General features: G+C 30.2%; 114 protein-coding genes (2 of these 114 only partly in view). 48 read left to right on the forward strand and 66 right to left on the reverse strand.

Features of this window, described 5'->3' with window-relative positions; translation table 11 throughout:
- The 3 genes in view from H0I23_RS06575 to H0I23_RS06585 are tightly spaced (at most 40 nt apart) and all read right to left on the reverse strand, a layout consistent with a single transcriptional unit that may run on beyond the window.
- On the reverse strand, window positions 1-116 hold the beginning of the coding sequence (locus H0I23_RS06575; protein WP_216785659.1) for a M14 family zinc carboxypeptidase. It extends 1,351 nt beyond the left edge of the window; the window shows 116 of its 1,467 coding nt (coding positions 1-116); it begins with the start codon at window positions 114-116; its stop codon lies beyond the left edge, outside the window.
- Complete coding sequence (locus H0I23_RS06580; protein WP_216785660.1) at window positions 116-772, reverse strand: peptidoglycan recognition family protein; 657 nt, start codon at window positions 770-772, stop codon at window positions 116-118. Before H0I23_RS06580 ends, H0I23_RS06575 begins: the two co-directional genes overlap by 1 nt.
- A gap of 40 nt (window positions 773-812) precedes the next feature.
- Window positions 813-1,256: a 3D domain-containing protein gene (locus tag H0I23_RS06585; RefSeq protein WP_216785661.1), complete on the reverse strand. Its 444-nt coding sequence runs from the start codon at window positions 1,254-1,256 to the stop codon at window positions 813-815.
- 144 nt (window positions 1,257-1,400) lie between these two features.
- Here H0I23_RS06585 and H0I23_RS06590 point away from each other — a divergent pair, with 144 nt between their 5' ends.
- Window positions 1,401-2,729 (forward strand): serine hydrolase, encoded by a 1,329-nt coding sequence (locus tag H0I23_RS06590; protein WP_216785662.1) that lies wholly within the window; start codon window positions 1,401-1,403, stop codon window positions 2,727-2,729.
- Window positions 2,730-2,917: 188 nt separating this feature from the next.
- Here the strand turns inward: H0I23_RS06590 and H0I23_RS06595 are convergent, their stop codons facing one another.
- From H0I23_RS06595 to H0I23_RS06615, 5 genes are all read right to left on the reverse strand, one after another.
- Complete coding sequence (locus H0I23_RS06595; RefSeq protein ID WP_216785663.1) at window positions 2,918-3,532, reverse strand: DEAD/DEAH box helicase; 615 nt, start codon at window positions 3,530-3,532, stop codon at window positions 2,918-2,920.
- Window positions 3,533-3,780: 248 nt separating this feature from the next.
- Window positions 3,781-4,623: a 1,4-dihydroxy-2-naphthoyl-CoA synthase gene (locus H0I23_RS06600; protein ID WP_216785664.1), complete on the reverse strand. Its 843-nt coding sequence runs from the start codon at window positions 4,621-4,623 to the stop codon at window positions 3,781-3,783.
- 609 nt (window positions 4,624-5,232) lie between these two features.
- On the reverse strand, window positions 5,233-6,471 hold the full coding sequence (locus H0I23_RS06605; RefSeq protein WP_216785665.1) for a glycosyltransferase: 1,239 nt from the start codon (window positions 6,469-6,471) through the stop codon (window positions 5,233-5,235).
- 6 nt (window positions 6,472-6,477) lie between these two features.
- A complete protein-coding gene (locus tag H0I23_RS06610; protein WP_216785666.1) occupies window positions 6,478-7,989 on the reverse strand; it encodes a DEAD/DEAH box helicase in 1,512 nt (503 codons plus the stop codon).
- Window positions 7,990-8,125: 136 nt separating this feature from the next.
- Window positions 8,126-8,635, reverse strand: coding sequence for a DUF6155 family protein (locus tag H0I23_RS06615; protein ID WP_216785667.1), 510 nt, complete (start codon window positions 8,633-8,635; stop codon window positions 8,126-8,128).
- Between the two features lie 144 nt (window positions 8,636-8,779).
- Between H0I23_RS06615 and H0I23_RS06620 the strand changes: the two genes are divergently transcribed.
- The gene (locus H0I23_RS06620; protein ID WP_216785668.1) at window positions 8,780-9,643 is read left to right on the forward strand and encodes an RNA polymerase sigma factor RpoD/SigA; all 864 of its coding nucleotides are present in this window, start codon (window positions 8,780-8,782) and stop codon (window positions 9,641-9,643) included.
- Window positions 9,644-10,034: 391 nt separating this feature from the next.
- Here the strand turns inward: H0I23_RS06620 and H0I23_RS06625 are convergent, their stop codons facing one another.
- The 8 genes from H0I23_RS06625 to H0I23_RS06660 all read right to left on the reverse strand — a co-directional run bounded on the left by H0I23_RS06625 (window position 10,035) and on the right by H0I23_RS06660 (window position 20,880).
- Window positions 10,035-11,270, reverse strand: a complete 1,236-nt coding sequence (locus H0I23_RS06625) for a YaiO family outer membrane beta-barrel protein (protein WP_216785669.1) — start codon at window positions 11,268-11,270, stop codon at window positions 10,035-10,037.
- A 3-nt stretch (window positions 11,271-11,273) separates the two neighbouring features.
- Window positions 11,274-13,664 carry a sulfatase-like hydrolase/transferase gene (locus H0I23_RS06630; protein WP_216785670.1) on the reverse strand — a complete coding sequence of 797 codons (2,391 nt, stop codon included), beginning with the start codon at window positions 13,662-13,664 and terminating at the stop codon, window positions 11,274-11,276.
- A gap of 1 nt (window position 13,665) precedes the next feature.
- Window positions 13,666-15,099, reverse strand: coding sequence for a glycosyltransferase (locus H0I23_RS06635; protein ID WP_216785671.1), 1,434 nt, complete (start codon window positions 15,097-15,099; stop codon window positions 13,666-13,668).
- Window positions 15,092-16,972, reverse strand: a complete 1,881-nt coding sequence (locus H0I23_RS06640) for a HEAT repeat domain-containing protein (RefSeq protein ID WP_216785672.1) — start codon at window positions 16,970-16,972, stop codon at window positions 15,092-15,094. The genes H0I23_RS06635 and H0I23_RS06640 overlap by 8 nt, the downstream gene beginning before the upstream one ends.
- A 52-nt stretch (window positions 16,973-17,024) precedes the next feature.
- Window positions 17,025-17,390, reverse strand: coding sequence for a PleD family two-component system response regulator (locus H0I23_RS06645; protein ID WP_216785673.1), 366 nt, complete (start codon window positions 17,388-17,390; stop codon window positions 17,025-17,027).
- Between the two features lie 4 nt (window positions 17,391-17,394).
- Window positions 17,395-19,164, reverse strand: a complete 1,770-nt coding sequence (locus H0I23_RS06650; protein ID WP_216785674.1) for a response regulator — start codon at window positions 19,162-19,164, stop codon at window positions 17,395-17,397.
- Window positions 19,165-19,545: 381 nt separating this feature from the next.
- Window positions 19,546-19,941, reverse strand: coding sequence for an acyl-CoA thioesterase (locus H0I23_RS06655; RefSeq protein WP_216785675.1), 396 nt, complete (start codon window positions 19,939-19,941; stop codon window positions 19,546-19,548).
- A gap of 42 nt (window positions 19,942-19,983) precedes the next feature.
- A complete protein-coding gene (locus H0I23_RS06660; protein ID WP_216785676.1) occupies window positions 19,984-20,880 on the reverse strand; it encodes a DUF72 domain-containing protein in 897 nt (298 codons plus the stop codon).
- A gap of 140 nt (window positions 20,881-21,020) precedes the next feature.
- Here H0I23_RS06660 and H0I23_RS06665 point away from each other — a divergent pair, with 140 nt between their 5' ends.
- Window positions 21,021-21,434 (forward strand): glyoxalase, encoded by a 414-nt coding sequence (locus H0I23_RS06665; RefSeq protein ID WP_216785677.1) that lies wholly within the window; start codon window positions 21,021-21,023, stop codon window positions 21,432-21,434.
- On the opposite strand, the gene H0I23_RS06670 is transcribed toward H0I23_RS06665, so the two are convergent.
- Window positions 21,423-22,103: a DUF2461 domain-containing protein gene (locus H0I23_RS06670; protein ID WP_216785678.1), complete on the reverse strand. Its 681-nt coding sequence runs from the start codon at window positions 22,101-22,103 to the stop codon at window positions 21,423-21,425. The genes H0I23_RS06665 and H0I23_RS06670 overlap by 12 nt on opposite strands.
- A 100-nt stretch (window positions 22,104-22,203) precedes the next feature.
- On the opposite strand from H0I23_RS06670, the gene epsC reads away from it, so the two are divergent.
- Complete coding sequence (epsC, locus tag H0I23_RS06675) at window positions 22,204-22,998, forward strand: serine O-acetyltransferase EpsC (RefSeq protein WP_216785679.1); 795 nt, start codon at window positions 22,204-22,206, stop codon at window positions 22,996-22,998.
- Window positions 22,988-23,878: a cysteine synthase CysM gene (gene cysM, locus H0I23_RS06680; protein WP_216785680.1), complete on the forward strand. Its 891-nt coding sequence runs from the start codon at window positions 22,988-22,990 to the stop codon at window positions 23,876-23,878. Before epsC ends, cysM begins: the two co-directional genes overlap by 11 nt.
- Here cysM and corA read toward each other — a convergent pair.
- Complete coding sequence (gene corA, locus H0I23_RS06685; protein WP_371736662.1) at window positions 23,875-24,960, reverse strand: magnesium/cobalt transporter CorA; 1,086 nt, start codon at window positions 24,958-24,960, stop codon at window positions 23,875-23,877. The two genes, cysM and corA, sit on opposite strands and share 4 nt — an antisense overlap.
- Before the next feature lie 47 nt (window positions 24,961-25,007).
- The gene (locus H0I23_RS06690) at window positions 25,008-25,793 is read right to left on the reverse strand and encodes a tRNA pseudouridine(38-40) synthase TruA (protein WP_216785682.1); all 786 of its coding nucleotides are present in this window, start codon (window positions 25,791-25,793) and stop codon (window positions 25,008-25,010) included.
- Between the two features lie 299 nt (window positions 25,794-26,092).
- Between H0I23_RS06690 and H0I23_RS06695 the strand changes: the two genes are divergently transcribed.
- Window positions 26,093-26,572: a hypothetical protein gene (locus H0I23_RS06695; RefSeq protein ID WP_216785683.1), complete on the forward strand. Its 480-nt coding sequence runs from the start codon at window positions 26,093-26,095 to the stop codon at window positions 26,570-26,572.
- 226 nt (window positions 26,573-26,798) lie between these two features.
- On the opposite strand, the gene H0I23_RS06700 is transcribed toward H0I23_RS06695, so the two are convergent.
- Both H0I23_RS06700 and H0I23_RS06705 read right to left on the reverse strand, forming a co-directional pair.
- On the reverse strand, window positions 26,799-28,268 hold the full coding sequence (locus H0I23_RS06700; RefSeq protein WP_216785684.1) for a magnesium chelatase: 1,470 nt from the start codon (window positions 28,266-28,268) through the stop codon (window positions 26,799-26,801).
- A 121-nt stretch (window positions 28,269-28,389) separates the two neighbouring features.
- A complete protein-coding gene (locus H0I23_RS06705) occupies window positions 28,390-29,541 on the reverse strand; it encodes a VWA domain-containing protein (protein WP_216785685.1) in 1,152 nt (383 codons plus the stop codon).
- Window positions 29,542-29,619: 78 nt separating this feature from the next.
- Between H0I23_RS06705 and H0I23_RS06710 the strand changes: the two genes are divergently transcribed.
- From H0I23_RS06710 to H0I23_RS06725, 4 genes are all read left to right on the forward strand, one after another.
- Complete coding sequence (locus tag H0I23_RS06710) at window positions 29,620-30,423, forward strand: DUF1853 family protein (RefSeq protein WP_216785686.1); 804 nt, start codon at window positions 29,620-29,622, stop codon at window positions 30,421-30,423.
- A 58-nt stretch (window positions 30,424-30,481) separates the two neighbouring features.
- Window positions 30,482-30,862, forward strand: a complete 381-nt coding sequence (locus H0I23_RS06715) for a hypothetical protein (RefSeq protein WP_216785687.1) — start codon at window positions 30,482-30,484, stop codon at window positions 30,860-30,862.
- 73 nt (window positions 30,863-30,935) lie between these two features.
- Window positions 30,936-31,820, forward strand: a complete 885-nt coding sequence (locus tag H0I23_RS06720) for a LysR family transcriptional regulator (RefSeq protein ID WP_216785688.1) — start codon at window positions 30,936-30,938, stop codon at window positions 31,818-31,820.
- Window positions 31,821-31,895: 75 nt separating this feature from the next.
- Window positions 31,896-32,816 (forward strand): YeiH family protein, encoded by a 921-nt coding sequence (locus H0I23_RS06725; RefSeq protein ID WP_216785689.1) that lies wholly within the window; start codon window positions 31,896-31,898, stop codon window positions 32,814-32,816.
- Between the two features lie 57 nt (window positions 32,817-32,873).
- Here the strand turns inward: H0I23_RS06725 and H0I23_RS06730 are convergent, their stop codons facing one another.
- The 20 genes from H0I23_RS06730 to H0I23_RS06825 form a co-directional block, all read right to left on the reverse strand.
- Complete coding sequence (locus H0I23_RS06730) at window positions 32,874-34,292, reverse strand: glycosyltransferase family 2 protein (protein ID WP_216785690.1); 1,419 nt, start codon at window positions 34,290-34,292, stop codon at window positions 32,874-32,876.
- 305 nt (window positions 34,293-34,597) lie between these two features.
- Window positions 34,598-35,194 carry a bifunctional phosphoribosyl-AMP cyclohydrolase/phosphoribosyl-ATP diphosphatase HisIE gene (gene hisIE / locus H0I23_RS06735; protein WP_216785691.1) on the reverse strand — a complete coding sequence of 199 codons (597 nt, stop codon included), beginning with the start codon at window positions 35,192-35,194 and terminating at the stop codon, window positions 34,598-34,600.
- 4 nt (window positions 35,195-35,198) lie between these two features.
- Entirely contained in the window at window positions 35,199-35,954 is a 756-nt protein-coding gene (hisF, locus tag H0I23_RS06740) for an imidazole glycerol phosphate synthase subunit HisF (protein WP_216785692.1), read from the reverse strand.
- 8 nt (window positions 35,955-35,962) lie between these two features.
- Window positions 35,963-36,706, reverse strand: coding sequence for a 1-(5-phosphoribosyl)-5-[(5-phosphoribosylamino)methylideneamino]imidazole-4-carboxamide isomerase (hisA, locus tag H0I23_RS06745; RefSeq protein ID WP_216785693.1), 744 nt, complete (start codon window positions 36,704-36,706; stop codon window positions 35,963-35,965).
- Between the two features lie 9 nt (window positions 36,707-36,715).
- Complete coding sequence (gene hisH / locus H0I23_RS06750; RefSeq protein WP_216785694.1) at window positions 36,716-37,300, reverse strand: imidazole glycerol phosphate synthase subunit HisH; 585 nt, start codon at window positions 37,298-37,300, stop codon at window positions 36,716-36,718.
- Between the two features lie 9 nt (window positions 37,301-37,309).
- Entirely contained in the window at window positions 37,310-38,443 is a 1,134-nt protein-coding gene (gene hisB, locus H0I23_RS06755; protein WP_216785695.1) for a bifunctional histidinol-phosphatase/imidazoleglycerol-phosphate dehydratase HisB, read from the reverse strand.
- A 1-nt stretch (window position 38,444) separates the two neighbouring features.
- The gene (gene hisC, locus H0I23_RS06760) at window positions 38,445-39,491 is read right to left on the reverse strand and encodes a histidinol-phosphate transaminase (RefSeq protein WP_216786042.1); all 1,047 of its coding nucleotides are present in this window, start codon (window positions 39,489-39,491) and stop codon (window positions 38,445-38,447) included.
- Window positions 39,484-40,773, reverse strand: a complete 1,290-nt coding sequence (hisD, locus tag H0I23_RS06765; protein WP_216785696.1) for a histidinol dehydrogenase — start codon at window positions 40,771-40,773, stop codon at window positions 39,484-39,486. Before hisD ends, hisC begins: the two co-directional genes overlap by 8 nt.
- A 5-nt stretch (window positions 40,774-40,778) precedes the next feature.
- Window positions 40,779-41,216 carry a GNAT family N-acetyltransferase gene (locus tag H0I23_RS06770; RefSeq protein WP_216785697.1) on the reverse strand — a complete coding sequence of 146 codons (438 nt, stop codon included), beginning with the start codon at window positions 41,214-41,216 and terminating at the stop codon, window positions 40,779-40,781.
- 11 nt (window positions 41,217-41,227) lie between these two features.
- The gene (hisG, locus tag H0I23_RS06775) at window positions 41,228-42,085 is read right to left on the reverse strand and encodes an ATP phosphoribosyltransferase (protein ID WP_216785698.1); all 858 of its coding nucleotides are present in this window, start codon (window positions 42,083-42,085) and stop codon (window positions 41,228-41,230) included.
- Window positions 42,086-42,335: 250 nt separating this feature from the next.
- Window positions 42,336-43,151 (reverse strand): prohibitin family protein, encoded by an 816-nt coding sequence (locus H0I23_RS06780; RefSeq protein WP_216785699.1) that lies wholly within the window; start codon window positions 43,149-43,151, stop codon window positions 42,336-42,338.
- A 21-nt stretch (window positions 43,152-43,172) separates the two neighbouring features.
- Entirely contained in the window at window positions 43,173-45,182 is a 2,010-nt protein-coding gene (locus H0I23_RS06785; protein ID WP_216785700.1) for a VWA domain-containing protein, read from the reverse strand.
- 36 nt (window positions 45,183-45,218) lie between these two features.
- Window positions 45,219-45,968: a 3-oxoacyl-[acyl-carrier-protein] reductase gene (fabG, locus tag H0I23_RS06790; RefSeq protein WP_216785701.1), complete on the reverse strand. Its 750-nt coding sequence runs from the start codon at window positions 45,966-45,968 to the stop codon at window positions 45,219-45,221.
- Window positions 45,969-46,111: 143 nt separating this feature from the next.
- Window positions 46,112-46,984 carry a succinate--CoA ligase subunit alpha gene (gene sucD / locus H0I23_RS06795; RefSeq protein WP_216785702.1) on the reverse strand — a complete coding sequence of 291 codons (873 nt, stop codon included), beginning with the start codon at window positions 46,982-46,984 and terminating at the stop codon, window positions 46,112-46,114.
- A 72-nt stretch (window positions 46,985-47,056) separates the two neighbouring features.
- On the reverse strand, window positions 47,057-47,992 hold the full coding sequence (locus tag H0I23_RS06800; protein WP_216785703.1) for a UDP-3-O-(3-hydroxymyristoyl)glucosamine N-acyltransferase: 936 nt from the start codon (window positions 47,990-47,992) through the stop codon (window positions 47,057-47,059).
- A gap of 47 nt (window positions 47,993-48,039) precedes the next feature.
- Window positions 48,040-48,606 carry an elongation factor P gene (gene efp, locus H0I23_RS06805; protein ID WP_216785704.1) on the reverse strand — a complete coding sequence of 189 codons (567 nt, stop codon included), beginning with the start codon at window positions 48,604-48,606 and terminating at the stop codon, window positions 48,040-48,042.
- A gap of 123 nt (window positions 48,607-48,729) precedes the next feature.
- Window positions 48,730-49,515, reverse strand: coding sequence for an acyl-ACP--UDP-N-acetylglucosamine O-acyltransferase (gene lpxA, locus H0I23_RS06810; protein ID WP_216785705.1), 786 nt, complete (start codon window positions 49,513-49,515; stop codon window positions 48,730-48,732).
- A gap of 1 nt (window position 49,516) precedes the next feature.
- Window positions 49,517-50,869: a bifunctional UDP-3-O-[3-hydroxymyristoyl] N-acetylglucosamine deacetylase/3-hydroxyacyl-ACP dehydratase gene (locus H0I23_RS06815; protein WP_254073679.1), complete on the reverse strand. Its 1,353-nt coding sequence runs from the start codon at window positions 50,867-50,869 to the stop codon at window positions 49,517-49,519.
- A 34-nt stretch (window positions 50,870-50,903) separates the two neighbouring features.
- The gene (lpxD, locus tag H0I23_RS06820; protein ID WP_216785707.1) at window positions 50,904-51,929 is read right to left on the reverse strand and encodes a UDP-3-O-(3-hydroxymyristoyl)glucosamine N-acyltransferase; all 1,026 of its coding nucleotides are present in this window, start codon (window positions 51,927-51,929) and stop codon (window positions 50,904-50,906) included.
- Between the two features lie 23 nt (window positions 51,930-51,952).
- Window positions 51,953-53,182, reverse strand: coding sequence for an HD domain-containing protein (locus tag H0I23_RS06825; protein ID WP_216785708.1), 1,230 nt, complete (start codon window positions 53,180-53,182; stop codon window positions 51,953-51,955).
- A 118-nt stretch (window positions 53,183-53,300) separates the two neighbouring features.
- On the opposite strand from H0I23_RS06825, the gene H0I23_RS06830 reads away from it, so the two are divergent.
- The 3 genes from H0I23_RS06830 (at window position 53,301) to tsaE (ending at window position 56,373) form a co-directional block, all read left to right on the forward strand.
- On the forward strand, window positions 53,301-54,845 hold the full coding sequence (locus tag H0I23_RS06830; protein WP_216785709.1) for a bifunctional response regulator/alkaline phosphatase family protein: 1,545 nt from the start codon (window positions 53,301-53,303) through the stop codon (window positions 54,843-54,845).
- Window positions 54,846-54,989: 144 nt separating this feature from the next.
- Window positions 54,990-55,370: a hypothetical protein gene (locus H0I23_RS06835; protein WP_216785710.1), complete on the forward strand. Its 381-nt coding sequence runs from the start codon at window positions 54,990-54,992 to the stop codon at window positions 55,368-55,370.
- Between the two features lie 589 nt (window positions 55,371-55,959).
- Complete coding sequence (gene tsaE, locus H0I23_RS06840; RefSeq protein ID WP_216785711.1) at window positions 55,960-56,373, forward strand: tRNA (adenosine(37)-N6)-threonylcarbamoyltransferase complex ATPase subunit type 1 TsaE; 414 nt, start codon at window positions 55,960-55,962, stop codon at window positions 56,371-56,373.
- A gap of 103 nt (window positions 56,374-56,476) precedes the next feature.
- Here tsaE and H0I23_RS06845 read toward each other — a convergent pair whose 3' ends face one another.
- Window positions 56,477-57,754 (reverse strand): hypothetical protein, encoded by a 1,278-nt coding sequence (locus H0I23_RS06845; RefSeq protein ID WP_216785712.1) that lies wholly within the window; start codon window positions 57,752-57,754, stop codon window positions 56,477-56,479.
- A gap of 243 nt (window positions 57,755-57,997) precedes the next feature.
- Between H0I23_RS06845 and H0I23_RS06850 the strand changes: the two genes are divergently transcribed.
- From H0I23_RS06850 to H0I23_RS06865, 4 genes are all read left to right on the forward strand, one after another.
- Entirely contained in the window at window positions 57,998-58,183 is a 186-nt protein-coding gene (locus H0I23_RS06850; protein ID WP_216785713.1) for a peptidase m28, read from the forward strand.
- A 90-nt stretch (window positions 58,184-58,273) separates the two neighbouring features.
- Complete coding sequence (locus H0I23_RS06855) at window positions 58,274-58,804, forward strand: hypothetical protein (protein ID WP_216785714.1); 531 nt, start codon at window positions 58,274-58,276, stop codon at window positions 58,802-58,804.
- A 73-nt stretch (window positions 58,805-58,877) separates the two neighbouring features.
- Window positions 58,878-60,077 (forward strand): alanine dehydrogenase, encoded by a 1,200-nt coding sequence (locus H0I23_RS06860; RefSeq protein WP_216785715.1) that lies wholly within the window; start codon window positions 58,878-58,880, stop codon window positions 60,075-60,077.
- Window positions 60,078-60,086: 9 nt separating this feature from the next.
- Window positions 60,087-60,467, forward strand: a complete 381-nt coding sequence (locus H0I23_RS06865; RefSeq protein ID WP_216785716.1) for a DUF4258 domain-containing protein — start codon at window positions 60,087-60,089, stop codon at window positions 60,465-60,467.
- Between the two features lie 36 nt (window positions 60,468-60,503).
- Here H0I23_RS06865 and H0I23_RS06870 read toward each other — a convergent pair whose 3' ends face one another.
- Window positions 60,504-61,670, reverse strand: a complete 1,167-nt coding sequence (locus H0I23_RS06870; RefSeq protein ID WP_216785717.1) for a proline dehydrogenase family protein — start codon at window positions 61,668-61,670, stop codon at window positions 60,504-60,506.
- 98 nt (window positions 61,671-61,768) lie between these two features.
- On the opposite strand from H0I23_RS06870, the gene aroB reads away from it, so the two are divergent.
- Together aroB and H0I23_RS06880 are read left to right on the forward strand one after the other, a co-directional pair.
- A complete protein-coding gene (aroB, locus tag H0I23_RS06875; protein ID WP_216785718.1) occupies window positions 61,769-62,830 on the forward strand; it encodes a 3-dehydroquinate synthase in 1,062 nt (353 codons plus the stop codon).
- A 96-nt stretch (window positions 62,831-62,926) separates the two neighbouring features.
- Entirely contained in the window at window positions 62,927-63,253 is a 327-nt protein-coding gene (locus H0I23_RS06880) for a hypothetical protein (RefSeq protein ID WP_216785719.1), read from the forward strand.
- Here the strand turns inward: H0I23_RS06880 and H0I23_RS06885 are convergent.
- The 3 genes from H0I23_RS06885 to H0I23_RS06895 all read right to left on the reverse strand — a co-directional run bounded on the left by H0I23_RS06885 (window position 63,250) and on the right by H0I23_RS06895 (window position 65,551).
- On the reverse strand, window positions 63,250-63,771 hold the full coding sequence (locus H0I23_RS06885) for a DinB family protein (RefSeq protein ID WP_216785720.1): 522 nt from the start codon (window positions 63,769-63,771) through the stop codon (window positions 63,250-63,252). The two genes, H0I23_RS06880 and H0I23_RS06885, sit on opposite strands and share 4 nt — an antisense overlap.
- Window positions 63,772-63,845: 74 nt before the next feature.
- Window positions 63,846-64,325, reverse strand: coding sequence for an Lrp/AsnC family transcriptional regulator (locus H0I23_RS06890; protein ID WP_216785721.1), 480 nt, complete (start codon window positions 64,323-64,325; stop codon window positions 63,846-63,848).
- A 107-nt stretch (window positions 64,326-64,432) separates the two neighbouring features.
- Window positions 64,433-65,551 carry a M14 metallopeptidase family protein gene (locus H0I23_RS06895; protein WP_216785722.1) on the reverse strand — a complete coding sequence of 373 codons (1,119 nt, stop codon included), beginning with the start codon at window positions 65,549-65,551 and terminating at the stop codon, window positions 64,433-64,435.
- 281 nt (window positions 65,552-65,832) lie between these two features.
- Here H0I23_RS06895 and H0I23_RS06900 point away from each other — a divergent pair, with 281 nt between their 5' ends.
- The 4 genes from H0I23_RS06900 to H0I23_RS06915 all read left to right on the forward strand — a co-directional run bounded on the left by H0I23_RS06900 (window position 65,833) and on the right by H0I23_RS06915 (window position 69,413).
- Window positions 65,833-66,204: a helix-turn-helix transcriptional regulator gene (locus H0I23_RS06900; RefSeq protein WP_216785723.1), complete on the forward strand. Its 372-nt coding sequence runs from the start codon at window positions 65,833-65,835 to the stop codon at window positions 66,202-66,204.
- 72 nt (window positions 66,205-66,276) lie between these two features.
- Window positions 66,277-66,639 (forward strand): hypothetical protein, encoded by a 363-nt coding sequence (locus H0I23_RS06905; RefSeq protein ID WP_216785724.1) that lies wholly within the window; start codon window positions 66,277-66,279, stop codon window positions 66,637-66,639.
- A gap of 160 nt (window positions 66,640-66,799) precedes the next feature.
- A complete protein-coding gene (locus tag H0I23_RS06910; RefSeq protein ID WP_216785725.1) occupies window positions 66,800-68,455 on the forward strand; it encodes a glycosyltransferase family 39 protein in 1,656 nt (551 codons plus the stop codon).
- 73 nt (window positions 68,456-68,528) lie between these two features.
- Window positions 68,529-69,413, forward strand: a complete 885-nt coding sequence (locus H0I23_RS06915) for a DMT family transporter (RefSeq protein ID WP_216785726.1) — start codon at window positions 68,529-68,531, stop codon at window positions 69,411-69,413.
- A 59-nt stretch (window positions 69,414-69,472) separates the two neighbouring features.
- Here the strand turns inward: H0I23_RS06915 and H0I23_RS06920 are convergent, their stop codons facing one another.
- The 6 genes from H0I23_RS06920 to ychF all read right to left on the reverse strand — a co-directional run bounded on the left by H0I23_RS06920 (window position 69,473) and on the right by ychF (window position 77,718).
- A complete protein-coding gene (locus tag H0I23_RS06920) occupies window positions 69,473-70,432 on the reverse strand; it encodes a sterol desaturase family protein (RefSeq protein WP_216785727.1) in 960 nt (319 codons plus the stop codon).
- An 87-nt stretch (window positions 70,433-70,519) separates the two neighbouring features.
- Window positions 70,520-70,951 carry a large conductance mechanosensitive channel protein MscL gene (gene mscL / locus H0I23_RS06925; RefSeq protein ID WP_216785728.1) on the reverse strand — a complete coding sequence of 144 codons (432 nt, stop codon included), beginning with the start codon at window positions 70,949-70,951 and terminating at the stop codon, window positions 70,520-70,522.
- A gap of 9 nt (window positions 70,952-70,960) precedes the next feature.
- A complete protein-coding gene (locus tag H0I23_RS06930; protein WP_216785729.1) occupies window positions 70,961-73,603 on the reverse strand; it encodes a DNA gyrase/topoisomerase IV subunit A in 2,643 nt (880 codons plus the stop codon).
- Window positions 73,604-73,634: 31 nt separating this feature from the next.
- The gene (locus H0I23_RS06935; RefSeq protein WP_216785730.1) at window positions 73,635-75,491 is read right to left on the reverse strand and encodes a DNA topoisomerase IV subunit B; all 1,857 of its coding nucleotides are present in this window, start codon (window positions 75,489-75,491) and stop codon (window positions 73,635-73,637) included.
- Window positions 75,492-75,642: 151 nt separating this feature from the next.
- On the reverse strand, window positions 75,643-76,545 hold the full coding sequence (locus H0I23_RS06940) for a DMT family transporter (RefSeq protein WP_216785731.1): 903 nt from the start codon (window positions 76,543-76,545) through the stop codon (window positions 75,643-75,645).
- Window positions 76,546-76,623: 78 nt separating this feature from the next.
- Window positions 76,624-77,718 carry a redox-regulated ATPase YchF gene (gene ychF, locus H0I23_RS06945; protein WP_216785732.1) on the reverse strand — a complete coding sequence of 365 codons (1,095 nt, stop codon included), beginning with the start codon at window positions 77,716-77,718 and terminating at the stop codon, window positions 76,624-76,626.
- A gap of 203 nt (window positions 77,719-77,921) precedes the next feature.
- On the opposite strand from ychF, the gene H0I23_RS06950 reads away from it, so the two are divergent.
- From H0I23_RS06950 to H0I23_RS06965, 4 genes are all read left to right on the forward strand, one after another.
- Window positions 77,922-78,497 (forward strand): RNA polymerase sigma factor, encoded by a 576-nt coding sequence (locus tag H0I23_RS06950; protein ID WP_216785733.1) that lies wholly within the window; start codon window positions 77,922-77,924, stop codon window positions 78,495-78,497.
- Window positions 78,498-78,581: 84 nt separating this feature from the next.
- On the forward strand, window positions 78,582-79,592 hold the full coding sequence (locus H0I23_RS06955; RefSeq protein WP_216785734.1) for a FecR family protein: 1,011 nt from the start codon (window positions 78,582-78,584) through the stop codon (window positions 79,590-79,592).
- 4 nt (window positions 79,593-79,596) lie between these two features.
- Complete coding sequence (locus tag H0I23_RS06960) at window positions 79,597-82,551, forward strand: TonB-dependent receptor (RefSeq protein ID WP_216785735.1); 2,955 nt, start codon at window positions 79,597-79,599, stop codon at window positions 82,549-82,551.
- A 221-nt stretch (window positions 82,552-82,772) separates the two neighbouring features.
- Window positions 82,773-85,673 carry a TonB-dependent receptor domain-containing protein gene (locus H0I23_RS06965; protein WP_371736671.1) on the forward strand — a complete coding sequence of 967 codons (2,901 nt, stop codon included), beginning with the start codon at window positions 82,773-82,775 and terminating at the stop codon, window positions 85,671-85,673.
- Between the two features lie 129 nt (window positions 85,674-85,802).
- Here H0I23_RS06965 and H0I23_RS06970 read toward each other — a convergent pair whose 3' ends face one another.
- Entirely contained in the window at window positions 85,803-86,153 is a 351-nt protein-coding gene (locus H0I23_RS06970; RefSeq protein ID WP_216785736.1) for a 4Fe-4S dicluster domain-containing protein, read from the reverse strand.
- 86 nt (window positions 86,154-86,239) lie between these two features.
- On the opposite strand from H0I23_RS06970, the gene H0I23_RS06975 reads away from it, so the two are divergent.
- The 8 genes from H0I23_RS06975 to H0I23_RS07010 all read left to right on the forward strand — a co-directional run bounded on the left by H0I23_RS06975 (window position 86,240) and on the right by H0I23_RS07010 (window position 93,725).
- Window positions 86,240-87,307, forward strand: a complete 1,068-nt coding sequence (locus tag H0I23_RS06975; RefSeq protein ID WP_216785737.1) for an acyl-CoA reductase — start codon at window positions 86,240-86,242, stop codon at window positions 87,305-87,307.
- A 71-nt stretch (window positions 87,308-87,378) separates the two neighbouring features.
- A complete protein-coding gene (serC, locus tag H0I23_RS06980; protein WP_216785738.1) occupies window positions 87,379-88,443 on the forward strand; it encodes a 3-phosphoserine/phosphohydroxythreonine transaminase in 1,065 nt (354 codons plus the stop codon).
- A gap of 32 nt (window positions 88,444-88,475) precedes the next feature.
- The gene (locus H0I23_RS06985) at window positions 88,476-89,426 is read left to right on the forward strand and encodes a D-2-hydroxyacid dehydrogenase (protein WP_216785739.1); all 951 of its coding nucleotides are present in this window, start codon (window positions 88,476-88,478) and stop codon (window positions 89,424-89,426) included.
- Between the two features lie 75 nt (window positions 89,427-89,501).
- Entirely contained in the window at window positions 89,502-90,137 is a 636-nt protein-coding gene (locus tag H0I23_RS06990; protein WP_216785740.1) for a DUF937 domain-containing protein, read from the forward strand.
- 60 nt (window positions 90,138-90,197) lie between these two features.
- Window positions 90,198-90,656 (forward strand): DUF6146 family protein, encoded by a 459-nt coding sequence (locus H0I23_RS06995; protein ID WP_216785741.1) that lies wholly within the window; start codon window positions 90,198-90,200, stop codon window positions 90,654-90,656.
- 30 nt (window positions 90,657-90,686) lie between these two features.
- Window positions 90,687-91,004, forward strand: a complete 318-nt coding sequence (locus H0I23_RS07000; RefSeq protein ID WP_216785742.1) for a DUF6787 family protein — start codon at window positions 90,687-90,689, stop codon at window positions 91,002-91,004.
- A 52-nt stretch (window positions 91,005-91,056) separates the two neighbouring features.
- Window positions 91,057-91,389, forward strand: a complete 333-nt coding sequence (locus H0I23_RS07005; protein ID WP_216785743.1) for a hypothetical protein — start codon at window positions 91,057-91,059, stop codon at window positions 91,387-91,389.
- Between the two features lie 116 nt (window positions 91,390-91,505).
- On the forward strand, window positions 91,506-93,725 hold the full coding sequence (locus H0I23_RS07010) for a TonB-dependent receptor (protein WP_216785744.1): 2,220 nt from the start codon (window positions 91,506-91,508) through the stop codon (window positions 93,723-93,725).
- A gap of 71 nt (window positions 93,726-93,796) precedes the next feature.
- Here H0I23_RS07010 and H0I23_RS07015 read toward each other — a convergent pair whose 3' ends face one another.
- Window positions 93,797-94,096 carry a hypothetical protein gene (locus tag H0I23_RS07015; RefSeq protein ID WP_216785745.1) on the reverse strand — a complete coding sequence of 100 codons (300 nt, stop codon included), beginning with the start codon at window positions 94,094-94,096 and terminating at the stop codon, window positions 93,797-93,799.
- A 62-nt stretch (window positions 94,097-94,158) separates the two neighbouring features.
- The gene (folE, locus tag H0I23_RS07020; RefSeq protein WP_216785746.1) at window positions 94,159-94,758 is read right to left on the reverse strand and encodes a GTP cyclohydrolase I FolE; all 600 of its coding nucleotides are present in this window, start codon (window positions 94,756-94,758) and stop codon (window positions 94,159-94,161) included.
- 254 nt (window positions 94,759-95,012) lie between these two features.
- Here folE and H0I23_RS07025 point away from each other — a divergent pair, with 254 nt between their 5' ends.
- From H0I23_RS07025 to H0I23_RS07035, 3 genes are read left to right on the forward strand one after another with little or no spacing between them, the layout of a single operon-like run.
- Window positions 95,013-95,681, forward strand: a complete 669-nt coding sequence (locus H0I23_RS07025) for an ABC transporter ATP-binding protein (RefSeq protein ID WP_216785747.1) — start codon at window positions 95,013-95,015, stop codon at window positions 95,679-95,681.
- On the forward strand, window positions 95,678-96,232 hold the full coding sequence (locus tag H0I23_RS07030) for a CPBP family intramembrane glutamic endopeptidase (RefSeq protein ID WP_216785748.1): 555 nt from the start codon (window positions 95,678-95,680) through the stop codon (window positions 96,230-96,232). Before H0I23_RS07025 ends, H0I23_RS07030 begins: the two co-directional genes overlap by 4 nt.
- Window positions 96,233-96,243: 11 nt before the next feature.
- The gene (locus H0I23_RS07035) at window positions 96,244-97,008 is read left to right on the forward strand and encodes a TIGR02757 family protein (RefSeq protein WP_216785749.1); all 765 of its coding nucleotides are present in this window, start codon (window positions 96,244-96,246) and stop codon (window positions 97,006-97,008) included.
- A gap of 42 nt (window positions 97,009-97,050) precedes the next feature.
- Here the strand turns inward: H0I23_RS07035 and H0I23_RS07040 are convergent, their stop codons facing one another.
- From H0I23_RS07040 to H0I23_RS07050, 3 genes are all read right to left on the reverse strand, one after another.
- Window positions 97,051-98,856: a cytochrome-c peroxidase gene (locus tag H0I23_RS07040; protein ID WP_216785750.1), complete on the reverse strand. Its 1,806-nt coding sequence runs from the start codon at window positions 98,854-98,856 to the stop codon at window positions 97,051-97,053.
- Window positions 98,857-98,925: 69 nt separating this feature from the next.
- Window positions 98,926-100,458, reverse strand: coding sequence for a PhoX family protein (locus tag H0I23_RS07045; protein WP_216785751.1), 1,533 nt, complete (start codon window positions 100,456-100,458; stop codon window positions 98,926-98,928).
- A 192-nt stretch (window positions 100,459-100,650) separates the two neighbouring features.
- Window positions 100,651-101,790: a Gfo/Idh/MocA family protein gene (locus H0I23_RS07050; RefSeq protein ID WP_216785752.1), complete on the reverse strand. Its 1,140-nt coding sequence runs from the start codon at window positions 101,788-101,790 to the stop codon at window positions 100,651-100,653.
- 114 nt (window positions 101,791-101,904) lie between these two features.
- Between H0I23_RS07050 and H0I23_RS07055 the strand changes: the two genes are divergently transcribed.
- The 9 genes from H0I23_RS07055 (at window position 101,905) to H0I23_RS07095 (ending at window position 109,138) form a co-directional block, all read left to right on the forward strand.
- Entirely contained in the window at window positions 101,905-102,348 is a 444-nt protein-coding gene (locus H0I23_RS07055; RefSeq protein ID WP_216785753.1) for a hypothetical protein, read from the forward strand.
- Window positions 102,349-102,354: 6 nt separating this feature from the next.
- Window positions 102,355-103,038, forward strand: a complete 684-nt coding sequence (locus H0I23_RS07060; RefSeq protein ID WP_216785754.1) for an SGNH/GDSL hydrolase family protein — start codon at window positions 102,355-102,357, stop codon at window positions 103,036-103,038.
- 18 nt (window positions 103,039-103,056) lie between these two features.
- Window positions 103,057-104,064: a glycosyltransferase family 2 protein gene (locus H0I23_RS07065; RefSeq protein WP_216785755.1), complete on the forward strand. Its 1,008-nt coding sequence runs from the start codon at window positions 103,057-103,059 to the stop codon at window positions 104,062-104,064.
- A 17-nt stretch (window positions 104,065-104,081) separates the two neighbouring features.
- Window positions 104,082-104,432 (forward strand): ribose-5-phosphate isomerase, encoded by a 351-nt coding sequence (locus H0I23_RS07070; RefSeq protein ID WP_216785756.1) that lies wholly within the window; start codon window positions 104,082-104,084, stop codon window positions 104,430-104,432.
- Window positions 104,433-104,504: 72 nt separating this feature from the next.
- Entirely contained in the window at window positions 104,505-106,424 is a 1,920-nt protein-coding gene (locus H0I23_RS07075) for a BatA domain-containing protein (protein WP_216785757.1), read from the forward strand.
- Window positions 106,421-107,677 (forward strand): dihydroorotase family protein, encoded by a 1,257-nt coding sequence (locus tag H0I23_RS07080; RefSeq protein WP_216785758.1) that lies wholly within the window; start codon window positions 106,421-106,423, stop codon window positions 107,675-107,677. The genes H0I23_RS07075 and H0I23_RS07080 overlap by 4 nt, the downstream gene beginning before the upstream one ends.
- A 47-nt stretch (window positions 107,678-107,724) precedes the next feature.
- Window positions 107,725-108,042, forward strand: a complete 318-nt coding sequence (locus H0I23_RS07085; protein WP_216785759.1) for a DUF4870 domain-containing protein — start codon at window positions 107,725-107,727, stop codon at window positions 108,040-108,042.
- 91 nt (window positions 108,043-108,133) lie between these two features.
- Window positions 108,134-108,454 carry a hypothetical protein gene (locus H0I23_RS07090; protein WP_216785760.1) on the forward strand — a complete coding sequence of 107 codons (321 nt, stop codon included), beginning with the start codon at window positions 108,134-108,136 and terminating at the stop codon, window positions 108,452-108,454.
- 24 nt (window positions 108,455-108,478) lie between these two features.
- On the forward strand, window positions 108,479-109,138 hold the full coding sequence (locus H0I23_RS07095; protein WP_216785761.1) for an alpha/beta hydrolase: 660 nt from the start codon (window positions 108,479-108,481) through the stop codon (window positions 109,136-109,138).
- A gap of 13 nt (window positions 109,139-109,151) precedes the next feature.
- Here the strand turns inward: H0I23_RS07095 and H0I23_RS07100 are convergent, their stop codons facing one another.
- Window positions 109,152-109,877: a CPBP family intramembrane glutamic endopeptidase gene (locus H0I23_RS07100; RefSeq protein ID WP_216785762.1), complete on the reverse strand. Its 726-nt coding sequence runs from the start codon at window positions 109,875-109,877 to the stop codon at window positions 109,152-109,154.
- Between the two features lie 83 nt (window positions 109,878-109,960).
- Window positions 109,961-110,962, reverse strand: a complete 1,002-nt coding sequence (locus H0I23_RS07105) for an alpha/beta fold hydrolase (protein ID WP_216785763.1) — start codon at window positions 110,960-110,962, stop codon at window positions 109,961-109,963.
- 306 nt (window positions 110,963-111,268) lie between these two features.
- On the opposite strand from H0I23_RS07105, the gene H0I23_RS07110 reads away from it, so the two are divergent.
- The gene (locus H0I23_RS07110) at window positions 111,269-111,661 is read left to right on the forward strand and encodes a hypothetical protein (protein WP_216785764.1); all 393 of its coding nucleotides are present in this window, start codon (window positions 111,269-111,271) and stop codon (window positions 111,659-111,661) included.
- Between the two features lie 28 nt (window positions 111,662-111,689).
- Here H0I23_RS07110 and H0I23_RS07115 read toward each other — a convergent pair whose 3' ends face one another.
- The 6 genes from H0I23_RS07115 to H0I23_RS07140 form a co-directional block, all read right to left on the reverse strand.
- The gene (locus H0I23_RS07115) at window positions 111,690-112,466 is read right to left on the reverse strand and encodes a hypothetical protein (protein ID WP_216785765.1); all 777 of its coding nucleotides are present in this window, start codon (window positions 112,464-112,466) and stop codon (window positions 111,690-111,692) included.
- Between the two features lie 71 nt (window positions 112,467-112,537).
- Window positions 112,538-112,903 (reverse strand): hypothetical protein, encoded by a 366-nt coding sequence (locus tag H0I23_RS07120; protein WP_216785766.1) that lies wholly within the window; start codon window positions 112,901-112,903, stop codon window positions 112,538-112,540.
- Between the two features lie 167 nt (window positions 112,904-113,070).
- Window positions 113,071-113,505 carry a hypothetical protein gene (locus tag H0I23_RS07125; protein ID WP_216785767.1) on the reverse strand — a complete coding sequence of 145 codons (435 nt, stop codon included), beginning with the start codon at window positions 113,503-113,505 and terminating at the stop codon, window positions 113,071-113,073.
- Window positions 113,506-113,684: 179 nt separating this feature from the next.
- A complete protein-coding gene (locus H0I23_RS07130; RefSeq protein ID WP_216785768.1) occupies window positions 113,685-114,185 on the reverse strand; it encodes a tol-pal system YbgF family protein in 501 nt (166 codons plus the stop codon).
- Between the two features lie 75 nt (window positions 114,186-114,260).
- A complete protein-coding gene (locus H0I23_RS07135) occupies window positions 114,261-114,773 on the reverse strand; it encodes a hypothetical protein (RefSeq protein ID WP_216785769.1) in 513 nt (170 codons plus the stop codon).
- Between the two features lie 85 nt (window positions 114,774-114,858).
- Window positions 114,859-115,343, reverse strand: partial view of a hypothetical protein gene (locus tag H0I23_RS07140; RefSeq protein ID WP_216785770.1) — the 3' portion only. It continues 418 nt past the right edge of the window; 485 of the gene's 903 nt are visible here — the last part of the coding sequence; its start codon lies off the right edge, out of view; its stop codon occupies window positions 114,859-114,861.

Here is a 115,343-nt window from a genome sequence, read left to right on the forward strand (position 1 = left end):
AGCGTAGATTCTTTATACGTATTATATGTATCATATAATTTTGAAGTAATGTCTTTTTCTTGACTATACATTAATATAGTACTTAAAAAAGTAAGTAGTGTTAAAGCTAATTTCATTATTGAGGGAGTGATTTAAAATTTAATTTTTCAGTAGCAGATCTAACTTTCTTCATAAAATCTTCACCTGGATCCGTTTTTATTGTTCTGTAATCGTTATTTTTTTCTAACCAGAGTTCATGGTCTTCAAATTTTTGATATTCATAATGGCCAATCAAATAATCAATATCATATTTCTTTTTTAAATATTTAACAAGCCAAATATTAGATATTAATTGTGCTTCCGTAAGTGGTAAATCGTCTGTACCACCAACATTCTCTACTCCAATTGCACAATGATTTAAACCAATTACATGGCGAGCCATTTTAGTTTCGGGCATCAATCTATAAATAATACCATCTTGATCAATTAAAAAATGTGATGAAACATTTAAACCACTAACGTTTTTAATATCTGGTCTCCAATTTGGTAATTTTGGATCATTAAATGCTTTGAAAGATTTTTCTAATGTCGGAATTACTGTCCAATGCAGAACAATCATTTTAGGAATAATAACTGAAGATTCTTGTTCTATTCCGTATCTAGTTGATAAATAATCGAGTGTTAATTGTTCTCTTTCTGTATTAAAAACTATAGGTTTATTTACTATTTTTTTTGTAGTACTACAAGAAATCAAAAGAGATAAAAATAAAAATACAATGCTAAATTTCTTCATCAATAATCTAGAATAAATTAAAGCATTAAAAATACAAAAATCAATTGCTATTTTCACCTATAACAACACTATCCTTTTGTTCTGCATAAAATATAGTTAGCTTTTTTCGTCCCCAATCTAAAGCCTTTTGTTTATTACGACCCATGTAAATATCTATTTTATTCCGGTGTCGATAATGCATTTTATCTTTTACTAAAAAAGTATCTGGCAAGGTATCTATACGAACCATCGTATTATACTTTAATCCTTTTCGCATCAAATCTCTAGAAACAGCAATTACTTTCATACCTGGTTTTAAAGTATCACCCCAAGCAGCTACATTTGGGTCTATCGTTGTGGTTTGTGATGGAAAAGAGTTGTAGGCCGTTATAGTAACTTTTAGCGGTTTCCAATGGTGTAAATCTAGCTTTTCTTTTTTTTGATGTGTACATCCTGAAATAAAAAGCAGACCCAAAACAATTCCATATTTATAAATACACGCCATTTATTTAAATAAGATTAATCTCTAAAGTACATTATTTTTTTTAAACACATAAATTTCAAAAAAACAGCGTAAATTAAATAATATATCAATTCAAATACATATTAATATAGTTATATTTAAATCATTTTACATAAAATTACACGCATGAAAAATTTAAAAAGAGGTCTCTTTTTTTTCCTATTTGTTATAGTAATATTACTTTACCTTAATTACCCAAAATTGAATTTAATTTCTGGTTTTGCTTCTAAAAGCATGGCTTCTAGTGTATTTATAGGCAAACAAACAGCTGAATCAGTTTCTCTAAATGAAAATAACTTTCATTTAATTAAAATGGCCGATGCAACGGTTAACACTAATACTGCTACAAGTTCTGTTTTTGGATTAATGAAAAGAAAAAGTGTTTACCGCGAAGGTTTAGGCTGTGTTCTTGTTAATGATGATTATAATGAAAATGAACCTTATCAAAAGCCAAATCGATTTATAAAAAAAGATACACTGCCCTACCCATTTGGTCATCAAAAAGAAAAGGATACAATTTTTGAGAATGTAGATTATGGTAAATTGAATGCCGCCATAGAAAACAGTTTTTCTGAGCCTGATGTTAAAAAAACAAGAACCGTTTTAGTTGCTTATAAAAACAATATTATTAGCGAAAAATATATTGACGGGTTTAATGAGGGTACATCTATATTAGGTTGGTCGATGAGTAAAAGTATTATCGCTACATTATATGGTATACTACAATACCAAGGTAAATTAGATGTAAATAGCCGAGCACCTATAGCTGAATGGCAAAAAGACGATAGAAAAAATATTACAATTAACCATTTACTACGTATGCAAAGTGGTTTGGCTTGGGAAGAAGATTATACAAAAATATCAGATGTTACTAAAATGCTTTTTTTAGATGCTGATATGACGAAAGCACAAATACAAAAAGAAGCAATTGCTAAACCTACTGAAGTATGGAATTACTCTTCAGGAACATCAAACTTACTTTCTGGTATTTTAAAAACCCAATTTAAAACACACCAAGAATATTTAGATTTTCCTTACCAACAATTAATCGATAAAATAGGAATGAACTCTATGCTTATTGAAGCTGATATGAATGGTAACTACATAGGCTCTTCATATGCTTGGGCAACAACGAGAGATTGGGCCAAATTTGGCTTACTATACTTAAATAACGGAAAATGGGGAAATGAACGGTTATTTGATGAAGATTGGGTTAAATACATCACAAAACCTACACAACATTCTAACGGTACTTATGGTGGGCATTTTTGGTTGAACGCAAACGGAAAATACCCAGATGTTCCGAAGGATATGTATTCTGCAAATGGTTTTCAAGGGCAACGGGTATTTATAATACCATCTAAAGATTTAGTAATTGTGAGAACAGGTTTAGCAGAAGAGCCTGATTTTAATATAAATACCTTTTTAAAAGAAATTTTAAGCGCTATAAACTAAAATCGTTAATTGACAACAACTTTTAATGACTTGACAACAATAGTTTCATAAACATGTATATGAAATATATCTTTGAAGTATAGTTAAAAAAAGTTTAGTTAGTTAGTTATTCATTTTTCAAATAGTGTTCTCAAAAAAAGAGCTTTGATTCCATATCAAAGCTCTTTTTTATTATTCTAATTTCAGAATTATTTTGTTTCTATAATATGAGCATTATACATAAAAATACTTCTCAAACGCTCCATTCTTTCATCAAAAACAGTAGAGAACACAATATATTGACATTTTTCAAGACTTTCAGGTGTTCTAATTAAATCTGAATACGCACTAGCTTTTACCAAAAACTCAGCATCATCTACCATGAATAATTTTAACTGACTTAAGTTAATACCATTTAAAAAGAAAATTTTATTCAATCGTTTTGGTGTTGCTATTACAACATCTACTCCATCATAAATATCTGCCCTTTGGTCTTCTAGGTTTTGTTCATCGTAAGCACAATAAACTCTAATATCCATTCTTTTTGTAAACTTTTCAAATTCGCCTGCAAGAGTTAAAGCTTCTTGTTTATCTCTCACAAAAATTAATGCTCTCGGAGCATCTTCAAAAGCCTTACACTCTAATTTTTGAAGTGTAGCTATAACTATTGCAGTACTTTTACCAGCTCCATCAGGTGCTATACCATATAAACTAGCACCTCCTTTTATTTTAGAAAGAACATTTTTTTGAAAAACTGTAGGTTCTTTTATCTCTAAGTTTTCTAAAGCTTCTTTTAATTCAGGTTGTAATTTTTTAAATGACATAAGTTAATTTACAGCGTATTAATACTTCTATTTTTTCTAAATAACAGGTTTTCCTTAGTTCACCACAATAAATGTGATTTTGACAACAATAATTACAAAGAAACGAACAACAAGTGTAGATTAGCAGTATAATAAAGAAATAAAATTTTTCATTTTCATATAGTGTTCTCGTAAAAGACCTTATCTTAATTGATAAGGTCTTTTTTAATATATGAAAGTTTTGTTTTTAAACCTCTTAGCTTTTACTTTTATGGAATCCAATTGTTTTTACCAAAATCAGGCTTACGTTTTTCTAAAAATGCATTTCTACCTTCTTTAGCTTCATCTGTCATATAGGCTAAACGTGTAGCCTCACCAGCAAATACCTGCTGCCCCACCATACCATCATCAGTCAAATTCATTGCAAATTTCAACATTTTAATAGATGTAGGCGATTTTTCTAATATTTCTTGAGCCCATTGGTATGCTGTATTTTCTAACTCATCATGAGGAATAACTGCGTTTACCATACCCATTTCGAACGCTTCTTGAGCAGAATAATTACGACCTAAAAAGAAAATTTCTCTTGCCTTCTTCTGCCCTACCATTTTAGCTAAATAAGCAGAACCATAACCACCATCAAAACTAGTAACATCGGCATCTGTTTGTTTAAAAATAGCATGCTCTTTACTTGCTAAAGTTAAATCGCAGACTACGTGTAAACTATGACCACCACCTACTGCCCAACCTGGCACAACAGCAATTACAGCTTTAGGCATAAAACGAATTAAACGTTGTACTTCTAATATATTTAAACGATGCATACCATCTTCACCAACATAGCCTTTATGACCCCTTGCTTTTTGATCGCCACCACTACAAAATGAATAGATACCATCTTTAGTAGATGGGCCTTCTGCGGAAAGTAAAATAACCCCTATTGAGGTATCTTCTTGCGCATCATAAAAAGCCTGATACAACTCACTCGTAGTTTTTGGCCTGAAAGCATTACGTACATTTGGCCTGTTGAATGCTATACGAGCAACACCATTGCATTTTTTATAGGTTATATCTTCAAACTCTTTAACAGTTTTCCAGTCGATTTCTTTCATCTGCTGATTTTATTTTATTTATCCCTTTTAAAAGGTTAAAGATACAGGAAATTAAAGAAAAATGGTTTTTAGCGTTAGTAGATTTAAGAGATGGTTTTTCTTATAAATTAAGAAGTGAAAATTGATTATGTATTTTCTATTTATTTAAAGAGGAAAAGGAATTAAATTAACCCAAGACCAAAGTGGATATACTATTTCAGGATAAAATATAATAACGAAAAAACCTATAAAAGCACTTATTTCTGTTATTAATAACCCTGACAATTGAGGATTTTCAAATACAGTTGGGTTCTTTATTTTATTTTATTTTCTTTAAATTCTAAATTTGCTTTATATCGAATTTGTTGAATTGTTCCAATCAGAAATATGAAACAAATTATCCACATAAAGTATTCGTTCACATCTTTGTGTTTTATTAATAATCTTGAAAAACCTATTATATATCATAAATGATAGATATAAATATGATTGTCCAATTCCTGAAATTAGGCTATCAATAATAAATTTAGTTTCTTTTTTTTACTGTAATTAACTCCTATTACAGCTTTTGAAAGACCTATAATATTCAAAACTAAAGGACCTAATAGGTTAGAAAATAAATATAAGTAATTACATATTTTTCAAATTCTTAATTTCAATCCATTTCGACATAAATTTACTGCTCTGCATAGTTTGGTGTTGTAATAAACTACCTATAAAATTAGAAGCTCTGTGTTTTTTTAAATTTTCAGTTACAGTTTGCACTGCGTTTATAAAACGTTCTGATATAGCATCTAAATTATACAATTGGTTTAAAATGTCTTTACCATTTTGTTGTGCTATACTAAATTGCTCTTCACTTTTATAGAGCAAAACTGCATTGGCTGCAAAAGCGACTGCATCATCTGATACTCTGCCATTAAAAGGTAATGCACCTGCCATACCTTCTACTCCTATTTTGGTAGTGATATTTGGTGTTCCAAAGCGCATACCATCTATCAACTTACCTTTTAAACCTGCACCAAAACGCAATGGAGCCAAATTTATTCGTGCATTTGTAAAAGTATTTTCTAAATCAGCTGTAAAACCTTCTACATAAAAGCCTTCGTTCGGTTTATGCATTTGCACCACTTGCTGTGGAAAATAAGAGCCGTAAATATGTAGATTAGCCTCCGGAAGTTGCTTTTTAATTAAAGGCCAAATAGTAGTTTTTAGCCAAATAATAGCATCTACATTGGGTGCATGTTTGCCGTTACCTATACAGATAAAATCTTTTCGCTCTTTAAATGATGGGTATGATTGAAAAACTTCGTTTGAAATAGCATCAACCATAAACGGTAAATGCAATAATAAACTGGAGTCTATCTTTAAATGCTCTTTTAAAAGTTGCATTTCAAAACTTGAAATAACTAATGAAATATCACAACGATAAATGCTTGCAATTTCTCGCTTTGTCACATCTTCTTGAAGCCAAGCATCTACCGAAAAATCTTGTTTATTTTTAAAAAGCTTTTGACGAACAGTTCTAAGACTGTGTAAATCTTCAGTATCTAGTATTTTTACTGCATTTGGTGCATTTTCAGTAACACGCCAACCAAACTGTTCTTCTGTTAAAAAACGATCGTAAACTACCACAGTTGGCGCTAAACCAGCTATAAATATATCGAAACTAGAATCGTTTAATTTAATACTAGCTTTAGTAAGCTCAAGCTTATTTAAGTCAAACGATAATTCTGATTCAGCTGCGGTACTAGCGAAAGTAACTTCATTTTTATTATTTAAAAAGGTATGAATCAATTTCATGATTCGCGTACCTGCTGCTGTAGAGGGTTCTGGCCAATTAACACCTATAAAGAGTACTTTTTGCATGTTACATTATAACTTATCTGAAAACTTTTGAGAAATTCTTAAACGTAATTTACGCTCATAATCTTCAGCTAACCACTCTTTATAATTCTTTGTATTATTCATAATACAGTACGAGTACAAGCGAACTCGATATTCTATATCATCTTTTAATTGTTTGGCTAGAATACGTGCATCAAAAACATCTTCGCTATTTTCAATACATATTTTTGCATGCTGATCTAAGCTAAGTTCTAAAACTAATTTCGATTTTTTACCTGCATCAAATACTTTTTGATATTCTTCTTTTACATCAAAAGTTAAGTGGGTAGAATTTGCGAACTTGGCTTTTAACTTATCAGGCATTTCATAAACAAACTCACGCTCAATATCTTCATCATTCTTAATATTCTCCAAGTAAAAATCTGGAAACAAGAAAATTTCTTTCCAATCTATAGGGGCATCCCACATACCAAAACGGGCAACGTTATTACCCATGTCTAACACCGTAAAACTATCTTTATTTGGTAAAATACGTGACCCTCTACCAATCATTTGAAAGTATAAGGTTAACGACTTTGTTGCTCTATTTAAAATAATTGTTTCTACTGTTGGCTCATCAAAACCAGTAGTTAAAATACTTACAGAAGTTAAAATAGCATCGGGTGTATTTGAAAACCACTGTAAAATTTCTTTACGCTCTGTAGCGTTATTTTTATTATCTAAGTGACGAATATTATAACCTGCTTTTTTAAAGGTTTCGTATACATATTTTGAGGTATTGATTCCGTTATTGAAAATCAAAGTTTTGGTACCTAAAGCAACATCTTCATAAGTAGAAACTAACTTACTAAGCATATTGTAATTACCGTACAACTCATCAGATGATTTTACCGTATAATCGCCACCAACACCTAATTTCAGTGTTTTTAAGCTTACATCTTTATTGTAAACATCAGCCTTTGCCAAAAAGTTTTTATCGATTAACGATTGTATAGATTCTCCGATAATTAGCTTTTTGTAATTATCTTTCATCGGTAGTTTTATATTAGAGCTCAGCGGCGTTGCCGTTACCCCTAATATAATTGCCTTATCGAAATATTTAAAGAGTTTTCGGAACGAATTATAATGTGCTTCATCAATAATTACTAGTCCTATATTATTTATTTCAATTTTTTCTTCTTGAATTCTGTTGTTTAACGTTTCAACCATAGCAACAAAACACATGTACTCGTTTTGGTCTACCAGCTCTTTTACATTGCTGTTAATAATTTTGTTTTTTACTCCAAACCCATTCAACATCCTTGATGTTTGAGCTCCAAGTTCTATTCGATGTGTAAGTACAACTACTTTTTTCTTTCTTTCACTGATAAAACGGCGACAAATTTCAGAAAAAACCACAGTTTTACCGCCACCTGTAGGCAGCTGATATAATAAATTCACATTATCTTCAGACTCATTTAAATAATCAAAAATCTCATTTAAATCCTTCTCTTGGTAATCGTAAAGTTTTTTTTCAGAAACGTTTTGTTGTAATTTCAAAAGCTATATTACTATTAATTCTTACTCTAGTTGTATGTTGACTATTACAAAAATGCCAATCTTACAAAACTAGTAGAATTTTAGCCTTAAAAGAAATTATCATCGTTAAAAACAAAAAAAATAATAAAGTGTTGTATTAATCTATTTGATCTAAAACTCTTGAAAAATCTTCAAGGTTAGGCCATTTCTGATTTTCTACTTCTTGATAGATTTTAACGATTCTATTTTTAAAACTTTCTAACAGGCCATGTTGTGATATAAAAACCACTGCTTGATCAAAAGAGTTTACCATACTTTTATAGAACGTATCTGCTACCTTTTTTTCTGAAGAAAATGATTGTGCAATTTCAATATTGTATAGCATTAGGTCTGTAATTAAATTTACATCCATACCTAATTTTATATAATGCTTTATAAAATTCTGAGCGATAGAACGACGCATTTTTGGTCTTTTTCTACGAACCGGATAATACTCATTCGAAATTTTAATTTTAGCATCTTGCATGAGCTTATCTTCTTTTGGGTTGAAGATAAAATTGTAATATTCCTTTACAGGAGAAAACCTCTCATAAAGATCTATTAACTGTAGTTCTAGTTCTTTTTTAGGTAAGCTAGACACATACTCTTTTAATGCTCTTTTACTCATGATGTCAAAGATACAATTCGTATTGCATTTTCAGTAATTTTCTGGTTCTCTTAAATTTTTCACAAATTAGATAGATATACTACATATAACTTGGAAAAATCAGCAAAAAAGCTTAGCTTGTAAGTTTGAACTATAAATATATATATGAGGCAGCTAAAGATAATTAAGCAGGTTACGAATAGAGAATCAAAATCGTTAGATAAGTACTTGCAAGATATCAGTAAAATTGATTTAATTACTGCTAATGAAGAGGTAGATTTAGCGCAGCGTATACGTGAAGGAGATCAGGTTGCATTAGAAAAATTAACAACAGCTAACTTACGTTTTGTTGTATCTGTTGCAAAACAATATCAAAACCAAGGATTAACTTTACCTGATTTAATTAACGAAGGAAACGTTGGTTTAGTAAAAGCTGCAAAACGTTTTGATGAAACTAGAGGTTTTAAATTTATATCATATGCTGTATGGTGGATTAGACAATCAATTTTACAGGCACTAGCTGAACAATCGAGAATTGTAAGGTTACCTTTAAACAAAATTGGCTCTATTAATAAAATTAAGAAAGCTTTTTCTTATTTAGAACAAGCACATGAAAGACCTCCTTCTGAAGATGAAATTGCAAAAGAATTAGAGCTTAGCGTTTCTGAAGTTAGACAGTCTTTAAAAAATACAGGTAGACACGTATCAATGGATGCTCCTTTACTTGAAGGAGAAGATTCTAACTTATATAATGTAATTGGTTCTGGCGATTCGCCTAACCCTGACAAGTTGCTTTTACAACAATCTTTAAACATTGAAATAAATAGAGCTCTTGAAACATTATCGCAACGTGAAGCTGATGTTGTTAAGTTATATTATGGTATCGGAGACCAACATTCAATGACTTTAGAAGAAATTGGACAAACTTTTGATTTAACAAGAGAAAGAGTTCGTCAAATACGAGAAAAAGCTATTAGAAAGCTTAAGCATAACTCTCGAAGTAAGATTTTAAAAACTTATTTAGGTTAAATAAAAAAGGCTCACTAAATGTGAGCCTTTTTTATTTGTATTTTATTATGAACCACCAAGTTCATTAATATTATAATTTCCTAAAATTTCATTTAAATTATTGATGAAATTTACATAAGACGAGTTTTCTGGTTGTTTGTTTGCCATGACTTTATATTTTTAATTTGGGTTTAAAAAAAATCTAATTCTACTAATTCATTCAAGTTTAAAATCTCGTTAAGATCTTGCAAGAATATCAAGTATTCTTCTCCGTAGGTATCGTATAACATTTTGTAAGATTTGGTTAAATTACATTATAAAGATATAGAGGTAAGACGCTTTAAAAAATATAATGTGGTGTAATTGATGATTTTTGTTGTGAAAACAATAAATCATTTAGTCACGATAAATTTTACTTGAATTTTATCTCATAGGTAAGACCAACTGTACCTGCTAAGAAAAAATTACCAGGATTAAAGCTTATTTCTTGCCTTGTAATACCCAAAACACCCTTCATTACATTGGCGCTATTTTTACCTGTAAACTGGTACTCAAGCAGTAATTGCTGAGATTCTAAGTATAATAATGTTTCTGCTAATACAACATCTCCAGTTTTAAATTGCTTTAAATCTGTTGCTACGCCATAACTAGCATTCAAGCCTATATAATTGTATTTATCTTTTAAATATCTACGAGCAATAATAGAGCCTGAAAGGTTAAACTTATTATTATCTGAAGGCGTTATATAAGGTCTTAACGAAAAGAAGTAATTGCCCCTGTATGCACCAAAAGAACCTGTATAAATAAAAACCTTGTTTGTTTTAAAATCTAAATATCTAATACCACCAGAAACCTCAATAGCTTTGGGTAGGTTTACATATAACTCTGCTCCTGCTCTGTTACTTGGAAATATTTCAGAATCAGAAAAACCATAATTTAAATATGCATATGTTTTATTAGAAAATTTCGGGTATCCATCTACTTCAAACTGAACACCGTTTGTTTGAAACCTATTACTATAATTTACTCTCGGTATTATTGTACCATATTTTGTTTCTCTACTATAGCTAATACTAGCATTATACATCGGATCGAAAATAGCATCAAAAACATCTGTAGAAGCCGTTAGTATTATCTTATTTTTTTGAAGAGAATCTATTACCATCGCACTTACCCCCTGCTCTTCAACCTTTTGTTGCTTTGATGGCTCATTCAAATTATCTGTAGCTTGTTGTTTTAATAATAAAATCTCTGCATCTTCTTTTAAATACAATAATGCTTTATTTGATAAACCGATTGCTATGCTATAATTTTCGGCATATAATTCATTTTTAATAGTTGATAACCAAACATCTTTATTTTGCTTTTCTTTAGATGTAATTCTATTAAAATGTTTTCTAGCTTCGTCATAATCACCATCCCAACTATAGGTTTTTGCCATTAAATTATGTACATCTACATAGTCTGGGTATTTTGACAATATTTGCTTTAAAGTATCTCTAGCTATAGCTCTATTGCCTGCAAAAGCAATTTCTCTAGCTGATATAAAAGAAGCATCAGGGTCTCCATTATAAAATGTGCTTTGAGCATTTGAAACTACAAATGACAAAACTAAAATTATAAATATGTATTTTTTTATACTATACATGTTTTACTGTGCAGAAGCTAATTCTGCCTCTTTTTTAAGATTAACTTTAGCTGTACTTACTACTTCCTCTTTATTTTTAAGTTGTAAAAAAGCTCTTTCTACTTTTAAATTTAATTCTGCATTATCAATATTATTTTTTTTAATTTCTTTAGATATTCCAATTACTTCTTCGTTATTATCTGACCAATACCAAACGTCTAACAGTGCACAATATGTATCGTGATATGAAGGGTTTGTCACTAAACATTCTTTAAAAATAAGTTCTGCCTCATTATAATCGCCCTGCCAAGCATTTGCTCTCCCCATTAGTATTTTTGCATCTATTTGAGTGGGTACTTTTGATAAAATAAATTTCAACAGTAAAATAGCCTTATCAAAGTCTTTATTAAATGCTAATTGACGTGCGGTGTTATATGCGTTATCATAATCATTACCATTAAACTGACTATTAATCCATACCATCTCAGCTTTAGAAAAGTTTTCTCTTTTCATCTTATAGATCACTAAACTATTAGGAATAACTTTATTTTGTTGAGTAACATATGTATTTACAGACTTAAAATTATTTAATAAATAATTTAGGCTACTATCATCTATTTCAGATTCTTGTAGTTTTAAATTATCAAGAATAGTATACATATCACCATCTGAATAAAAGTGTTCGTTTGAAATAAAATCTTTCAATTCATTTTTATTGCGCATTAACGCAATGTTTTTATTAATTCTGAAATTTTCATTCATATCAATGCCATTACCCAGCCAAGCTGTTTGCAACGGAACATCTATATCATATTTTTTAGAGAGCATTGCTATCAATGTTGGTACAACATCAAAATGAGATGACACTGAACTTATTTTTTTTGCCGATTTTAACATCGGACTGTACATCATAAACGGTACATGAAAACGACTTAAACCATTGTCTTGAGGCACAGGTACTAACCTATGGTCTCCAGTAATAATAAATATGGTATTATTAAATTCTGGTTTTGACTTGTAAGTAGTCATAAAATCACGTAAAGCTTCATCCCCATATAAAAGACTACCAAAAACACCTTTATTGTTATTTATGATTTTTTTTGTTCTATCATTAAATTTTGATTTTGAAACTAAAATTTCTTCAACTTTGTTCTCGTAATACTCTTCATTTGGTGGTATAAATGGTTCATGAGCTGTTAAGGTCATGAAAACATCTAATTTTGGTTGTTTTTCTGTATTATAAACTGAAAATGCTTTTTTATATAATTCCTTGTCAGGATAACCCCACGAAGCACCTGCAGCATCTGAAGGTTGCAATTCATATGCTAACTCAAATTTACTTCTGTCTAAAATATAATCGATATTTTCACTTTTAAGAAAATTATCCATATTATTAAAAGAACTATTAGATCCCATGTAAAACGATGTACGGTAACCGTTATTTTTTAAAATACTAAACAATGTATTTTTATTTGGCATATCCTCTACATCCATAAATCCGTTTTCACCAAACGGCAAAGAGCCTAATAAAGAAGGAATAACACCGTAATTCCTCCCTGTATTACTTAAAAAATTATCCCAGTATAATGATTTTTCAAGTAAGCCATCTATATAAGGTGTAAAACCACCAAATTCTGCCTTATCACCAACAAAATCAGCCCCTAAACCCTCTACTATAACAAAAACTAAGTTTGGTTTCTGTTCTTGTAAATTAAAATAATCGCCTAAAACATCTGTATGTTCTGTATTTTTCAACAAAGGGTATTCAATATCTGATTCATAAGAAGAGTTACCAAATGCTGCTGCTATTAAATTATAAAACATGTATTGTGTTTTATTATCATTAATAGGTTTTCTGGCCGTCATTAAAGTGGCTAAAAACAAGCTTAATAATATAAAGGTGAATGGAAATAATTTGCTTATATATTTATAAAATGTTTTTGTGAATTTGAAAAGATGATAAAACACAAAAGCCATAAAAGCAAATGCAATAATTGCATACCCCGAAAAGCCTCCTGACTTTAATACCGTAGAAATAATATCATTAAAGCTATACCCAAGTATGTTAGCGCCTAAAGGCACGTAAGTTATTGTAAAATAACCTATTAGAGCAGACTCTATACTTAATAAGATTAATAGCATTACAAAACAAAAATTAAAACCTAATTGAGGTTTAAAATTCTCTAACACATTAAAAGGCCCTACTAAAAATAACCCTACTAAAGCACTAAACCCGATATGGTGTACAATAGCTAATACATAACTAATACCAAAAATTTGATCTATTACTCCTTTTGAAAAAAGAACAATATATTGATAAGTAGATAGTATAATTAAACAAAGTAAATATGCTATTATTAACCTTGTATAACCACGTAAAGTTGCCCTATGTAAAACTTTTACTTTTATATCCATCTTACGTTGTTGTTTTAGCAAATCCTTTTCGGGTAATAGTACCCCAACCAGATTGGATTTTGAATAATTTTTTATAATTACCGCGCACTGCCGCAAAAACTACAATCGGATGAAAAACAAAAGGCTCGATAAGAGCACACCCCATTAAGGTTAAAATATCTTTAACTTTAGTGTATTCGTTATATGAGTATACTTCCCACAGTATCGCATAAAAACTAAACATTATAGAATACAAATAAATCATTGACGTAATGGCTATAAAAAATTCAACATTCAATATTCCTAAATAGTAAAATAGAATTATTGAAAAGAAACCAAAAAATTCTAATAAGGGAGCAAGCCATTCGTAAAAAAACCAATAAGGATAACTAATCATCCCTAACCTCCCATATTTTGGATTAAAAAACATTTCGCGATGCTTTAATAAGGTCTCAAAGTTTCCTCTAGACCATCTATCTCTTTGATTTACAAGTATTTTTCTACTTTCAGGTACTTCTGTCCAACATAAAGGATCCGGGATGTATTCAATTGTATGTGGTTGCTTATTTTCAACCATATACCTTCTCATTCTAAAAACAATTTCCATGTCTTCGCCAACAGTACCAGTATCATAACCACCGCATGCTAATGCAATTTCTCTATCAAAAAAACCAAAAGCTCCTGAAATAATTAACAAACTATCCATTCTACCAAAAGCCATTCTACCCAATAAAAAAGATCTTGTGTACTCAAGTAATTGAAATTTTGCTAACCAATTCTTAGGCAATCTAATTTCTTCTAAAGCACCACCATTTATAACGCATGAATTTGCAACTCTAATAACACCACCAACAGCAATTACTCTTTTTTCTGTTCTTTGATAAAATGATTTCACCACATGCAACAAAGCATCCGGAAGTAATAAACAATCAACATCTATACAACCAATATATTGATTTTCAGAAAGATGCATACCTGTATTTAACGCATCAGACTTACCACCATTTTCTTTATCAATTACCGTTAATTTAGAAAATGATTGTTGTTTTGATTTGTATATACCCCTTATTGGTTTTGATTGCCAGTTAGGATCTATTTCTTGTTCAATTTTAATAAGATCATAGGCATCAATCATTTTTTGTAACGTATCATCTTTACTACCATCATTAACTACCATTACTTCGTAGTTCACATATTTTAATGATAATAATGATCTTATGTTTTCAACAATCGTCATTCCTTCATTATATGCAGGAGCAACTATAGTAAGGCTTGGTGCTAATGGTGAAGCCATTACTTTAGATAAATCTCCAAAACTATTCTTGTTTTTATAATGAATTGAATTTCGTGTGGATAAATACCCCATTACGGTAAATAATGTAAACAAGACCGTTGTAAATACGAAAAAGACAATATTTATATAATCAAGTAGCAAAGAAAAAAAACTACTATCCATTTATATCGTCTTTAATGGTTAAGGGGAAATGCAATAACTGTTGAAAAAAATTATGCTCTTCTTTAGTTAATCCACTATCGTCTTTAGTTGGATGATTAGAAGTTAGAGTGTCTCCCTTATTAAATTTAGAAGCATTATCTATAGAATAATCAAAATCGAAATTGATTTCGAAAATACTTTTAGTTCTAGGGGCTTTTATACCTAATTCTCCTAATAAAAAACAATACTCTAATGGTAGTAAGTTTTCTACTGTTTCTGTTATTTCAGTTTCTTTATATATTCTTGTAGGTAATTTAACTTTAGTTGATTCTTTTAAATCAGAAACTTGAACGTTTAAACTTTCAACAATTTCAACAACAGACTGTTCAATATCAATTTCCGGATTTAATTTAGCTTCTAAGGCAACTTTTATAACTAGTGCTTTGTCTTGAATTTCAATATTCTGGTGATTTGCTAGACTCTCTAAATAAGTAATTTCTCGTTGGTCACCTACATTTAAAATTTCATCTAATAATAATAATTGACAATAATGATCTGAAACATCAAAAAGAGATTTAAAAACACTAACACTATAATCTCTTTGTTTTAAAATAGATTCTCCTACAGGTTCTATTACATCTTTACTCTCCGATTTTACAGACACTTCTAAATCAGATTTTTCAACATCATTAATCACTGTTATTACTTCATCAACTTCATTTGCAAAAACTTCTGTAGGGTCATTTATAATTTGTTTTTCATTACCTATAGGCTCTACAATTACAGGTGTATTTATAATTGTAGTTTTTTCTTCAACTTTAGCTACAATTTTACCTTTTAAGCTTGCAGGAATTTCATCTAAATTTTCTGAAGGAATAACATGTCCTGGATATATTGTATTAATAGCACTTAAAGCCTTACTCTTTACTGTAAAATTAAAATCTTTACGATATACTTTTTCTAAAAACTTAATATCTTCCTTATTCTCAAAAGATGCTAAAGCATCTAAAATGGCTAGTTTTATATGAGAATTATTCGTTTTAAAAATTGCTTTTAAAATTGATCTAGAGCTTTTAAAATTAAATTTCTTAATACAATCTATAGCTTCATTTTTAATCTTATTGTCTCTATGTCTAACTAATGAGATAATAGATTCTTCACTTTCGTTTTGATCATAATGCTTTATCAATCGCAAAGAAAACAAAACAACATCTCTATTATTTGATGTTAACCACTTATTAAACCTAGGAGGCTCAAAACCTTTAACACCAGATATTACCTCTAATATTTTAAGTTGTTGCCATTCTGATATTTGATATTTTGTAGTATCCAAAAAATATGAAATACCCTCATCCATTAAGGTTACTGTAGATATTTCAGCCTGTTTTCTAACCACCGATCGCTTATCGTTAATAAAGCGGCTAATAAAACTATAAGACTCTTTTACTTGCATTTGAGTTAACTCAAACATTCCTTGAGAAATTTTTTGCCATTTAAAACTTCTTAATTTTTCAAATGCTTTTATCTCTAAGTTTAAATCTTTATAAAGTTTAAAAAGACTTTTCATTGTATCTCCTGAAACATCTTTTCTTAAATCTAAAAGAATTTCGGACAAAACATTTTCATTTCTTTTATCCTTTAGCAACTCCCTTATTGCTATTTTTTGTTCTATATAACTATTATTTTCCTCTTTTGTACCTTCATTTTCTTGATAAAACAAAAACTCACTAACCATAGGGGCTAGTTCTTTTTTTCTCTTTGCTGTATCTGCCGAATTCTTCTTAAATTTTATCCTATAATAAAAAATAGCAGAAAAGTATACTAAAGCTAAAACAGAAAATAAAATAGACAGGTCCCACAAAAGATTGGTATGAACTTTTGGAGCTGTAATCAAATTATATAGTTTTAGTTGAATAAACTTCAAAGGATATATAAGTTTTTAAAAATTAGGCTAATTCTTTTGTTAATCTTAATAATAATTCGGCTGGACTTACTGGTTTGGGCAAAAAATCATTCGCACCTAACTTAAATGCGTTCAATACATTTTCTTCATTACCCGCTGATGATAGAATAATAATTGGTATTTTTAGGTTTAATTGATTTCTAACATAATCTGTTACCTCTAAGCCTGAAAAATAAGGCATCATAATATCAGAAACGATAACATCTGGTGTATGATCTTTTAAGTATTCTTTTACTTTTTTTCCATCAACACATAGTATAACTTCATAACCAGCTTTTTTTAAACGAAAATCTAGCAATGAAGCCAGTAACTCATCATCTTCTGCTAACAATAATTTTAATTTATCCATCTAGTTATTTATTTTTATAAGTATCCATAGCTAAATCAATCGCTTTTTCAACTGCGGGGTATTCATTTAAAAAACAATCATATAAAAATCGTAAGTATTTAATATCCTTATCTTCTAAACAAATTTTATGCATTTGCTCAACAATTTTATGAAGACTTGGTGTTTGCATCATATTCAAACCTGATTTAAGCTTATGCGCATTAAACCTAATGCCTTCTATATTTTCTGATTTGAGGTCAACTTTTGTTTTACCTATAAATTCTATCGCATTCGATTTAAATAAAACCACAAGTTGTTCTAGCATTTCCAAATCACCAAAACACTCTTCTAAAACAGGTTCTAAGTCAATTTCATCAATATATAAATGATCAATTTTCGAAACTATGGGTTGTGTTTTCATAGCTATATTATTATTTAATTTATTTGTGTTTAATCGTATTTTTCTAAATAACTCTTCGGGGTTGAAAGGTTTAAGCAAATAATCATTTATACCACTTTCTAGACATAAATCACTATCCTTTACAGTAAAATCAGCTGTTAAAGCTATTATTGGCACTGATCTTATTTCTTTACTGCTATTGTTTCTTATCTTTTTTGAAATATTAAAGCCAGTTGTATTAGTCAAGTGCAAATCCATTATAATAAGTTCTATACTTTCATTTTTTAAAATAAGTAACCCATCATTTTCATTGTCTGTTATAAAAACATTACATCCCCAATTATCAAGTCTATTTTTAATCAATTTTTGACTTAAAACACTATCTTCAAAAACTAATACTTTTAAGTTTTCTAGTAATTTTCTTTTAGGGTTTTGGTTTTGGCTTCCTTTTTTATTTTCAATTTCAATGTGTTCAATAATGCTATAGGGAATAGAAAAATTAAACTCGGTACCTACACCTATTTTACTTTTAACTGTAATATTACCTCCCAAGTGTTCAATAATATTTTTTATAATACCTAATTCTAAATCTGATCTTTCGTGATTTTCGTGATTATTTTTGATTATTTTAGGCTCATAATTAAAAATATCATCTAATTGATTTTGGCTCATCCCTAAGCCTGTATCTTTAATTTTAAAATTTAAAAATACGTGACTTTTAACGTTGGATTCAAGCGATACATTGACATCTACAGTACCTTTGTTTGTAACCTTTATAGCATTACCTACTAGGTTTAAAATAATTTGAAATAACTTAGATGGATCGCCTATTACTATTTTAGGAATTTCATCTGAAATAAATATATTTAAAGTAACTCCTTCATTAACAATTAGTGTTTTTAATAAAAAAATAACTTCCTTTAAAACATTATGAAAATTAAATTCAATTGCTTCAAAACTTACATTACCTAGACTACGTTTTGAAAACTCAGACAGCTCGTTAATAATATTTAAAAGAGTATTAGATACTGATTTTATATCATTTACATACGTATTTTGTAAAGTCGTAAGTTTTTCTTCTGCTAATAAATCTGCAGAATTTAAGATAGCGTTTAAAGGAGTTCTAAGTTCATTACTTAGGTTTGATAAAAGAAGGTCTTGTTTATCTTTTTTATTAAAAGGTTTACTCTCTATTGAATTTAAATCTATTTTCTTTATACCTCCTGAATTTAGCTCATTAGGTTTTAATTCTTTTTTACCTTTTAAATTTTCTTTAAAAGATTGAAAAGATTTTTTTAGGCTAGAAGCCTGATCAGAAGTTAGTTCTTCAAAAGAAAAGCTATTTAGCTTCGACTCTAAATCGTTTATATAGGTTAGTAGCTCGTTTGATTTCAAAATTAATTTAGATTTGGGTCTAAATTTTTACTTTAACTTGAAAAAACAATCAAATTAAAACAAGATCTAGGGGGTTATTTCATATAAAGTTCCCTTAATAGCTCTTGTAAACCAATAAAATGTTACCTAACTAGCTATAGTTGTTGTAAAAACACAAAAATTGGAGGTTTAAAACATATATGATTTATGTATTTGAACCGAAAAGAAGGTGATTTTAACAGATAAAAATGCATTTATAAAAATGAAAAACAAACATAAGATACTGAAAAACAGAAGTTTAACAAACGTTTGCAGAAACTTTACATAAACTATGTAAAAGAAAAAGTCTTAATTTAAAATTATAAATTAAGACTTTTAATTAATTGAAAATCAGATAATTACTTATTCTTGAGATGCTAATCGGTCTTTAACATATTCAATTTTTGTTTTATGATGAGCAAGAGGTTTACCTTCTGCATCTAAATTTACCATAATAATATTATCAACTGTAACAATAGTTTCATGCGTCATTTTATTACGAACTTCACAATTTAAAGTTAAAGATGATACACCGAATTTAACTACTTCAATACCAATTTCAACAATATCGCCTTTAACAGCAGTACTCATAAAATTAATTTCTGACATGTATTTTGTTACTACTTTTTTATTCTCTAATTGAATAATGCTGTAAAGAGCAGCTTCCTCATCAATCCAAGCTAAAAGTGTACCTCCAAAAAGTGTTTCGTTAGCATTTAAGTCTTCTGGTTTTACCCATTTTCTAGTATGAAATCTCATAACCTTGTATTTTTTGTGTAAAATTAATGAAACATTTAATGGTTAGAATAACAATGAGCCAGAATCCGTAAGCGTTTTGGGAATACTTAAATTAGTCCCTAGCTTTTTATTTAAATTAGTAATAAAGTGTGCCGATAATAATGGAGACTCCAATTCCATATTTTGATGAATAAAGAAATGAATGTTATTCAAACCTTTTACCTTCCAATCTTGTAATTTAAGTATCCAATCATCTAACCTATCTTTATCACTTGGGTGGTTTGCACCAACATAACGTATAAAAGCTTCATTATTTGTTAAACGCATATGCATAATATCTCTTCTGCCTGCTGTATCAACAAGTATGTTAGTTATATTATTTTCTTCTAACAAATGATATAATTCTTGAGATACTACTTTATCATTAAACCAATCTGTATGTCTGAACTCCATCGCCAATGGATATTCTTTTGGCCAATATTCAACAAATTTCACTACTCTATCCCAATTTTTAGGCCCGAAATTATTATGCATTTGCAAAAATATGGTTCCTAATTTTTCTTTTAAATGAGCTGATACATTTAAAAACTCATCTATATATGGGTATGCATCATCATTTAACCTTCTTAAATGACTGACATTTTGTACTATTTTAGGAAAGAATTTAAAATCAGAAGGTGTTTTATCGTACCATTTTTGATGTTGCTCGGCAGGAAAAATTCTGTAAAAAGTAGCATTTAATTCTATACTATTAAATTGAGTAGCATAATAAGCTAACTCATCTTTTGTACCCTTTGGATAGAAATTTTTTAAATCTTGTTTATTCCATTTAGCACAGCCAACTGAAACATTAAATGTAGTAATATCTTTATATTTAGATAAATTAACCTCTGTATATGGGTCATCAACTGGTATTGTAAAATCAATTAAATCGGGGTTTTCAACCTTTCCAAATTTCATAAATCAAATTAGATTATTAAAATAATTACTTTCAAATTTAACGAACGTTAGCCAAAATTGTTTATAAGAGCGTTAAAAACTAAACAAATAAATAGAGAAATAGCATTTTGTATTTTATATCTTTAAACAAAACTGTACTGATGAACGAAAGAAATCATAGCATGTTAAAAATTCGACCAGAAATTGCTACGGCTCGAATTACAGAAAATATGAGTAGTAACGAATATTTTCAAAATAAAACATTAAGACCTATTTTAAAAGCACAAAACCCACTTTTACTTGCTGTTTTTAAAAATTATATTAAAAAACATAAAAACAATTATTATACTTTTTCCTTAGAAAAAAGATTAGGTTTTATAGAGAATGCAATACAAAAAGATATAAAGTTTAGAAATTCTTTAAAAGGTATTTTAATAGGCCTATTTACATTAGACGAGTACGAATTATATATACAAAACTCATCTGCTTTAAATAAACGAATGATGGGTATGGTTATAGATCGCTTAAAAGATCAAATTCAGTTTTTTGAAGAAGAGAAAACATTAATCAAATAACGATTCTCCGTTTAAGTCTGTTGTCAAAATATCACTCATTAAATCAAAAAACGGTCTAATAGCTTTAAAAGAGGCAACTGTATTTTCTGAAAATTTTGAAGAGATCACTTCTTTATCTGTTACATTTTTAACAAAAATAAATTGCTTTTTTTTAATTAAATCGATGTCTTTATGTTCCTTATCAAAATTTCTAGGTGCTGTTTTTAATTCATCTCCTGTAATATTACCCCATACTTTTTTTAGCGAAGGCTCATTTATAGTTTGTCTAAACTCATCAGCATCTAACTCCAACTCCTTTCTAACCCTTAATAAATCTTCTTTATTCGGTTCCCAAAAACCTGCTGCAATAAAACTTTCTCTTGGTTTTATTCTAACATAATATCCCCCTCTAAGCTTAGCTCCTGCTCTTGTAAACGAACAAGCAAAATGTTCTTTATAAGGTGTTTTATCTTTCGAAAAACGAACATCTCTGTAAATACGAAAAAGCTTCATTTTTTCTATCTCATCTGTAGTATTAAGCCCTTCCATAACAGCCTTATTAAAACTTTTTATTAAAGTCTCTTTTTCTTTAAACAAAGGTTTATGCTCATCAAACCACTCACGTGTATTATTTTTCTTTAAATTCTCTAAAAAATCTAACACATCTTTTGTTAGTACTACCTTTTCCATGCGACTTAAAAATTTTAAACAAATTTATAGAGAAAGTTAACCATTTTAATCAAGCAGCTATTAAAATATTGGTTAATTTTGACATATACTATCTTATACCATGGATTCGAAATCAATTATAGACAAGATAAATCACCATAAAAAACAACCTAACTTAAGATTTAAACTTAAAGAAAAGGTTCAATCTTTTACCGATAAGCTTTTTTATACGCTTTTCGATATTGATACCCCAGTTGAGAAAAATCTATTAGAATTAGAACTACTTTTTGACGAACTAGTTGATTTAGGCTGTTGGGATATAGATAAGCCTTGTAAAAAAGTGTGGGATAGTTATGTAGTTAAGCTTCCTGAGGTATTAGAAATGCTGAATTTAGATGCCGAAGCTTTTGTAAATTGTGACCCTGCCTCTTCCTCTATTGAAGAAATATATATGGCATACCCTGGGTTTTACGCTATCGCAATTTATAGACTAGCTCATGAGTTATATGTAGAAGGTTTCCCATTAGTACCAAGATTAATGACTGAATATGCACACCGCCAAACAGGTGTAGATATAAACCCTGGTGCACAAATTGGAAAATCATTTTTTATAGATCATGGAACTGGTGTTGTTATTGGTGAAGCTGCTATCATTAAAAATGATGTTAGAATATACCAAGGGGTTACTTTAGGTGGTCTTTATGTTGCTAAAAACCTTAGAAAAACAAAACGTCACCCAACCATCGAAAGTAATGTTACTATTTATGCCAATGCTACTATTTTAGGTGGTAAAACAGTTATTGGAGAGAATAGTATCATTGGAGGAAATGCTTTTATAACATCATCAGTACCTGCAAACTCTACCGTATATCACACATCAGAAGTTAAAATAAAAACATTACCAAATGTCTCATAATATTTTAGATTTAATAGGAAATACTCCCTTAGTAGAATCTCGTGTTTTAAACACAAACCCTAACGTTAAATTGTTTTTTAAATTAGAAGGACAAAACCCTGGTGGTAGCGTTAAAGATAGAGCAGCTTACAACATGATTAAAAGTGCTTTAGATAGAGGTGATATTTCTGAAAAAACAAAATTAATAGAAGCTACCAGTGGTAATACTGGTATTGCTTTGGCTATGATTGCTGGTATTTTTAATTTAGATATCGAACTTGTAATGCCTGAAAACTCTACCATTGAACGCGTACAAACGATGAGAGCTTATGGTGCTAAGGTTACCTTAACATCTAAAGAAGTTGGTATTGAAGGTGCTAGAGATTATGCTGAGCAAAAAGTGGCTAAGGATGGTTACTTTATGTTAAACCAATTTGAAAATAACGATAACTGGAAAGCACACTACAAAACTACAGGCCCTGAAATTTGGAGAGATACAAAAGGAGAAATTACTCACTTTGTATCATCAATGGGAACTACAGGTACTATTATGGGTACTTCAACATATTTAAAAGAACAATCTAAGGCAGTACAAATTGTAGGAGTGCAACCAACAGATGGTTCTAGCATACCTGGTATTAGAAAATGGCCTCAAGAATATCTTCCAAAGATATTTAACCCTAGTAAAGTTGATATCGTTATGGAGGTTAGTCAAGAACAAGCGGTTGAAACAACTTTACGACTGGCTACTGAAGAAGCTATTTTTGCAGGTATGAGTAGTGGTGGTGCAACAGCTGCAGCTATTCAATTAGCTAACACATTAGAAAGTGGCGTTATCGTAAGTATTATATGTGATAGAGGCGATAGATATTTATCTTCTGGGATATTTGAACAAAACTAAAGCCAGTTTTTTCTTTTAAAATAAATTAGCATTCCTATAAAAGTAACAATCATAACTCCCCAAACCATTGCGTAACCATGTTCCCAATGTAGTTCGGGTATTTTGTCAAAATTCATTCCGTAAACACCAGCTATAAAAGTTAACGGAATGAAAATGGATGCCATTATGGTTAACACCTTCATTACTTCATTCATTTTATTACTCATATTACTCATATACATTTCCATCAAACTCATAGACATTTCTCTATAAATTTGTAAACTCTCATTAATTTCAATACAGTGATCATGTATATCTCTCAAAAACAACTTTGTATCTTTTGATATCAATTTAGATTCAGAATCAACTAGTCTAGAAACTAACTCTTTAACAGGGAATATATATCTTCTAATTTTAAGCACTTCTTTTTTCAATTCTTGAATACGTTGTGCTACTTCTGGCCTAGGATTATCATAAACCTCTTCTTCTAATTCTTCTATTTTATGATTTATACCTTCTAAAATTTCGAAGTAATTATCTACAACGGCATCTAAAAGAGCAAAAAATAAATAATCTGCTCCACGAGTTCTAATTCTGCCTGATTTTGTTTTAATACGCTCTCTAACACCATTAAAAACATCATCTTTTAATTCTTGAAAAACAACAACTGATGATTCAAATAAAGTTATTGCTAAATGCTCATAAACAATTTCTTGTTTATCATTTAAATACAGCATTTTAAAAACTCCAAAAATATAATCGTCATATTCATCAATTTTAGGCCTTTGTTGCGTGTTGACAGCATCTTCAAGTACTAAAGAGTTAAGTCCTAAGAGCTTTCCTAAATCATCTATATAACTTTCGTCACTAATACCTGTTACATCAATCCAAGTTGTAAGCTTCGAATTTTTAAAAAAATTTATCTCTTCAATTGTTTTAGGTTTTTCTACAATAAATTTATTTTCATCATAATCAATAACCGACACTACAGACAATGCATTTTCTCTGAGGCCTGTATAGGTAACTGTGCCTGGAGCTTTCCCTTTTTTTCTTAAAATTTGAGAACTTTTTTTTAAATGAGTTTTAATTTTAGGCTTTTTCATAGACACTTACTAATTTAAAATAAAATAAATCGTTAAACTCTTCTTTTTTACTTAAAATTTAATTGATTTAATAACAAACCAGAACCTGGTGCTACAAATGGTAACTTAACGTCGCTAGTTTCTAATAAAGAATGTTCAACATCTTCTATCGTAAGTTCTCCTTTACCTACTTGTACTAGTACCCCCATTATCATTCTAATTTGATAACGCATAAAACCCTCCCCTTTTACATGAAGTGCATATGTTTTTTTAGGAAAAAAATTTGCCTCGATTATTGTGTTTTCAATTATTTTACAAGAATTTACTGTTCTAACAAATATGGTATTATTTTTAATTCTAGCTGTATATGATTTAAAACTATGAGTTCCTTCAAATAATTTTGCAGCTTTAATCATAACATCGATATCTAAATCTCCTAAAAAAGTTACTAAATATGGAGCGCAAAAAGGATGGCTTTTTTCGCCAAAAGCAAATAAATAAACATATTCCTTTTCTTTTGCATGATGAATGATATTAAATTTTTCTTCAGCCTTATCTATAGAAAGAATTTTAATGTCTGGAGGAAGATTAATATTGAACGTATACAAAAACTCTTCAATATCCTCTAAAGGTTCATCGTCTAAATAAAGTTCAAAAGCAGCTTCTAAAGCAGATACCTTAGCATCTGTTCTACCCGCCCCTAATATTTTATAACTTCTTTCTGGTAATATATATTTAAGTGTTTTCAAAAGCATAGATTCTATAGTTTTATGACCTGGCTGTTTTTGCCAACCACTATACCTAAAACCTAAAAACTGTAACCTAATAAGGTAGTAATTCCTTTTTTTCTTCATTAAAATTTTATTCAACACTCAAAAATACTATTAATATAAAAAACCGACTAATTATATGAAACAAGAGAACTATTTAGCTAAAAAAGATAAACTTTTAATGAAAAACGAACTCAATTATGCTATGATTATATTGTTTATTCTTAATCAAATAAGCTTTTTTATTAAAAATACTTAGGCAGTTTAACCATATAATACTACGTTTTCTCAACGATAACTGCGTTTTAACGAGTATTTTAAGATATCTAAATATAGTTCACGTTTTTTGCACCATAGCTCCCAAAAGCTAATAAAAGCTACTTATGCAAACTATATTACGACTTTTCCCCCTAAGGGTCATTTTAATAACATCAATATTTCTTTTACTTACACTTGATGTTCTTAGTTTTTATGGCATTTATACAAATACATTCTATTTTTTAAAATTTGATAATTATATATTTCCTGTTCTAAGTATTGTTCACTTTATATACCTATACTCTATTTGGTTTAAAATAAAAGTTAACGAACCGGGTGACCTTCAAATGAAAAATGTTGAATACATTCTTTACTTTATATATCTGATATATATATTCAAATTTATAGAGTCTATTTATAAATTAGCTACCTATACTGATTTTGAAGATCATTTTATACCTGAGACATTTATACCTATAGGAGTAACTTTAGTTGTATTATATTTCTTGTTATTAGTAATTACAGTCATTACTTTTTTCTTCAGATTAAACAAAATAAGCTCTTATAATTTTGATGATATAAATAATCATTCAGATCATTGGTAAAAAACAATGATCAATTCTAATAAAAAAAAAGCCTTGCTAATTACTATAGAAAGGCTTTTTTTTATACTCTATATTCAAGCTTTGTAAATATTATAAAGGTAGATTTTTTCTAAGTGTAAAAAGTTAATTCTACGTAAAAACAAAACGAGTATTTTTTTATTTTACTATAAGTTTTTTAATTTAAACTAAAATCAAAAAAGCCCTTTTAAATTAAAAGGGCTTTTTTTTAAATGTCGTTTAATAAACTACTATAGAGATCTTTAAACTGATATCCATCATCAAACCTATGTTTATTTAGCTTTTTGTAAGCAACTAAGCCCCAAAGCAAAATTTCTTTAAGAAAATAAATATCTTCTTTACTATAATCAGGTTGGTGTTCTTTAATTAATTGCGTTAAAGCTGGTATATCGTCTAATGCTCTTTTGTACTCCTCATCAGTATAATCATCTAAAAGCTCAAAACCTTCTCCTTGAAAAAACCAATGTAACAACTCATCATAAGGGGTTTCTTCTCCTTTTTTCTCTAATTTATTAATCTCAGGAAAATAGACCGGAAATAAAGATTTTACGGCATCATCTATTAATATCGCAGCAACACCATCAGCTCCTTCTTGTTCTCCTTCATAAACCAATTCTATTTTTCCTGTAATTGAAGGTATAATCCCTAAAAAGTCACTTAACCTAACCATTGTAGTATCTGCTCCACTTAATAATGCTCTGCGCTCAGCTGTACTTAATAAATTTTCAAATGCTGTAATACTTGTTCTTGCACTAACCCCACTTTTGGCATCTACATATTCGCTATCACGAGCTTCAAAGCTAATTTGCTCCAATAAATCTTTAGCTAAATCTGGCACGTACACAGCTTCTGATTGTCTACTATCTAATTTAGACTCTTGTTCTGTAATTTTTCGAGCAGTCTCAATATCATCTGGGTAATGTGTTAATATTTGAGACCCTATTCTATCTTTTAAAGGTGTAACAATACTACCTCTATTCGTATAATCTTCAGGGTTAGCAGTAAATACAAATTGTAAATCAAGTGGTAAGCGTAATTTAAAACCTCTAATTTGAATATCGCCCTCTTGTAATATATTAAATAGTGATACCTGAATTCGTGCTTGTAAATCAGGTAATTCGTTTATTACAAAAATACAGCGATTAGCACGCGGTATCATCCCAAAATGAATAACACGGTCATCAGCGTATGATAATTTTAAATTTGCGGCTTTAATCGGGTCTACATCTCCTATTAAATCTGCTACAGTAACATCCGGAGTTGCTAATTTTTCATAAAAACGATCATCTTTATGTAACCAAGAAATAGGAGTATCATCCCCCTTTTCCTTTATAAGTTCTATTGCATAACGAGACATTGGCTTTAAAGGGTCATCATTAATTTCAGAACCCTCAATAACAGGTATATAGTCGTCTAGTAAATTAACCATCAATCGGGCTAAACGTGTTTTAGCCTGCCCTCTCAGACCTAATAAATTAATATTATGCCTAGATAATATAGCTCTTTCTAATTCAGGTATTACTGAATTTTCGTAACCCCATACTCCTGAAAAAGTTTCTTCTCCGTTTTTAATTTTATCTCTTAAGTTATCTCTAAGCTCATCTTTTATAGATTTACTTTGATAACCTGATGCTTTTAAAGCACTTAATGTTTTTATTTTACTATGTTCTATTTTCATCTATTCTTTTTCTTTTACAATTTTATTTTTTTAATAACCCTATGTACTGTGAATGGTTATGTACTAAAAAATAATTAAATTCTGCTTATTAATATCACACCTACTTAAAGATAGCTACTAATTATTTTATTCTTTTTTTTCTATTTGCTTCGTAATCTTCAAAAATCATTTCACCAAGACCTTTTAAGCCTGTAAAAAATGCTTTTCCTTTATTAGCTTCAGTAAAATGACGAATAAATTGCATTAAATAAGGATCTTGTGCAATCATAAACGTTGTTATAGGTACATGCATTTTTCTTGCTTGACGGGCCATATTATAGCACTTTTCAACAATATAATCATCTAAACCAACACTGTTTTTATAATAAGTGCCATCTGGCATTCTTAAGCAACTAGGCTTACCATCGGTAATCATAAAAATTTGTTTGTTTGTGTTACGCTTTCTTCTAAGCATATCCATAGCTAACTGTAAACCTGCAACAGTATTAGTGTGGTAAGGGCCTACTTTCAAATATGGTAAATCCTTAATAGGTATAGGCCAAGCATCATTTCCGAACACTAATATATCTAAAGTATCTTTTGGATATCGTGTCGTAATTAACTCAGCAAGAGCCATTGCCACTTTTTTAGCTGGCGTTATACGATCTTCTCCATACAAAATCATACTATGACTGATATCAATCATTAAAATAGTACTCATTTGTGCTTTGTGGTTGGTATCTTCTACCACTAAATCATCTTCATTTAGCGTAAAATCTCCTATCCCATTGTTAATTTGAGCATTTTTAAGGCTTTCTGTCATAGAAATGTGTTCTAAGCCATCTCCATATCTATAAGACCTAAACTCTCCTGTACGCTCATCTCCTTGACCAGATTTACCTGTTTTATGGTTACCTGAGCCATTGCGTTTGATTTTACCGAAAATCTGATCTAAAGCTCTTTTTCTAATTAAGCGCTCCATTTTTGCTGTGATAGACAAATTACCATCACCTTCACCTTCTTCTTTATTACTACCATCACCACCTCCATCTTCAAATTCTTCTCGCAAAAAACCTCTTGCTTTTAAATCTTCAATAAAGTCTTCAATAGTATAATTTTCATCTGTAAGTTCATATTCCTTATCTAACTCTCGTAACCAATCAAGAGCCTCATCAACATCACCTGAGGTATGTGTAATCAGTTCTTGGAAAATATCAAAAAGTTTTTCGAAAGGAGATTGTTCCGGCGCTTCATAAGTTGCAAATCGGAACCCTTTTCTTGTATTCATAACCATACTATAAAAATAACACTTTTAACAAAAGAATACTACCTATTTAAGAAACCTTAACGCTTTGTTGTAACTTTCGCACTTATGAATTTAAAACATGTAGAAGGGTTTTTACACACCCAAGAATTATGGAATAGTACATTTGACAATGTACCACAATTTATTTTTCCTAAAATTGATTTGAAGAAATTTAATCTAAAACCTATTCCAGAAAACATTAGGTTAGGACAACAAATTGAATATATTTTTCAACACTTAATAACCTCTTCTTTAAATTATAAAACGCTAATTTTCAATCAACCCATACGAAGTGAAAATAGGACATTAGGTGAAATAGATTTTATATTACAAAACACTAATAATCAAGAGATAACACACGTAGAATTAACGTATAAGTTTTACATTATAGATGATACTATTTCTGATGAAATACATCAACTAGTTGGGCCAAACAGAAAAGATGCTTTCTTTGAAAAAGTTCAAAAAATTAAGAACAAGCAATTTTCTCTTTTAAAAACTAATGAAGCTTTAAAATTCTTAGAATTGAACAATATTGATCCTAATAAAATAACATCAAAAGCTTGTTTTAAAGCACAACTTTTCAAACCTTTTAACAAACACATAACGCTACAAAATTTAAATCAAAATTGTATAATTGGCTCTTGGTTAAAATTTACAGATTTTGATTTTTTAGTTTTTAAAGAATGTGAATACTATGTACTCACTAAACAAGAATGGATTGTTATACCGAACACGAAAGTTAATTGGGTAACACATGATACCGCTTTAAAAACAATTAAAATAGCGCATGAATTAAAACGAGCACCAATGTTATGGATGAAAAGTTCAACTAATAAAATATCTAAACTATTTATTGTGTGGTGGTAAGCACTAATTATTCAAAAAACACGTTATATGTAGATATTTTCCTACTTAAATAAATTCTATGGCTAAATTAGCAATTATCTTCTGTATTCTATTTTCTTTTCAATTTACAAATACAGAACCAGAGTGGGACATGATTTATACTAAAGCAACATATGCCTTAAACCATACTAAAAAAGCCTTAAGTTCTAATAATTTCGATCATCAAAAATATTATTCAGAAAAAGCATTAGATGCCTATACCGATATTTCTTATTACATAAAAAATTATGATGATGAAGAGATGAAATTAAAAATCAAAAACACAATAAGTGACTTAGAACATGCAGTAGACGCTCCTGACTGGGATCGAGGTCGATTTTACAGTAAAAGAATTTATAAAAACACACAAGATTTTATTACCGAATTAGATCTTAAATCCGTAGAAACTGCCGAAAACTAGATTTTTTCATATCTAAATTACTTTTATCTAATCTATAAAGTTTAAAGTACCTTTGGTCTGCTATTTTATATTTATGGATAATAAACTTAAGATTTTTAAATCAGTTGCCCACCACTCTAGCTTTACTAAAGCGGCCGAACAACTATTTATATCGCAACCTGCAATTTCTAAAGCAATTAGAAATTTAGAAGATGAATACAATACCACATTCTTTATTCGAAATAGAAATTCTATTGAACTTACTGAAGACGGAAAGTCATTTTTGGTTTATGTGAAAAGAATTCTTGATGTTTATGAAGAAATTGAAAATCAATTTATCCATAAAGATAACCAACTACCAGATATTATAACATTTGGTGCTAGCACTACTCTAGCAAGTTATATTATTCCTAAAATCATTGCTAAATTCAGAACTCAGTACCCAAAAACAAGTTTTCAAATAGAAAGTGACAACTCTGAGCATATTGAGAATTTAATACTAAACCAACAATTAAACTTCGGAGTTACAGAGGGAAAAAACTCAAACCCGAAACTATCTTTTAAAAAACTTATAAAAGATGAAATTGTTTTAGTCACTAGTGCTAAAAACAACAAAATCAATAAAGAGAATATCTCCTTAAAAAAATTACAAGAAATACAAATAATTAAAAGAGAGTCTGGCTCAGGCACACGCGAAATAATACAAGAAACTTTACAAAAGCACAATATAAATTCTTTAAATATTGCTGTAACATTAAATAGCACAGAAGCCATAAAAAATTATTTATACTATTCTGATGCTTATGCTTTGCTATCTATACATGCTGTTCGTGAAGACTTAATTAATAATAAACTTAAAATTATAGACGTTAAAGGGTTTTCGGTAGAAAGGTGGTTTTACTTTGTATCAAGAACAGGTTACAAATCTAACATGATGGATTATTTTGAGAAATTCATCCTGAAGAACTATAACTTTTAGTTATTATAGATTCGAATTAAATTTGCTTAAAAGTTATCATTAACTATTAATTTTGTCTTATCAAATTAATAAACAATGAAGCAAGTTGTATCTCTTTCTATCTTTATAGGCATTATCATAATTGCTTTGTTTGGCTTTATCAATAGCCCCACAGCATTACTTCTTGGCTTTATATTTTCCTTATTTTTTAAAAGCTCTTTTGATAAATTAATCCATAATTCAATTCAAATACTTTTAAAAATTTCTATAATTGGATTGGGTTTTGGTATGTATTTAAAAGATACAATAGAAACAAGTTCTGATGGTTTAGGCCTTACATTTTTCTCTATTCTATTTACTGTCGGCCTAGGATTCTTATTAACCCGATTATTAAAAATAGATAAAAACTTAGGGCATTTAATTACTTCAGGAACATCAATTTGTGGAGGAAGCGCTATTGCAGCAATTTCACCTGTTATTCGTGCGAACAGTAAAACTATTAGTGTTGCTTTAGGTGTTGTTTTTACATTAAACGCAATTGCATTGTTTGTTTTTCCTCTATTAGGACATTTACTAAACTTAAACCAGCATCAATTTGGTTTATGGTGTGCAATTGCTATTCATGATACGAGCTCTGTTGTAGGCGCTGCTCTGGGTTATGGCGATGAGGCTTTACGCATTGCCACAACTGTTAAACTATCAAGAACTCTTTGGATTGTACCTTTATCAGTAATATCTATGTTTATTTTTAAAACTAAAGGAGAACGCATTAAAATACCTTATTTTATATTACTTTTCATCATCGCAATAACTATTAATAGCTATAATTTTTTACCTGAAATTGCTACCCAGTCAATTGTAACTATATCTAAAAAATTATTAATAGTAACACTCTTTTTAGTTGGTAGTACTATTTCAATTAAAGATTTAATATCAACAGGCTACAAACCTATACTTTTAGCATTCAGTCTTTGGGTTTTTATAGCTATTTTTTCTCTTATATACATCACTTTCTAAAACAAAAAAAAGCCGCATCATATAATATGATGCGGCTTTCTATTAATATATTTTTAATTAAGATGCTAATTCTCTAGTTAACCAACCTCTTCTGCTTGCAGTTGCAATTGCATATGGAGTAATCCAGAACAAACCAAAAGTAAATAATATGCTATACGAATATGCCCAAAAAGCTTCTGATAAGTTATATCGTTTCGCATAAAATAACACAGGGAATGTAGATACAATTAATATACCCAAAAGAGTAGAACTAATAAACAAAATTGGATGTGTTATAATGAAGAACAACATAAATAATAAGAACGGGTAAGTCATTATAATTTTTAATGCTTGACCAATAAATAAAAGTCTTGATCCAAATTTAGATTCTTTTCTAAAGTTTGTAAATACATATTTAGACATTGCAATGTTTTCTCTAACATTACTTCTACCCCATCTAATAAACATTTTGTACAAACCTGTATATTGTTCAGGAACGTTTGTATAAGCATATGCATTTCTTTGAAACAATACATGATATCCTTGCTTTAATATCATATTTGTCATCGCTCTATCTTCTCCGATATCAGATGGCTGACCCATAAAAGTTTGATTAATCCACTCATCAAGACAACCAAAAACTGCTGTAGATCTATAAGCTGCTAATGCTCCTGGAGTACACAATACAGAATCTAAACTACTTTCTGCTGAACGCTTAAACTCAAAACTCATTACAAAACTCACATTAAGCATTTTTGGTAATAATGCTTTTTTATTATTTAACACCTGAATATTACCAGCTACTGCACCACATTTTTCGTTTACAACAAACGGACTCACTAAATTTCTTAATGTATCTGTATTTACTACTGAATCACTATCAACTGTTATAAATATCTCTCCCTTTCCTAAATTAAAACCACGGTATAAAGCATGACGTTTACCCATGTTTTTAGGTTGTTGCATGATAGTAACTCTATCTCCTAAAACTTTTTTAGCTTCTTTCATCCAGTGCCAAGTATCATCCTTACTACCATCATCAATAGCTAATAATTCTAATTTATGTTCTGGATATTCACTTTTAGACAAACTCATTAATGTTGCCCAAACTTGTTTCCCTTCATTGTAAGCAGGAACAATAACAGTACACGTTGGCAACTCTTCATCTTTAACAGACTCTATAGGCTTATACTTAAAGTATAAGAATAAATTATAAGCAAAGAATAATGCTTTAAATACAAACAATGATGCTGCAACAACAAAAAATGCAAACCCCCAACTTGTATTAAATCTTTCTACATTAAATTTAGAAAAATCGTCTTGTAAAATATAAACTAGATAAGCCGCTCCAATCATTAATATAAATGAACTAACCAAGACTACTATAGCCCATGGATTAGATAATTTTACTGCAGATTTGGCTTGGCTACTTCCATTAACTAATTTGTCGTTAACAGAAGAATAAAATTCTTTTAAAGTAATAGATCCTGTTTTCATTTTATGCGTTCTTTAAATTTTGTATCAATTCTATTTAGGTATTTGCAAGTTTTATACCATTTGAAATAAAACCCTTTTTACTGGGTGTTTGCGAGGTATTTCAGTTTAAAAGTGTATAATTTTTACACACTCTATGTGTAATTACACAGCTTTTACACAGTTACAAAACAATCCAAAATTTCATTAACCCATTGATATACGTAACAAAACACAAAATGGCTCTCGAACTATGCTTTTTTATATAAAAAAAGCAGGAACTACCATTTAGTGATAATTCCTGCTTTTAAAAATTTTAAGTTTATTATTTAATGCCTACTCTTCAATACTTTTTCAATATCTTTTAAAGTGAAGCCTTTTGCTTGAAGTAAAATTAAATAATGAAATAGTAAATCCGAGCTTTCATCTAAAAATAGCTTATCATCATTATCTTTTGCCTCAATTACAACCTCTACTGCTTCCTCTCCTACTTTCTGTGCCACCTTATTAATTCCTTTTCTAAAAAGAGAAGCTACATAACTATCTTTATTTTCAGGGTTGTCTTTTCTATCTTTAATAATAGCCTCTAATTCTGATAAAAAACCGAAAGAACTATCATTATCTTCTTTCCAACACGTATCTGAACCTGTATGACATGTTGGCCCTGTTGGATTTACCATTATCAAAAGCGTATCATTGTCACAATCGTTTTTAACTGAAACCAGGTTCAAAAAATTACCACTTTCCTCTCCTTTTGTCCATAAACGGTTTTTGGTACGGCTGAAAAAAGTAACTTTTTTAGTTTCTTGAGTTTTATCAAACGCTTCTTGATTCATATACCCTAACATTAACACATTCTTAGTTGCTGCATCTTGAATAATTGCTGGTACTAATCCGTCTGAATTTTTATCGAAATCTATTTTCATAATCTTATAATCTAACTAGAATATTATTTTTAGCCAACTCTACTTTCAAATCTTTTATTTCTATTTCTTTAAAATGAAAAACACTTGCTGCTAATGCTGCGTCTGCTTTTCCTTTTATAAATGTATCTGTAAAGTGTTGCATATTACCAGCACCACCAGATGCAATAATCGGAATATTTAAGTCTGTAGATAATTTTGCTAAAGCTTCATTTGCAAATCCATCTTTAGTTCCATCATTATCCATAGAAGTAAACAGAATTTCACCTGCACCACGTTCTTCAACCTCTTTTGCCCAGTCAAACAAATTAAGTTCTGTTGGCACTTTTCCTCCTACTAAATGTACTATCCACACTCCATCTATCAACTTAGCATCTATAGCAACAACTATACATTGCGAACCAAACTTAGCTGATAAATCATTTATTAATTGCGGATTTTTTACTGCTGATGAATTTATAGATACCTTATCTGCTCCATTTTGAAGCAAGATATCTACATCTTCAATTGAAGATATACCACCACCTACAGTAAACGGAATATTAACTTTCTCAGCTACACGATATACTAAGTCTGCCAAAGTTTTACGTCTTTCTTCTGTTGCCGAAATATCTAAGAACACTAATTCATCTGCTCCTGAATTCGCATATATTTCTGCCAATTCAACCGGATCTCCTGCGTCACGTAAATCAACGAAGTTAACACCTTTTACAGTCCTTCCATTTTTAATATCTAAACAAGGAATTATTCGTTTTGTAAGCATTTTCGTTTTTATTTATTTAAAATAAAATTTTCTAATTGTTTTAAGCTGATTCTATTTTCATAAATAGCTTTTCCTATAATTGTTCCTTCACAACCTAGTTCAGCTAACCTTGGCAACTCATCAAAAGTTGAAATACCACCTGAAGCTATTAAATTTATTCCTGAACCATCAATACCTTTTGTCGTTTGGTTTAATATTTTTTCATACAAATCAAACGAAGGACCTTCTAACATACCATCTTTACTAATATCAGTACATATTACAAAAACAATTCCTTTACCTTGATATGCCTGTATAAACGGTATCAATTCTTCTTTAGAATCTTCTTGCCAGCCTGAAACTGCAATCTTTTCATTTAGAGCATCAGCTCCTAAGATGATTTTTTCTGCCCCATAGGTTTCTATCCAACCTAAAAAAGTTTCTCTATCCTTCACTGCGATACTACCACCTGTAATTTGAGAAGCTCCACTATCAAATGCTATACGTAGATCATCATTTGTCTTTAAACCACCTCCAAAATCAATTTTTAAAGCTGTTTGAGAAGCTATTTGCTCTAAAATCTTATGATTTACAATGTGTTTAGATTTAGCGCCATCTAAATCCACTAAATGCAAATACTCAATCCCATGAGCTTCAAATTCTTTAGCTACCTCTAAAGGGCTTTCATTATATATTTTTTTTGTATTGTAATCTCCTTTCGAAAGTCGAACACATTTACCGTCTATAATATCAATTGCAGGTATAATTCTCATAACTACTTATTAATTTAGATTTAAAAAATTCTTTAGAATTTTTTCCCCAACACTACTACTCTTTTCTGGGTGAAATTGAGTTCCGTAAAAATTATCTTTTTTCAAAGCTGCACTATAAACAAGCTCATAATCAGATTCAGCTATAGTTTCATTACAAAGCGGAGCATAAAAACTATGCACTAAATAAATATACTCTTCTTCTGAAATTTCTTTAAATAAATCTGATTTCAAATTTTTAATCTGATTCCAACCTATCTGGGGCACTTTAACTTTGTTTGTAAATTTCAAGACATCAATATTAAAAATACCCAAGCCTTTTGTATCACCTTCTTTAGTTGAATTACACATTAACTGCATTCCTAAACAAATACCCAAAACAGGTTGTTTTAATTTAGGAACCAACTTATCTAATCCACTAGCTCGTAATTTTTTCATAGCACTACTAGCCTCTCCCACACCTGGAAAAATAACTTTATCAGCCGCTAGAATTTCATTTACATCATCCGTTAAAACAGCCTCAAAACCAATACGTTGTATTGCAAATTTAATACTTTGAATATTTCCTGCTCCGTAATTTATAATTACAATTTTCATTGATATGTTTTATAACATTCCTTTTGTAGATGGTAATACCATTTTTTCTACATCTCTTTTTACTGCCATTTTAATTGCTTTAGCAAAAGCCTTAAAAATTGCTTCAATTTTATGATGTTCGTTATCGCCTTCTGCTTTTATATTCAGGTTAGCTTTTGCACCATCGCTAAATGATTTAAAAAAATGTAAAAACATTTCTGTTGGCATATCACCTACTTTTTCTCTTTTAAAATCAGCTGCCCAAACCAACCAGTTTCTACCTCCAAAATCTATAGCCACTTGTGCCAAGCAATCATCCATTGGCAAACAAAAACCATAACGTTCAATACCTAATTTAGTACCAAGTGCTTTATGAAAAACCTCCCCTAAAGCAATTGCAGTATCTTCAATAGTGTGGTGTTCATCTACTTCTAAATCACCATTTACCTTAATATCTAAATCCATTTGACCATGACGAGCCAGTTGATCTAACATATGATCGAAAAAAGCTAAACCAGTAGAAATACTGCTTTTACCTGTACCATCTAAATTTACTTTTATTTGAATATCTGTTTCATTTGTTTTCCTACTAATTTCAGAAACTCTGTCTTTCAACTTCAAAAATTCGTAAATTTTTTCCCAATCATTTGTTTCTATATCAATAAAAGCATCTAAATCATCACGCTTTACTGTAATTTCCCCTGTACCAAGATTAGTTTCATCGTTTATAAAAATACCTTTAGCACCAAGGTTTTTCGCCAACTCCATGTCTGTTAAGCGATCACCTATAACAAAAGAATTTGCTAAATCATACGCTTCAGTGAAATACTCAGTTAACAAACCTGTACCTGGTTTACGTGTATCTGCATTTTCATGCGGAAAAGTTCTATCTAAAAATACTTTATCAAAAACTACACCTTCATTTTCAAAAGAATTCATGATAAAATTATGAACTGGCCAAAAAGTATCTTCCGGAAAAACATCCGTACCTAAACCATCTTGATTAGTAATCATTACCAATTCATAATCTAGCTCTTTTGCTATTTTGCCCAAAAAAGTAAATGCCTTCGGATAGAATGTCATTTTTTCGAAACCATCAATTTGCTCATCGATAGTTTCTTTAATAATAGTTCCATCTCTATCTATAAAAAGTACTTTTTTCATCTCAATTAATATCTTTTAAAACTTCTATTAGTCTTTGATTTTCGCTTTTTGTACCCACCGTAAAACGAAGTGTATTCTCGCATAATGGCTGTGTAGTTCTATTACGCACAACAACACCTTTTTTTAATAATTGATGGTAACGCTCTGTAGCATCATCAACCTTTGCTAGTATAAAATTAGCATCTGATTCATAAACTTTAACTATGAATTTTAGCTGAAGTAATGCTTTAGATAACAACTTTCTTTCAATAAGTATATCAGATACTTCCGAATTTACTCTATCTATATCTAAAATTCGGTCTAATGCTCTCTTTTGCGTTAATTCATTTACGTTATAAGGAGGCTTAATTTTATTAAGAACACTTACAATTTCATCTGAAGCATAACAAACACCTAACCTAATCCCTGCCATTCCACATGCTTTAGAAAAAGTTTGGGTTACAATTAAATTATTAAAAGCGCTTAATTTACTAATCCAGCTTTCTTCATCCGAAAAATCAATATAAGCCTCGTCAATAACTACAATACCTTTGAAGGTATTTAATAGTTTTTGCACACTATCTGAATTAAAGCTATTAGCTGTTGGATTATTAGGCGAACATAGGAACAATAATTTAGAATTTGAATCTACTGTATTTAGAATAGCATCTACATCAGGTTCAAAATCAGAAGTTAAAAGCACTTCTCTATTTTCTATATCATTTATACCAGATAACACCTTGTACATTCCATATGTAGGTGGAAGTGTAATAACATTATCTTTTTTAGGTTCACAAAAAGCTCTAAAAATAAGGTCTAAAACTTCATCACTACCATTACCAAAAAGGATATTACTTGCGTTAACCCCCTTTTGCTTTGCTAAAACTTCTTTTAGACTTCTTTGCTGAGGATCAGGATATCTATTAACTCCATTCTCAAAAGGGTTCTCGTTGGCATCTAAAAAAACCATCTTAGAACCGTCAGAAACATACTCATCACGAGCTGAAGAATAAGGACTAAGTCCTTTTACATTCTCACGAACAAGTCCGATTATATCTACCTTATTCATCATCTAAGCTATTTAAACGTAACGTAACTGCATTTTTATGCGCCTGAAGCCCTTCCGCTTCTGCCATTAATTCAATTGCACTACCTATTTCTTGTATTCCCTGTTTAGAAATTTTTTGAAAAGTCATGCTTTTCATAAAACTATCTAAATTCACACCACTATATTGTTTTGCATAGCCATTTGTAGGTAAAGTGTGGTTTGTGCCTGAAGCGTAATCTCCTGCACTTTCTGGTGTATAGTTACCAATAAAAACAGATCCTGCGTTCGTAATTGCGCTTAGGTACGAACCTTCATCTTCAACACAAACAATGTAATGTTCCGGCCCGTATTCATTAATTAATTCTTGTGCTGTTTCAGCATCTTCAATATAAATTAACTTACTATTATCTATTGCTTGTTGTGCAATTTCTTTACGTGGTAAATCTTGAATTTGTTCCTCAATAGCTTTTTCTACATTTTCAAGCAACACTTTAGATAAAGATACTAATATAACCTGACTATCAATTCCATGCTCTGCTTGACTTAATAAATCTGAAGCTACAAATTCAGCATTAGCTGTATCATCTGCTACAACCAAAAGCTCACTTGGTCCTGCTGGCATATCAATAGCCACACCATGTTTAGTTGCTATTTGTTTTGCTACGGTTACGTATTGATTTCCTGGTCCGAATATTTTATATACTTGCGGTACGCTCTCTGTTCCGAAAGTCATTGCTGCAATCGCTTGAATACCTCCTACTTTAAATATTTTAGTAACACCACATAAATTTGCTGTGTACAAAATAGCAGGATGTATCTTACCCTCTTTATTTGGTGGAGAACATAATACAATTTCATTACAACCTGCAATATTTGCAGGAACAGCCAACATTAAAATTGTTGAAAACAAGGGTGCCGTACCTCCCGGAATGTATAAGCCAACTTTTTGAATCGGTCTTTTTACTTGCCAACACTGTACCCCTGGACTTGTCTCTACTTCAATACCCTCAGTTTTTTGAGCAGAATGAAATGTATCTATATTCTCTTTTGCTAAAAGAATAGCTTCTTTTAATTCTACAGAAACTAAACTATTTGCTTCCACTATTTCATCATCAGAGACTAAAAAATCAGTAATCGAGACACCATCAAATTTCTCTGTATATTTTTTTACAATAGTATCACCACCACCTTTAACTTCTTCAAAAACCTGATTCACAGTAGCTTCTATATCGGCAACTGTTTTAGTAGGTCGTTCTAATATAGCTTTCCAATCTTCTTTTTTAGGATTATATATTTTATTCATCTGTCTTAATCAAATTTCTTAATCATGTGATATCCTAAAGGCTGAAAACCTTCGCGTTCCCAAAACTTTTTACCTTTCTCGTTATGTACGTAGCAATTTACTTCTGCCCCAACACAATCAATACTTTTAGCATAATTAAAAAGCCAATTCATCATTAACTCTCCAATTTTTTTACCTCGATACTCTGCTTCAACAAAAACATTATCCGGCTCTACATGCTTACCTGCGTATAATTTATTTAAAACCCAAAAACCACAACATGCAATAAGTTTTTGCTCATCATAAACACCAATACATTTATAGCTATCCATAACCAACATATCTTTTAAACGGCTTCTTAAAACCTCTAGCGGATACTTTCCCTTATTAAGTTGAATTACCAAAGGAAGAATAGATTCCATATTCTCGTAAGGAATTAATTCTAATTTAAAATTGTTATTCATCAAAACAAATATTAAAGGACCATTTTCTCAATAGGACAAACAAGAATACCTTCCGCACCTACTTTTTTCAACTCATCAATCACTTCCCAAAATTTATCTTTATTCAAAACAGTATGAACAGAGCTCCACCCCTCTTCAGCTAACGGCAAAACAGTAGGACTCCTCATACCCGGAAGCAGTGCTAAAACCTCGTCTAATTTATCATTTGGAGCATTTAAAAGCACGTATTTCGACTGTCGAGCTCTTAACACCGATTGTATTCTAAATTGAAGTTTAGATAAAATATCTTTTCTTTCGTCAGATATTTGAGGAGAAACAGCTAAAACAGCTTCACTAGTTAACATTACTTCAACTTCTTTCAAATTATTTTTAAAAAGAGTACTACCACTAGAAACAATATCACAGATAGCATCTGCTAAGCCAATATTAGGTGCTATTTCTACAGAACCATTAATAATATGTATATCTGACTTTACACCTTTATCTGCTAAATAATTTATAACTGTATTAGGATAAGATGTTGCTATACGTTTACCTTCAAAATCTTTTACTGAAGTATATTTTACAGACTTTGGTACGGCTAGTGATACTTTACATTTAGAGAAACCTAATCTTTCTGCTATAGAAATATCCTCTCCTTTTTCAATAAGAACGTTCTCGCCGATAATAGCTATATCAACAACTCCATCACGTAAATACTGAGGAATATCCCCATTTCTCAAGTAAAAAACTTCCATCGGAAAATTTCGAGAAGAAGCTTTTAATTGATCTTTCCCATTATCGATTGAGATACCACAATCTTTAAGAATCTCAATAGATTCTTCATTTAAACGTCCTGATTTCTGAATAGCAATTCTAATTTTTGTCATTTTCTTTTTAGTTTGTGTCTGGCAATCAAAAAAAGTTTAAAAATAAAACCCGTTTGATTGCTCAAACGGGTTTAAAATATGTTGCACTACTACAATACATTTCTACCTCGCTTGAAAGCAAGTATAAAAATGATGATGATGTGTAGTTGTATTTTTCATTCTGATGTAAAAGTAAAATTATTTTATGTGTTAAAAAACAAAAATCTATTTTTTTAACAACTGTTCTTGTTTTTATTCAAAAACTAACAGATTAATTGTTCCCTAAAATCAAAGGTAATCCAGATTCTCCTCCACCAACTACAACAACTTTAGTGTTTGGTGATTTAGAAAGCTCCAAAGTAGCATCTATACCTTTATCTTTCAAAATTTGATCATTTAATGATGCACTCAATATACGGTTGGCATCTGCCTTACCTTGAGCTTCTATTGTTACTTTTTCTGCTTCTTTCTTAGCAGTAACTAAGCGGAACTCATACTCTAAAGATTCTTGCTCCTGGCGTAATTTACGCTCAATAGCCTCCTTGATCGTTGGCGGTAAAGTTACATCGCGCACTAAAATTTCATTAAGTTGAATATATTCTCCTTCTACAATCTTCTTTGTCTCATCAAAAATCTCTTGCTGTATAGCATCACGCTTACTAGAATATAATTGTTCTGGAGTATAACGACCTACCACAGAACGTGCAGCAGAACGTATTGTAGGCAATAAAACTCTTTGAATATAATCTTCTCCCTTTTCTTGGTGCAACTTTCCTAATTCACTACGCACAGGCTCAAACCAAGCCGAAGCTTCTAGTTTAATATCCAAACCATTGCTAGATAAAACATTCATTTTCTCTAACACTTCTTGCTGCCTTACCTCATAGATAAACACTTTATTCCATGGAGCTACAAAATGAAAACCTTCTCCTAAAGGCGGCTCATCTGTAACCACACCACCTTGAAATTGTTTGTACAACACACCCGCCTGACCAGAGTCAACCGTGACGGTAGATTTTGAAATTAAAACTACTATTATAATAAGAATAAATACTGCTGGTAAAGCAATTTTTGGTAATTTGTCCATTTTAAAATAATCTGTAAATATTTATATTAATCCGTTATATTTTCTAATAAACCACTCTAATGCTAGAGCCACTATAATAATAGCTAATAGAATCCGGAAGTCTATCAAAGATACGACATTTTCAGTGCTTTTTTGAATAGGAACATACCTATTATCCGAATTCAACCTGTCAATAAGTTGTATGATTCCTGAAGGATAAATTAACTCTGATTTAGTTGCTAAAGCTACTTTTTCTAGTTTTTTATAGTTTGATGATAAAAACTGCTGTTCTACATCAAAATCTAATATTGTAAACTTACCCCCCCTTTTTATAGTTCCTTTATTAACCGTAACTGAAAAATTATAATTCCCAGGTTTTAGATAGCTTAAATCTGCTTCGAAATATTCATTTTTCAAAAGCATTGGTATCTCTTTATTATTTATGGTAAGAATTAAACTTGCATTGGTATCAAAAACAAAAGTCTCGTCAAAGTATGAGGCTGCAATCTTCGCTTTACCTATACCTTCATAAATAGATTGATATTCTAAATTCAATCTATTCTTCTTTTTATTTTCTGATAAATACAAAAATAACTTACCAATAAATTTATCGAAATTTTCAAATTTAGAATCATTCCTATAACTCTGAATACGCCATTTCCAAATATTTTCACCTAACAAAAGAGCTGTTTTAGATTCGTTATTTGTAGACAATGAAAATAAAGAGTTTGATAAATTTACACCTCGAATATTCATCGATAATAATGATTCACTTACTCCAGCAAAAGAAATACTACCAGATGAACTTAATAATGGTGGGTAATTAGAACTATCAAAATCTGAAATATCATATTTTGAAAAAGCAGGGTTAAGAACCCCAACGACATCAAGCATCGGGTATCCTGTTTCAATTGAAAAATTCTCTTGCGAGTTATTCAGAAAATTAATATCTGAATTAGAACCAACTACAACAAAAGTACTTGCCTTATTCTTATTTAAATAGTCAAACACCGCTTTAAACGAAGTATCTGGCTGATATAATACAAAAATTGAAGTTTCACTTAAAAGCCTTAAATCAACATTGGAATCATATACACGAACCGAACGTTGCTCATTCGTCTCTATTGAGTTTTTTAAAGCTCCAACATCTGGATGACTAATGTTAGTTATAATTGCAACATTTGTTTTTTCATCAACAACTTCTACTACTATATTTTTAGTATTATTAATCGTGTTTTTCTCATTAGCCAATGCTGCTACACTTATTTTTAAATTTTTTAAACCTACAGAATTAGCATCTAAAAAAATATTAATTTTTTTAGAATTATTTACACTTGACAATTGCATACGTTCTTTAAAAACTGTTTTTCCATCTAAAGAAATAGCAACTGTGGAGTTTGCAGAACTCTGCCCTTCATAAGCCACATAAAACTCTACAGGGAATTTATTTTTTAAAAAAGCGTATTTATTAGCATTTACCTCTTCTATTCTAACATCTTCAAAACTTGTTGTATCACCTAATACTATAGGGTACACAGGAAAGTTTAATTTAGATGACAAAAACTCATAATCTTGACCAACTGTCTGATTTCCGTCAGTTAATAGCAATGCAACTTTATTTGTACTATGAAAAACACCAGCAACAGTACTTAATGCGCTAGATATATTGGTATTTTGCTCTTTGAAAGATAGAGAATCTGAAGAATTTAAAGTATTACCAAAATTATATTCTTTAATATTGAATTTTTCATTAATTCTATCATCAGATTTTAATTTAGATAAAACAGCCTTAACGTCTGCAATTGATGATTTTACAGAACTTGAATTGTCTGTCAAAATAACAAGATTTGTCTTTTCTATAAAAAATTCTTTTTTTGAGAATTTAGGATTAATAAGTAGTAAAAAAACACCAAATAAAGCTATAAAACGAAAAAAAGAGAGCAAAACTATATGTTTTCCTCTCTTTTTAGATTTATAATAATACTGAAACCCTACTATTAACAAAGCTACAATTGCTGCTAAAATTAGTAATAGAATGGTTTGTATTTGCATATTGGTTTTTACTAGTATAACTAATAATAAAATTTACTACGTTAACATTCCACCATCAACATTTAAAACTTGACCTGTAACATAGGCAGACATATCAGATGCAAAGAATAAACACGCATTAGCAATATCCTCAGTACTACCACCTCTTTTTAATGGAATACCATCTCTCCAGCCCTGAACAACTTTATCATCAAGCTTGGCTGTCATTTCTGTTTCTATAAAACCAGGTGCAACTGCATTACAACGTATGTTTCTTGAACCTAGTTCAAGCGCGACAGATTTTGTAAAACCTATCATACCCGCTTTAGATGCTGCATAATTTGTTTGACCTGCATTACCTTTTACTCCAACAACACTACTCATATTAATAATAGAACCTTTACGTTGCTTTAACATAGTACGTTGCACTGCTTTTGTCATATTAAAAACAGATTTCAAATTTATTTCGATAACTGAATCAAAATCTTCTTCAGCCATACGCATCAAAAGGTTATCCTTAGTAATACCTGCATTATTGATTAATACATCAATAGCACCACCAAAATCTTCTAAAACATTCGCAATTAAAGCTTCTGCTTCACTAAAACTAGCTGCATTACTTTTATACGCTTTTGCTTTAACTCCTTTAGCCGTTAATTCTTTTTCAAGAGCTAAAGCTGGTGCTTCACTAGAACTGTATGTAAAAGCTACATTTGCTCCGTTTTCTGCGAAAACTTGAGCAATTCCTGTACCGATACCTCTACTTGCCCCTGTAATGATTACATTTTTACCTTCTAATAACTTCATTTCTAAAATAATTTGTTCCGTTCTTGTTCAAATATAAGTTTTGTTTGATATAATCATATAAAAAAACCCCGTATAAACTGATTTTTTTTCAGAATAACGGGATTTTTAATTTTATGATTTAAAGGGTATTAATTGAATATCAATTATCCCATTACCTCTTTTACTTTTTTACCAATTTCAGCAGGAGAATCAACTACATGAATTCCAGACTCTCTCATGATACGTTTTTTAGCTTGAGCAGTATCATCACTACCACCAACTATTGCACCAGCATGACCCATTGTTCTACCAGCAGGAGCAGTTTCTCCAGCGATAAAACCAACTATAGGTTTTTTGCTACCACTTTCCTTGTACCATTTAGCAGCATCAGCTTCTAATTGACCACCGATTTCGCCAATCATAACCACACATTCAGTCTCAGGGTCATTAATTAATAACTCAACAGCTTCTTTAGTTGTAGTTCCAATAATTGGATCTCCACCAATACCAATAGCAGTTGTAATACCTAAGCCTTGACGAACAACTTGATCAGCTGCTTCATAAGTAAGAGTTCCTGACTTAGAAACGATACCTACTGTTCCTTTTTTGAAAACGAAACCAGGCATAATACCTACTTTAGCTTCTCCTGGAGTAATTACACCAGGACAGTTAGGGCCGATTAAACGACAATCCATATGCTTGATATAGTTTGCAGCTTTTACCATATCTGCAACAGGTATACCTTCTGTAATTGTAATTATAACTTTAATTCCAGCATTTGCAGCTTCCATAATTGCATCAGCAGCAAAAGCAGGTGGAACGAATATAATTGTAGTGTCTGCACCAGCTTTTTCAACAGCTTCTAACACTGTGTTAAAAACAGGTCTCCCTAAATGCTCTTGACCACCTTTACCAGGAGTTACACCACCTACGATGTTTGTTCCGTACTCAATCATTTGTTCTGCATGAAAGGTACCTTCACTACCTGTAAAACCTTGAACAATTATTTTGGAATCTTTATTGACTAAAACACTCATTTTATATCTATATTAATTTATTGCTTTACAAAAATATGGCATTGAAAACAATTTATAAAGTATTTTCAATGCTTATTTACTTTCTATTCTATTTAAAATTTCTGGAATTCTTTTTACGTTAGCTAATTGCTTCAGTTTTTCACGAGCTTCTTCAACCGGACTTCCAAAATAAGTCTTCCCTCCTGCTATTGATTTTGAAATTCCTGTTTGCGCTAAAACTACTGCTTTTTTGCCTATTGTAATTGCACTAGTAACACCCACTTGACCCCAAAGTGTAACTTCATCTTCTATAATAACACAACCTGCGATACCTGTTTGTGAAGCTATTAAACATTTTTCACCGATAACAGTATCATGCCCTATATGAACTTGATTGTCAATTTTAGTCCCCTTCTTTATGGTAGTATCTCCCGTAACACCTTTATCAATAGTACATAACGCTCCTATATCAACAAAATCTTCAACAACCACTCTACCTCCTGATAATAATTTATCAAATCCTTCTGGTCTATTTTTATAATAAAAAGCATCTGAACCCAGAACACTACCCGCATGAATGGTAACATTATTACCTATAATACAATTATCATAAATGGATACATTAGAATGAATAATACAGTTTTCACCAATTACAACATTATTACCTACAAATGCTGTAGGCTGTACAACTGTATTTTCACCAATCATTGCAGAATCAGAAATGTTTTGATTTGCTTTTTGAAAAGGCTTAAAATATGCAGTTAGCTTGTTAAAGTCTCTAAATGGGTCGTCTGAAATTAATAAACCTTTCCCTTCTGGACAATCCACTTTTTTATTAATTAAAATAGTAGTTGCCTTAGAACTTAATGCTTTATCGTAATACTTAGGATGATCGACAAAAACAATATCACCTGCTTCAACCACATGAATTTCATTCATACCTAAAACCTGAAAATCGGCATTACCAATATATTCAGATTGTATAATACTTGCTATTTGCTGTAAACTATGTGGTATTGGAAACTTCATTTAAATAGTAACTCGTTAATATTTATAATTCAAACAACTAGCTATAACTATTCTTTTACTCTTTCCATATAAGAACCTGATGAAGTATCAACTTTTATCTTATCACCTTCATTAATAAATAAAGGCACATTTACCTCTGCTCCTGTTTCAACTTTAGCTGGTTTAGTTGCATTTGTAGCTGTATTTCCTTTAACACCTGGCTCAGTATACGTAACTTCTAAGACAATACTTGCTGGCATATCTACTGAAAGCGGCATTGCATCTTCTGTATTAAAAAGAATAGTTACAATTGTACCTTCTTTCAATAATCCCGGTGTATCTATAGCACTTTCTTGTAACGTTATTTGGTTATAATCATCCGTATTCATAAAGTGATACATATCTCCTTCAGGATACAAATACTGATAAGAACGCGTTTCAACTCTAACATCTTCAATTTTACTACCACCTGAAAAAGTATTATCTAATACTTTTCCTGTAGTAACACTTTTCAGTTTTGTACGAACAAACGCAGGACCTTTACCTGGTTTTACATGTAAAAATTCAATAATTTTGAAAATATCATTATTATAACGAATACAAAGTCCTTTTCTAATATCTGATGTTGATGCCATAATTTTATTTATAAATTTTTGTTCGTTACTAGACTTTAGCTTTATTTCTGCTTCAAACGATAAATGAAATCATTTTCATTTACTCCCTATAACGAACAATTACTATTATATTCTTTCTGTAATTTAATTGGTACTAAAATAACCTTTCATTATACCTCTCTGAGAATCTCTTATAAATTGAAGTATTTCATCTCTTTCTGGTGTTGCTTCCATTTCTGCTTCAATGATTTGAACAGCCTGAGTATTATTGTAGTTTTTTTGATATAAGATTCTGTAAATATTTTGTATTTCACGAATTTTATCAGAAATAAAACCTCTTCTTCTTAATCCTACAGAATTAATACCAACATACGAAAGAGGCTCTCTTGCCGCTTTCACATAAGGCGGCACATCTTTACGAACCAAAGATCCGCCAGTTACAAATGCATGCTGCCCGATAGAAACGAACTGATGTACAGCTACCAAACCTGCCAATATAACATTGTCTCCAATAGTAACGTGACCTGCTAAAGTTGAATTATTAGAAAAAATACAATTATCACCAACTAAACAATCGTGAGCAACATGGCAATAAGCCATTATTAAACAGTTTTTTCCGATTACTGTTTTCATACGATCAGAAGTACCTTTGTGAATTGTAGCACACTCTCTAATTGTAGTGTTATCTCCAATTATAACGGTTGTTTCTTCATCGTTATATTTTAAATCTTGAGGTGGTGCCGAAATTACTGCACCAGGAAAAATATTACAATTTTTACCAATTCTAGCGCCTTCCATAATCGTAACATTAGAACCTATCCAAGTTCCATCTCCTATAGTTACATTATTATGAATGGTTGTAAAAGGCTCAACAACTACGTTTTTCGCTATTTTAGCTCCTGGGTGAATATAGGCTAACGGTTGATTCATCTTATTTCTTTTTAGCTATTTGCGCCATTAATTCAGCTTCACAAACTAATTTATTATTAGCATAGGCATATGCCTGCATATGGCATATACCCCTTCTTATAGGCGTAATAAGACTACAGTGAAAAGTTAACGTATCACCTGGTAATACTTTTTGTTTGAATTTAACATTATCCATTTTCATGAAAAAAGTTAAGTAATTTTCTGGATCAGGAACTGTACTCAATACCAAAATACCTCCTGTTTGAGCCATAGCTTCTACCTGCAAAACACCTGGCATTACCGGAGCACCTGGGAAATGACCAATAAAAAAACCTTCATTCATGGTCACATTCTTCATACCTACCACATGCGTATCAGAAAGCTCTAAAATACGATCGATTAATAAGAAAGGTGGTCTATGAGGTAAAACATCCATAATTTGATGAATATCCATCAAAGGGGGTTGGTTTAAATCATATTGAGGTATTTTATTTCTCTTTTCTAATTTTATAATTTTAGATAATTTCTTAGCAAATTGAGTATTCACAAAGTGACCTGGTTTGTTTGCAATTACCTTACCTTGAATACGCGTACCTGCTAAAGCTAAATCACCTATTACATCTAATAACTTATGACGAGCAGCTTCATTTGGATGATGCAAAGTAAGATTATCTAAAATACCATTTGGCTTAATAGAAATCTTCTTTTTATTAAAAGCTTTTTCAAGCTTTTTCATTGTTTCTTCAGAAATCTCTTTATCAACATAAACAATAGCGTTATTTAAATCGCCGCCTTTTATTAGGCCATGCTCTAAAAGCATCTCTAACTCATGTAAAAAACTAAAAGTTCTTGCCTCTGAAATTTCACTTTTAAAATCTGATAAACGCTCTAAAGTAGCATTTTGAGTACCTAAAATTTTAGTACCGAAATCAACCATAGTGGTTACCTGATACTCATCTGAAGGAATAATAGTTATTTCACTACCAGATTCATCATCTTTATAAGTTATTACATCTTTAACAATGTAAACATCTCGATCTACACCTTGCTCAACAACTCCTGCGCTTTCTATCGCTTCGACAAAAAACTTAGATGAACCATCCATAATTGGAGGTTCAGGAGCATTTAACTCAATTAAAACGTTATCAATTTCCAAACCTACAAGCGCTGCTAAAACATGCTCAGATGTTTGAATTTTAACACCTTTTTTTTCTAAGTTCGTTCCTCTTTGCGTGTTCACCACATAATTAGCATCTGCTTCAATTATAGGTTCACCTTCTAAATCCGTACGTTTAAAAGCATATCCATGATTTTCTGGTGCTGGTACGAGTTTCATCGTTACATTTTCGCCTGTATGCAATCCTACACCTGACATTGTAACTTCTTTCGCAATTGTTCGTTGTTTCTTATTACTCACGGCCAATCTTTTTTTCAATTTCGTTAATTCTATTTATGATCTTCGGTAAATTTTTAAAATGCACATACGACTTATTATAATCTCCATAAGTTAACGCTGGTGACCCTTGTATAATTTCTCCGTCTTTAATATTTCTTCCTATTCCTGATTGTGCTTGTATACGTACATTATCACCAATAGTAATATGCCCTACAATACCTACTTGCCCCCCAATCATACAATGCTTACCGATTTTAGCAGAACCTGCAACACCTGTTTGTGCTGCAATAACGGTATGTTCACCAATTTCTACATTATGAGCTATCTGAATCTGATTATCTAGTTTTACTCCTTTTCTTAAAATTGTAGAACCCAATGTAGCTCTATCAATTGTAGTCATTGCACCAACATCTACATTATCTTCTAAAATAACATTACCTGTTTGTGGTATTTTAGTAAACTCTCCACTTGCATTTGGAGCAAAACCAAACCCATCGGACCCTACTACGGCTGAATTATGAATTACACAACCATTACCAATAATGCTTTCTGAGTTAATTTTAGCTCCTGCATATACAATTACATTATTACCAATAACAACATTATCGCCGATGTATGTATTAGGGTAAATTTTTACATTATCGCCAATTTTTACATTATCACCTATATAAGAGAAAACACCTATATAGCAATTCTCGCCATACATAGAGTTTTCACCTATAAAAGAAGGCGACTCAACACCTGTTTTATTATTCTTTACTTGATTATAATATTCTAGTAATTTTGAAAAAGACTTGTATGCGTCGTTTACCCTAATGAGTGTTGTTGTAAGCTCATGCTCTGCAACAAAATCTTTATTAACTATCGTTACTGAAGATTTTGTGGTATATATATGTGGTGTATACTTCGGATTTGCTAAAAAAGTTAGAGAACCATGTTCCCCTTCTTCTATTTTAGCCAATTTATCAACGGCAATATCTGGGTTCCCTACAAGTTCTCCGTCTAGAATTCCGGCAATTTGACTAGCTGTAAATTTCATAAAAGCAAAAGTAACAAAAATACTTAAACCGAAAGTTTAGGATAGCAGATATAATATTTTGTCACTTTTTTTGACAAAGTTTTCAAGTTTAATTGATCTGATGCCAGTATTGCATCTACTATTTTACCGTTATCTCTTAAAATATTAATGTTCTGATTATGTTGATTATAAGCCTGATTTTCAATTACCCCTTCAAAAACAAAATACTCAATTTCGCTTTCAGATAAATCGTATTTTTTCTTTAAAAAAAGCTTCTGTTTTTGTACTTTTTTAGGATCAATAGGGTTGTTTTTAATTTTTATATGTAATAATTTTCTGTTTATTATCATACTACACAACCTTGATAAAACAAAATCATCAGTGTATTGCCACTCTTTTATTGCTGATAGAATATCTACATCATCTAATTGTGCAAAACGATCTAAATGTTCACTTGTAAATGTATTTTCATCTAGTTTATTTTGCATAAAAAACTTTAAAGAAGCACTACAATTTAAATCCTCTCCGTTTGATAATAATTCCTTAGCTCTTTTTAAAACACTAATTAACAATTGTTCTGCTACAATACCTGTTTTATGAAGGTATACTTGCCAATACATAAACCTACGAGCCATTAAAAATTTCTCAACAGAGTAGATTCCTTTTTTCTCTATAACTAACTTATTATCAACAACATTAAACATTGTTAATAACCGTTCTGAATTTATATTACCTTCTGCTACACCTGTATAAAAACTATCTCTCTTTAAATAATCTAACCTATCAATATCTAACTGGCTAGAAACTAATTGATTTAAGAATTTTTTAGGATGTTCACCTTTAAAAATTTTAATAGCAGTGGTTAAACTTCCATTAAATTCTTTATTCAACTTTTCCATATATAATAAAGAGATATGTTCATGACTTACCCCTTCAACTATAGCATGCTCCATTGCATGCGAAAATGGACCGTGACCAATATCATGCAATAATATTGCACAATACAAACCCTCCTCTTCCTCTTTTGTAATAGTAACATCCTTAAGTCGAAGTACTTGCACCGCATGCTGCATTAAGTGCATACAACCAATTGCATGATGAAATCTTGTATGATGTGCTCCTGGATATACCAAGTAAGAAAGTCCCATTTGTGAAATTCTTCTTAATCGTTGAAAACTAGGCTCAGCAATTAACTTAAAGATTAAAGAATTCGGTATATTTATAAATCCGTAGATCGGATCGTTAAAAATTTCAAGTTTTTTAGATTTTATCAAATTATAAAAGTTTATACTTGGGTGTGGATGTCAAAGTTATACAAATGAATTTAAGTGTTGTGCTTTAAAATTACATTTTTACGACACAATATCAATATAAAAATATTAAACATATTAAATGAGCAAAATAACTATACTTTGGGTAGATGATGAAATAGATTTATTAAAATCGCATATCTTATTCTTAGAAAGTAAAAATTATACTGTTGTTACCTGTAAAAGTGGTCAAGAAGCTTTAGAAGAAGTTGTTGACACACGTTTTGACATTGTTTTTTTAGATGAAAACATGCCAGGTATATCTGGTTTAGAAACATTAGCCGAAATTAAAAATATCGACGCTACCCTACCTGTAGTAATGATTACAAAAAGTGAAGAAGAATATATTATGGATGAAGCTATTGGCTCAAAAATAGCAGATTACCTTATAAAACCGGTTAACCCTAATCAAATTCTACTTTCTTTAAAAAAGAGTTTAGATAATTCTAGATTAGTTTCAGAAAAAACTACAGCAAACTACCAACAGGAGTTTCGTAAAATTGCGATGGACTTATCTATAGTGAATTCATATACAGAATGGGCTGATCTTTATAAAAAATTAATTTCTTGGGAGTTGCGTTTAGAGGAAATTGAAGACTCAAGTATGTTCGAAATACTAGAATCTCAAAAAACCGAAGCAAATAATCAATTCGGAAAATTCATTGATAAAAATTATGAAGATTGGTTTACAGATAGTAACGGCCCTGTACTATCACACACTGTTTTTAAAGAGCTTGTTAAACCTGAATTAAAAGAAAAGCCTACATTATTAGTCGTAATAGATAACTTGCGATATGATCAGTGGCTTGCTTTTGAAGACACTATTACTCCATTCTTCAAAAAGAAAAAAGAAACTAATTATTTCAGTATTTTACCTACTGCAACCCAGTACGCCCGAAATGCAATATTCTCTGGACTTACTCCTTTAGATATGGAGAAAAAATATCCGAAATGGTGGAAAAATGATACAGAAGAAGGTGGTAAAAATCTTTTTGAAGCCGAGTTTTTAGATGAGCAATTAAAACGGTTAGGATTAGACCTAACGTGGGAATATCACAAAATTAGCAGTCTAAAACAAGGAAAACATTTATCTCAGAATTATAAATCTCAAAAGAAAAATGACTTAACGGTTATTGTCTATAATTTTGTAGATATGCTTTCGCACTCTAAAACAGAAATGGAAGTTATAAAAGAACTTGCTTCTAATGATAAAGCTTATCGATCTTTGACCCAAAGTTGGTTTAAAAACTCACCACTTCTTGAAATTATTCAGCAAGCACAAACTATGAGGCAAAAGCTAATTATAACAACTGATCACGGTACAATAAATGTAAAACAACCATCAAAAGTAATTGGAGATAAAGAAACTAGCTTAAACCTAAGGTATAAAACAGGTAGGAGTTTATCTTACAATAAAAAAGATGTGTTTGAGTCTACTAATCCAAAAGATATATACCTACCTAGTATAAACATGAGTAGTTCATTTATTTTTGCAAAAAACGATTTATTTTTTGCATACCCAAATAACTACAATCACTATGTAAGTTACTACCGTAACACATACCAACACGGAGGCGTATCATTAGAAGAAATGATTATACCATTTGTGGTTTTAGACCCTAGGTAACTAAAGTTAAAACACATTAAACTATAAAAACAATTCTATGCAAAAAATCAGACTAACCCTACTTAAATTAAGTGAGAATATCTTTCGCTTTTTTTAGATAAAAGTTGGTTATATTTGCATATCCATAATTTTAATACAATGCTTATGTTTAAGACAATTGATCGATTGATGCAGTATATTAAATTTGCTGGTTTGAGTGCTAGACAGTTTGACATTTCTATTGGTGCTAGTAACGGATATACTTTACGTATGTTAAAAAATAACGCTTCTATCGGAAGTGATGTTATTGAAAATATAATAGCTACCTACCCTGACCTAAATTTGATTTGGTTAATTACTGGTGAAGGTGAAATGATTAAAAAAGAAACTCATTCATTAGACTTTAATAAATTGCCTAATGAAAAACGCACAGAAATAGAGCAAATTATTGAGTTTAAAATCAGAGAAAGACAAGAAAAAGAATTGAAAAAAATTCTGAAAGAAGTTACAAAAGAGATTAACGCTATTGAGAAGGAAAAAAAATAAGCTAATTTTTAATTAGCTTATTTTCCTTAGCTATTTTTATTTCATTAAGCTCTTTTAAATATTTGCCTTTCGGCTTTTTTTATTTCGTAAATCATATAGTTGATTAATTAATATTTTTCTTCTATGTTTTTTGAATGCACAACACCTATTTATTAAATTTTATTAAGGCCTCAACTTCTATTCGTTTATCAGAATAAACTCGCTTTTCTTACTCCCTTCAATAAATAATTTGACAATATCAAAACTTAACTTATTTATATTCTTGAGGTACTTTTTACTAAAATACTCCAACCTTTAAAAGGCCAAAAGAATAAATAATTCCTATTAATAAACCTGAAAGGAGTAATTTCTAATTCTAAATATTGATCACTAATAAAAATACATATCAATTGATAAATTGCGTAAATAATTAAAATTAACAACATAAACCGCAACCAATTTTTTAATAGTCAAAACCAAATAATAAAAATAAATTATATAATATTCTTTAAAAATAGAATAAGCATATTTTTTTCCTTAGAAAAATGAGTATTTCATTATAAATTTGCATTAATATATAATTATTATATTTTAAGAATTTTAAAAACTGATGAAAAAAGAATATAATATAACCGAGTTAAAACAAATAGCTGAAGCTATTATAAAAACTGTTGGTTCAAAAAAAATATGTTTTCATGGTGATATGGGAGCTGGCAAGACTACACTAATCAAAGAATTGGTTAAACAACTTGGCTGTACAGATGATGTTAATAGCCCTACTTTTGGTATTGTTAACGAATATCACCTACCAGACGGAAGCCTTCTAGCGTATCATTTTGATTTTTATAGATTGAATGATGAAACTGAAGCTCTGGACTTTGGTATTGAGGATTATTTGTATTCTGACTCTTGGGTTTTAATGGAGTGGCCTGAAAAGATAAACTCACTATTGCCAGATAATATTTGCAATATTTATATTGAAATTTTAGATGAGCATAATAGGCAAATTACCCTAGATTTATAAATACTTAAGAAATCAGAAGTTTTAATTTATAAACCATATTTATATAAATAGGTATAATATTTAAGACAAAAGTCTTAAAAAGATTAGAGTTAAAATATTTATTTTAAAAATCTAATTGTTTACGAAATTCTAACTTTAGTTTATTTAATTCTTTGTAATATACATGAGCTTTAATTACATTTTTACTATCCTGCAAAGCTTTCAACTTTAAAAATAAATCATTATGACTTAAATTGTTTGCACTCAGAGCATTAATAATATAATCAATTCTACTCATTATCATTTCGTTTAAAATAGCAGCCCTACTCTTATACTTTACCCACCTACCTAAACAGAAAATTAAAGCCAAAACAGGTATTATTACAGGTATTGCATCTAAAAATTCATTTTCATCTATCATTTTATTATCTGATAAAATATTTGATACTTGAAATAAGACTACTATGATATGCACCAATATTGCATACCTCCATATATGAGTAGATGTAACATACCAAATAGTTAAAAGAATTAACAAGGCTACTTTTATTGAAAGTAACCAAATTAAAAATTTGATATCGTTATGGTATGTATTAAATTCAAAAATCCCAAAATTTATTTTTTTCAAACCTGTTTCAAATAATTTGAATGAAAAAATCAAAAATGGTATACTAATTAAAAAAAATGATATTATAAAGTCATTACTTCTATTTTTTTTATTTTGCAACTTTATATTATCTCCTAATCTAGGTTGCGTATAAATTAAAGCTTCTAATTTTTTTAATTCATTTCGTAATGAAAATGAATCATTTATATTACTAATCGAATCCTCTTTAAGCACTTTAACCTTATAATCGTTTTGCACTTTATTCTTGTTGATACTTAATACTTCATTTATTAAGTTTACCCCCACTATATTAAAAAAGCTAGTTTTAAAAACTGATGTTTTTTTATCAATAAAAAAAAGAAGAATGAAGTGAATTATTGTAAATAAAGCCCCCATTAAATAAATATTCGCATTCAGATAAGCCTCATCTTTTAACACTCCACATAGTTGAAAATATCCAATATAAATTATTGGATACAAAAAATAACGCCACCAATTAGACGATGTTAAAAAAAATAAAGAAGTAAGGACTATTAAATGAATTTTAGAAAATAATGTATAAAACACTATTCTTATAGATTCTTGAGAAATAGAAATTATAGAAAAAAATGAAGTTTTAAATTCTTTAACATCAGGTATAAGAAGATAAACATACATAAAACCAACTCCCATTAACAAAAAAAATGTTACTAGTACATCAAAAATATATCTCCTTTTTAAATATGAAATCATCTTTAAATTTTTTAAAACAGGAAGGCTAATATAGAATATATAAGATGAAAAAATAGTATTCATAAGTTAATATTTTAAGAATTAATTAACAAAATTTTAAAAAATCAAAATATTAATAATTATCAAATAAATACAATATAGAAAATACCCTATATTGTATTTATTCGTTGAAATTCATTATTTTCGATGAAATACACTTTTAGTTGGCTGAAATACATATTTTTTAAAATTAAACATCGTTAAAAGGTAATTTTTTTCTTACATTTGTTATTAAGTTAAAATTAACCAATACTAAATTATTTGAAAATGATTACAAAAAAACCCCTTTTTGCATTAGCTGCGGTAGCATGCTTTGCTTTAACTTCTTGTACTTCTGAAACCTCTAATGATGATTCTGTATATCAACAAGGAATTGACAGAAAAGATGTTCAACCTGATAATAAAGGAATTGACAGAAAAGATGTTCAACCTAGTAATAAAAAGAAAAACTAGTTTTTAAAAAAAATTAAAAATTTCAAAAGAGCAATAATTTATTGCTCTTTTTTTCGTTATTAATATTAGATTAATTTTCTTATAAGCTTAATGAATAAAATTAACAAGCATAATAAACTTGCCAAAAAAAGAATTATTATAGAATCATTTATGATGCTATTAATTATTATTGCTCCTTTTTTATATAATGCTCATGAATATTTTCCTACAACAAAGAATACCGATGTTTCATTTTTAGGATTCACTATTGGTGCTAATGGTTTTAACAATGTATCTGCTCATATCTGGTTTCTTCTAACAAAATTCATACCCCTATATTTACTTGCTATATGGTTTTTCACTTCTAAAAACTGGTGGTATCACGTTATATTAATACCAATGTTAATGTATACTTTTCAAATTTTTGAAATTTATTACTCAAATGAAACAAATGTTGACACAGAAAATATTTTATGGCTATTACCTGTTTGTATGATTATAATACCTTTTGTTTATTTTATTAGAATAAAACTATACGATAAACACGTACATGGTATTGATTTAGAAGCTATGGATGCTGAACTTAAAATGTACAAAGAAAAAGAACGTTTACAAAAAGAAGCAGACGATAAAATGTTGTAAATTTGTTTTAGTATCTTAATTTTGAGGTGCTATTCCTTTTAAAATTAGGAATACTTACAATGATTTATATACTATGAACCAGCCAACTTCCCCGTTTAGTAAACAGCAATTACTACCGCAAGAGGAGACTCTTGAAGTCTTTCGGAAAAAAGGAGAGCTATTTATAGGTATCCCCAAAGAAAATCAATATCAAGAAAAAAGAATTTGTTTAACGCCTGATGCTGTAAATGCTATTACAGCAAATGGACATAGAGTACTTATAGAAGCTGGTGCTGGAGAAGGTTCTCATTTTTCAGATATCAACTACACTAATGCAGGTGCTGAGATCACCAGAGACACTAAAAAAGTGTTTGGTTGTGGTATCGTTTTAAAAGTTGAACCTCCTACCCTTTCTGAGATTGAAATGCTAAACCCACAGTCTACTGTAATTTCTGCACTTCAAATAAAAACACAATCAAAAAAATATTTTGAAAAATTAGCACAAAAAAGAATTAGCGCTATTGCTTTCGAATATATTATGGATGATGACGGCAAATATCCGGCCGTTCGTTCATTAAGTGAAATAGCAGGTATTTCATCTGTTTTAATCGCTTCTGAAATAATGTCTAACACTAATTATGGTAATGGGCTTATGTTTGGAAACATAAGTGGCGTACCCCCTGTTGAAGTTGTTATAATTGGTGCAGGTACAGTAGGTGAATTCGCTGCTCGATCTGCAATTGGATTAGGTGCTAATGTAAAAGTATTTGATAATTCGATTACAAAGCTTAGAACAATTCAAACCAACTTAAGACAAACTGTATACACATCTACCATACAACCCAAAAATCTACTCAAAGCTCTAAAACGTTGCGATGTAGCAATTGGTGCTACTAGAGGAAAAGATAGGTCTCCTGTTGTAGTTTCTAAAACTATGGTTGAAAACATGAAAAAAGGAGCCGTGATTATCGATGTAAGCATTGATATGGGTGGTTGCTTTGAAACTAGCGAAGTTACTACACACGACAAACCTACGTATGAAAAATATGGTGTTGTACATTACGCTGTACCAAATATTCCTTCTAGATACCCAAAAACAGCATCTATATCTATTAGTAATATTTTCACCCCTTATTTACTCAAAATAGGTGAAGAAGGTGGTATTGAAAATGCTCTTAGGTTTGATAAAGGCTTGAGAAATGGTCTTTATTTTTACAGAGGCATACTTACAAATAAATCGGTTGGTGAATGGTTTGACCTATCTTACAACGATATTAATTTTCTTATTTTTTAATTACTACACATGCCATTTATAAAACGTTTAGGTTTTTTTTTATTCGGACTTTCTATTGGATTAATTTTTCTTGCTTTCTTTTTAAAAAACAAAGCAAAAGAAACTGGTGCTGAATTTTGTTATTTTCCTAACTGCAGGGTCCTTAAAGATTTACGATCTAAATCATACTCTTATTCTGATGATATCTCCGCAAAAATTGCTAACGGAGAAATAGACTCTTTATACATTAAAAATTTCTTTTTAAATGGCGAAGTTGATTTTGACAACAGTGATACAAAATCAAAACCTTGCAAAACTTACGTTATAGAAAATGAAATTGAAGACAAACCAACACAGCGGTTAACCGTAACCAATTGCACTGACAAAATAGTTATTCAAACTATAGAATAAAAAAAGGGTCAACTTTTAAAGTTGACCCTTTTTTTATTAAATTTTTCTTCTCTTACGTTCTTCCTTTAAGAGATTGAGTTCACGAGTTGTTTGCCCTGCTACCGATGTATTTTCTTCTGCCCTTCTTATTAAATAAGGCATAACATCTCGTACGGGTCCAAATGGTAGATATTTTGCTACATTATATCCTTTTGCTGCCAAATTAAAAGAAATATGATCGCTCATACCATACAATTGACCAAACCAAACACCAACATTATCTGCTGATATGTTTTTTTGTTCCATTAACTCTAACAATTTATAACAACTCTCTTCATTATGAGTACCTGCAAAAATTGACATATCATCTAAATTATCAATCATATAAGCTGCAACCATATCAAAGTTTTTATCCGTAGCTTGTTTTGATCCACATATCGGAGACATATAACCTTTATCTTTAGCACGGTCATTTTCTTTTTCCATGTAAGCACCACGAACAATTTTCATACCTATCTTAAAACCATCTTGCTTTGCTTTTGTATGTAGTTCTTGTAAATACTCAAAACGATCCCAACGGTATAACTGCAATGTATTGAAAACTACTGCTTTTTCTTTATTGTATTTTCGCATCATGTCCTCTACTAACTTGTCAGCAGCGTCTTGCATCCAACTTTCCTCTCCGTCAACCAATAAAGCAACATCTAAATCATAAGCCTTCTTACAGGTTTTATCAAATCTTCCAACAACTCTTTTCCACTCTTGCTCTTCTTTATCTGTTAATGCCTTGCCTTCACTTATTTTCTGAAATAAGGCAAATCTACCATAACCTGAAGGTTTAAATACTGCGAAAGGAATAGCTTCTTTTTCTTTTACAAAATCTAATACATTTAGTATTGTTTGTAAAGCATTATCTAATGGGTCTTCGTCATCTTTTCCTTCCACTGAATAATCTAAAACTGAACTCACCCCTTTGGTATATAATTTATCTACCACTGGCAAGCAATCTTTTTCATTTATTCCTCCGCAAAAATGATCAAACACCGTAGCTCTTATTAAACCTTCTACAGGTAAATGCGCTTTAATAGCAAAGTTTGTCATAGCAGTACCAATTTTAACTAATGGTTCATTTGCTATCATCTTAAACAAAAAATAAGCACGTTCTAATTCTGCATCTGTTTTTAACGCAAAAGCTGTTGCAGTATTCTCAAAAATAGATCTCATTCGTTTGATATTTTATAACTTTCAAATATAAGTACTCCAAATGTATTCCTAGAACTAAAAATAGTCTTTATTTTGCATCAAATTTTATTACAAAAAAAATGGATTCTATTATATCAGCATCATACGCAGTACATTTTAATGACCTAGCCTATAACGCTATAAATTCTCATTTAGCTAAAGCTAATTATTCTAAAGTTTTCATTTTAGTTGATGAGAATACTCATAATTATTGTCTTGCTCAATTTATGTCAGAAATAAATGGAGATTATCAATATGAAATAATTGAAATAGAATCAGGAGAAATCAATAAAAATATAGAAACATGTACTCAAGTTTGGCAAGTACTTTCTGAACTTGATGCTGACCGAAAAAGTGTTTTAATTAATTTAGGTGGTGGTGTTGTTACTGACTTAGGTGGTTTTGTTGCTTCAACTTTTAAAAGAGGTATTGATTTTATAAACATACCAACTACATTGCTATCTATGGTTGATGCTTCTGTTGGAGGTAAAACTGGAGTAGATTTAGGGGTTTTAAAAAATCAGGTTGGCGTTATAAATCAACCTGTAATGGTTTTAGTGGTTTCTAATTTTTTGAAAACATTAGAAGAAAGACAATTACAAAGTGGCTTTGCTGAAATGCTTAAGCATGGACTTATTAAGGATAGCTCGTACTGGACTTCACTTAAGCCATTGTCTAATTTTAATGATATAGATAGCTTGATATATCATTCTGTATCCATAAAAAATGAAGTTGTTTTAAAAGACCCCACTGAGCAAAATTTGAGAAAAATACTTAATTATGGGCATACACTAGGCCATGCTGTAGAATCTTATTTTTTAGAAAGTGAAAATCATGATTTACTACTACATGGTGAGGCAATTGCTGCAGGTATGATTTTAGAAGGATTTTTATCTTATAAATTAACAAGCTTACCTTTAGAAGAATTAGAAGATATTAAATCTACATTTTTAAGCAGATACAAAAAAGTTGAATTTACAGACCATGATATTCTAAATATTCTAAAGCTTTTGAAATTTGATAAAAAGAACTCTCATGGTAATATAAACTTTGTTCTTTTAAAAAATATTGGAGACACAGTTATCGATATAAAAGTACCTGAGGAATTATTACATGAAGCGTTTGCTTACTACAAAGAATAAGAGCTTCACATACTAAAAATTAGTATCCTACAACTCTTCTGCTTTTTAAGCGTAAAAAAAACATAGCTTAGTTTAACAAACTAAAAAACCTAAATTATGTTACGTAAACTAGTAGATTACAAAAAGTTAAGTCATGAAGTGGCCGTATTATTAATTGAAACATATCCACATGGATATGGAGATTCTGACATCATTGCATTCAAAAACATGCACGGTGAAACTATTGAAGCTGTTGAAGTAAAAACTGATGAAGTTATTTATTTGATTAAAATAAGTAAGAGTTTATCAAACTTTATTGCAAATTTCGATGACTCTATTGTTAAAGAGTTAAAAATTGATTCTAAGCCCAATTTGTCAAAAAGAGAAAAGAAAATAGAATTATTAATTGGTAATGAACTTCAAAAAGAAAACTCTTTCGATTAAATAGTAAAATACCTTTCGTTTAAAATTTTCAAATGGTGCTTTAGATGTCCAGATAATATAAAACCTGAAGCACCTACACTTAATCTAGAATTACTTGCTACCCCCCATTTTTGCAAGTCGTTATTATCATACGATTCAAAAAGTGCAATAGTCGAATTTCTAACGGCTAAAAATTCATTTAACAAGCTTTCTTTAGTTCTATTATTAGCCTTAGAGTCCGCTACATATATATCTTGATCAAAACCAGGAAATTTTGAATCATCGCCTCTTGAAATACATAATGCCCTATATTGAAATACTCTTTCGGTATCAATAAGGTGTAACAATACCTCTGCCAAAGTCCACTTTCCTTCTGCATAAGCAAAAGTCCACTTATTATTTGGTACTGTTTTTATATATTTCTCTAATTCCTCTTTTCCACTATATAACGCTTCTAAAATTGTTACTTCTTCAAGTGTTGAAATATATGTTTGATAAAATTGATTGTAATCAGATGTATTTAATTGAGATAATTTCATTGTTTCGTATTAGGGTAAAATAAAAAACCCAAACAATTTCTGCTCAGGTTTATATATAGTAATTTTTTAATGAATTACATTTCGTTAAAAATGGTATGCATTAAACGTTTTTTATCATTTATACTTTCTTCAAGAGAAATCATAGTTTCCGTTCTATCAATACCATCAATATCATCTATTTTAAAAATGATGTTTTTTGCATGTGTAGTATCTTTAGCTCGTATTTTACAAAAAATATTAAATTTACCTGTTGTTATATGAGCTACTGTTACATTAGGTATTAAATTTAAACGCTCTAAAACAAATTTAGTCTGATGTGTTTTCTCTAAGAAAATACCGATATAAGCGATAAAAGCATAACCTAACTTTACATAATCTAAAGTTAAAGAAGATCCTTTAATAATACCCGCATCTTCCATTTTCTTAACTCTTACGTGAACCGTACCCGCAGAAATTAAAAGTTTCTTAGCTATATCTGTAAAAGGTGTTCTGGTGTTATCAATTAACATATCCAGAATTTGGTGATCTATTTCGTCTAATTTTACTTTTCCCATCTTATTAAAAATAATTTATATGCAAAAATAACTAATTAAGAAATTAATTTCAATAAATGTTGACTAATTTTAACAAAAACGTAAAAATTTAATAGTAATTGAAAATATTATTCATTTTTCTTGATTAATTCCATCACTGAGTTTAGTTCTTTTAATGCTTTCAAATCACTACCATTCAAGCAATTATAAGTTTTATGACCGTAAAAACCATCTAAATTTCCTTTATTTTCAATTACAGGAGGAAAAGTAATTTTTTTAGAAACTAGCGTTTCTTTAAATAAAATTCCAAAAGAAGTACCTTTCTCTAAGCTATCATCAAAAATTTCTGCATTATTAATAAGAATGTCGTAAAATAATTTTCCGTTTTCTGGAATTTCAAAATATTGATCTTGAATAAAATTAACACTTGATTGCTTTGATATTACTTCTACACCTTTTAATAAGGCACAAAATATATAACATCTAGTTTCTTCTCTTTCATAATCATTTACATAATGGCCAGATTCAAATAGAATTGTTGGTTTTTTTAACATCTGAAAAGTATCTCCAACACAATTAGCATTAAAACCATCGTCGTACCTACCCACTTGCCCTGGTATATATTGTTGCAGTTCTAAATTCATTGCAACGATAAGCTGCATACTTTCTCCCCTAGTTTCTGAAATTGTTCTTTCTTCGTCATGAGCAGGTGCTAAAAAAGATACCGTAGCTGGTTTATTTGTTTTACCTACATTGAATATAGTACGCTGATCATGTAAATTAAAACAATAATCTGGTTTGAAATTTTCATATACATTTCTAAGCACTTTACTTTCAGGTTGCGTTCTATTTTGCGCATCTCTATTTAAGTCAATTTCATTCGCATTTATTCTCGTATATGCCTCTGCTCCATCAGGATTTAAAATTGGTATAATTTTAATAGTACATTTTTCCAAAATCTCATTTACTAAATCATCATCTGATTTCATGAAGTTTAAAAAATCTAGTACTGCTTTAGTAGTTGTCGATTCATTACCATGCATTTGAGACCACATGAATATTTTAAGACTTCCCGATCCAAATGTTACAGATTTTATATTTTTTTCTAAGACAGACTTTCCAATAACATCTACCTTAAATTGATTTGGTAAATTTTCTAATAAAGGAAAAATAGAATCATTCGTAACATATCGTCCTGACACTTTTTTCTCTTTAATACCATTATGAATCGTCTTAAAATCTACCATTATATTATTCTATTTTAATTACAAAAATAACACCTATTTTAATTACAAATGTAATTAACATTATTTACATTTGTATTCAATAATTTTAGACACAAGTATTAATAAATACACATTTGTAAACAAAAAAATTACAAAATAAAATTTACAAAAATAAATCAATTAATAGATTTAAAATCAAATAATTAATAATATTTATTTCTAGTTATTATTTAATAAATAACTAGAAAAATTAGCTTCTTAAAGGTTTTAAAACTTAAAAAAATAACTTTTAAAAATTTACAATGGTAAATTCTGAAGAATTTATAAAAAGACTAGAAAAGATACTAGACTTTTACAATTTAACTGCAGCTGCTTTTGCTGACAAAATAAATGTTCAGCGATCTAGTATTTCACACCTACTTTCAGGAAGAAACAAACCGAGTTTGGAATTTGTTTTAAAAGTAGTCGGCTCTTTTCCTGATGTGAATTTATATTGGCTTTTAAATGGAAAAGGCTCTTTTCCTTCTAAATCAGAAAAACAAAATACCCCTACTCCAAAATCTACAAACAAGAATATTGAAACTAGTTTTTCAAAAAAAAATTCTTCTGGAAAAAACATTAAAAAAGTGATTTTATTTTTTGATGATGGTAGCTTTGAAGCTTACGAAATGTAACCTCTCTTATTTATTTACAATTAGAACATTTCTTATAGCATCATCCCAACAAAATTTCTTTATTTTGTAGTCATGAAACATAAGCTACTTTTTATCCTATTTATAGCGCTAAGCGCAACATCATGTTATCAACCAGAACGCAATTGTGCAGATTTTAAAACTGGTGATTTTACTTTTGAATATGAGGTTGATGGACAAAAGAAAAAAAGCAACTTTACAAGAACGGAAAAATACAGTATTGAACATTACGAAAACCAAATTGACACCGCTAGTGTACGTTGGCTGAACGATTGTGAGTTTATTTTAAATACAAGTACTAATGAAACTCCTATACATTACAAGATACTATCTACCACAAAAAATTCATATATGTTTGAATATAATGTAGTAGGCAAGGCTAATAAATCTAAGGGGACTGCTGTAAAAACTAATTAATTTGTATTTGAAATTTTCACAAATTCAATGCACTCAAATTAGAAATTTCAACTAGCATTTTATCTGAAGTGATAATTATTAATTTAACAACTTAATATCTTCAATCCACTCATTTACAAATAAATATTATCATTTATATAAAGTATACGAACTACAAAACATGTTACAAAAAATTAAATTCAACAGTTTATATTTTATAGTTTTTTTTACCATTCTTAATCTAATACAAGTAAGTTTTACCGAATTAACTAGTGATGAAGCATATTATTGGTTTTATTCTTTAAAATTAGATTGGGGCTATTACGACCACCCTCCTATGGTTGGCTTTTTAACGTATTTAGGTGGTTTGTTTTTCAATTCAGAACTCGGTGTTCGTGTATTTCACGTTTTAACAATATCAGTCGGACTCTTTTTCTTATTCAAATTACTTTCAGAAAAAGAAAAAATTTATGCTGCAGTTATAATTCTCGCACTACCGTTATTCAACTACATTTCATTCATAATCTTTCCAGATACAGCATTAGTAGGCGCTACAGCACTAATATTATATGGTTATAAAAATTTTATTGATAAAAATAATATACCAACAGCATTACTATTAGGTTTTTACTTCTCAATCGCTCTTTATTCTAAGTACCATGCTGTCTTATTTATATTTTTCATAGTCTTATCAAACATAAAACTACTTACTAATAAATATTTCTATATCTCCATTCTAACAGCTTCTATCTTGTTTTTACCGCATTTATACTGGCAGTATGTTCATGATTTTGTAACATTTAAATACCACTTAATAGGAAGATCTAGTAGTTTTAAACTTAAATTTTTTACTGAATTTTTAGGCACTCAAATTGGAATCATCGGTTTAGCAGTGATTTTTATTCCTTTTATTTACAAACCCGTTAATACATTCGAAAAAAGCTTAAAATACATCGCATTAGGAACATTTGTTTTTTTTGCTTTTAGTAGCCTTAGAGGTTACGTACACTTACATTGGACATCAATAGCCCTTATTCCCATTATTATAATGGGAGCAAAATTCTATAGCTCTCGAAAATCCAATAAACTATTCACATACCTAACAACTCCATTTATAGGCCTACTCTTAATCATACGATTATACTTTATGTTTAATATTTTCGGTGTAAATAATTTAAATGTAGACTACTACCACGAACACCCGTTATGGGCTGAGGATATTAACACCATAGCAGACACAACACCTGTTGTCTTTAACACAGGCAATAGCGGATTAAGAGATGCACCTATGTACACTTTTTACTCTAATAAATTCGCCACAGCTTTATTTCCTGGTGAACACAAAAAATCTCAGTATCAAGTTTTAAACTATGAAGACAGTATTCAAAATAAAACAATAACCTACATTGAATATAACAATAAAAGCAACGGAACTTTAGTAAAATCAAGGATGGGCAAGAAGTTTTACCATCAAAAAATTGAAAATTTCAAAAGCTTTACCAATATTATCATTGAAAGTGAATTTAAGCAAGACCCCCAACAAGAAAACTTCTTAGTAACTTTAAAAATTAAAAATCACAGAAACAATGCTTTAATATTTTCAAAAGAACAAAAATTATACATAAACTTTGAGGATGAAAAAGGTTTTATAAAACAAAAAAGCATCAACCTTTCAGAAATCACTAATATAAAACCTACTTCTGAACGAGTTATATCAATTCCTGTTGAAAAAGAATTTTTACCAACCAACACATATTCATACATAATAGGCTTCACCAACAAACTAACCTCTCTTAACTCCGTAAACAGTGAAAGAAAAAAAATAATGGTCAAATAAACCTTATTAAAAAACCATATATTAGTTTTTTCTCAAAAATTATCCTCAGTTTTGCCGCCTGAAATTTTACAGCATGAACAATCACTTAAAAGGTGTACTATATGTCGCTACAGGCGCTGCCAGCTACGGAATACTAGCTACTTTCGTTAAGTACGCAAATAACACAGGAGTTAGTACCGCCGGACTCTCATTTGCCCAGTATTTTATCGGAGCTATTGTACTAACAATCCTTTCTAAAATCTTCTCTACGCCTGCAAACGAAAAAAAAATCAATACCGATTCTAAAAAATCCAAACTAAAATTAGTATTATTTGGTAGCTTTTTAGGGCTTACAAGTAGCTTTTACTATTTATCCATTCAATATGTACCCGTATCTATTGGCATAATCCTACTAATGCAAACCATTTGGATGAGTGTTATATTAGAATATTTTATAGACAAAACCTTAGTTAGCAAGACCAAAATAATGGGTGCAATCGCAGTAATTGGCGGCACTATTTTAGCCGCAAAAGTGCTTGAAGAAGATTCTATAATAAGCATAAAAGGTATTACACTTGGGTTACTAGCAGCCGCTAGTTACACTGGGACTATGTACGCCACAAATAAAATTGCCCTAAACTTACCTTTATTAACGAGAAGTAAATATTTAGTAATCGGCGGACTAATTTTAACTATTCTATTCTGGAACATACAAATTTTTTCAAATTTTGATTTTATCGTCCTTTTAAAATGGGGTGCTTTTCTTGGTTTTTTCGGAACGATTTTACCTCCCATACTATTCAATAAAGGAATTCCCGTAATAGGTACAGGTCTCGGTAGTATAATTGCCGCATTAGAAATACCTGTATCTGTATTTAGCGCCTATATAATACTTAATGAGCAAATAACAAATCTTCAATGGCTAGGCATCGTAATTATAATATTTTCTGTTATCTACATTAATTTGAAGAAAATCTAAAATACAAAAAAAGCCTTACTTCTGTAAGGCTTTTTTTATTAGAATTTTATGCAAATAAACTAATTAGGTCTACTAAAACTAACTCCTGGATTTTCTTTTGTAGACTTCTTAAACAATCTCTGTTGTTGCTTAACCGTCATTGTACTTCCATCATGACTCCAACCTGGAGGGCCAAATATATACATGAATTTATGATACATTTTCGGAGACTTTTTCATATCAGTCCAAATATCCTTAAACTCATGAGTAAGAATAACAATCGGATTATTTGAACTTGGGGCGTGTATTACACCATATTTCACATCTATACTATCATCTAAAGGCAACCAAGTACCAAATATTCTGTCAAATACATTTAAAAATCCACCATGGTTTTTATCTAAATACTCAACATTTTGAGCGTGATGCACCTGATGCATTGTATGTGTATTCATAAATTTCTCAAAAACACCTAATTTAGGAAGTAACACTGTGTGTAATTGAAATTGCCACAAAGCCTCTATACCTAAACAAAAAACAACCATTTCAGGAGAGAAACCAATTGCAGGCATCCACATATAAAACAAAGGCTTATATAATAAAGTAAACCAACCGTTACGAACCGCAGTTCCTAAATTGAAGTTATCTGAAGAGTGATGTACGATATGAGCTGCCCATAAAATTCGAATTTCATGATTTGCTCTATGGAACCAATAATACGTAAAATCATCAGCTAACTGACATAAAAGCCAAATATACCAAGCATAGCCAAAAGACTTATACCCTAACAAGTTAGTCCTTACTCCTTCAACTAAAGGGTTAAACAAATCATATACGTATGTAAAAATAACAATTGCAGAAACAACCTTTAATAAAGCTGCAAGAATAGCAGAACCTATCCCCATAAAGCCACTAGCAAAAAGATCATTCCAATCATACAAATCATGATGATCATCATGATTTTTACTATATGTTAATTCTAATAAAATAAATATTATAAAACACGGCGCTCCATAAACTAGGGGGTTCGTTAAATCCATTAAATCTTTTTTTTCAAAGTTACCATTATTTAAAACTCAAAAATAATAACAACACATAATTTTATAATATTTTAACTTGTTTGATCTTTATTTTTGACTTTTTCGAAGCAATTCATTTTGCTCTTCAAGCAAACGCTCCATATTTGATAGTAATTGTATGTTTTTAGGAGTTTCTACTTCGCTGTTTTTTGGGTCTTCTGATTTCGATTTAAACCTATTAAAAAACTTTATTACAACAAATATTGTTAAAGCAACAATCAAAAAGTCAATAGAAACCTCTATAAGCTCACCATAACCAATTGCAACTTCATCTACTTTTTCAGTTGCTTCACGCAAAATAAATTTCTTATCATGAAGATTAACATCATCCGTTAAAAGAGAAAAAGGAGGCATCACAACCTTTTTAACCAAAATATTAACCACGTTATTAAACGCCGTACCAATTATAATACCGATAGCCATATCCATCAAATTACCTTTAATGGCGAACTTCTTAAACTCTTCTATAAAATTTTTCAAAATATATAATTAAAATAATGTAGCCTGTGAGCCATCTTCATCTTTATCATCTGATGATTCCCCTTCTTTAACTTCATCATCATTTTTATCCTCATCATCTGACTTCAAAGATTTAAGTTTTTCCTCTACAACCTCTTCCTCAATAAACTCCAAAGATTCTAATGCGTTCATGTTTTTAACCTTGTCCGCCGTTAATTGATTACCTAAAGCTTTAAAACCTTTAACTGATATAAAATCCTCAATATCAACAACTTGATTAGGTTTAGCATCTTTCCCCCTAGGTTTTACAAATTCTATTTCCACAACCGGTCTCCAATCCGTAGAAACTAACTCTAAATACGTTTTAGGGTGCTCTGAAATAAACAAATCTTCCTTATTTTCATTTTCAATCAAAAATCTTTTAACGTAATATTTCTCTTTTTCACCATCAAAATAAGCTGCAGAAATTGGTTTTTTAGGATTCCATTTTTCAAGAACAATCATATCTTCATCAAAATGTGCTGTCAATTCTGGAGCAAAAGTTTTAGCAACACCTTTTTGAGTTATAACCAACAGTAAATCTTCTCCTTTAAACTCTCCCAATAACTCTCCTCTTCCATCCACATTAAGCCTTCTAACAACATCATCAAACCAAATTTTACGTGGTTTTAAGGTTGAAACACCTTTCTCTTTTAGCTCAATTCGCTTAACTGGGTATTTCGTAACAACATTTCCTTTTGACGCCCTTCCTTTTATTAAAATATCAGAAAAATCAACATCCCACTTTAGTTTTTTAATACTACCTGCTTGCCTTAAAAGCACTGTAATAACTTCAGCCTCTCCATTAGGGTTTTCTGAAAAATACAATACATCAGAATTAGGGCTACCATTGGTAAGATCATAGATTTTATCTCGAGTTACAGCCGTTACATTGAATCTTTTGATATAACTAGGCCCAGATTTCCCGTCTTTATAAACCATATTATAAATGGTTCTTTTATCCTTTTTCTTAAATACAGCAACGTGAATAATGTTTTTCCCAACAAAAATCTTAGAATCAACTTTAGCTATCATCATTTCACCTTGCTTTGTCATTACAATAATATCATCAATATCACTGCAATCCGCAACATATTCATCTCTTTTCAAAGATGTACCAACAAAACCTTCTTCTCTATTAACGTAAAGTTTTGTATTTCTGATTGCAACCTTCGTTGCCTCAATATCATCAAAAACTCGAATCTCTGATTTACGTTCACGGTCTTTACCGTACTTTTCTTTTAAATTTTTAAAGTAATTAATAGTAAACTCAATCAAATTAGCTAAATGATGTTTCACTTCTGCAATCCTAGCATCCAAACTATCAATTAACTGCTGCGCTTTATCAATATCAAATTTAGAAATACGTTTAATTCTAATTTCAGTAAGACGAACTATATCTTCTTCCGTAACAGCTCTTTTTAAATGCCCTGTATGCGGTTTTAATCCTTTGTCAATTGCCTGAATAACACCTTCCCAAGTCTCCTCTTCTTCAATATCTCTATATATCCTATTTTCAATAAAAATTCGCTCCAAAGAAGCAAAATGCCACTGATCTTCTAACTCACTCAACTGAACCTCTAATTCTTGCCTTAACAGCTCAACCGTATAATCTGTTGAACGTCTTAACATTTCTGACACTCCTGTAAATAAAGGTTTATTATCTTCAATAATACAACCTAACGGAGAAATTGAAGATTCACAAGCCGTAAAAGCATATAAAGCATCTATTGTTTTATCAGGTGATAAACCTGATGGTAAATGGATTAAAATTTCAACATCTGCAGCTGTATTATCTTCAATTTTACGAACTCTTATTTTACCTTTTTCGTTAGCTTTTAATATAGAATCTATTAAAGAAGATGTATTAGTACCATAAGGTATCTCATTTATAACCAGTGTATTCTTATCTAATTGAGCTATTTTAGCTCGCACTCGAATTTTACCACCTCTAAGTCCGTCATTATAGTTTGTAACATCTATAATTCCAGAAGTTGGAAAGTCAGGATATATTGTGAATTTTTGACCTTTCAGATGCTTTATTGAAGCATCTATTAATTCTATAAAATTATGTGGTAAAACTTTTGTTGATAAACCAACAGCTATACCTTCTGCTCCTTGCGCAAGCAACAACGGGAACTTAACCGGTAAATTTACAGGTTCTTTTTTTCTACCATCGTAAGAAGATTGCCATTCCGTAATTTTAGGACTAAAAACCACCTCTAAACCAAATTTTGACAACCTAGCCTCAATATATCTTGACGCTGCAGCTCTATCTCCTGTTAAAATATTACCCCAGTTACCCTGAGTATCTATCAGCAAATCTTTCTGGCCAATTTGCACCATGGCATCCGCAATACTGGCATCACCATGGGGGTGATACTGCATTGTGTGCCCAACAACGTTTGCTACTTTATTATAACGCCCATCATCTAACTCTTTCAAAGCATGCATTATACGCCTTTGCACTGGCTTAAATCCATCTTCAATCGCTGGTACAGCACGTTCTAAAATTACATATGAAGCATAATCCAAAAACCAATCTTTATACATACCCGTCACCTTGGTTAAGGCGTCTTGTGAGCTGTCTTGGCTTTCTAAATGTTCTTCGTTCAGTTCTTCGTTATCTTCCATGCAGAAAGAATCGTATTAGTTTGGTTTATAATTAATTATCTTCTATTAAATCTAATTCTACTTTAAGATTTTCTATGATAAATTTTTGTCTGTCTGGTGTGTTTTTACCCATATAAAATTCAAGTAAACTTTCAATAGACATGTTTTTATCTAACATCACAGGCTCTAATCGAATATCGCCACCAATGAAGTGCTTAAACTCATCTGGAGAAATTTCACCCAAACCTTTAAATCGAGTTATCTCTGCTTTTCCTGAAAGCTCATTTATTGCATCTTGCTTTTCTTCTGGAGAATAACAGTAAAAGGTTTTCTTTTTATTACGCACTCTAAATAAAGGTGTTTGCAAAATATACAAATGATTCTCTTTTATCAATTCAGGAAAAAACTGAAGAAAAAATGTAATCAATAATAAACGAATGTGCATACCATCGACATCGGCATCAGTTGCTATTACAATATTATTGTAACGCAAATCTTCCATAGAATCTTCAATATTTAATGCTGCTTGTAATAAATTAAATTCTTCGTTTTCGTATACAATCTTTTTAGACATACCGTACGAGTTTAAAGGCTTACCTCTAAGACTGAAAACAGCTTGCGTATTCACATCTCTAGACTTTGTAATTGAACCAGAAGCTGAATCTCCCTCTGTTATAAAAAGCGTACTCTCTAAATATCTATCGTTTTTTGTATCACCTAAATGAACTCTACAATCACGTAATTTTTTATTATGCAGGTTCGACTTTTTAGCTCTATCTCTGGCTAACTTACGAATACCTGATAGTTCTTTACGCTCCTTCTCTGCTTGCATTATCTTTCGTTGCAACTTTTCTGCAGTGTCTGGATTTTTATGTAAATAGTTATCTAATTTTGTACCTATAAAATCATTTATATAGGTTCTTACCGTAGGAAACTCACCTCCCATATCAGTAGAACCTAATTTTGTTTTAGTTTGACTTTCAAAAACAGGCTCCATTACTTTTATAGCTATCGCTGATATAATAGATTTTCGAATATCTGAAGCTTCATAATTTTTGCCATAAAAATCACGAATAGTACGAGCTATTGCCTCTCTAAATGCTGATTGATGTGTACCTCCCTGTGTTGTATGCTGCCCGTTTACAAAAGAATGATATTCTTCACTGTATTGGGTTTTACTATGTGTAATAGCAACTTCAATATCATCACCTTTTAAATGTATAACAGGGTATAACATATCCTCGACATTGTTATTATCCTCTAAAAGATCTTTAAGTCCGTTTTCTGAATAGAATTTTTCACCATTAAAAACTATAGTCAAACCAGGATTTAAGTACACATAGTTTTTAAGCATTCGCTCTATGTACTCATTTCTGTACTTATATTTTTTAAAAATTACTTCATCTGGAATAAAAGAAACTTTAGTTCCTTTTCTTTTCGAAGTACTTTCCGGACCTTCTTCCTGTACTAAATTACCTTGATGAAACTCTGCTGTTTTTAATTGGTTATCTCTAGACGATTCTACTTTAAAAAACGTTGACAAAGCATTTACTGCCTTAGTACCTACCCCATTTAAACCAACAGACTTCTTAAACGCTCTAGAATCATACTTACCACCAGTATTCATTTTAGACACTACATCTACAACTTTACCTAATGGAATTCCTCTACCATAATCACGAACAGAAACAAGATTTTCTTTTATCGCTATATCAATAGTTCTACCAGACCCCATTACAAACTCATCAATACAGTTATCTATAACCTCTTTTAGAAGGATATAAATACCATCATCGGCAGATGATCCATCTCCCAATTTACCGATATACATTCCTGGACGTAAACGAATATGCTCTTTCCAATCAAGCGAACGGATATTATCTTCTGTATATTGAGTATTTTCTGACATGTCAAGGGTTTCTTCGAAAGTGTTGCTAATATAGCAAGTGTTAAGGAAAGATAAAACTAGACGCCCCGAAAGTAATCAACAATACGCAATTTTGTTTTGTTGATATTATTACATTTTATAAGAAAAGAAACCATTCATCTAAAATGAAGCTCTAATTATGCTTTCTTTTTTTTGAAACAAATGAAACTCCTAAAATAACAACACACATACCTACCAGTTGAATAACACTTACACTCTCATTTAAAAAGAAAAATGCTAATAAAATAGTTGAAATCGGCCCCAAACTGCCAAATATTGAAAAAGTTGATGCACCAAGCCTCTCAATTGCTGCTGAAACTAAAAAAGAAGGAATTAATGTTGAAAAAACAGCCATAGACAATCCTAAAACGTAAACTTCTGATGGATAATCAAATAAATTAAAATCTCCTTGAAGAATATAATGCACAACAACACAAAAAGTAGAAACCATCATTGCATATGAAGTAAACTTCAGTACACCAAATTTAGGAATCAACCAACCACTTCCTACCAAGTAAGAAGCGTACGCTGCAGCACTTAAAAGAATTAAAAAACCTCCAATTACTACATCATCACTTTGCACTGCTAATTCATCCCAAAATGTAACTAAAACCCCTACATAAGTAATTAATATTGCTATTATTTGATTTTTGGTTATTACTTTCTTTAAAAACAAATAAGAAATTAAAACCACGATTGTTGGGTACACAAATAAGATTATACGCTCTAGACCCGCTTTTATGTACTGTAACCCCATAAAATCAAATAAGCTCGCCAAATAATACCCAATAAAACCAAAGAAAAATAGCCAAACCCAATCTTTTGTTTTTCTAGACTGAATAGCTACTGGTTTTTTCCAAAAAGCAATTGCTATATAAAATGGTAAAGAAAAAACCATTCTAAATAATAAAAGTGTTAAATAATCAATTTGGAAATTATAGGCTAATTTAACCATTACAGCCTTTGCAGAAAATAAGATTATTCCTATAATTGCAAATACGAAACCTATTGTTTTTGAAGATATTTTATCAAACATGCCAACAAAGCTAGCATGTTTGATAAAACTTATTTTTATAAACTGAACTAATTACGAAGTTCAAGCTTGTATGTAAAATTATACGTTAAATCTAAAATGCATTACATCACCATCTTTAACGATGTATTCTTTACCTTCTACACGCATTTTACCAGCTTCTTTCACTTTAGACTCACTCCCGAAAGAAACATAGTCATCATAAGCGATAACTTCGGCTCTAATAAACCCTTTTTCAAAATCAGTATGAATTACACCAGCAGCTTGAGGTGCTGTTGCTCCTACAGGAATAGTCCAAGCTCGCACTTCTTTAACGCCCGCAGTAAAATAAGTTTCTAAATTTAATAATTTGTAAGCACCACGAATTAATTTACCAGAACCTGGCTCTGACAAACCTAAATCTTCTAAGAACATTTTACGTTCCTCATAAGTCTCTAATTCTGTAATATCTGCCTCAGTACCTACTGCTAAAAATATAACTTCAGCATTTTCACCTGCCACAGCCTCTTTAACCTTATCTACATATGCATTACCATTTACAGCTGCATCTTCATCTACATTACAAACATACATTACAGGTTTATCTGTAATAAACTGCAAAGGATAAACAAACTCTTTATGATCTTCTTTTGCGAAATCTAAAGCTCTTACCGATGTACCTGCCTCTAAACCAGTTTTAATTTGCAATAAAATAGCTTCTTCTTTTTGCGCCTCTTTATTACCTGTTTTAGCAGCCCTCTTTACTTTTTCAAGCTTTTTATCTACAGTTTCTAAATCTTTTAACTGCAACTCCATATCTATAGTCTCTTTATCCCTAATAGGATCAACAGAACCATCAACATGTACTATATTATCATTATCAAAACAACGTAACACATGCAAAATAGCATCTGTTTCTCTAATGTTTCCTAAAAATTGATTTCCTAAACCTTCTCCTTTACTAGCTCCTTTTACAAGACCTGCAATATCAACAATTTCAACTGTCGCAGGCAAAACTCGCTCTGGATTTACTAATTCTTCTAATTTCTGTATCCTTGTATCAGGAACATTTACTACTCCTATATTAGGTTCTATAGTACAAAAAGGGAAGTTTGCACTTTGTGCTTTTGCGTTAGACAAACAATTAAAAAGGGTGGATTTACCTACGTTTGGCAATCCTACGATTCCTGCTTTCATCAAAAATATTTTTAAAGCTGCAAATATAACTTATCGAGTTATATTAACCTCAATATTAAAAAATAAAGATATTCAACATTTTTAGCTGTTTTCATTATAAAAATTATTTTTTTGGGAAAAATCCTGCATTATTAACGATTAATTCATTAATTTAACTTTTCATTAACCCATTGGTTATTAAAATAGAGTAACAAAAACATTAAATGTTAGATAATAAAGGAGAAACTTTATGGTTTTTATTTCTAGAAGGAAATGCCAATGCGTTCTCTTCTATATTTAAGATGTACTATGCTTCTTTACATAGTTATGGACTAAAAATTTGTGGTAATACAGAGGTCACAGAAGATTCTCTTCAAAATTTCTTTATCTATTTATATGAAAACAGAAATACGATAGGTAAAGTAAATAATATTAAAGCATATTTATTTGTTTCTTTCAGAAGAGCTTTGTTTACACACTTAAAAAAAGAAAGAATTTTTACTGAATTAGATTCAAAAAATGCTATTGATACTAATTTTGAGTTTTCTCATGAAGAATTAACTATAAAACATGAGTTCTCTATAGCTCAAAGAAATGTTGTTATTAATATTTTAAACACACTATCCCCTCGCGAGCGTGAAGTAATTTACTTAAAATATTATAGCTCATTAAACACTTCTGATATATCAGAAGCTATGGATATTTCTTATCAGAGCGTTTCAAACACACTTCAAAAAGCTTTTTCTAAACTTAGAAAAACAATAGAAAACGACATGCTTTCGTCAATTTTAAAAAAATAATTTATTTTTCTTCAAAATTTTAGGGTATAAAATAAAAAACTCTTCCTCTTTATAAATAGAAAGCACAATAGCTACTATTTACTAATGGAAGAAAGCAAACAACATTTTTTAGAAAACCTTTTAAATGACACCTCTTTTAACAATTGGGTTTTTAAAAGCAATAGAAATGATATTGCATTTTGGAATAACTGGATATTAGACAACCCAGAATATATTGATACCATCTATAATGCCAGAGATATTATTAAAGGAATTGATTTTGAAGAAAAAGAATTAAGCTCCGATTTTATTAATGATAAGTTTGATTTAGTTTTTGAAAAAATACAATCGAATACATTAGAGAGGTCTAAGAAAAATAAAGCATCAAAAAGCTCTAATAAAAAATTAATTGGTTTTAGTGTTCTTTTAGTCGCTTCCTTTATTATTTTATTTTCAATAGTAAATACTTTAAATTTTAATACAGAGGTAATTCACAAAACTGGATTTGGTGAAATTATCAATCTAAAATTACCTGATGGCACTACTGTTGTTTTAAATGGTAATTCTCAATTAAAATATGAAAAAGGAAACTCTAGAGATGTTTTTTTAGATGGGGAAGCTTATTTTAAAGTAAAATCTAAACCTTCAACTAAAGCTAAGTTTTGGGTTACTACAAATGATTTAAAAGTTGAAGTTTTTGGGACACACTTTAATGTGAATACCCGAAATGAAAAAACAAATGTATTGCTAGATGAAGGCTCCATAAACCTTCTACTAGAGAATGGTGGTTCTAAAAAAATGAATCCAGGAGAAATAGTCTCTTATTCAAAAATAAATGAAATTTTACTTCACGAAAAAATTAACAGCGATTTCAATTATGCACTTTGGAGAGACGGTACATACATTTTTAACAACATCTCTTTAAATAAGGTTATGAAATATATTGAAGATGCTTATGGTATATCGTCTGAATTTATTGATGAAGAAACTAAAAACATCAAGCTAACTGGAGGTATTCCTAATGAAAATTTAAAAATATGTATCGATGCAATTCAAAAATCGACAGGCATTACCATTATAGAAAAAGAAAATAAATTGTTAATAATTAAAGATTAAAATTATGAACCTGAAAACATATGTATCAGCCCTGTTCTCCGTAGTTCTTTTTTTAGGAATTATAACTACTGGATTCGCAAATGATAATTTACGATCTACAAACAACTCTAAAGTATCATTACCCGATTTTTTAAATGATGTAAGCAAAAAACATCATGTTTTCTTTACATACAATCCTGAAATATTATTAGGCTCTTCATTAGACCCTGCTGAATACGAATATGAGAAGCTAGATCAAATATTAAGTAAACTAGAGAAGAAGACTAGTTATGATTTTGAATATTTAGGGAATAAGTATTACGTGATTTATCAAAAAAAAACAACTACAAATAAATTAGAAAAACTAAGTCTAAAAAGTCATTCTAGTATTCATTTTTTTCAAACAAATTTTAATATTCAAAAAACAGTCTCTGGTAAAATAACCGACCAAGATGGTATGCCACTAGTAGGTGCCAATGTTTTAGAAAAAGGGACCGTAAATGGCACAACAACTGATTTTGATGGTAATTATAAAATAACCATTTCAGATAATGCAACATTAGTATACAGCTACATTGGTTATTCTAGTGTAGAAGAAAAAGTGAATGGTAGATCTCAAATTAACATCATTTTAAATGAAGGCGAATTATTAGAAGAGGTTATTATGGTGGGTAACAGATCTAAACCTAGAACAGCTTTAGAATCAGCTGTACCTATTGATAATATTGGCGTGTCAGAATTAAAAAGCACAGGACAACCTAGTGTAGATAAAATGCTTACCTATAAAGTACCATCATTCAATTCTTCAAATCAAACTGTTTCTGATGCAACTGCACATTTTGATCCTGCTGATTTAAGAGGTCTTGGTCCTAGTAGAACATTGGTTTTAATTAATGGAAAAAGAAAAAACCAAAGTGCCTTAGTATACATTAACGATACCCCTGGTAAAGGTGAAGTTGGCGTTGATTTGAAAAGTATTCCTGTTGCCGCTATTGAAAGAATAGAAGTGCTTAGAGATGGTGCTTCCGCACAATATGGATCTGATGCCATTGCTGGTGTTATAAATATGATTTTAAAAAAGAATGTTGAATTCACTACAGTTAATTTAAAATCAGGCATCACTAGTCAAGGCGATGGTTTCAATTTCGGAGCTGACCTAAACTCTTCAATTGGTATTGGCGAAAATGGCGGTTATTTAAATTTAACTTTTGGTTACTACCAACAAGATGTAACAAACAGAGCTGGAACACCTGGTAAGGATGATTTGTTTGGAGTACCTGCCAACGATCCTACCTGGGGAGATTGGTTAGCTAACAACCCTGATTTAGGTATGACTGTTGGTCAACCAGAAATGAAAAATGTCGATGCCTTTTTTAATGCTGGTATTCCTTTTAATAATAACAAAGGAGAATTTTACACTTTTGGCGGCATGACCTATAGAACAGGAAAAAGTTTTGCTTTATACAGACCTCCTTACTGGGTTGGTGATCCGTTTAACTTATTACATGATGAAAATGAAGTATACAATGGCTTTCAACCAACATTTGAAACTGATATAAGAGATAATAACTTTACCGTTGGTTTTAAATCTAAACTTTTAGGTTTTGATGTTGATTTAAGTGGTACTTATGGTAGAAATGCGGTAGATTACATTGTTAGCAACAGCTTAAACCCTTCTTTAGGCGCTAACAGTCCGACTGTTTTTGATGTTGGAGGATATAATTTTAGCAACACATTAGCTAATCTTGATTTTTCTAGAAGCTTTGGAGATATTAGCATAAGTTTCGGATCAGAAATCAGAGGCGAACGCTTTAAAGCAATTGCTGGCGAATCTGCCTCGTATGAACCAGGTCCAGTACAATCTTTTCCTGGGTTGCAACCAACAAATGAAGTACTTGCGAAAAGAGATAATATAGGTGTTTATGCTAATTTAGATTGGGATATTACAGAAGCTTTTTTAATAGGCGGAGCTGCAAGACATGAAGAGTTTAGTGATTTTGGAGGTAATACATCTTGGAAAATAAGTTCTAGATATTTATTAGGTAATAATAAAGGAGCTATAAGAGCCTCATATAGTACCGGGTTTAGAGCACCTTCTTTGCATCAAATTTATTTAAGTAATGTTCAAACATTAGTATCTGGTAATACCATATCAAATCAAGGCACCTTTAATAATGTCGACCCTATTATTAGAGAAGGCTTAGGTGTTCCTCAATTAACTGCTGAAACATCTAAAAATATTTCTGCAGGTATTACATTTCAAGCAACAAGTGATTTTTCACTATCAATTGATTTTTACAACGTAAAAATGGACGACAGAGTCTTATTTACAGGTGAAATAGGCTTTGATGCTGATGACAATACAACAAACCCTGTAGAAGAAATACTTATAGATAATTCTATCACAAGTCTAAAATTCTTTGCAAACGCTGTTAATACAGAAACTAATGGTATTGATTTAGTTGCTACATACAAAAACATTAATCTGGGTAATGGTTTTTTAACCGCAACTCTTTCCGCTAATTACAACGAAACTGAAATTGTTGGACAGATTAACACTCCGACCATTTTAGCTCAGAACAATTATGACATTTTTAATCGTAAAGAACAATCTAGAATTATTTCTGCAAGACCAAAATCTAAAGTTTTATTAGGTCTAGACTATAAACTAAATAAATTAATAGTAGGTATTAATAATACATACTTCGGAGAGGTTACATGGCAACATGCAACAATACCTGCAAACGATCAAACATTCACTGGTAAACTAATTACAGACTTATACATTAATTATAATTTTTCAGATAAAATATCAGCAAATATTGGAATTAATAATTTGTTGAATGTGTACCCCGATACTATTGATACTAAAGGTGATGTTGTAACCGATTTAGGCGGTAGGTTTAAATATCCATGGGAAGTAAACCAATTTGGTTTTAATGGTACAACAATGAATGCTGGTATAAATTTTAAATTCTAATAAACTATTTAAATTACTAATAACTAAAACTCAAAATTATGAACAAGAATTCAATTTTTAAAACGCTGTCGTCGTTTGTCCTTTTTCTAGGGATAACCGCCAATGGATCAGCAAAAAATATTGCGCTGTATGATACGGCTGATTTACCAAAAATAGAAAGCAAATTAAAGGCTAATACTATACAAAGCGCTGTAACTGGTAAAATTACAGACCAAGACGGAATGCCATTAGCAGGTGCTAATGTTGTTGTAAAAGGTACTACAAATGGTACTACTTCAGATTTTGATGGTAATTATACTATTGAAGCTGCAAGTGATGCAACTTTAGTTTTTAGTTATATTGGCTTTGAAACAATTGAAAAGAAAATAGGTGGTAAATCAAGTATAAATGTAATTCTTTCTGAAGGAAACAAGCTTGATGAATTTATCGTTGTAGGTTCTCGAACAGCTCCTAGATCAAATACAGACTCACCTCTTCCTGTTGATGTTGTTGGTGCAAAAGACTTAACGTCTACAGGTCAAGCTTCTTTCGATAAAGCTTTACAGTATAAAATTCCATCTTTTAACACTGTCCAAACTCCTGTTAACGATGCAACATCTCTATTAGATCCTTATGAAATTAGAAACATGGGGCCTTCTAGAACATTAATATTAATTAACGGTAAGCGTAAAAACTTAAGTTCTTTATTATATACTCAAACTTCTCCAGGCCGTGGGGAAACAGGTGCTGATATATCTGCTATTCCTACAGATGCGATTAAAAGAGTAGAAATTTTACGTGATGGTGCTTCTGCTCAATATGGTTCTGATGCAATTGCAGGTGTAATGAACATCATTTTAAAAAATAGCGCTAATGAAGGTTCTGCAACTATTAGAACTGGAATAACTAGTGAAGGTGATGGAGAAATGTTCGGTATTGCTGTAAACAATGGATCTAGTATTGGTGATGATAAAGGTTTCGTTAACTATACTATCGATTTATCTAAAGTTAACCAATCAAATAGACCAGGTACTGTAAATGCTGCTGGAGATGCTGCCGATTTCACATCTTCAAACCCTAACTCATATGGAAGTTACTTAAATGGTTCATTGCTAGGTGGAGTTGATTTAACTGGTTTTACAGTTCCTCAAGCAGTTGCAGAATTTACAAACAATTATGTTGGCTCAGCAGATTACAACACACGTAATGCTGCTATTTTAGCCTCAAATGCTCAAGGATTAGCTACTACCGAAGAATTTTTAGGAAGAAGACCAGATGCAGGAAATATTAATGGTTCTCCTGAAACTGCTTCCGCTAAATTTGAAATTAACACTGGTTATGAATTAAGTGAAAACACTAACTTATATGCAAACGCTGCTTATGTATATAAAAAAGTAAATAGTTTTGCTAACTATAGAACTCCTTATTGGAAGCCATTAAGCGAAGGGTCTGAATATTTAGCAGATTTTTTCCCTGGTAACAACCCAAATACAGTAAATGGTTATGATGGTTATGTACCAACTTTTGAAGGTCTTTTAACTGATTACAATGCTACAATTGGTTTTAAAACTGTAAAAAATGATTGGAATGTTGATGTTAGTTTTACAACAGGTGGTAACACTCAAACTTACAATGTAAATAACTCGCATAATGCAAACGAAGTATATTCACCATCTACTTGGGTAGATGCAAATAGTAATGGTACTTTAGATGATGGAGAACTTTCTCAAGGTTCTGAATTATATAGGTCAAACAGCCAAAGATCTTTTAGTCCTGGTGGAACTAGCTTTTCTCACAATGTTGGTAACATTGATATATCTAGAATTTTATCTGATAAAATTAGTATTGGGTTTGGTTCTGAATTTAGAACTGAAACATTTGAAATAATTGAAGGTGGTTTAGCATCTTATGATGGTGGTGGAGCTGATTCTTTTGCTGGTAATAGCCCTGAAAACTCTGGTAAATTTAACCGTTATAATTTTGGAGGATATTTCGATATTGCTTACGATGTTTCAGATAATTTTTTACTGAATGGAACTATTAGAACTGAAAATTATTCTGACTTCGGTAATGCTTTTGTTTGGAAGTTAAGTTCTAGATATAAATTTTTGGATGATAAAGTAACTTTAAGAGGTTCTGTTTCAACAGGATTTAGAGCTCCTACTTTGCACCAAATTTACACTCAAAAAGCACAATATAGCTTTGTACCTGGTCAAGGTATTCAAGTTGGTGGTTTAGTTAACAACGTTTCTTCTACTGCTAACATACTTGGTTTACCTCAATTAGATGCTGAAGAATCTACTAACTTCACTGTTGGTTTAGGTGCCAAAATAAACAAAAACTTTAATGTTACTGTTGATTACTATAATATTGCTGTTAAAGACCGTATCGTATTAAGTACTGAAATTGGAGCTACTGCAACTGATGCTGTTGGTAACAGTATAGGTAATACTCCATTAGATCAAGTATTAAACAATAATAATTTAAGTGATATTAGCTTTTTTGTTAATGCTTTAGATACTAAAACATCTGGAATAGATTTTGTTGCAAACTACAAAAACATTGGTTTAGGAGACGGAATACTTGATTTTACTTTATCTGGAAACTACACAATTCAAAACGAAAGAGATGGAGCTGTCAAAAACCCTCAATTAGTTGAAGACGCTGGTCAATCTGTAGTTAACGCTACTCAAGAAGCTTTATTTTTTACATCTAGACCAAAAACAAAGTGGATATTAGGAGCTAATTATAATATTAATAAATTCGGATTCTCTTTTAATAATACTTACTTCGGAAAAACCACATTTAAGCAACAAGGTTTAGACGAAAACTTAAGAACAGAATTTACTCCTAAAATTGTATCAGACTTAGGAGTTAATTTTAATGCTACTGAAAAACTTACAATAGCTTTAAACATCAATAACTTATTTAATGTTTTACCAGAATGGGGCTTTAAAGCAGAAAATGCAGCAGGTCAAGCTTTAATTGATGATACTTCGTTAACATATTACGGAATAACACCTATTCAAGAGCAATCTAATCTTATTACATTTAACCAACGTTATTCTCAAATGACTTACGATGGTTACCACTTTAGTCAATTAGGTACAATGCTTAATTTATCAGTAAACTACAGATTTTAATTTAAGTTTGAGTTTGTTTTAGTCGAAGTTGCCCTTTAAAAAAGGGCAGCTTTTTAAAAAAGCTCAGATCAATTAAAAAAAAAGCCGGACTAAATTAGTCCGGCTTTTTTTATATTATATAAATATTATTTATTCTGGATGCATGAATTTTTGTTTAGCTAACAAAACTTCTTCTGTTTCTACATGATCATCATCAGGCACACAACAATCAACTGGGCAAACAGCTGCACACTGCGGCTCTTCATGGAATCCCATACATTCCGTACACTTATCAGGTGAAATATAATATACTTCGTCACTTATTGGTTCTTGTACATCATCTGCTTCAACTTCTTTACCATCAGGTAAAACAACTTTACCGTTTAATGATGTTCCATCACTGTAACGCCACTCGTCGGCACCTTCATATATTGCTGTATTTGGGCATTCTGGTTCACAGGCTCCGCAATTTATGCACTCATCCGTTATTATAATTGCCATAATTTTTGTTTCTTTTTTGCTGAATTAATTTCAGTATCAATACTTTTGTGCAAAGGTAAAACCTAATCTAATCCTATACAAATATAATGATAGACGTTACGCTAAGAATAGAAGCTTTTGTTAAACTTGGTACATTTTTCAAGGAATTTTGCATTTCTGCTAACAAAGAGCAAGAAAAACAAACGCATTCATCGAGCTTATATAACACATTAGAAGACAAAATTTCTTTAGCTAAACACAAAAATGGTTGGTTTAACCGCGAAAACATTTTATATAGTCTTGAAAACTGGGCAAATACGCTTTCTGAAGAAAATATTAAAGAATGGGTTAAAAACTATGATTTAAAATCTGATATACAACAAAAAACTGTAGCCTTAATAATGGCTGGAAATATACCTTTAGTTGGTTTTCATGATTTTTTATGTGTGTTAATAACAGGACACAAAGCTTTAATAAAATTATCATCTAATGATAATATACTTTTACCCATTGTAACTGATATTTTAATTGAAATAGAGCCAAAATTCAAAGAAAATATTGTTTTTGAAGAAGGTAGACTAGCTAATTTTGATTTAGTTATTGCCACTGGCAGCAATAACACAGCTCGTTATTTTGAGCATTATTTCAGCAAAAAACCACACATTATACGTAAAAACAGAAATTCTGTTGCCGTAATTACAGGAAAAGAATCAAAAGAAGAACTAACAGCTTTAGGTAAAGATATCTTCACTTACTACGGTTTAGGTTGTCGTAGTGTTTCTAAAGTATTTGTGCCTTTAAATTATGATTTTGACACTCTTTTTAAAGCACTCTATGAATATCACCCTATTATTGAGCAAATAAAATATTCTAACAATTACGATTATAACAAAGCTGTTTATCTAATGAGTAATTTTAAACTTTTAGATAATGGTTTTTTAATATTAAAAGAAGATTCTAGCTACTCCTCTCCTATTGCTTCTCTTTTTTATGAAAATTACACCACTCTCGATGAAATTAAAGCTAAACTAAATTTCGAAGAAGATAAAATTCAATGTATTGTAGCTAAAGGAGTTGTCAAAAATGAGGTTAATTTTGGAGAAACTCAAAAACCAAGTCTATCAAATTACGCAGATAATGTTGATACTATTAGCTTTTTATTGAAAAACTCATAGAATTTTACTAGTTATACTGTATAATTACTTTAAAATTTAAGACCTTTGCCGACTTAATTAATACTACAAAAATGAAAAAGCACAATTTTAGCGCAGGTCCATGTATTTTACCTCAAGAAGTTTTATTAAAAGCTTCTGAAGCTGTTCAAGACTTTAATGGCATGGGATTATCGCTAATCGAGATCTCTCATAGAAGCAAAGAATTTGTAGAAGTAATGGAAAAAGCTAGAGCATTAGCTTTAGAGCTTTTAGACCTAAAAGATAAAGGATACGTAGCACTTTTTTTACAAGGTGGTGCTAGTATGGAGTTTATCAGAGTTGCATACAATTTATTAGAAACCAAAGCAGGTTATTTAAACACAGGAACGTGGAGTAACAATGCTATAAAAGAAGCTAAATTATTTGGCGAAGTTGTTGAAGTAGCATCATCTAAAAATGAAGGTTATAACCATATTCCTAAAATGTTCGGAGTACCAAACGATTTAGATTATTTACATATTACTTCAAACAATACTATTTATGGAACACAGATGAAAACCTTTCCTAAGGTTAACATTCCTTTAGTTTGTGATATGAGTTCAGATATTTTTTCAAGAAAGATAGATTTCTCTCAGTTTGATTTAATATATGCAGGCGCTCAAAAAAACATGGGACCAGCTGGTACAGAGTTAGTTGTTGTTAAAGAAGATATTTTAGGTAAAGTTTCTCGTAAAATACCTTCTATTTTAGACTATAAAGTACAAATTGAAAAAGAGAGTATGTATAATACACCTGCTGTTTTTCCTATTTACACAACTATGTTAACATTACAATGGTTGAAAGATTTAGGTGGAGTTTCGGTAATTGAGGAATTAAATAACAAAAAAGCTCAATTACTATATTCTGAAATAGATTTAAACCCGATGTTTAACGGTTATGCTAAAAAAGAAGATAGATCTACAATGAATGCTACATTCACGCTAGCTGATGAAAAACTGAAAGATACTTTTGATGCTATGTGGAAAGAAGCAGGAGTTAGCGGCATAAGTGGTCACAGATCAATTGGTGGTTACAGAGCCTCTATGTACAATGCTTTATCATTAGATAGCGTTGGTGTTTTAGTAGATGTGATGAGTGAAATGGAAAGAAAAGGATAATAAAATACCTTTTAAAAAATCTAAATTTAAAAATGAGAATACTAGCAAACGATGGTATCTCACAAACCGGAATTGATAAATTAAAAGAAAACGGTTTTGAGGTTTTAACAATTAATGTTGCGCAAGAACAATTATCAAATTACATAAACAAGCATAACATAGAAGTACTTTTAGTTAGAAGTGCTACTCAAGTAGATAAAAATATTATTAATGAATGCCCTTCTTTAAAGTTAATAGGAAGAGGCGGCGTTGGTATGGATAATATAGATGTTGTTTACGCTAAAGAAAAAGGTTTACACGTAATAAATACACCAGAAGCATCATCTGAATCTGTTGCAGAGCTTGTATTTGCACATTTATACGGAGGCGTACGTTATTTATACGACTCTAATAGAAATATGCCTTTAGATGGCGATAGCAAATTTAAAGATTTAAAGAAAAGCTACGCTAATGGATCTGAATTAAGAGGTAAAACCCTTGGTATTATTGGTTTTGGAAAAATAGGCCAAGCTACTGCTAAAATAGCTTTAGGTATTGGAATGAAAGTTATTTATCACGATTCAGAAGTTGAAAGCACTACTATTGATCTTTCTTTTTTTGATGAGCAATCAATCTCTTTTAGTTTAAAAAATAGTACAAAAGAAAACGTTCTAAAATCATCTGATTTTATTTCACTACATGTACCTAAACAAAATGCATATGTTTTAGGTAAAAATGATTTTGATTTAATGAAAGATGGTGTTGGTATTATTAATGCTGCACGTGGTGGCGTTTTAGATGAAGTTGCTTTATTAGATGCTTTAGAGAAAAAGAAAGTTTCATTTGCTGGTTTAGATGTTTTTGAGTCAGAACCAAAGCCAGAAATTCCTATTTTAATGCATCCTGATATTTCTCTTACACCACATATTGGTGCTGGTACAAAAGAAGCACAAGACCGTATTGGAACAGAATTAGCTACACAAATAGTGACTTTATTGAAATAATTTTTTAACTCAATTGCTATAAAATTTTATTGCTTTTTTGTATATTAAAACAAATTTTAAAACCAAACTATAAAAATGTCAGGATTATTAGATTTATTAAGCAGCCCAATGGGTCAACAATTGATTAGTGGTGTTGCAGGTCAAACAGGTCAATCAGAAGGTAAAACTGCTGATGTATTAAGTATGGCTATGCCTTTATTATTAGGCGCTATGAAAAAAAATGTATCATCTCCTGAAGGTGCTCAAGGTTTAATGAGTGCTCTACAAGGCGGTAAACATAATGGTAGTATTTTAGATAATTTAGGTGGCTTATTCGGCGGTGGTGTTGATGAAAGCGTTACTAATGATGGTGCTGGAATATTAAGCCATTTATTTGGTGGTAAACAAGCTACAGTAGAAAGTGCTTTAAGTGAAAAATCAGGTGTAGATGCTGGTTCTATTGCTAATATATTAAAAATAGCGGCCCCTATCGTTATGGGCTTTATCGGTAAACAAACTGCACAAAGTGGCGTAAGTGATGCTAATGGTATGAATGCGCTTTTAGGTAGCATGTTAGGTGGGCAACCACAACAAAACCAAAGTTTAATAACTAGTTTATTAGACGCAGATGGTGATGGTAGTATTTTAGACGATGTAGCTGGTATGGTTATGGGTACTCAAAGTAAAAAAGGTGGTATTGGTGGCTTACTAGGTGGTTTATTCGGTAAATAATCTGCTTTACATACAATTTAAAGCCGAACTTATGTTCGGCTTTTTTTGTACCTTATACTTATGAAAAAGAAATACGTGTACATTTTAACTATCATCAGTTTTATTTGTTTTATGAGCTACAGTTGTTCCTCTACAGTTAAGACAATAACAACTAGCGATGACGAAAAAATTGCATTTAATAAAATTGAAGGAGATACTATTACCATTGCTAATGAAGAAACAGAATATGAAATTATAATTATAGAGCCAGGTTTTAATTTTTGGTTACAAAGTACAGCTAAACCTGAAGGGTTTTATTCACAAAATTACTTAGAAAATAGAAATCAAATTTGGGTAAACGAATGGAACCAAAGAGTGCTACAACCACAACGATACAACCCAAACCTATATGAACTTACTATAAACTATAATTCATTTAATGATTACGGGTATGATGTAAATTATAAACTTTATAATTACTTCATTTATTTTCAAAGAAAGTACAATCAACGCCTCGGAACTTTTATACCACGTATTTAATTTTATCTTTGCAGCGGATTTAAATGAATTATGGAAAAATTAAAAAAACGTTGGGGAATAGATTCTAACTTCGCTATCGTTGTTATACTAATTGTATTTGCCATAACTGGCTCATCATCACTTAAAATTGCTAGACCTTTTTTGGATTACATAGGTTTTACTAGAGATATATTTGCTAGTGATTGGTATTTTTCTGTTTTATATTGGACAGTTAGAGTATTAATCATTTTTCCTATTTACCAAATTCTACTAGTTACTTTTGGTTGGTTATTTGGTCAATTTACATTTTTTTGGAATTTTGAAAAGAAAATGTTAAGCCGTTTTGGGCTTGGAAAATACTTAAAATAACTTGTGCTTTTCTTAACACCTTAAAGAGGTAATATTTCTGTAAATTCGTAAAGTGAAAATTAATTTAAAAAATATTTTCTTTTCATTTACTACTATTCTTTTGCTCTTTGCATTAGCGATACCTAATATTGCAAAAGTTTCACATACTTTATTTGATCACAAAGAAATTACTTGTTTAGAAAAAAATTCAGTTCACTTTCACGAAACTGAATTTAATTGTGAGTTTTATAAGTACCAATTAAGTACTTATTTTTCTGTTCAAATATATAATTACAATGTATTTGCTTCTGATTTAGAACCTGAGCAAAATCAAAATTATTACTTCTTATTAAGTGAATATCAAAATCTACATTTTTCACTAAGAGGCCCTCCTTTAAAATCATAACACACTAAAAAAACAATTACTTAAATTATTTTAACAAAGTTATGCAATTGGCTATATCTTATTTTTATATTCTTAAAAAATAGAAAATTTGGCTGATTACATCTGATAATACACAGATGAAAAAATTACTTTTTTTATTGCTTCTAGCAATGTTATGTATATCTGCTAATGCGCAGAATTCATTAACAGGAATCATTACTGATTCTGATAACAATACTCCATTAGAACAGGTTTCTATCTATTTTCCTCAATTAGAAAAAGGGACTGTTACTGATGTAACTGGCAACTATGAAATTAAAAATTTACCAACGGGTACTTATAAAATTGTAGTTTCATATTTAGGCTACCAAACCGTATCTCAGGCAATCAAATTAAATACTACTGAAGTTATTTTCAATACTAATTTGAAAGAAAGTGCGATAGAAATGGAAGAGGTTATTGTGTCTACCCCATTTCATAAATTACAAAGCGAAAATGTAATGAAAGTTGAATATGCTAATATTGCAGACCTCAAGAACAAAGGAGCTTTAACATTAGCTGATGGAATTACTAAAATTGCTGGTGTAGAAAGTGTTTCAACAGGTATCGGAATAGGAAAACCTGTGATAAGAGGTTTGAATGCCAATAGAGTATTAGTTTATACGCAGGGTATTCGATTAGAAAATCAGCAATTTGGAGATGAACACGGTTTAGGCGTAAACGATGCAGGTATAGAAAGTGTCGAAGTTATAAAAGGGCCTGCCTCTCTACTCTACGGATCAGATGCAATGGGAGGTGTTTTGTATTTAAATCCTGAAAAATTTGCAATCCCAAATACTGTTAACGGTGATGTAAATTTGAATTACTATTCTAACACTGATGGTTTAAATGCTAATGCTGGTTTTAAAACCTCTGGTGATAAATTAAAATTTTTAATAAGAGGTGCGGTTACGTCTCATACCGATTATAAAACTGGCTCTGATGAGCGTGTTACTAATTCTCGTTTTAAAGAATATGACATTAAAACAGGAATTGGTTATCAAGCAACAAATTTTAAAACAGAATTACGCTACAATTACAACAACTCTAACTTAGGTATACCGGAAGAAATTGGAGAACAATCTACAGATAGAACCCCTATAAAACCGAATCAGACTATTGATAATCATATTTTAAGCTCTAAAAGTAGTTGGCTGTTTAACAAATCTAGTTTAAATGCAACATTTGGTTACACATCTAACATCAGAAAAGAATTTGAAGATGGAGAAGATGGCGCTGCTCTTCATATGAACTTAAATACGTTTAATTATAATGTACAGTATCACTTACCTGAATATGGTATTTTAGAAACTATCGTTGGTACACAAGGCCTTTATCAAACCAATGATAATTTTGGAGAAGAACTTCTAATACCCGATGCTACAACTACCGATTTTGGTGTTTTTGCAACTTCACATTTACATTTAAACGAGTCTAATGATGTTCAAATAGGTATTCGATATGATCGTAGAGCAATACGAGGCGACGAAAATGGACTTATTAATGAAGAAGGTTATATTCCTGAATTAGATAGGAATTTTAATAGTTTTAATGCTGCTTTAGGTTATAAGTTGAATTTTTTTTACAACTTTGTTGGTCGAGTAAACTTAGCTACTGGTTTTAGAGCTCCCAACCTAGCAGAGCTTACCTCTAATGGTGTACATGAAGGTACTAATAGATATGAAATAGGTAATAGCAATCTTAAAAATGAACAAAATATACAAACAGACATCGCTTTAGAATACAAAAATGAGCACTTTGAAGTTTTTGTAAACGGTTTCTACAACGCTATTAATGATTATGTTTTTATAGCTCCGAATGGAGATGAAATTGATGGAAATCAAATATTTATTTACAACCAACAAGATGCTAGTTTGTATGGAGGTGAAGCTGGTGTACATATTCATCCACATCCGTTAGATTGGTTGCATATTGAAAGTAGCTTCCAAACTGTAACAGGCAAATTAAAAGATGATACAAACTTACCTTTAATACCCGCTAAGAGTATCACAAATACCTTAAGAGCTGAATTTTCTAATAAAGAAAATTGGTTAAAAAATAGTTACTCCTTTATTACTTTAAAATCTGTTTTTGAGCAAGATGCCATCAGTTCTTTTGAAACTACTACAGATAGTTATAATTTATTAAGTATAGGCTTAGGTGGCTCTTTAGAGATGTTTAATACTCTTGTAGCTGTTAGATTAAGTGGGAATAATTTATTAAATAAAAATTATGTATCTCACCTATCACGATTAAAGTATGATGGAATTGGAAATATTGGTAGAAATGTTAGTATTGGATTAAGCTTTCAGTTATAAATACATATAGAGTAAAATGAAAAAGGGAGATGATTTTATCATCTCCCTTTTTTACTTATAAATAAAGTCAATTAAGATTCTACTAATTTTTCTAATTTAGATTTTTTAAACACATACGTATAAAACCACATGATTGTAAATGTTGGTATATAATCAGTACCCGGTATTAATTCTTCTACAAAAGATACCATACCAGCTGCTTGTCCCATTTTACCTTTATACAACCTTGTCATTAAAAAAGCTGATAAAGGTGCCCATATAATATCTGAGAATTCTCCTATACCAGGAATTACAAATGAAAGCATACCTATTAAATCAAATGCAATACCTAATAGAAGGTTTCGTATTTTATTACTTTTTGTTTTTGACATATTTAAAATTAATGATTTATTTTATTTAAATCAAAATGAGTGCCAAAATTGTTTTAAGTGTGTTATGATAAGTTAGAACTTATAAGTTTTAAAAACTCATTTCTAGTTTCTTGCTTTTCAAATTGACCTCTAAAACCAGATGTCGTAGTAACCGAATTTTGTTTTTGAACACCACGCATCATCATACACATATGAGATGCTTCAATTACAACTGCAACTCCCTTAGGTTTTAAGGTATCGTTTAAACATTCTAAAATATCATGAGTTAAACGCTCTTGAACCTGTAATCTTCTAGCAAAAACATCCACAACACGTGGTATTTTACTTAAACCTACAATATGTCCATTTGGTATATAGGCAATATGTGCTTTCCCGAAAAAAGGTAACATATGATGCTCGCAAAGTGAATATAATTCGATATCTTTTATGATAACCATATCATCATAATCTTCTTTAAACATAGCTCCTTTTAGTATTTCCACAGGATCTTGTTTATAACCTTGTGTTAAAAAAAGCATTGCTTTAGATGCTCTTTCTGGAGTTTTCATTAAACCTTCACGACTTACATCTTCTCCTATCTCAGACAATATAGCAGAATAGTTTTGTTTAACCTCATCTCTAATTTCTAAATCGTATTCTTCTAAATTTCTATATAGAGCCATCTTATATAATATATTTTTAATAATTCTGTTTACTCAATTATAACAATTATTAAACAAAAATAAACAACTAAGTAATTAAAAGACAAATTTAAGCTTTAAAAATTTTATAGTGCTATAAGAATATTTTATACCCTTTTAAACCTCACTACAACTTCTTTAAACAACACAAAAAACTTTGTCTTGCAATGCTGTATTAATTTAATGTTTTGCCATGTCTTATCTAATGTGTACTTTCATATTTTTAATTGATTTTGATGATAAAAGCGGAAAACATTCAAAAATACTATAGTAATTTAAAAGTCCTTAAAGGAGTAAATTTACATATTGCAAAAGGAGAAATTGTTTCTATTGTAGGGCCTTCTGGAGCAGGAAAAACTACCCTTTTACAAATATTAGGTACACTTGATATTCAATCAAATAAAAGAGACAGCAAGCTACTTATAAAAGACACTGATATTACTTTACTTTCTGAGAAAGAATTAGCTAAATTTAGAAATGAGAATATTGGATTTATTTTTCAATTTCATCAATTATTACCTGAATTTACGGCTTTAGAGAATGTTTGCATCCCAGCATTTATAAAAAAAACTTCAAAAGCTGAAGCTGAAAAAAGGGCTAAAGAATTATTAGATTTTTTGGGGTTATCACAAAGGTATAATCATAAACCAAGTGAACTATCTGGTGGTGAGCAACAACGTGTTGCTGTTGCAAGAGCTTTAGTAAATAACCCTGCTGTAATTTTTGCAGATGAACCAAGTGGTAATTTAGATTCAGAAAGTGCTGATAACCTTCATAAGTTATTTTTTAAATTAAGAGATGAGTTTGGTCAAACTTTTGTAATTGTCACTCACAATGAAGAATTAGCTGAAATGGCTGACCGCAAGCTCACAATTGTAGATGGTTTAATGGCTAATATTTCATGAAAAAAGAATTAATAGCCTTCCTTAAAAAACCAATTTATACTACATATACAAACCTATCTCTTCAAGAGAAAAAAAGTATTTTTATAAAACTTTTGGTTCTTGCGATTACCTTTAGTTTTGGCTTAGGAATAGTAATAGGCATTTTTACAACTATTTTTAATATTGATGTTGGTAAGCATGGTATTGATCAGCTATTAGAGAAGTACAATGTTTATACTATTTTTTTATTAGCCGTAATTGGTGCTCCAATTATTGAAGAGCTTGTTTTTAGAGGTCCATTAGTATTTTTTAAAAACTCACCATACTTCAATTATATTTTTTACTTTTCAGCCTTATTATTTGGAGCTGTACATATCTCAAATTTCGAAACATTTAACGAATACCTTTGGCTCTGCCCTATTTTAGTAGCTCCGCAAATAGCAGCGGGTTTCTTTTTAGGTTTTATAAGAGTAAAACTAAATCTTGGATGGTCTATGCTTTTACATGCTGGCCATAACGGTATATTGCTTTCTCCACTACTTTTATACAAAATTATCGAACAACTAAGTTAACACACTGTATAATGACAAAAGAAGAATTAAAAACCTTTCTTGATAGTAAAGTAGAACAATACAATCATCCTACATTTTTAGATACTGACCCCATACAAATACCTCATCGTTTTACTCGTAAAGAAGATGTTGAAATAAGTGCTTTTTTAACCGCTACTATTGCCTGGGGAAACAGAAAAAGCATTATCAATAACTCTAAAAAAATGATGCAACTTTTAGATGAATCTCCTTTCGATTTTGTAATGAATCATTCTGAAGATGATTTGGCTCGATTTGATGAGTTTGTTCATAGAACTTTTAATGGAGAAGATTTAAAATTTTTCATAAAAAGTCTTCAAAATATTTACAAAAACCATAATGGCTTAGAGGCTGTTTTTAAAAGCGGAATTGATAATAATTCGCTGCAACCAGCTATATCTAACTTCAAAAAAATATTCTTTAGTATTCCGCATCCTACCAGAACAACAAAACATGTATCAGACCCTTTAAAAGGTTCTGCTGCAAAAAGAATTAATATGTTTTTACGTTGGATGGTGAGAGATAATGCAACAGGTGTTGACTTTGGTATTTGGAAAACAATACCAACAGCTTATTTATCTTGCCCCTTAGATGTACACTCTGGTAATGTTGCTAGAAAATTAAAACTTTTAACTCGTAAACAGAATGATGCAAAAGCTTTAGCTGAATTAGATAAAAACTTACGTAAACTAGATGCTATTGATCCGGTTAAATATGATTTTGCTTTGTTTGGGTTAGGTGTCTTTGAAAAATTTTAAATTAGTATTCCCATTTTTACATAGGAATACTAGTTATTTTATTTAATATGTTTTTACAGTAACATCCGTCAATGTTTCCATAAAAGCAACCAATGCTTGCTGTTCTTTATCTGTTAAATTTAACATATCAAAAGGTAGTGTTTGGTGAGCTACATCAAAACCTAAACCTGCACCACCTCCTTTATTGTAAAAATCGACAACCTCATCTAACGTGTTATATGCACCATTATGCATATAAGGTGCTGTTAGTGCTACATTACGTACTGTTGGCGTTTTAAACATGCCTTTATGCAAAGGTTCGTTATACATCGAATAAAAACCTGTATCTGAATCTAACTCTTTATTAGCTGCTGTTTTTGCAACACCAATAACCTCTTTCTCTGTTTCTGTAAAAAAAGGAGGTACTGTCCCATTTGTTAATGGCATAAAATGACATGTAGCGCAAAGTGCTTTTCCCATAAAAAGGTTTAAACCATCTTTCTCTTCTTGTGTATAGGTTTCTTCTTCTGCTCGTATATTTTTATCAAACTTAGAATTAAAACTTTTTAATGTGGATACATACGCTGATATTGCTCGAATAATTTCAACATTCTTAGTGGGTATCTTGCCAAAAGCATCTTTAAATAATGTATGATAAGAACTGTCTTTCAATATTTCTGTAGAAAATTGATGTACACTAGAATCAAACTCTTTATCGTTAGAAAAAACTGCTGAAATCTGATCATCTAACGTTGGTGATCTACCATCCCAGAAAAAAGCTTTTTGATAAATTGAATTTAAAAGTGTTGGCGAGTTTCTTTCTAGTGGGTTATTATTATTGTCTTTATTAACTTTTAAACCATCTGCATAGCCTTTATTTGGATCGTGACAGGTTATGCACGCCATTTTCTTATTCAGAGATAAGTTTTTATCTTCAAATAATTTTTCACCTAATGCTATTTCCGCCTTTGAAGGATTTCTATTTACTACAGGTAAAAAATGATTTGTATTAAATGTATTAGGTTCAAAAAAAGTAGGCGCATCAAAGTTAAAAACCTTATTATCTATTCCTTCCCACAAACCACTTTCTTTTCTAACCGCTACCCAGTTTCTTGTTATTGGATTAAAATAGTCTCTTATAAAAGTATATCTATCAAAAGAATCAAAATCAGGATTCGCTTTTATATAAGTCACGGCCCTATTTATGTTTTCTATTAATTGATTGTTTAATTCTAAATTTTCTTTAATAATACTTGATTGAATCGTAAGCTCATAAATTTCTTTTAAACTGATTAAAGAAACTGCACTTTCATTAATTCCGAAATGACTAACTGGTGTATCAAAGCCAGATATACTATGACTTACAATACGCAACAACTGTTCGTGTGTTGCTATAAAAAAACGTTGTGCATTTAATGGCCTTTTGACCATATATTTTTGAAGATTTTGCAATAAACCTTTTGTAATATTTAGCTCTGCCAAATATATATTCTCATCCTCTCCATCAAATATGCTTTCTTCTATTTTCTGCAAGCCATAAGGCATAAGTACTTTACCCGTATCTTCGGCGTAAATAGGTAATGCTGGGCCATTAATTCTGTGCCCAACACTCGGTTTTAAATACGATACAAAAGGTTCTGCTTTTTTAAATGAAAGTCTAAGTTTTTTAAACACCAGTTTGGATGCTTCCGTATTGGTTTTGAGTAAAATAAGAGAATCTATTTCTATTATTGCTTGGGTAATATTTTTTAAATAATACTCATGTGCCAAACTAAAATCAACCGTATTTATAGGAATCAATTTTTCGGGTTCTTGTTTGCATCCGATCAAACAAAATAATAAGACAAAACTCCATATATATTTTAACATAAAATGCTTTTTTTTAAAACAAAGAAAACCTCCAACAATGTTGGAGGTTCTCAGTAACTAATTATAATTTTATCTAGGTAAACCTTTTAATAATACAATTTGCCCACCTTGGTTATGTGGTAAACCATCTACTACAAAAGAATCACTTTGCCAGTAGTGTGGTTGTAAGTTTAGCATAAATGTATCTGGCTCTCCTATTTTATCAGAAATATCAATTAAAGCTCCAAACTCACCACTAAAACCTGTACTTCCGTTAGGATTTAAATCTTGACGAATAACTAACTCCAAAACTACTTTAGAATTATCACCATTCAAATTTGTTTGATAAATATATGCTGCATGACCTCTATCGAAAGAGTTTGGGTCTTCTTGGTAGTATACAAAGTTCTCCGTTACACATATATTATCTGGGCTTTGTAATAATGCATTATTTCCGTCCGCATTATTTGTATCTGTATTACCGCTGACTATCTGAGTTAATTTACCTGTTAATGGAGAGTCCTGATCTAACTCTAATTTATAAACTGTACCCCAATCGTTATATGTACCTGCACCTGGCCCTCTACCTGTTACAGCAAAAAATACATTTCTTCCATTAGCATCAGAACCTTTTTGGTAATCAAGATCTTCAACTCTCATAAAACCTGAAGCTTGAACCGCAACACAAGCATCTTCCATTTCATCTTTGGTCATTGCTGCACCGTTTTCGATTTCAACAAATTCAACATCGTAAGAAACTTTAATATCCAAATTTCCTTCATTATAAATAGTACCAGCGGTAACATCTTCTAAACCACCTGCACCATCAGAAACTTGCTTAAAGCGTAACACATAAATTTTACCATCTGTTAAGTCTGCATCTCCATTTTCTGAATAGTATAAAGATACTTGCCCTTCAGAATAGCTAGAGTCATCATCACCACCAATAATAACCGTTTTGCCTGTATATGCATCTTTTGGTAATGGTACTGCATTTTCCCAAGAGAATTCTCCCAAAGCATCTAAACCAAAATCAGCCGTTGGCGTTGGCGTAGCTATATAAGGGTCAATAGCTTTTACATCGTAATTAATACTTTCAGAAGCAGATAAGAAAATATCTTGTGTTCCACCATGTATAGCGGCTTCCCACATTGTACCAGAACATTGGCGAGCTTCATCAGCAACGGCATCTGTTAGTAACCAATCTCCACCTGTTGGGTTCATATTAGCATCAAAACGAATTCTAGAAACAGCATGATCATCTTCTGCATTTACTACATAAATGTAACCGTCTCCATCTTTTAAGAAACCAGCACCATCTTGTGCGCCTAATAATTTGAATCCATCAGCAAGTTCATCAGTAGAACTTATTAAAGAATATGCCTTTACAAAGTTAAATTGAGATTGTATTGCTACTAAAGGTTCTAGTGACGATTTGTTTTCGAAAATTGTTTGTGAAGGTGTAAAATCATCTCCATCTTCACCATTTTCTCCGTTAGTTCCATCTTTTCCATCAACACCGTTTATTCCATCAATACCATCTTCAGGATTACAGCTGTTAAAAGTTACACCCATTGCTGAAAGCAACAAGGCGCTAAATACTAGTTTTTTTAAAGTTTTCATAATATAGTTTATTGGATATTTTTCTCGTGTCCAAAACTATTTAGAAACCTTTGAAGCTATGTTAACTCAGTATTTAGCTTTTATTACCTGTGTTTTATATAAATGTTAAGATGTTATGTAGGTGTTAGATTAAACACCCTTTAAGTTTTCTTTTATGTTAATTTAAAAATTAACAATTTGATATCCAAACTGTTATACTTTCACTAGTCCTAAACCACCTAAATCTAGATTTATTTTTTTATTCCCCTCAGCTATAGATTTGTAGATTGCTTCTATAATTATCAAATCTCTTTTACCCATTTCGCCAGGCGCAACATTTGGAGTGCCTTGCAAAATATGTTTAGAAAAATCATCCATTTGAAGTTTTTGTTGACTCTCGTGAGGAAATTTAATTTCATCTCCATTTGACGTTGCCCCACTCAATGGTCCATAATTGTTAGCTGGTTCTAATTTAAACCAACCTTTTGTACACGTGGCATGTAGGTTATTGGTGTTAGCATTATGAGAAGTGAATATGTTACCAACTGCTCCTGAAGCAAATTCAAACTGTGCCGTAATCGTTTCATCTGTATCTTTAAAATAATCTGGTCTTGTACTAAACTCTTGCGCGGTAACATTAATTGGGTTTTCTCCTGTTCCATAAATTACACTCTGTACTGCATAAATTCCCATATTCATTAATGCACCACCACCTGATAATTTTTTATTTAATCTCCATTGATCTGGATTAGAAGTAGACGAGTACCCTGCATTTGCTGAAATATAATTTACACTACCAAATGTTTTTTCTTTTACAAATCTTTTTACTTCTTGTGTATAAGGTTCTGATTGTAGTCGATACCCTACACCTAGTTTCACACCTGCCTTGTTACAAGCGTCTAGTATTACATCACACTCTTTTACACTTATTGCCATAGGCTTTTCGCAAATTACATGTTTACCTGCCTTTGCTGCTCTTATACAAAAATCTGTATGCATAGCATTTGGTAATACCACGTATACAATATCTATAGCATCATTATCTTTAATAGCATCAAAATTATCATAATTGTAAATATTCTTTTTATCAATAGTATATTTTTCTGCCCAAATCTTTTCTTTTTCGGGAGTTCCTGTAACAATGCCTCTTAGCTCACAAAAATTTGTATCTAATAATGCTGGCGCTAATTGGTATGTACTATAAGAACCTAAGCCAACTAATGCTACACCTAGCTTTTTATTTTTAAAATCTGTTTTTTTACCATAAACTAATGGAGCAGCAGATAAAAGCATTGCACCTCCTAATCCTTTTGATAAAGTTGCATTAAATGATCTGCGTGACAATTTACTCATGGCCGTGTGCTTTAAAGTTAATAATTAAGCTATCTTTTGCTAAAATTAAAAAAATATTTTTTTGTTCAGCAAAATAAAATAATAGTAACTTGTCAGAATAGAAATTTTTATTTTATGTTTTTTAAAACTTTAAACATTATTCATGTTTTTTTAGTCTTAGGTTTGGCTGCTTTAGGTGCTGCTTCTTTCTTTTTTGGAGTAGGCTTTGTCAATCAATTTTCGATGAGTGGTGACGTCTATATTTATATTATACCTACACTCGCTTTATTAGGTTATTTTACTAGTAATTATATATTTAGAAAACAACTTAGCACTATTGACAGAAAAGAATCATTGCAATCAAAACAAGCAAAATACCAATCTGCTGTTATTTTAAAATATGCTTTTATTGAAGGACCTGCATTGTTTGCTTTTATGCAATTTATGAATCAAGGTTATACTTTATACTTTACTATTGGAGCTTGTTTAACTATCTATTTAGCTAGTCTTAAACCTAGTAAAAGCAAAGTTGTTGAAGAGTTACAATTAAATAATAAAGAACAAGAAGAATTAAAGTAACATATAATGAAAAAGCTACTATTAAAACTATCTACTTTTTTACTACTGACTACTAATACTATGCAAAGTCAAGACTGGCCTAATTTTAATAAGTTTAAAGATGCTAATACAAGAATAGGTGTACCTGCAGAAAATGAAAATCGTGTCGTTTTTATGGGAAATTCTATTACTGAAGGGTGGATTAACTACGGAAATCCAGAGCTCTTTTCTAAAAATCCATATATTAACAGAGGAATTAGCGGACAAACAACTCCACAAATGTTAGTGCGATTTAGAGCTGATGTTATTGCTTTAAAACCTAAAGCTGTGGTAATTTTAGCTGGTATTAATGATATTGCTGAAAACACAGGGCCTACCACTCTACAAATGATACAAGACAACTTGGTTTCTATGGCTGAACTGGCAAAAGCAAACCAAATAAAAGTTATTCTATCTTCTATATTACCTGCAAATAAATTTAATTGGAATCCGAAAATTTACCCTGCAGATAAAGTTATTGAAATGAATATTTTTATAAAAAAATATGCTGAAGAAAATGATTGTATTTATCTAGATTATTACACATCATTAGTTGATGATAAAAAAGGCATGAAAAAAGAATATTCTGATGATGGTGTACACCCCACAAAGGCAGGTTATGCTGTAATGACCTCTTTAGTAGAAAAAGCAATCGCAAAAGCCTTAAAATAACTAACTCAGATTGCAATAATGCAAAATCCATTAGTAAGTATTGTTATCCCTTTTAAAAATACAGAAACCTATATAACAGACTGTTTAGAATCGATTGAGAAGCAAACCTATGTAGATTTTGAGGTTTTAGCTGTCGATGATGGGTCTACAGATGATAGTAGAGCTATTACCAAATATTTCAGCACTAAAGATGCTCGTTTTAAGGTTTTTGAAAATACTGGAAAAGGAATTATTGATGCATTACAACTCGCCTACTCCAAAGCTTCTGGAACATTTGTAACGAGAATGGATTCTGATGATATTATGATTCTCAATAAATTAGAAATAATGGTGAATTCTTTACTTGCAAATGGTAAAGGCCATATTGCTGTTGGGCAAGTAAACTATTTTTCTAAAGACGGAGTCAACGATGGTTATTTAAAATATGAAAAATGGTTAAATCAATTAATAGAAAAAGGCACAAATTATTCTGAAATTTATAAAGAATGTGTAATTCCGTCTCCTTCATGGATGGCTTACACCAGCGATTTTGATGCTTGTGGTGGTTTCACACATAATACGTACCCCGAAGATTATGATTTAGCATTTCGATTTTACGAACATCAATTAAAGTGTATTCCGTGTACAGAAGTAGTACACCGTTGGAGAGATTATAGCACGAGAACGTCTAGGACAAGTGATCATTATGCCGAAAATCATTTTCTAGACTTAAAACTTGATTATTTTCTAAAACTTGATCATACCGCTACTTCTAATTTAATAGTTTGGGGAGCTGGTAAAAAGGGAAAGAAAATAGCAACGAAACTTATTGGTAAAAATATACCATTTACTTGGGTATGTGATAATGAAAAAAAAATAGGGAAAGATATTTATGGCCTTCTAATGAAATCTTACTCCGTGATTGAAAACTTTACTGAAGTACAAATTATAATTACTGTAGCTAATGAAGGTGATCAAAAATTCATAATCGATTACTTAAAGCAACATCATAAAACAGTAAATAAAGATTACTTTCTTTTCTGTTAAAATAATTTTAAAACACTATGGCAAAAAAGCAGTATCGAGTATATGTTGTTGAATTAAACAAAAGAGTGTTTTCTGATAACACCAAATTCCGTTTAGCAAACCCACAATTTAATGGTGTGTTAGAGTGTTTGTACGTAGGTATGACGGTAAAGACCGCCAAAGAGCGTTTTGAGCAACATAAAACAGGTTATATTAATAAAAAAGGACACAAACTTTCTTCTAATATTGTAGAGAAATATGGTGCTTACCTTCGCCCTAGTTTATACAACCACATTGCACCAATGGATACCAGAGCGGAAGCTCTAGCTATGGAAGAAAAATTAGCTTTAGAGCTCAGACGAAAAAGATATGCGGTTTGGTTCAATTAAAATACAAATCTCAACAAAACTGCGTAACATTTACACTATATTTTAATTATATTTGTCAAACAAAACTAGGGAATGCAATTTAAAAATCCAGAAATACTTTGGGCTCTATTACTTCTAATCATTCCTATTTTAATTCACCTATTTCAATTACGTAGATTTAAAAAAACACCTTTTACCAACGTTAAAATGTTGCAGAAAGTGATTGCTGAATCACGTAAAACAAAATCTATAAAAAAGTGGCTTTTGCTTTTTACAAGACTTTTGCTATTTACAGCTTTAATTATAGCCTTTGCACAGCCTTTTTTTGCCAAAGAAACAGCTTTACTCGAAAAAGAAACCGTTATTTATTTAGATAACTCTTTTAGTATGCAAGCCAAAAAAGGGAATACTAGTTTACTTGAACAAGCAACTCAAGAGTTATTAAAAAACATTTCTTATCAGAAAAAAATAACTGTATTCACTAACGACAAAACCTTTTTAAACACCACTTTAAAAGATATTCAGAGTGATTTATTGACACTCCCCTTTTCTAAAAAACAATTAGCTTTAAAAGAAGTGAAGTTAAAAGCAGAAACGCTTTTTAGTCGTCAAAAAAATACGGTAAAGAATTTAATTTTAATATCCGATTTTCAAAAAACAGATACTAAACCTGTTTTAGATACTACAAAAACAATACAAACCCATATAATACAATTGCGTGCTAGTAAGCTAGTAAATATTGCTGTAGATAGTATTTACGTTTCTAAAGACTTAGGTGAAACTTTAGAAATTACTACCAATTTAAGTTCTTCGTCAGCTATTGAAAATACTCCTGTATCTATTTATAATGCTGAAAAATTAATTGCCAAAACATCTGCAATATTTAACGATAAAAACAAAGCAACAATTACGTTTACAATTGCTGCTAATGAAACGATTTTAGGAAAGATTTTAATTTCTGATAAAGGGTTAGATTATGATAATCATTTCTATTTCAGTATTAATAAAAAAGACAAAATTAAAGTGTTAAGTATTGGAGAAACAACAACTACTTATCTAAATAAAATATTTACAGATGCTGAATTTGAATATACAAACAACACCCTTAAAGCTATAAACTATAGCTCGTTACAAGATAAAAACCTAATCATTATAAATGAATTAGAGAATATACCTGAAGTATTACAGCAGGCTTTAATTGCTTTTACTAAAAACGGTGGTACTGTTGCTGTAATTCCGAGTATAAATAGTAATTCTAGTTCTTATAACTCTCTATTAAGAAACTACAGTTCAAAAATTTCTCAGAAAGTAAATTACAAACAAGAAATTACAACTATAAATTTTGATCATCCTTTGTATCGTAATGTGTTCGATAAAAAAGTTCAAAATTTTCAATATCCAGAAGTTGAAAGCTATTTTAGAATAAACACTAAAAAATCTTCTATTCTTTCTTTTGTAAACAAAGAGCCATTTTTGGTTGGGAATAAAGGTTTTTACCTGTTTACTTCATCGCTATCTGGTTCTTATTCAAATTTTAAAAACTCTCCTTTAATTGTACCTACATTTTACAAAATGGGTTTAGAAAGCTTACAGCAAGAAAATTTATACAGCTCTCTTAATACCAGCCAAACTATTGATGTAGCCATAAAATTACCAAAAGATGAAGTTTTAAAAATTTCTAAAAAGGATTTTGAGTTTATTCCACAACAACGACCATTTGCGAATAAGGTTTCTTTATATTTTAACGAAGAGCTTTCTGAAGATGGCAATTATAATGTTATTAATAACACTGAAAAACTAAAAAATATTAGCTTTAATTATCCAAGAACTGAAAGTAAATTACAATATCAAGATATACAAACACTACATGCTACTTCAAAACAAGAATCTATTTCTGAACTTTTTAAAGAGTTAGAAAAAGATGATAGAGTGAATGAGCTTTGGAAATGGTTTGTTATTTTAGCACTCGTATTTGCTTTGATTGAAATTGGTATTCAAAAAATTTTTAAATGAACATACTTTTAAAAGCGGCCAAAATAGTAGATAATTCTAATAAGGAGCTACATCTAAAAAAAAGAGATATTCTTATTAAAAACGGAATTATAGAAAAGATAGCTGCAACCATAACACCTGAAAAGGAAACTAAAGTTATTGTTTTAGATAATCTTCATGTTTCTGTTGGTTGGTTTGATAGTAGTGTTGCTTTTGGAGAGCCTGGTTATGAACAAAGAGAAACTATTGAAAATGGTTTATTAACTGCTGCTAAAGCTGGTTTTACTGATATTGTTTTAAACCCGAATACGAACCCTATTCCAGATTCTAGTTCTCATATTGTTTTCTTAAAAAATGCAGCTAAAAATCAGATTACACGTTTACATCCTTTAGGGGCTTTAACTGTAAAATCAGAAGGAGAAGTATTAGCAGAGCTTTTTGACATGAAAAATGCAGGAGCAGTAGCTTATAACGATTTTAAACACCCTATAACAAACTCTAACCTTTTAAAAATTGCTTTACAATATACCCAAGGGTTTGATGGCTTAGTATATTCTTTCCCTATTGATGTTCAAATAGCGGGTAAGGGTGTTGTAAATGAAGATAAAACTTCAACAAAACTAGGTTTAAAAGGCATACCACCTTTAGCCGAAGATTTACAAATTGCTAGAGATCTATTAATATTAGAATATACTGGAGGTAAATTACACATCCCTACAATTTCTACAGCAAACGCTGTTATGTTAATTGCAGCAGCTAAAAAGAAAGGATTAGATGTAAGTTGTAGTGTTGCAATACATAATCTATTTTTTACAGATGATGTTTTAGTCGAGTTTGATACAAATTTTAAAGTTATGCCACCTTTACGTACTAAAAATGATGTGAAAGCATTACTAAAAGGCGTAAAAGAAGGAACTATTGATTTTGTTACTAGCGACCACACCCCTATTGATACTGAAGAAAAAATTATAGAATTTGATAATGCTGCATTCGGCACCACTGGTTTAGAAAATGCTTTTGGTATTTTAAACCAATTATTTGACTTAGAGACAACGATAGATCTATTAAGTAAAGGCCGTGAACGCTATAAAATAGCTACACAAAAAATAGTTGAAGGAAAAAACGTTTGTTTAACCTTGTTCAATCCTGATGAAACCTATGTGTTTGAAAAAGAGCAGATAAACTCAATAAGTAAAAATAATGCTTACCTTGGCACTAAACATAAAGGTAAAGTATATGGAATTATTTCAGACAATGAAATACTATATTCATAACTTTTAAGTTAATAGTACAGTATAATAACCAAACCCTAAAATAAATTATGGATCAAACAACTAAAGAACAAGGTAAAACAATGGCTATCATTAGCTATATTACATTAATTGGCTTGATTATTGCCTATTTTTCAAATAAAGGAGATAAAAAAAATGAATTTGTATCTTTCCATATTGGACAATCATTTAGAATTGTAATATTCTCTATTATTCTTTCAATTGTAACAGGTATTTTAGTTAGTGTTACTGGAATCGCATTTTTAAGTTACCTTACTTACTTACCACTAGTACTTTTAGTATTAGGTGCAATTAACGCTAGTAATTTAAAAGAAGAAAAAGTTCCTGTAATCGGAGCTATAGGATAGTACATTCTATAAAAAAATTTATAATGAAAAAGGCTTCAAATTATGAAGCCTTTTTTTTGTGCAATACTTTAAGTAAACCTAAATTTGAACCATGGAAAAAATTGAAGGAAAAAACACTGCGATTATTGCTTATTTAACTATGCTTGGGGCCCTAATAGCCTTAAGTTTTAATAATGAGCCTCAACATGATTTTGCTCGTTTCCATACCCGACAAGCTTTTGGTTTGCATTTAATTTTTTTCGCATTTGCTATATTAATTAGCCAATGGGGTGGCGAATATGCTTTTTATGGTTTGTATATATTTTATGTTGTTTTATGGGGCTATGGCTTTACTGGAGCTATTACAGGTAAAAAACAAGAAATGCCAATTGTAGGTCCTTTTTTTCAAAAATGGTTTACATTTATAAAATAATATTATTTTAAGTACCCTATATTCATGCAAGTAAAAGAATTATCTCTTCAGCACATTATAAAACCAGCAATTAAACCTAGTAAAAAAACACCGGTACTCTTTATGTTACACGGTTATGGTAGTAATGAAGAAGATTTATTTTCATTTGCAGCTGAACTTCCTGATGATGTTTTTATCATATCTGTTAGAGCACCCTATGCAATGCAACCTTATGGCAATGCTTGGTATGCTATAAATTTTGATGCTGAAAAAGGTAAATGGAGCGATGATGAACAAGCAAAAGAATCTAGAGATAAAATAAGTGATTTTATTACAGAAGCTTGTGATGCCTATAATTTAGATAGTGAAAATGTTACCCTTTTAGGTTTTAGTCAAGGTACTATTTTAAGTTATGCAGTTTCGTTATCATACCCCGAAAAAGTGAAACGTGTAATTGCTTTAAGTGGTTATATTAATGAGAATATTTTGGTGAACTCATATCAAAATAATGATTTTAAAAACTTGAGTTTTTATATTTCTCATGGCTCTGTTGATCAAGTTATACCTATTGATTGGGCTGCTAAAGCTCCTAAATTTTTAAAAGAATTGAATATCAAAAATACATATGAAGAGTTTCCGATTGGACATGGTGTATCTCCTCAAAATTTTTATTCTTTAAAAAAATGGTTAGAAACTAATTCATAGTTTCATCTAGTAATTACATCAGTCTTATTAAAAAATTCATCATATTAATTACATTATGACCCAAAATGGGTAAAATTAAATTTCCTGAAAATTTTCTTAAAACGGTAAGGCTAAACGATGAAATTAAAGTTAAATAAACTATTGTAGCTATATCATAATGAATTTCAAAAGACTCCGTTAGTATAATACCATGAGCAACACCAAATAAAACGGTAACTATAATAAAGCTCCACCCAAAAGGTACTCCTTTTATCATTTTTGAAGAAACAAAAGCTTTACTCAAAAGCCATAAATAAATTCCTCTATAGAGTATCTCTTCAGTTAAGCCAGGCATTGTTGCTTGAAAAATAAAAGATTCTAAATCAAATTCTCCTCCTTTTGGAAAAGCAATGAATTTAAAAATAAAATCGAAAATTAAAAAACCGATAAAAATTAAAACACCAAGTTTTGTTCTTCTGTTAAAACTAGTAGTAAAACCTATATCTTTCTTTATCTCTTTAGAATTGAAAAGAATAAATGTAAGACTCAATAGTAAACTTGAAATCTTCCCATCCCAATTCCACCTTAAATCAGGTAGCACTACTTTCATAAAATCAAGAGAGTTTAAATAACAATCTAAAAGAAAATAAACTACAAATACTACTACATATTTAAATTCTGTTTTCTCTGATTTTATATAAGCTATTATAAATAATGGTGAAATAATAAGTAACCAAAGTAAAGGTGTCCACAATGACATAATCGTATATTTTTCTTTATGACGATTCTTTTAAAAATTTGTTACAAACGAAAAATATATTTTTAAGAAAAAATCAACCTTAATTAATTATTCAAAAATGTTATTAAAGGTTTTATAAAATTTTCAAAAACTTCAATATGAGGTAAATGACCAACATCATCTAACGTTACTAATTTCGAATTTGGAATCGCTTTTTGGGTTTCTTTACCTAACTCATTATATAAGCCCATTGTTTTTCTAACTTCTTCTGAAACTAATGGTTTTCCTAAAGCAGTTCTATCTCTAGTACCAATTATCAATAACGTAGGAGACGTTATATTTTTAAACTCATATACGACAGGTTGTGTAAAAATCATATCATACGTTAATGCTGCATTCCAAGAAATGGTTTCATAATCAGAGTTTAATGTCCAACCTGCTAATAAGTTAACCCATTGGTCGTATTCTGGCTTCCATTTATTATCGTAATAATTTACTAATTGATATTTTTTAATGCCTTCGTAGTTTTTCTTAAGTTCGTTATTATACCACCACTCTACTGGTTTATAAGGCACTTTTAACTTCCAATCTTCCAAACCTATAGGGTTTTCTAAAATTAATTTCTCAGTAGTTTCTGGGTACATTAAAGCAAAACGTGTTGCTAGCATACCACCCATCGAATGCCCTAAAATAGCCGATTTTTCAATCTTCAGCGTATCTAATAATTCTTTTGTGTTTTGAGCAAGTTGTTGAAAAGTATAGTGGAAATGGTCTAGTTTAGATGATTTTCCGAAACCAATTTGATCTGGCACAATAACACGAAAACCTTCTTGAGTTAGAGCTTCAATTGTAGTTTTCCAATAAGCCCCATTAAAATTTTTACCGTGAATTAACACAATGTTTTTCCCATTGTAATTATCAGGCTTCACATCCATATAAGCCATTTTTAGCTCTTGGTTTTGTATGTTTAGCTCTAATTTTTTGACTGGAAAAGGATATTGATAATTTGCCAATTCAATATCTAACCATTGTAAACTATCGTTTTGTGCTGTACTCAACTGGGTACATAAGATGACTAAAAGTAATCCGATTATGTTCTTTTTCATTTTCTTAAGTTCTAATTTGTATTAATTCTTGTTCCAATGCTAACTTTCTGTTTTTTTGAGCTGTAATTAGCTTGCTTTGTAGTAATTCATTCTTTCTATAATAAGTTATAAAATATGGTATTTGATCTGATAAGCAAGTATACACAGACAAATTTCTTTTAAATTTATGGGCAATGGCACGCTTATTATTGTAAAGTTCTGTTAAATAAATTTCACTAATGTTTATAAAATTTAGCGTTCTAAAGTACAGCTCAGGCAGGCAAATTAAATTAATAGCCTTACTTTTGAAGCATTAAAATTTAAAGTATGCTCTACCACGATACATTTATCCTTTTCTGGGAACAAGTTCAAGAAAGTGTTCAAGAAGGTCGTTTTGCCAAGTTAACTATGGCTAAAACTATTGGTAAACCTGATTTGAAGAATATTTTCTTAAGACCTGTGTATTCTGACGATGGTTTTAAAGTTTTACTTAAGTTTAGATACCGATCTAGAGAAACTGAAGATCAAGAAAATGAGGTTACATTAGAAGAAGCTTTTACAACCTTAAAACCGTATCTAAAAAAGTCTTTTTCGTCTGTTATTTTATTTACAACAACGAAAGATGTTACGTTTAAAATCAATAAAAAAGGCGTTGGTACTATTATCGAAAATGTACCAACATTTCAGTTTGTTACTCAGGCTCAGAATGATGCTGAATAGCTTTTAATACACATTTATTTAAGTAGTCTTAAAACTCTAAACTTTCTGTATATTTTATAAAAAAGTAATTTTTACTTTTCACAATATCTATCATTTTATTTGGTATGCTATCTTGTGAGTTATATAGTTTCATTACATCTAAAACTAATGTTTCAGCTTGCTTTTCACCTAAAGGTGTATCTCTTATAAAACCCAATAGAGAAGCTCCTATACCAAATAATTCATAATTGTATGTTTCGTATAAGTATTTTGCCACTGCATAATTTTCAAAAGGGTTTAAATCACATGTAAAGTAACCATTCGGAAAACCACAAATAGCTTCGTACGAATTACGTACAGGCACTAATTTTAATAGTATATACTCGTCTAAATACGGTAAGGGCGTCTTGTTTATTTTTTCAAGAGTTACCATTTCCTCTTCATCAATTTTTAACCCTCTTTTACAAGCTGATGAAAAATCAATATTTTTGGTTTGCTTTATAAAATTCTCTTTTCTTATAAAAAATTCTGATGGAGTTGAAAGATAACCTAAGTGTTCACCATCTTCAAAAGCAACAGAATCTACCTCAGATAAATCATACCCGTCTGTATCATCAATATTATGCGACATTGCCGCATGAGAGCTTGTATATTCTGCTTGGCTTATATCATCTAACGTTAAAATAACAGTTTTACCTATATTATTTTTTTTGAATTTTTGATATACATCCAATAATGTATCAAAAGAACTACAATTTTTAATTAAACAGCTTTCAAACAATATTTCGTTACTTGTTTGGTTTGATTTTAGTTTTTCAATTTTCATTATTCAAATTTTAATCTTAACTATTGTTCTCTGTTTTCTTTTTAAAAGTAGGTTGTAATTGATAAAAAAGGCTATTTACCATATTCAACAAGTTGTTGTTCCGTCAAATCCACTAAACTTTCATCAATAAAGGTCTCTTTAACTCCAACTCCAGAGAATAGCTCAAATAAAATTCGCTTTTCTATGCTTGAAAGGCCGCCTTCTGATAATTCCATTTGTTGAATAATACCAACCGAATTTTTAAGAGAAAGTCCATTCTTTTTAAATACATTACTTATAAACTTTTCAGCGGTGTTAAAGTCTGCAATTAAAAGCCGTTGGTTGTTATACTTTATCTCCGAAGTTTCAGAGATAGATTTTTTATGTATTAAATCTATAATCTCAATACGATTTACGTATAATTTGATGTAATATTTTTTTTTGCTAAAAAATCCCAATTTAGTATCTGATTAATGTTAATGTAATAAAGCTAAATAGACTAATATGTAAAATAAATTAAAACATTAAGTATTGAAAATAAAGTAAGAAATCATTCAATTTTAAATGAATACATAGACTAAGTCAATTTTGCCTTACCAAACTACACAAAGCTTAAACTTATACATTAATTTTTCATTGCATTTTGATACTCTAAAATAAATTTACGTAACATATCTTTCAGTTCAAGTTTACTTTTCTTATCCATTTTAATAATGTTAAGCCAAGCTGTACCTATGTTTTTTTCTGAACTAGCAAACTTTTTAATTACAAAATCACGTTCTTTATTTGCATAAAATGTAAGTCCTTTTTTTGTAACTTTAATTTTATCTGCATCAATTTTATCTACCGGAAAAGTTAATTCTATAGCGTGCATTATCTCGTTATAAAAATAAACATTGCCTTGAGTTGCATTTATTTTCGCATAATAATTTCTATTCCCATCACTATGCTGCTCAATATATGCGTTAATTGATTCTACTTGTGTTTGCAATTCTTGAGCTTCACCTTCTTTTACAAATGCGAAAATTAAAAAAATAGTAAGCATTAGTTTTTTGTACATAATAGTTTTTTTTATAAAGTTAACAAAAGGCTATTATCTCAATTTCAAGATAACACATTTACAATACTCAATTTAGTAAATACATCCCGAATATAAAATTTACAATAGTTTCGTTACATACAATTACTAAACAGTATTGTTTGTAATTTTATTTGCTGTATTAAATAGGCTTAAGTTTATTACAACTCTTCCTTTGTTTGGTTTTTCTCTGCTGCAGACATCATTTTTAAAGCAGATTTAGCCAACCCACTTTCAGGAAATTCTTTTAAAGTTCTTTCGTAATATTCTTTTGATTTAATTCCCTTACCAATTTGTGAGTAACAAAAACCGATGTTTGCTAATGCCATTTCTCGGTAAGACATTTTTGAAGAACTTAATAGTGTTATAAATCGGTATTTATCAATCCATTCATATTTTTTAAAAAAAATATAACTTTTTTCAAAGTCCGATATTGCTTCTTCGAATTTTTCAAAATTATTATTCTTGATTCCTTTTCTATGATCTCGCGGAATTAAGTTTCTTAATGAAAAAGAGAGTAATAAATAAGTTATCGCACCAAAAAGAAAAGTTTCCTCTGGCCTTATCTGATGCCATACTAAAAAAATTAATCCCATTATAATAAAATGCAGCACAATTGAAACCCAATTGGTTTGTTTTACTGTAGGAACTTTTGAACTCATTTATTCGTCTATTTTTTACTCAATTTATCTTAATAAATGGCAAGTTATAATACCTACTCGTATTAAATTTTATTTTTATTCGATTTTAAAACTTTTTTCAACCAATTCAAAACCACTTTTATTACTCGCTTTGTCTTCAATTGCTTCTTGTATCAAAATCGAAAAAGTCTTTCCTTTAGCTTTAAAAAAATGAATAGCACCTTCGTGTTTAACACCTAGTAGCTTAAGCGTATATTTTAAATATGTTGTATTAAAGTCGTTAAAATTACCTTCTAATTCCTTTTCAAAAATCAAATCAGAATTTTTGTAAAGAATATTATTATTCATTTCATCTTTATGAATATTCATCCAATCAATTACTTCAATTTCCTTATTTAGCCACGTTATAGCAATTAAACCGCTGGAGTTCATACCATCTTTTTCTATAGATAAATAGTAGCCTATATCATCTAAATTTTCTTCATCAGCAATTTCCCATCCTTCAGGGCTAATAAATGATACTCCTTCATTTTCAAATTTTTCTTCAGGAGTATTTTGGCAAGAGCTAAAAGCAAATAATACTAGTAATAAAATAAGTGCGTTTTTCATTTGGTTTTTGGCGATTTATAATTAATGTTTTTATTTAATCCTAAACTCGACACTATGTATCGATTTTGGTATCACAAATTATTTTTTAAATCCATTCTACTTCAATTCCCATATCATTCAATTCATTAAAGACATGTTCTTTGGCATAGCATAATATTATCTTTTTTAAATTCGGAAATTTATGTGCATCACTTGCTGTTTCAATATCCCAATAATCCTCATCACCTTCACCAAACTTTAATAACTGCATGTAAATATCATTTCCTCCGTCTTGGTATATTTCGGTTACTTCTAAAGCTAATCTTTTAGGTATTGGTAAATCTATAAAATATTGCGTTACTTCATCTATAGGTTTATAACCTTCTATTTCAATATCAATTTTTCTTTTGTCATACCATTTTACAAATTCATTAAAATCAAACTTAGGTTTTAAGAGTTCTTTAGTATACATCAATTCTTGAATAATAGAAAGCTTAAATCCGAAGTCATTAAATTCAATTATTTCTTCTGTTAAATCTTTAATTAAATATTTTTCTTTTGGTATTTCTTCTTTGAAATCAAAGTTTTTTC

The sequence above is a fragment of the Cellulophaga sp. HaHaR_3_176 genome (assembly GCF_019021925.1).
GTDB lineage: Bacteria > Bacteroidota > Bacteroidia > Flavobacteriales > Flavobacteriaceae > Cellulophaga.

Bases quoted from the DNA above. Each gene is read 5' to 3' on its own strand.
- lpxA (WP_216785705.1), bottom strand. From the start codon at position 49,515: ATGAATCAACCGTTAGCCTATATTCACCCAGGAGCTAAAATAGCGAAA.
- H0I23_RS06700 (WP_216785684.1), bottom strand. From the start codon at position 28,268: ATGAAAATAGAACATAGTAAAATAAAAACATTAAGTGCTTTAAAAGCA.
- tsaE (WP_216785711.1), top strand. From the start codon at position 55,960: ATGAAAAAAGAATATAATATAACCGAGTTAAAACAAATAGCTGAAGCT.
- H0I23_RS06815 (WP_254073679.1), bottom strand. From the start codon at position 50,869: ATGTCAGGTGTAGGATTGCATACAGGCGAAAATGTAACGATGAAACTC.
- H0I23_RS06910 (WP_216785725.1), top strand. From the start codon at position 66,800: ATGTTACAAAAAATTAAATTCAACAGTTTATATTTTATAGTTTTTTTT.
- H0I23_RS06995 (WP_216785741.1), top strand. From the start codon at position 90,198: ATGAAAAAGAAATACGTGTACATTTTAACTATCATCAGTTTTATTTGT.
- efp (WP_216785704.1), bottom strand. From the start codon at position 48,606: ATGGCATCAACATCAGATATTAGAAAAGGACTTTGTATTCGTTATAAT.
- H0I23_RS06845 (WP_216785712.1), bottom strand. From the start codon at position 57,754: ATGAATACTATTTTTTCATCTTATATATTCTATATTAGCCTTCCTGTT.
- H0I23_RS06835 (WP_216785710.1), top strand. From the start codon at position 54,990: ATGTTTAAGACAATTGATCGATTGATGCAGTATATTAAATTTGCTGGT.
- folE (WP_216785746.1), bottom strand. From the start codon at position 94,758: ATGGCTCTATATAGAAATTTAGAAGAATACGATTTAGAAATTAGAGAT.
- H0I23_RS06710 (WP_216785686.1), top strand. From the start codon at position 29,620: ATGAATTTAAAACATGTAGAAGGGTTTTTACACACCCAAGAATTATGG.
- H0I23_RS06990 (WP_216785740.1), top strand. From the start codon at position 89,502: ATGTCAGGATTATTAGATTTATTAAGCAGCCCAATGGGTCAACAATTG.
- aroB (WP_216785718.1), top strand. From the start codon at position 61,769: ATGGATTCTATTATATCAGCATCATACGCAGTACATTTTAATGACCTA.
- H0I23_RS06730 (WP_216785690.1), bottom strand. From the start codon at position 34,292: ATGAAAACAGGATCTATTACTTTAAAAGAATTTTATTCTTCTGTTAAC.
- H0I23_RS06950 (WP_216785733.1), top strand. From the start codon at position 77,922: ATGTTAGATAATAAAGGAGAAACTTTATGGTTTTTATTTCTAGAAGGA.
- H0I23_RS07060 (WP_216785754.1), top strand. From the start codon at position 102,355: ATGAAAAAGCTACTATTAAAACTATCTACTTTTTTACTACTGACTACT.
- hisF (WP_216785692.1), bottom strand. From the start codon at position 35,954: ATGCTTACAAAACGAATAATTCCTTGTTTAGATATTAAAAATGGAAGG.
- H0I23_RS07130 (WP_216785768.1), bottom strand. From the start codon at position 114,185: ATGAGTTCAAAAGTTCCTACAGTAAAACAAACCAATTGGGTTTCAATT.
- H0I23_RS06635 (WP_216785671.1), bottom strand. From the start codon at position 15,099: ATGGATAGTAGTTTTTTTTCTTTGCTACTTGATTATATAAATATTGTC.
- H0I23_RS07040 (WP_216785750.1), bottom strand. From the start codon at position 98,856: ATGTTAAAATATATATGGAGTTTTGTCTTATTATTTTGTTTGATCGGA.
- H0I23_RS07070 (WP_216785756.1), top strand. From the start codon at position 104,082: ATGGCAAAAAAGCAGTATCGAGTATATGTTGTTGAATTAAACAAAAGA.
- H0I23_RS07115 (WP_216785765.1), bottom strand. From the start codon at position 112,466: ATGAAAATTGAAAAACTAAAATCAAACCAAACAAGTAACGAAATATTG.
- H0I23_RS06955 (WP_216785734.1), top strand. From the start codon at position 78,582: ATGGAAGAAAGCAAACAACATTTTTTAGAAAACCTTTTAAATGACACC.
- H0I23_RS07015 (WP_216785745.1), bottom strand. From the start codon at position 94,096: ATGTCAAAAACAAAAAGTAATAAAATACGAAACCTTCTATTAGGTATT.
- H0I23_RS06900 (WP_216785723.1), top strand. From the start codon at position 65,833: ATGGTAAATTCTGAAGAATTTATAAAAAGACTAGAAAAGATACTAGAC.
- lpxD (WP_216785707.1), bottom strand. From the start codon at position 51,929: ATGAAATTTACAGCTAGTCAAATTGCCGGAATTCTAGACGGAGAACTT.
- H0I23_RS07095 (WP_216785761.1), top strand. From the start codon at position 108,479: ATGCAAGTAAAAGAATTATCTCTTCAGCACATTATAAAACCAGCAATT.
- H0I23_RS06915 (WP_216785726.1), top strand. From the start codon at position 68,529: ATGAACAATCACTTAAAAGGTGTACTATATGTCGCTACAGGCGCTGCC.
- hisC (WP_216786042.1), bottom strand. From the start codon at position 39,491: ATGAATAAGGTAGATATAATCGGACTTGTTCGTGAGAATGTAAAAGGA.
- H0I23_RS06690 (WP_216785682.1), bottom strand. From the start codon at position 25,793: ATGAAGAAAAAAAGGAATTACTACCTTATTAGGTTACAGTTTTTAGGT.
- H0I23_RS06780 (WP_216785699.1), bottom strand. From the start codon at position 43,151: ATGGACAAATTACCAAAAATTGCTTTACCAGCAGTATTTATTCTTATT.
- H0I23_RS07045 (WP_216785751.1), bottom strand. From the start codon at position 100,458: ATGAAAACTTTAAAAAAACTAGTATTTAGCGCCTTGTTGCTTTCAGCA.
- H0I23_RS06665 (WP_216785677.1), top strand. From the start codon at position 21,021: ATGAACGAAAGAAATCATAGCATGTTAAAAATTCGACCAGAAATTGCT.
- H0I23_RS07100 (WP_216785762.1), bottom strand. From the start codon at position 109,877: ATGTCATTGTGGACACCTTTACTTTGGTTACTTATTATTTCACCATTA.
- ychF (WP_216785732.1), bottom strand. From the start codon at position 77,718: ATGAAAGCAGGAATCGTAGGATTGCCAAACGTAGGTAAATCCACCCTT.
- H0I23_RS07085 (WP_216785759.1), top strand. From the start codon at position 107,725: ATGGATCAAACAACTAAAGAACAAGGTAAAACAATGGCTATCATTAGC.
- H0I23_RS07065 (WP_216785755.1), top strand. From the start codon at position 103,057: ATGCAAAATCCATTAGTAAGTATTGTTATCCCTTTTAAAAATACAGAA.
- H0I23_RS06655 (WP_216785675.1), bottom strand. From the start codon at position 19,941: ATGAGATTTCATACTAGAAAATGGGTAAAACCAGAAGACTTAAATGCT.
- H0I23_RS06870 (WP_216785717.1), bottom strand. From the start codon at position 61,670: ATGAGATCTATTTTTGAGAATACTGCAACAGCTTTTGCGTTAAAAACA.
- H0I23_RS06880 (WP_216785719.1), top strand. From the start codon at position 62,927: ATGTTACGTAAACTAGTAGATTACAAAAAGTTAAGTCATGAAGTGGCC.
- H0I23_RS07075 (WP_216785757.1), top strand. From the start codon at position 104,505: ATGCAATTTAAAAATCCAGAAATACTTTGGGCTCTATTACTTCTAATC.
- H0I23_RS06800 (WP_216785703.1), bottom strand. From the start codon at position 47,992: ATGAAGTTTCCAATACCACATAGTTTACAGCAAATAGCAAGTATTATA.
- H0I23_RS06580 (WP_216785660.1), bottom strand. From the start codon at position 772: ATGAAGAAATTTAGCATTGTATTTTTATTTTTATCTCTTTTGATTTCT.
- hisG (WP_216785698.1), bottom strand. From the start codon at position 42,085: ATGACAAAAATTAGAATTGCTATTCAGAAATCAGGACGTTTAAATGAA.
- H0I23_RS06770 (WP_216785697.1), bottom strand. From the start codon at position 41,216: ATGAATAACAATTTTAAATTAGAATTAATTCCTTACGAGAATATGGAA.
- H0I23_RS06660 (WP_216785676.1), bottom strand. From the start codon at position 20,880: ATGAAATTTGGAAAGGTTGAAAACCCCGATTTAATTGATTTTACAATA.
- H0I23_RS06965 (WP_371736671.1), top strand. From the start codon at position 82,773: ATGCCATTAGCAGGTGCTAATGTTGTTGTAAAAGGTACTACAAATGGT.
- H0I23_RS06860 (WP_216785715.1), top strand. From the start codon at position 58,878: ATGAACCAGCCAACTTCCCCGTTTAGTAAACAGCAATTACTACCGCAA.
- H0I23_RS06605 (WP_216785665.1), bottom strand. From the start codon at position 6,471: ATGCAAAAAGTACTCTTTATAGGTGTTAATTGGCCAGAACCCTCTACA.
- serC (WP_216785738.1), top strand. From the start codon at position 87,379: ATGAAAAAGCACAATTTTAGCGCAGGTCCATGTATTTTACCTCAAGAA.
- H0I23_RS06850 (WP_216785713.1), top strand. From the start codon at position 57,998: ATGATTACAAAAAAACCCCTTTTTGCATTAGCTGCGGTAGCATGCTTT.
- H0I23_RS07125 (WP_216785767.1), bottom strand. From the start codon at position 113,505: ATGTACAAAAAACTAATGCTTACTATTTTTTTAATTTTCGCATTTGTA.
- H0I23_RS07030 (WP_216785748.1), top strand. From the start codon at position 95,678: ATGAAAAAAGAATTAATAGCCTTCCTTAAAAAACCAATTTATACTACA.
- H0I23_RS07105 (WP_216785763.1), bottom strand. From the start codon at position 110,962: ATGAAAAAGAACATAATCGGATTACTTTTAGTCATCTTATGTACCCAG.
- H0I23_RS06785 (WP_216785700.1), bottom strand. From the start codon at position 45,182: ATGCAAATACAAACCATTCTATTACTAATTTTAGCAGCAATTGTAGCT.
- H0I23_RS07035 (WP_216785749.1), top strand. From the start codon at position 96,244: ATGACAAAAGAAGAATTAAAAACCTTTCTTGATAGTAAAGTAGAACAA.
- H0I23_RS07050 (WP_216785752.1), bottom strand. From the start codon at position 101,790: ATGAGTAAATTGTCACGCAGATCATTTAATGCAACTTTATCAAAAGGA.
- H0I23_RS06960 (WP_216785735.1), top strand. From the start codon at position 79,597: ATGAACCTGAAAACATATGTATCAGCCCTGTTCTCCGTAGTTCTTTTT.
- H0I23_RS06830 (WP_216785709.1), top strand. From the start codon at position 53,301: ATGAGCAAAATAACTATACTTTGGGTAGATGATGAAATAGATTTATTA.
- hisIE (WP_216785691.1), bottom strand. From the start codon at position 35,194: ATGAAAATAGATTTCGATAAAAATTCAGACGGATTAGTACCAGCAATT.
- sucD (WP_216785702.1), bottom strand. From the start codon at position 46,984: ATGAGTGTTTTAGTCAATAAAGATTCCAAAATAATTGTTCAAGGTTTT.
- H0I23_RS06725 (WP_216785689.1), top strand. From the start codon at position 31,896: ATGAAGCAAGTTGTATCTCTTTCTATCTTTATAGGCATTATCATAATT.
- hisB (WP_216785695.1), bottom strand. From the start codon at position 38,443: ATGAAAAAAGTACTTTTTATAGATAGAGATGGAACTATTATTAAAGAA.
- H0I23_RS06625 (WP_216785669.1), bottom strand. From the start codon at position 11,270: ATGTATAGTATAAAAAAATACATATTTATAATTTTAGTTTTGTCATTT.
- H0I23_RS07055 (WP_216785753.1), top strand. From the start codon at position 101,905: ATGTTTTTTAAAACTTTAAACATTATTCATGTTTTTTTAGTCTTAGGT.
- H0I23_RS06855 (WP_216785714.1), top strand. From the start codon at position 58,274: ATGAATAAAATTAACAAGCATAATAAACTTGCCAAAAAAAGAATTATT.
- H0I23_RS06695 (WP_216785683.1), top strand. From the start codon at position 26,093: ATGCAAACTATATTACGACTTTTCCCCCTAAGGGTCATTTTAATAACA.
- H0I23_RS06585 (WP_216785661.1), bottom strand. From the start codon at position 1,256: ATGGCGTGTATTTATAAATATGGAATTGTTTTGGGTCTGCTTTTTATT.
- H0I23_RS06715 (WP_216785687.1), top strand. From the start codon at position 30,482: ATGGCTAAATTAGCAATTATCTTCTGTATTCTATTTTCTTTTCAATTT.
- H0I23_RS07135 (WP_216785769.1), bottom strand. From the start codon at position 114,773: ATGAAAAACGCACTTATTTTATTACTAGTATTATTTGCTTTTAGCTCT.
- H0I23_RS06630 (WP_216785670.1), bottom strand. From the start codon at position 13,664: ATGGATATAAAAGTAAAAGTTTTACATAGGGCAACTTTACGTGGTTAT.
- H0I23_RS06670 (WP_216785678.1), bottom strand. From the start codon at position 22,103: ATGGAAAAGGTAGTACTAACAAAAGATGTGTTAGATTTTTTAGAGAAT.
- H0I23_RS07000 (WP_216785742.1), top strand. From the start codon at position 90,687: ATGGAAAAATTAAAAAAACGTTGGGGAATAGATTCTAACTTCGCTATC.
- hisD (WP_216785696.1), bottom strand. From the start codon at position 40,773: ATGAATAAAATATATAATCCTAAAAAAGAAGATTGGAAAGCTATATTA.
- H0I23_RS06590 (WP_216785662.1), top strand. From the start codon at position 1,401: ATGAAAAATTTAAAAAGAGGTCTCTTTTTTTTCCTATTTGTTATAGTA.
- fabG (WP_216785701.1), bottom strand. From the start codon at position 45,968: ATGAAGTTATTAGAAGGTAAAAATGTAATCATTACAGGGGCAAGTAGA.
- H0I23_RS06885 (WP_216785720.1), bottom strand. From the start codon at position 63,771: ATGAAATTATCTCAATTAAATACATCTGATTACAATCAATTTTATCAA.
- corA (WP_371736662.1), bottom strand. From the start codon at position 24,960: ATGAAAAAGCCTAAAATTAAAACTCATTTAAAAAAAAGTTCTCAAATT.
- H0I23_RS06975 (WP_216785737.1), top strand. From the start codon at position 86,240: ATGATAGACGTTACGCTAAGAATAGAAGCTTTTGTTAAACTTGGTACA.
- hisH (WP_216785694.1), bottom strand. From the start codon at position 37,300: ATGAAAATTGTAATTATAAATTACGGAGCAGGAAATATTCAAAGTATT.
- H0I23_RS07080 (WP_216785758.1), top strand. From the start codon at position 106,421: ATGAACATACTTTTAAAAGCGGCCAAAATAGTAGATAATTCTAATAAG.
- cysM (WP_216785680.1), top strand. From the start codon at position 22,988: ATGTCTCATAATATTTTAGATTTAATAGGAAATACTCCCTTAGTAGAA.
- epsC (WP_216785679.1), top strand. From the start codon at position 22,204: ATGGATTCGAAATCAATTATAGACAAGATAAATCACCATAAAAAACAA.
- H0I23_RS06720 (WP_216785688.1), top strand. From the start codon at position 30,936: ATGGATAATAAACTTAAGATTTTTAAATCAGTTGCCCACCACTCTAGC.
- H0I23_RS07110 (WP_216785764.1), top strand. From the start codon at position 111,269: ATGCTCTACCACGATACATTTATCCTTTTCTGGGAACAAGTTCAAGAA.
- H0I23_RS06985 (WP_216785739.1), top strand. From the start codon at position 88,476: ATGAGAATACTAGCAAACGATGGTATCTCACAAACCGGAATTGATAAA.
- H0I23_RS06970 (WP_216785736.1), bottom strand. From the start codon at position 86,153: ATGGCAATTATAATAACGGATGAGTGCATAAATTGCGGAGCCTGTGAA.
- H0I23_RS06940 (WP_216785731.1), bottom strand. From the start codon at position 76,545: ATGTTTGATAAAATATCTTCAAAAACAATAGGTTTCGTATTTGCAATT.
- H0I23_RS06620 (WP_216785668.1), top strand. From the start codon at position 8,780: ATGAGGCAGCTAAAGATAATTAAGCAGGTTACGAATAGAGAATCAAAA.
- H0I23_RS06645 (WP_216785673.1), bottom strand. From the start codon at position 17,390: ATGGATAAATTAAAATTATTGTTAGCAGAAGATGATGAGTTACTGGCT.
- H0I23_RS06615 (WP_216785667.1), bottom strand. From the start codon at position 8,635: ATGAGTAAAAGAGCATTAAAAGAGTATGTGTCTAGCTTACCTAAAAAA.
- H0I23_RS06600 (WP_216785664.1), bottom strand. From the start codon at position 4,623: ATGAAAGAAATCGACTGGAAAACTGTTAAAGAGTTTGAAGATATAACC.
- H0I23_RS07090 (WP_216785760.1), top strand. From the start codon at position 108,134: ATGGAAAAAATTGAAGGAAAAAACACTGCGATTATTGCTTATTTAACT.
- H0I23_RS06905 (WP_216785724.1), top strand. From the start codon at position 66,277: ATGAAACATAAGCTACTTTTTATCCTATTTATAGCGCTAAGCGCAACA.
- hisA (WP_216785693.1), bottom strand. From the start codon at position 36,706: ATGAGAATTATACCTGCAATTGATATTATAGACGGTAAATGTGTTCGA.
- H0I23_RS06930 (WP_216785729.1), bottom strand. From the start codon at position 73,603: ATGGAAGATAACGAAGAACTGAACGAAGAACATTTAGAAAGCCAAGAC.
- H0I23_RS06865 (WP_216785716.1), top strand. From the start codon at position 60,087: ATGCCATTTATAAAACGTTTAGGTTTTTTTTTATTCGGACTTTCTATT.
- H0I23_RS06920 (WP_216785727.1), bottom strand. From the start codon at position 70,432: ATGGATTTAACGAACCCCCTAGTTTATGGAGCGCCGTGTTTTATAATA.
- H0I23_RS06595 (WP_216785663.1), bottom strand. From the start codon at position 3,532: ATGTCATTTAAAAAATTACAACCTGAATTAAAAGAAGCTTTAGAAAAC.
- H0I23_RS06705 (WP_216785685.1), bottom strand. From the start codon at position 29,541: ATGGTTATGAATACAAGAAAAGGGTTCCGATTTGCAACTTATGAAGCG.
- H0I23_RS06935 (WP_216785730.1), bottom strand. From the start codon at position 75,491: ATGTCAGAAAATACTCAATATACAGAAGATAATATCCGTTCGCTTGAT.
- H0I23_RS07025 (WP_216785747.1), top strand. From the start codon at position 95,013: ATGATAAAAGCGGAAAACATTCAAAAATACTATAGTAATTTAAAAGTC.
- H0I23_RS07010 (WP_216785744.1), top strand. From the start codon at position 91,506: ATGAAAAAATTACTTTTTTTATTGCTTCTAGCAATGTTATGTATATCT.
- H0I23_RS06890 (WP_216785721.1), bottom strand. From the start codon at position 64,325: ATGGGAAAAGTAAAATTAGACGAAATAGATCACCAAATTCTGGATATG.
- H0I23_RS06895 (WP_216785722.1), bottom strand. From the start codon at position 65,551: ATGGTAGATTTTAAGACGATTCATAATGGTATTAAAGAGAAAAAAGTG.